94 protein-coding genes, 1 pseudogene and 1 riboswitch (1 of these 96 running past the window's edge) are annotated in these 115,343 nt (G+C 54.5%); of the genes and pseudogenes, 51 read left to right on the top strand and 44 right to left on the bottom strand.

The features are described 5' to 3' along the window. Positions 1-456, bottom strand: the beginning of a protein-coding gene (locus BM022_RS08955; RefSeq protein WP_091138631.1) for a DNA topoisomerase IB. The gene continues 663 nt to the left of window position 1, outside the view; the window shows 456 of its 1,119 coding nt (coding positions 1-456); it begins with the start codon at positions 454-456; its stop codon lies off the left edge, out of view. 107 nt (positions 457-563) lie between these two features. Beyond that, positions 564-1,088 (bottom strand): hypothetical protein, encoded by a 525-nt coding sequence (locus tag BM022_RS08950; protein WP_091138630.1) that lies wholly within the window; start codon positions 1,086-1,088, stop codon positions 564-566. 263 nt (positions 1,089-1,351) lie between these two features. On the opposite strand from BM022_RS08950, the gene BM022_RS08945 reads away from it, so the two are divergent. Together BM022_RS08945 and BM022_RS08940 are read left to right on the top strand one after the other, a co-directional pair. Further along, positions 1,352-1,579: a hypothetical protein gene (locus tag BM022_RS08945; RefSeq protein ID WP_091138628.1), complete on the top strand. Its 228-nt coding sequence runs from the start codon at positions 1,352-1,354 to the stop codon at positions 1,577-1,579. A 167-nt stretch (positions 1,580-1,746) separates the two neighbouring features. After that, the gene (locus BM022_RS08940) at positions 1,747-2,550 is read left to right on the top strand and encodes an EAL domain-containing protein (protein ID WP_091138627.1); all 804 of its coding nucleotides are present in this window, start codon (positions 1,747-1,749) and stop codon (positions 2,548-2,550) included. A gap of 159 nt (positions 2,551-2,709) precedes the next feature. Here BM022_RS08940 and glpK read toward each other — a convergent pair whose 3' ends face one another. From glpK to BM022_RS08920, 4 genes are all read right to left on the bottom strand, one after another. Further along, positions 2,710-4,227 (bottom strand): glycerol kinase GlpK, encoded by a 1,518-nt coding sequence (gene glpK / locus BM022_RS08935; RefSeq protein WP_091138625.1) that lies wholly within the window; start codon positions 4,225-4,227, stop codon positions 2,710-2,712. 620 nt (positions 4,228-4,847) lie between these two features. Beyond that, entirely contained in the window at positions 4,848-5,438 is a 591-nt protein-coding gene (locus BM022_RS08930) for a diguanylate cyclase (protein ID WP_256209081.1), read from the bottom strand. Between the two features lie 151 nt (positions 5,439-5,589). Then, positions 5,590-7,335, bottom strand: coding sequence for a RecQ family ATP-dependent DNA helicase (locus tag BM022_RS08925; protein ID WP_091138622.1), 1,746 nt, complete (start codon positions 7,333-7,335; stop codon positions 5,590-5,592). Between the two features lie 229 nt (positions 7,336-7,564). Continuing rightward, positions 7,565-8,014: a host attachment protein gene (locus tag BM022_RS08920; RefSeq protein WP_091138621.1), complete on the bottom strand. Its 450-nt coding sequence runs from the start codon at positions 8,012-8,014 to the stop codon at positions 7,565-7,567. 366 nt (positions 8,015-8,380) lie between these two features. Here BM022_RS08920 and BM022_RS08915 point away from each other — a divergent pair, with 366 nt between their 5' ends. After that, positions 8,381-10,288, top strand: coding sequence for a S9 family peptidase (locus BM022_RS08915; RefSeq protein WP_256209080.1), 1,908 nt, complete (start codon positions 8,381-8,383; stop codon positions 10,286-10,288). A gap of 12 nt (positions 10,289-10,300) precedes the next feature. On the opposite strand, the gene BM022_RS08910 is transcribed toward BM022_RS08915, so the two are convergent. From BM022_RS08910 to BM022_RS08900, 3 genes are read right to left on the bottom strand one after another with little or no spacing between them, the layout of a single operon-like run. After that, the gene (locus tag BM022_RS08910) at positions 10,301-11,122 is read right to left on the bottom strand and encodes a hypothetical protein (RefSeq protein ID WP_091138619.1); all 822 of its coding nucleotides are present in this window, start codon (positions 11,120-11,122) and stop codon (positions 10,301-10,303) included. Between the two features lie 10 nt (positions 11,123-11,132). Next, complete coding sequence (locus tag BM022_RS08905; protein WP_091138617.1) at positions 11,133-11,534, bottom strand: ExbD/TolR family protein; 402 nt, start codon at positions 11,532-11,534, stop codon at positions 11,133-11,135. Beyond that, positions 11,521-12,165 carry a MotA/TolQ/ExbB proton channel family protein gene (locus tag BM022_RS08900; protein ID WP_091138616.1) on the bottom strand — a complete coding sequence of 215 codons (645 nt, stop codon included), beginning with the start codon at positions 12,163-12,165 and terminating at the stop codon, positions 11,521-11,523. Before BM022_RS08900 ends, BM022_RS08905 begins: the two co-directional genes overlap by 14 nt. Positions 12,166-12,494: 329 nt before the next feature. Here BM022_RS08900 and BM022_RS08895 point away from each other — a divergent pair, with 329 nt between their 5' ends. From BM022_RS08895 to pbpG, 4 genes are all read left to right on the top strand, one after another. Then, on the top strand, positions 12,495-14,513 hold the full coding sequence (locus tag BM022_RS08895) for a PAS domain-containing sensor histidine kinase (protein ID WP_091138613.1): 2,019 nt from the start codon (positions 12,495-12,497) through the stop codon (positions 14,511-14,513). Beyond that, positions 14,510-14,944 (top strand): response regulator, encoded by a 435-nt coding sequence (locus BM022_RS08890; RefSeq protein WP_256209079.1) that lies wholly within the window; start codon positions 14,510-14,512, stop codon positions 14,942-14,944. The genes BM022_RS08895 and BM022_RS08890 overlap by 4 nt, the downstream gene beginning before the upstream one ends. After that, complete coding sequence (locus BM022_RS08885; RefSeq protein ID WP_091138610.1) at positions 14,941-18,021, top strand: EAL domain-containing protein; 3,081 nt, start codon at positions 14,941-14,943, stop codon at positions 18,019-18,021. Before BM022_RS08890 ends, BM022_RS08885 begins: the two co-directional genes overlap by 4 nt. Positions 18,022-18,250: 229 nt before the next feature. After that, positions 18,251-19,081 carry a D-alanyl-D-alanine endopeptidase gene (pbpG, locus tag BM022_RS08880; protein WP_091138608.1) on the top strand — a complete coding sequence of 277 codons (831 nt, stop codon included), beginning with the start codon at positions 18,251-18,253 and terminating at the stop codon, positions 19,079-19,081. A 192-nt stretch (positions 19,082-19,273) separates the two neighbouring features. Here pbpG and BM022_RS08875 read toward each other — a convergent pair whose 3' ends face one another. From BM022_RS08875 to glnA, 3 genes are all read right to left on the bottom strand, one after another. Further along, positions 19,274-20,530, bottom strand: coding sequence for a putative Na+/H+ antiporter (locus BM022_RS08875; RefSeq protein WP_091138606.1), 1,257 nt, complete (start codon positions 20,528-20,530; stop codon positions 19,274-19,276). Between the two features lie 105 nt (positions 20,531-20,635). Continuing rightward, positions 20,636-21,295 (bottom strand): tetratricopeptide repeat protein, encoded by a 660-nt coding sequence (locus BM022_RS08870; protein WP_091138605.1) that lies wholly within the window; start codon positions 21,293-21,295, stop codon positions 20,636-20,638. Positions 21,296-21,356: 61 nt separating this feature from the next. Beyond that, complete coding sequence (gene glnA / locus BM022_RS08865; RefSeq protein ID WP_091138603.1) at positions 21,357-22,766, bottom strand: type I glutamate--ammonia ligase; 1,410 nt, start codon at positions 22,764-22,766, stop codon at positions 21,357-21,359. Positions 22,767-23,043: 277 nt separating this feature from the next. Here glnA and BM022_RS08860 point away from each other — a divergent pair, with 277 nt between their 5' ends. After that, complete coding sequence (locus tag BM022_RS08860; RefSeq protein ID WP_091138601.1) at positions 23,044-23,496, top strand: rhodanese-like domain-containing protein; 453 nt, start codon at positions 23,044-23,046, stop codon at positions 23,494-23,496. 44 nt (positions 23,497-23,540) lie between these two features. Here the strand turns inward: BM022_RS08860 and BM022_RS08855 are convergent, their stop codons facing one another. Together BM022_RS08855 and thiC are read right to left on the bottom strand one after the other, a co-directional pair. Then, the gene (locus BM022_RS08855; protein WP_091138600.1) at positions 23,541-24,365 is read right to left on the bottom strand and encodes an undecaprenyl-diphosphate phosphatase; all 825 of its coding nucleotides are present in this window, start codon (positions 24,363-24,365) and stop codon (positions 23,541-23,543) included. A gap of 400 nt (positions 24,366-24,765) precedes the next feature. After that, entirely contained in the window at positions 24,766-26,673 is a 1,908-nt protein-coding gene (gene thiC, locus BM022_RS08850) for a phosphomethylpyrimidine synthase ThiC (RefSeq protein WP_091138598.1), read from the bottom strand. A 40-nt stretch (positions 26,674-26,713) separates the two neighbouring features. Next, positions 26,714-26,815: riboswitch (TPP riboswitch) on the bottom strand. A 62-nt stretch (positions 26,816-26,877) separates the two neighbouring features. Here thiC and BM022_RS08845 point away from each other — a divergent pair. The 4 genes from BM022_RS08845 to hpnA all read left to right on the top strand — a co-directional run bounded on the left by BM022_RS08845 (position 26,878) and on the right by hpnA (position 32,052). Beyond that, the gene (locus tag BM022_RS08845) at positions 26,878-27,549 is read left to right on the top strand and encodes a protein-L-isoaspartate O-methyltransferase family protein (RefSeq protein WP_091138597.1); all 672 of its coding nucleotides are present in this window, start codon (positions 26,878-26,880) and stop codon (positions 27,547-27,549) included. Between the two features lie 190 nt (positions 27,550-27,739). After that, positions 27,740-29,020 (top strand): TolC family outer membrane protein, encoded by a 1,281-nt coding sequence (locus BM022_RS08840; RefSeq protein ID WP_091138595.1) that lies wholly within the window; start codon positions 27,740-27,742, stop codon positions 29,018-29,020. A gap of 182 nt (positions 29,021-29,202) precedes the next feature. Beyond that, the gene (locus BM022_RS08835; protein ID WP_091138594.1) at positions 29,203-30,852 is read left to right on the top strand and encodes a MutS-related protein; all 1,650 of its coding nucleotides are present in this window, start codon (positions 29,203-29,205) and stop codon (positions 30,850-30,852) included. A 207-nt stretch (positions 30,853-31,059) separates the two neighbouring features. Continuing rightward, entirely contained in the window at positions 31,060-32,052 is a 993-nt protein-coding gene (gene hpnA / locus BM022_RS08830) for a hopanoid-associated sugar epimerase (protein ID WP_256209077.1), read from the top strand. A 174-nt stretch (positions 32,053-32,226) separates the two neighbouring features. Here hpnA and BM022_RS08825 read toward each other — a convergent pair whose 3' ends face one another. The 11 genes from BM022_RS08825 to BM022_RS08775 all read right to left on the bottom strand — a co-directional run bounded on the left by BM022_RS08825 (position 32,227) and on the right by BM022_RS08775 (position 44,403). Continuing rightward, positions 32,227-32,679 carry a hypothetical protein gene (locus BM022_RS08825; protein ID WP_091138591.1) on the bottom strand — a complete coding sequence of 151 codons (453 nt, stop codon included), beginning with the start codon at positions 32,677-32,679 and terminating at the stop codon, positions 32,227-32,229. A 105-nt stretch (positions 32,680-32,784) separates the two neighbouring features. Then, on the bottom strand, positions 32,785-34,080 hold the full coding sequence (locus BM022_RS08820; protein WP_091138589.1) for a c-type cytochrome: 1,296 nt from the start codon (positions 34,078-34,080) through the stop codon (positions 32,785-32,787). After that, a complete protein-coding gene (locus BM022_RS08815) occupies positions 34,077-34,814 on the bottom strand; it encodes a c-type cytochrome (protein ID WP_177191666.1) in 738 nt (245 codons plus the stop codon). The genes BM022_RS08820 and BM022_RS08815 overlap by 4 nt, the downstream gene beginning before the upstream one ends. 81 nt (positions 34,815-34,895) lie before the next feature. Then, complete coding sequence (locus BM022_RS08810) at positions 34,896-35,207, bottom strand: metal-sensitive transcriptional regulator (RefSeq protein ID WP_305728856.1); 312 nt, start codon at positions 35,205-35,207, stop codon at positions 34,896-34,898. Continuing rightward, the gene (locus tag BM022_RS08805; protein ID WP_256209075.1) at positions 35,191-35,406 is read right to left on the bottom strand and encodes a heavy-metal-associated domain-containing protein; all 216 of its coding nucleotides are present in this window, start codon (positions 35,404-35,406) and stop codon (positions 35,191-35,193) included. The genes BM022_RS08810 and BM022_RS08805 overlap by 17 nt, the downstream gene beginning before the upstream one ends. Next, a complete protein-coding gene (locus BM022_RS08800; RefSeq protein WP_091138584.1) occupies positions 35,403-37,847 on the bottom strand; it encodes a heavy metal translocating P-type ATPase in 2,445 nt (814 codons plus the stop codon). Before BM022_RS08800 ends, BM022_RS08805 begins: the two co-directional genes overlap by 4 nt. 69 nt (positions 37,848-37,916) lie before the next feature. Next, on the bottom strand, positions 37,917-39,023 hold the full coding sequence (locus tag BM022_RS08795) for an urease accessory protein UreH domain-containing protein (protein WP_256209074.1): 1,107 nt from the start codon (positions 39,021-39,023) through the stop codon (positions 37,917-37,919). Positions 39,024-39,573: 550 nt separating this feature from the next. Next, positions 39,574-41,103, bottom strand: coding sequence for a lysine--tRNA ligase (gene lysS, locus BM022_RS08790; RefSeq protein WP_371264313.1), 1,530 nt, complete (start codon positions 41,101-41,103; stop codon positions 39,574-39,576). A gap of 25 nt (positions 41,104-41,128) precedes the next feature. After that, positions 41,129-42,233 (bottom strand): peptide chain release factor 2 gene (gene prfB / locus BM022_RS08785; protein ID WP_143079556.1). Its coding sequence is split into 2 segments (ribosomal slippage): positions 41,129-42,151 and positions 42,153-42,233, totalling 1,104 coding nucleotides; the frame shifts between segments, so codons are not numbered across the junction. Between the two features lie 154 nt (positions 42,234-42,387). Next, positions 42,388-43,227 (bottom strand): S-formylglutathione hydrolase, encoded by an 840-nt coding sequence (gene fghA / locus BM022_RS08780; RefSeq protein WP_177191668.1) that lies wholly within the window; start codon positions 43,225-43,227, stop codon positions 42,388-42,390. Between the two features lie 54 nt (positions 43,228-43,281). Beyond that, positions 43,282-44,403: an S-(hydroxymethyl)glutathione dehydrogenase/class III alcohol dehydrogenase gene (locus tag BM022_RS08775; RefSeq protein WP_091138578.1), complete on the bottom strand. Its 1,122-nt coding sequence runs from the start codon at positions 44,401-44,403 to the stop codon at positions 43,282-43,284. A gap of 286 nt (positions 44,404-44,689) precedes the next feature. On the opposite strand from BM022_RS08775, the gene BM022_RS08770 reads away from it, so the two are divergent. Further along, positions 44,690-45,199 (top strand): DUF1269 domain-containing protein, encoded by a 510-nt coding sequence (locus BM022_RS08770; protein ID WP_091138575.1) that lies wholly within the window; start codon positions 44,690-44,692, stop codon positions 45,197-45,199. 6 nt (positions 45,200-45,205) lie between these two features. On the opposite strand, the pseudogene BM022_RS08765 reads toward BM022_RS08770, so the two are convergent. Then, a pseudogene (locus BM022_RS08765) lies at positions 45,206-46,022 on the bottom strand (FAD-dependent oxidoreductase). A 411-nt stretch (positions 46,023-46,433) separates the two neighbouring features. On the opposite strand from BM022_RS08765, the gene BM022_RS08760 reads away from it, so the two are divergent. The 5 genes from BM022_RS08760 to BM022_RS08740 all read left to right on the top strand — a co-directional run bounded on the left by BM022_RS08760 (position 46,434) and on the right by BM022_RS08740 (position 53,378). Continuing rightward, the gene (locus BM022_RS08760; protein WP_091138572.1) at positions 46,434-46,814 is read left to right on the top strand and encodes a gamma-butyrobetaine hydroxylase family protein; all 381 of its coding nucleotides are present in this window, start codon (positions 46,434-46,436) and stop codon (positions 46,812-46,814) included. Between the two features lie 89 nt (positions 46,815-46,903). After that, complete coding sequence (gene ubiE, locus BM022_RS08755; RefSeq protein WP_091138570.1) at positions 46,904-47,638, top strand: bifunctional demethylmenaquinone methyltransferase/2-methoxy-6-polyprenyl-1,4-benzoquinol methylase UbiE; 735 nt, start codon at positions 46,904-46,906, stop codon at positions 47,636-47,638. A gap of 286 nt (positions 47,639-47,924) precedes the next feature. After that, a complete protein-coding gene (locus BM022_RS08750; protein ID WP_091138657.1) occupies positions 47,925-48,836 on the top strand; it encodes a carbohydrate kinase family protein in 912 nt (303 codons plus the stop codon). Beyond that, complete coding sequence (locus tag BM022_RS08745; RefSeq protein WP_091138568.1) at positions 48,833-51,004, top strand: HAD-IIB family hydrolase; 2,172 nt, start codon at positions 48,833-48,835, stop codon at positions 51,002-51,004. The genes BM022_RS08750 and BM022_RS08745 overlap by 4 nt, the downstream gene beginning before the upstream one ends. Next, positions 50,988-53,378 carry a sucrose synthase gene (locus tag BM022_RS08740; RefSeq protein ID WP_091138567.1) on the top strand — a complete coding sequence of 797 codons (2,391 nt, stop codon included), beginning with the start codon at positions 50,988-50,990 and terminating at the stop codon, positions 53,376-53,378. Before BM022_RS08745 ends, BM022_RS08740 begins: the two co-directional genes overlap by 17 nt. A gap of 75 nt (positions 53,379-53,453) precedes the next feature. On the opposite strand, the gene epsA is transcribed toward BM022_RS08740, so the two are convergent. Continuing rightward, positions 53,454-54,212, bottom strand: coding sequence for an XrtB/PEP-CTERM-associated transcriptional regulator EpsA (gene epsA, locus BM022_RS08735; RefSeq protein ID WP_091138655.1), 759 nt, complete (start codon positions 54,210-54,212; stop codon positions 53,454-53,456). Positions 54,213-54,877: 665 nt separating this feature from the next. Between epsA and BM022_RS08730 the strand changes: the two genes are divergently transcribed. The 3 genes from BM022_RS08730 (at position 54,878) to BM022_RS08720 (ending at position 56,328) form a co-directional block, all read left to right on the top strand. After that, positions 54,878-55,315, top strand: coding sequence for a hypothetical protein (locus BM022_RS08730; RefSeq protein ID WP_091138565.1), 438 nt, complete (start codon positions 54,878-54,880; stop codon positions 55,313-55,315). Positions 55,316-55,427: 112 nt separating this feature from the next. Beyond that, entirely contained in the window at positions 55,428-55,817 is a 390-nt protein-coding gene (locus BM022_RS08725) for a RidA family protein (RefSeq protein WP_091138653.1), read from the top strand. A gap of 124 nt (positions 55,818-55,941) precedes the next feature. After that, complete coding sequence (locus tag BM022_RS08720; protein ID WP_091138564.1) at positions 55,942-56,328, top strand: TIR domain-containing protein; 387 nt, start codon at positions 55,942-55,944, stop codon at positions 56,326-56,328. Positions 56,329-56,546: 218 nt separating this feature from the next. Here BM022_RS08720 and BM022_RS08715 read toward each other — a convergent pair whose 3' ends face one another. The 5 genes from BM022_RS08715 to BM022_RS08700 form a co-directional block, all read right to left on the bottom strand. After that, positions 56,547-57,806 (bottom strand): hypothetical protein, encoded by a 1,260-nt coding sequence (locus BM022_RS08715; protein WP_091138562.1) that lies wholly within the window; start codon positions 57,804-57,806, stop codon positions 56,547-56,549. A 194-nt stretch (positions 57,807-58,000) separates the two neighbouring features. Continuing rightward, on the bottom strand, positions 58,001-58,105 hold the full coding sequence (locus BM022_RS15180; RefSeq protein ID WP_143079555.1) for a PEP-CTERM sorting domain-containing protein: 105 nt from the start codon (positions 58,103-58,105) through the stop codon (positions 58,001-58,003). Between the two features lie 113 nt (positions 58,106-58,218). Next, positions 58,219-58,419: a hypothetical protein gene (locus BM022_RS08710; RefSeq protein ID WP_091138560.1), complete on the bottom strand. Its 201-nt coding sequence runs from the start codon at positions 58,417-58,419 to the stop codon at positions 58,219-58,221. Between the two features lie 6 nt (positions 58,420-58,425). Next, positions 58,426-58,974, bottom strand: coding sequence for a Slp family lipoprotein (locus tag BM022_RS08705; RefSeq protein ID WP_091138558.1), 549 nt, complete (start codon positions 58,972-58,974; stop codon positions 58,426-58,428). A 150-nt stretch (positions 58,975-59,124) separates the two neighbouring features. Then, the gene (locus BM022_RS08700) at positions 59,125-60,003 is read right to left on the bottom strand and encodes an alpha/beta fold hydrolase (protein ID WP_218146862.1); all 879 of its coding nucleotides are present in this window, start codon (positions 60,001-60,003) and stop codon (positions 59,125-59,127) included. A gap of 1,032 nt (positions 60,004-61,035) precedes the next feature. Here BM022_RS08700 and BM022_RS16000 point away from each other — a divergent pair. The 10 genes from BM022_RS16000 to BM022_RS08650 all read left to right on the top strand — a co-directional run bounded on the left by BM022_RS16000 (position 61,036) and on the right by BM022_RS08650 (position 74,987). Further along, positions 61,036-61,170, top strand: coding sequence for a hypothetical protein (locus BM022_RS16000; RefSeq protein WP_256209073.1), 135 nt, complete (start codon positions 61,036-61,038; stop codon positions 61,168-61,170). Positions 61,171-61,919: 749 nt separating this feature from the next. Beyond that, positions 61,920-64,124 (top strand): 5-histidylcysteine sulfoxide synthase, encoded by a 2,205-nt coding sequence (gene ovoA / locus BM022_RS08685; protein ID WP_256209072.1) that lies wholly within the window; start codon positions 61,920-61,922, stop codon positions 64,122-64,124. Next, positions 64,121-65,356: a MalY/PatB family protein gene (locus BM022_RS08680; RefSeq protein ID WP_371264312.1), complete on the top strand. Its 1,236-nt coding sequence runs from the start codon at positions 64,121-64,123 to the stop codon at positions 65,354-65,356. Before ovoA ends, BM022_RS08680 begins: the two co-directional genes overlap by 4 nt. A 44-nt stretch (positions 65,357-65,400) precedes the next feature. Further along, positions 65,401-66,147, top strand: coding sequence for a DMT family transporter (locus BM022_RS08675; protein ID WP_256209071.1), 747 nt, complete (start codon positions 65,401-65,403; stop codon positions 66,145-66,147). Further along, positions 66,147-66,305, top strand: coding sequence for a hypothetical protein (locus BM022_RS15995; protein WP_256209070.1), 159 nt, complete (start codon positions 66,147-66,149; stop codon positions 66,303-66,305). The genes BM022_RS08675 and BM022_RS15995 overlap by 1 nt, the downstream gene beginning before the upstream one ends. A gap of 114 nt (positions 66,306-66,419) precedes the next feature. Further along, on the top strand, positions 66,420-68,744 hold the full coding sequence (locus BM022_RS08670) for a cyanophycin metabolism-associated ABC transporter (protein WP_371264311.1): 2,325 nt from the start codon (positions 66,420-66,422) through the stop codon (positions 68,742-68,744). Continuing rightward, positions 68,737-69,210, top strand: coding sequence for a cyanophycin metabolism-associated DUF1854 family protein (locus BM022_RS08665; RefSeq protein ID WP_091138547.1), 474 nt, complete (start codon positions 68,737-68,739; stop codon positions 69,208-69,210). Before BM022_RS08670 ends, BM022_RS08665 begins: the two co-directional genes overlap by 8 nt. Before the next feature lie 428 nt (positions 69,211-69,638). Further along, positions 69,639-71,942, top strand: a complete 2,304-nt coding sequence (cphA, locus tag BM022_RS08660) for a cyanophycin synthetase (RefSeq protein WP_091138545.1) — start codon at positions 69,639-69,641, stop codon at positions 71,940-71,942. 23 nt (positions 71,943-71,965) lie between these two features. Further along, positions 71,966-74,536: a cyanophycin synthetase gene (cphA, locus tag BM022_RS08655; protein ID WP_091138544.1), complete on the top strand. Its 2,571-nt coding sequence runs from the start codon at positions 71,966-71,968 to the stop codon at positions 74,534-74,536. 229 nt (positions 74,537-74,765) lie between these two features. Beyond that, the gene (locus BM022_RS08650) at positions 74,766-74,987 is read left to right on the top strand and encodes a dodecin family protein (protein ID WP_091138542.1); all 222 of its coding nucleotides are present in this window, start codon (positions 74,766-74,768) and stop codon (positions 74,985-74,987) included. 94 nt (positions 74,988-75,081) lie between these two features. Here BM022_RS08650 and clpA read toward each other — a convergent pair whose 3' ends face one another. Together clpA and clpS are read right to left on the bottom strand one after the other, a co-directional pair. After that, a complete protein-coding gene (clpA, locus tag BM022_RS08645; protein WP_091138541.1) occupies positions 75,082-77,340 on the bottom strand; it encodes an ATP-dependent Clp protease ATP-binding subunit ClpA in 2,259 nt (752 codons plus the stop codon). A 2-nt stretch (positions 77,341-77,342) separates the two neighbouring features. Then, positions 77,343-77,651 (bottom strand): ATP-dependent Clp protease adapter ClpS, encoded by a 309-nt coding sequence (clpS, locus tag BM022_RS08640; protein WP_091138652.1) that lies wholly within the window; start codon positions 77,649-77,651, stop codon positions 77,343-77,345. Between the two features lie 306 nt (positions 77,652-77,957). Between clpS and BM022_RS08635 the strand changes: the two genes are divergently transcribed. Next, positions 77,958-78,161 (top strand): cold-shock protein, encoded by a 204-nt coding sequence (locus tag BM022_RS08635; RefSeq protein ID WP_004174375.1) that lies wholly within the window; start codon positions 77,958-77,960, stop codon positions 78,159-78,161. Positions 78,162-78,522: 361 nt separating this feature from the next. On the opposite strand, the gene icd is transcribed toward BM022_RS08635, so the two are convergent. Beyond that, the gene (gene icd, locus BM022_RS08630; RefSeq protein ID WP_091138539.1) at positions 78,523-79,770 is read right to left on the bottom strand and encodes an NADP-dependent isocitrate dehydrogenase; all 1,248 of its coding nucleotides are present in this window, start codon (positions 79,768-79,770) and stop codon (positions 78,523-78,525) included. Positions 79,771-80,375: 605 nt separating this feature from the next. Between icd and BM022_RS08625 the strand changes: the two genes are divergently transcribed. The 3 genes from BM022_RS08625 to mnmA all read left to right on the top strand — a co-directional run bounded on the left by BM022_RS08625 (position 80,376) and on the right by mnmA (position 83,763). After that, on the top strand, positions 80,376-81,815 hold the full coding sequence (locus BM022_RS08625; protein ID WP_091138537.1) for a calcium-binding protein: 1,440 nt from the start codon (positions 80,376-80,378) through the stop codon (positions 81,813-81,815). A gap of 326 nt (positions 81,816-82,141) precedes the next feature. Further along, positions 82,142-82,588, top strand: a complete 447-nt coding sequence (locus BM022_RS08620) for an NUDIX hydrolase (RefSeq protein ID WP_091138536.1) — start codon at positions 82,142-82,144, stop codon at positions 82,586-82,588. A gap of 89 nt (positions 82,589-82,677) precedes the next feature. After that, positions 82,678-83,763 (top strand): tRNA 2-thiouridine(34) synthase MnmA, encoded by a 1,086-nt coding sequence (gene mnmA, locus BM022_RS08615; RefSeq protein ID WP_091138534.1) that lies wholly within the window; start codon positions 82,678-82,680, stop codon positions 83,761-83,763. 159 nt (positions 83,764-83,922) lie between these two features. Here the strand turns inward: mnmA and BM022_RS08610 are convergent, their stop codons facing one another. Continuing rightward, positions 83,923-84,531: a glutathione S-transferase gene (locus BM022_RS08610; RefSeq protein WP_091138533.1), complete on the bottom strand. Its 609-nt coding sequence runs from the start codon at positions 84,529-84,531 to the stop codon at positions 83,923-83,925. 275 nt (positions 84,532-84,806) lie between these two features. On the opposite strand from BM022_RS08610, the gene purB reads away from it, so the two are divergent. The 4 genes from purB to dnaJ all read left to right on the top strand — a co-directional run bounded on the left by purB (position 84,807) and on the right by dnaJ (position 90,356). Next, the gene (gene purB / locus BM022_RS08605; RefSeq protein WP_091138531.1) at positions 84,807-86,192 is read left to right on the top strand and encodes an adenylosuccinate lyase; all 1,386 of its coding nucleotides are present in this window, start codon (positions 84,807-84,809) and stop codon (positions 86,190-86,192) included. A 260-nt stretch (positions 86,193-86,452) separates the two neighbouring features. Beyond that, on the top strand, positions 86,453-87,037 hold the full coding sequence (gene grpE, locus BM022_RS08600) for a nucleotide exchange factor GrpE (protein ID WP_091138529.1): 585 nt from the start codon (positions 86,453-86,455) through the stop codon (positions 87,035-87,037). Positions 87,038-87,123: 86 nt separating this feature from the next. After that, on the top strand, positions 87,124-89,070 hold the full coding sequence (gene dnaK, locus BM022_RS08595; RefSeq protein ID WP_091138528.1) for a molecular chaperone DnaK: 1,947 nt from the start codon (positions 87,124-87,126) through the stop codon (positions 89,068-89,070). A gap of 182 nt (positions 89,071-89,252) precedes the next feature. Further along, complete coding sequence (gene dnaJ / locus BM022_RS08590; protein ID WP_091138526.1) at positions 89,253-90,356, top strand: molecular chaperone DnaJ; 1,104 nt, start codon at positions 89,253-89,255, stop codon at positions 90,354-90,356. Between the two features lie 144 nt (positions 90,357-90,500). Here dnaJ and BM022_RS08585 read toward each other — a convergent pair whose 3' ends face one another. The 5 genes from BM022_RS08585 to uvrA all read right to left on the bottom strand — a co-directional run bounded on the left by BM022_RS08585 (position 90,501) and on the right by uvrA (position 97,490). Beyond that, entirely contained in the window at positions 90,501-91,058 is a 558-nt protein-coding gene (locus BM022_RS08585) for an NUDIX domain-containing protein (RefSeq protein ID WP_091138525.1), read from the bottom strand. Between the two features lie 66 nt (positions 91,059-91,124). Continuing rightward, a complete protein-coding gene (phoR, locus tag BM022_RS08580; RefSeq protein ID WP_091138523.1) occupies positions 91,125-92,453 on the bottom strand; it encodes a phosphate regulon sensor histidine kinase PhoR in 1,329 nt (442 codons plus the stop codon). 50 nt (positions 92,454-92,503) lie between these two features. Continuing rightward, positions 92,504-93,190, bottom strand: a complete 687-nt coding sequence (gene phoB, locus BM022_RS08575) for a phosphate regulon transcriptional regulator PhoB (protein ID WP_091138522.1) — start codon at positions 93,188-93,190, stop codon at positions 92,504-92,506. Positions 93,191-93,330: 140 nt separating this feature from the next. Further along, positions 93,331-94,632 (bottom strand): glycerate kinase type-2 family protein, encoded by a 1,302-nt coding sequence (locus BM022_RS08570; RefSeq protein WP_091138521.1) that lies wholly within the window; start codon positions 94,630-94,632, stop codon positions 93,331-93,333. A gap of 26 nt (positions 94,633-94,658) precedes the next feature. Further along, on the bottom strand, positions 94,659-97,490 hold the full coding sequence (gene uvrA / locus BM022_RS08565; protein ID WP_091138520.1) for an excinuclease ABC subunit UvrA: 2,832 nt from the start codon (positions 97,488-97,490) through the stop codon (positions 94,659-94,661). Between the two features lie 187 nt (positions 97,491-97,677). Here uvrA and BM022_RS08560 point away from each other — a divergent pair, with 187 nt between their 5' ends. Together BM022_RS08560 and ssb are read left to right on the top strand one after the other, a co-directional pair. Continuing rightward, positions 97,678-99,063: an MFS transporter gene (locus tag BM022_RS08560; RefSeq protein ID WP_091138519.1), complete on the top strand. Its 1,386-nt coding sequence runs from the start codon at positions 97,678-97,680 to the stop codon at positions 99,061-99,063. Beyond that, positions 99,063-99,521 carry a single-stranded DNA-binding protein gene (ssb, locus tag BM022_RS08555; RefSeq protein WP_091138513.1) on the top strand — a complete coding sequence of 153 codons (459 nt, stop codon included), beginning with the start codon at positions 99,063-99,065 and terminating at the stop codon, positions 99,519-99,521. The genes BM022_RS08560 and ssb overlap by 1 nt, the downstream gene beginning before the upstream one ends. 277 nt (positions 99,522-99,798) lie before the next feature. Here the strand turns inward: ssb and BM022_RS08550 are convergent, their stop codons facing one another. Together BM022_RS08550 and BM022_RS08545 are read right to left on the bottom strand one after the other, a co-directional pair. Then, a complete protein-coding gene (locus tag BM022_RS08550; RefSeq protein WP_091138511.1) occupies positions 99,799-101,577 on the bottom strand; it encodes a hypothetical protein in 1,779 nt (592 codons plus the stop codon). Continuing rightward, the gene (locus BM022_RS08545; protein WP_177191664.1) at positions 101,574-102,791 is read right to left on the bottom strand and encodes a dsDNA nuclease domain-containing protein; all 1,218 of its coding nucleotides are present in this window, start codon (positions 102,789-102,791) and stop codon (positions 101,574-101,576) included. The genes BM022_RS08550 and BM022_RS08545 overlap by 4 nt, the downstream gene beginning before the upstream one ends. Before the next feature lie 457 nt (positions 102,792-103,248). Between BM022_RS08545 and BM022_RS08540 the strand changes: the two genes are divergently transcribed. From BM022_RS08540 to rlmD, 7 genes are all read left to right on the top strand, one after another. Then, complete coding sequence (locus BM022_RS08540; protein WP_091138508.1) at positions 103,249-103,542, top strand: ComEA family DNA-binding protein; 294 nt, start codon at positions 103,249-103,251, stop codon at positions 103,540-103,542. A gap of 144 nt (positions 103,543-103,686) precedes the next feature. Then, positions 103,687-104,574: a cysteine synthase CysM gene (cysM, locus tag BM022_RS08535; protein ID WP_091138506.1), complete on the top strand. Its 888-nt coding sequence runs from the start codon at positions 103,687-103,689 to the stop codon at positions 104,572-104,574. Positions 104,575-104,666: 92 nt separating this feature from the next. Then, a complete protein-coding gene (locus BM022_RS08530; protein ID WP_091138505.1) occupies positions 104,667-106,721 on the top strand; it encodes a translocation/assembly module TamB domain-containing protein in 2,055 nt (684 codons plus the stop codon). A gap of 7 nt (positions 106,722-106,728) precedes the next feature. Then, the gene (locus tag BM022_RS08525) at positions 106,729-107,007 is read left to right on the top strand and encodes a hypothetical protein (RefSeq protein ID WP_091138503.1); all 279 of its coding nucleotides are present in this window, start codon (positions 106,729-106,731) and stop codon (positions 107,005-107,007) included. Between the two features lie 11 nt (positions 107,008-107,018). Then, positions 107,019-107,447 carry a YdbL family probable chaperone protein gene (locus BM022_RS08520; RefSeq protein ID WP_091138650.1) on the top strand — a complete coding sequence of 143 codons (429 nt, stop codon included), beginning with the start codon at positions 107,019-107,021 and terminating at the stop codon, positions 107,445-107,447. Between the two features lie 80 nt (positions 107,448-107,527). Continuing rightward, on the top strand, positions 107,528-108,301 hold the full coding sequence (locus BM022_RS08515; protein WP_091138502.1) for a 3'-5' exonuclease: 774 nt from the start codon (positions 107,528-107,530) through the stop codon (positions 108,299-108,301). Between the two features lie 55 nt (positions 108,302-108,356). Continuing rightward, complete coding sequence (gene rlmD, locus BM022_RS08510) at positions 108,357-109,670, top strand: 23S rRNA (uracil(1939)-C(5))-methyltransferase RlmD (RefSeq protein WP_091138500.1); 1,314 nt, start codon at positions 108,357-108,359, stop codon at positions 109,668-109,670. An 80-nt stretch (positions 109,671-109,750) separates the two neighbouring features. Here rlmD and BM022_RS08505 read toward each other — a convergent pair whose 3' ends face one another. Further along, entirely contained in the window at positions 109,751-110,446 is a 696-nt protein-coding gene (locus BM022_RS08505) for a Bax inhibitor-1/YccA family protein (protein WP_091138499.1), read from the bottom strand. A gap of 1,476 nt (positions 110,447-111,922) precedes the next feature. On the opposite strand from BM022_RS08505, the gene BM022_RS08495 reads away from it, so the two are divergent. The 3 genes from BM022_RS08495 (at position 111,923) to BM022_RS08485 (ending at position 114,792) form a co-directional block, all read left to right on the top strand. Further along, positions 111,923-112,495, top strand: a complete 573-nt coding sequence (locus tag BM022_RS08495) for an NADPH-dependent FMN reductase (RefSeq protein WP_091138495.1) — start codon at positions 111,923-111,925, stop codon at positions 112,493-112,495. Positions 112,496-113,203: 708 nt separating this feature from the next. Further along, positions 113,204-114,055, top strand: a complete 852-nt coding sequence (locus tag BM022_RS08490) for a DUF2092 domain-containing protein (RefSeq protein ID WP_218146861.1) — start codon at positions 113,204-113,206, stop codon at positions 114,053-114,055. Beyond that, a complete protein-coding gene (locus tag BM022_RS08485) occupies positions 114,055-114,792 on the top strand; it encodes a hypothetical protein (RefSeq protein WP_091138493.1) in 738 nt (245 codons plus the stop codon). The genes BM022_RS08490 and BM022_RS08485 overlap by 1 nt, the downstream gene beginning before the upstream one ends. The last annotated feature ends 551 nt before the right edge of the window (positions 114,793-115,343 follow it).

Here is a 115,343-nt window from a genome sequence, read left to right as displayed (position 1 = left end):
GGCGACGACCTTTTTCCGTGGGAGCCCCCGTTGCCTCAGGTCCCGCTGCAGGCACTGCCGGAGTTGGGGCAGCGCTTCTCCAAATTCCGCCATTCGACCAAATTTGATGCAATCGCGGGCCTCGCGCCAGTCAGCGTGGTAGCGGTATTGCTTACGCTTGCGCGCGTCCAGCCCGGTTGCCTGTAAATGGCCGTGCGGATGCAGGCAAATCCACACATCGGTATAAGCCGGGGGAATTGCCAGTCGGGCAATACGTTCAAGTTCAGCCTTGTCTGTAATTGCTTTTTTATTGGGACCGACATAACGAAAGCCGCGACCACAACGTACTCGGCGAATTCCGGCGTCGCTATCTGACACATACATCAGTCCTGCGGCTGCGGCCTGTGCCGCAAGCGCCTCGATCCTGAGTGCGCCCGATAATACCCCCGATCCTTTTCCCTCCTGCCAGAAACTCATGGATATATTAATTCCGCTATCCTCGCTATTCTCAACCTCGATTTTGTCGTTTGGGCTACCGGTAATTGGACAAGGAAGACGGAAATAAAATCAGCCGAAAGCAGGGATCAGTCGACCAAATGTGGCGGAGTCGTGGGGTCGAAATCGACCCAGTCGCCATTTAACCATTTCCCTTTTGCCTGTTCAATGTCGGCTGCGCTGTGCAGCCGAAGGCGCTCTATTATTTGCCGAGTATTATCGGTATTCGCAACATGTACCGCCAACATCATTCCCGCGGACCTTGGATGGGGGCCACGGTTAGTTGCTTCACCCTTGTCGGGAAGACCTCCCGCCGTGCCTGCAAGAGAGCCGGTATAGCCGCCCACCGCAGCCGCTACCGCGCCAACGACCGGTCCGCCAGCGACTGTCCCGATCGTCCCTGCTATGACACTTCCCGAAGCTGCCCCTGTGGCCGCGCCTTTTGCAGCGTCCTGGTCACCTGAACTCTCCGAATCGCGATCCGAGTCATGAGCACCGGGCTGGTTGTTGAAAAAAATACTGATATCGTTCTTGTCCACCAAATCCGACAGCGACGCGGCAGCTGCCCTGGCTTCGTCATCCGTTTGAAATCGTCCTGCGATAATGTTATCCATAAAAATCTCCTGAATTGTCCATCCGCAAAATTGCCCAGCTGCTGGAATTTGTTTACTGTCCTGCTCCCGCGCGATCCGTGCGTATTCGCGCTGATTCTAGTCTCACGAAGGATGATAGGCGCATACATGGAACGCTTCTGTACGGCGTTTCACACTGGCGCGGCGGCCTCGCAGGCCCGCGCGAACCTATACGAGCCACTTCTTTACCTGTCAACTTTTACAGTTATCCGGCCCGGCAACGCGTGATGTAATGGCGTTCTCGCATGTTGATCTGCTGTTCCGCGGAGTCGATATTCGTGTTCTTTCTTGCCACAGGTATCCCGCCGGTATCAGAGAGAAATTTTTCTGGAGCAACGTTCCGTGAGATCGCGGCGCAGTTCTGTTTGAATTTCCCGGGAACGCTGGCCCGACTCGGCGGAGATGAGTTCGGCATATTGCTGGAAAGCTGTCCCGACTGGACCTTCGCTTCGGGCGGGTCGCCGATCTGTTAAGGCACACAGTGCGACGCGATTTTCGTTTCGTGTGGCAAGACAAGGTGTTTCCGCTGGGTTCGAGTATCGGACTAGTCACCTTCAGTGATGGGGAAGAAACGCTCACTGATATTTTGCGAATGGCGGATGCAGCTTGCTAGCTTGCCAAGGACAAGGGGCGCAATCGGGTGCAAATCTATACAGCGGAAGATTCGGGGCTTGCGCAACGTCATGGGGAAATAGGCTGGGTGGGGCGTATACAGAAAGCGCTGGAAGAGGAGCGTTTCGTGCTCTACTCGCAAAAAACATTGCCGCTCGCTAATGGCGCCGAGAACGAGGCTCATTACGAGCTGCTCCTGCGCATGAAAGACGAGCGCGGGGAGTTGGTACCACCGATGGCTTTCATACCGGCTGCTGAGCGCTACGGCCTGATGCCTCAACTCGACCGTTGGGTGATTTCAACTGCTTTTTTGCAATATGAGGAAAGCAATCTGCGGCATCGTATGAGTTGCATCTGTACTATCAATCTCTCCGGCGCGTCCGCCTGCGACGACAATTTTTACGTTTTCGCGGTGGAGCAATTCAGCTTATACAAGATTCCACCCAGAGGGATCTGTTTTGAAATTACGGAAACATCGGCGATCGCCAATCTGCCTCAGGCGACGGTGTTGATTAGCAAATTGAAAGACCTGGGTTGCCGCTTTGCGCTTGACGATTTTGGGAGCGGGATGTCATCTTTTACTTATCTCAAGCATCTACCGGTCGACTATTCAAAAATCGACGGTGGATTCGTCAAGGACATGGTCCAGGATCCTATTGACCGCGCAATGGTTGAAGCCATCAATCACATAGGGCATGTCATGCAGATAAAGACGATTGCCGAACGCGTTGAGAATGGCGCGATCCTGGAGGTGTTGCCAGATATCGGCGTGAATTTCGCTCAGGGATATGGCATTGAAAGGTCTAGTTTAAGCGTTCTTTCAGCAAACTGACCTCATCAATGGGCTTGGAAGACGTGCGCGGATACAAAAAAAGGAATATCGCGTAGGTGAACGAGGCATGCGCTACGTGTAGCTTAATGCGGATAACGCACGCTGCGGGGCTCCGTCACAACCGAATATTTCTACTGCAGGTCTTGCCTTCGCGCCCGGTCAGATTTTATTTTTCTCTTTTTTTCCGCTGTTCTCCCAATTTTTAGCGCGACTCAGCGCTTCGTCCCAGCGCTCACGCAATTCGGTAATGCGATCTTGCGGCATCTGCGGATGGAACACCTTCTCGACCTGCCAATGCGTGGCGATCGAGTCCGTGTTATGCCAAAAGCCGACCGCGAGCCCGGCAAGGTAAGCCGCGCCGAGCGCGGTTGTTTCAACTATGGCCGGGCGCACGACAGGCACGCCGAGAACATCGGCCTGGAATTGCATTAACGGGTCGCTTCGGGACGCGCCGCCATCTACGCGCAGCTCCTTCAAATGCGTGCCCGTATCCAAGCGCATCGCATCCACCAGATCGGCGACCTGGAAAGCCACGCCTTCCAGCGCGGCGCGGGCCACATGTGCCGCGGTGGTGTCACGGGTGAGGCCGATCAGCATGCCCCTCGCATAGGGGTCCCAATGAGGCGCTCCCAGACCGGTGAAAGCAGGCACGAGGACAACGCCACCGCTATCAGGCACTGATGCTGCCAGCAGGTCCATCTCCTGCGCCGAGCGCACAATATGCAACCCGTCACGGAGCCACTGTACAATCGCGCCGGCCATGAAGATGCTGCCCTCCAGCGCGAATTCCTGCTTCTCGCCAATTTTGCAAGCCGCCGTGGTGAGCAGTCCCTGCGTCGAGGCGACGGGCTGAGTGCCGGTATGCTGCAGCAAGAAACAGCCCGTGCCGTAGGTATTCTTTGCCATCCCTGGAAGCACGCACATTTGTCCGAAAAGAGCCGCCTGCTGGTCACCCGCCGCGCCAGCCAGGGCCATATTCCTGAGGCCTGGCACCGCAACGATTTCGCCGTACACTTCGCTCGAAGAGCGCACCGTCGGCAGCATGCTCGGGGGAATGCGGAAAAGTTTGAGCAGTTCCGGGTCCCATTTTCCAGTATGGATGTTGAAAAGCATTGTCCGGGAGGCATTGCTTGGGTCGGTCACATGCACTTTGTTGCGGCCAGTCACCTTCCAGATCAGCCATGTGTCTACTGTGCCGCAGATCAGCCTCCCTGCTTCCGCTTGCGCACGCGCCCCCGGCATGTTGTCGAGAATCCAAGCGATTTTCGTGGCAGAAAAATAAGGGTCGAGGATCAGCCCGGTCAATTGCTGGATGATGTTGTCATGTCCCGCGGCGCGAAGCTCGTCGCACATTTGGGAAGTGCGCCGATCCTGCCAAACGATCGCATTACATATCGGGTTGCCGGATACCCTATCCCACACAATGCTGGTTTCACGCTGGTTTGCGATTCCGACCGCCGCAATATCGCCGGGCTGGAGGCCGGTATCACCGAGTGCTTTTACGGCTACAGCTACCTGTGCACGCCATATTTCTTCAGGGTCGTGTTCAACCCAGCCCGGTTGGGGAAAAATCTGCTGTATCTCCTGCTGAGCGAAACCGAGAATTCGGGCGTCGTGATCGAAGATAATCGCGCGAACGCTGGTCGTGCCCGCATCAAGAGCAAGGATGTAAGGCATATGTCCGGGGTTTATCGAGACTGCCAGATTGAGGGACGGGTATCAGCGGGCCGAGCCCAGTCGGCATAACAGAGCCACCGGTATTGAAATCTTAATCTTGATAGGATCTGGCCGAGCCCCTCATCTTTGCGACTTGTAAACAAACAATACCGTTTTAAAGCGGGATTTCCGGCATAATTCAGGGCCCAACGCAAATCCACGCTTATGCCGAAGAGTAATTTATGAGGTCTTTCGTAATCATATCATTGGTCGTCCTAGCGCTGACGGGTTGTGCAGGTAAGCAAGTGCAAGAGGTGCCTTCGACGACATTGCCCGATGGGACAAAGCATTATTTCATCAAAACTAACTTCAAGCCCTGCCCATCGAGCCGTGACTGGGCAACCACAACATTGACGAGACGCGCAAATGAAATCTGCAAAGCTGGATTCGTTCTCGTCAATGAGCAAACCCCCATTGTTCTGCAACCGCCCGGTACCCCCCCCGCGGAGCGCGAGCTTCAATGGGAAGTCAAGTGTAAAAACGTTCCAGTGCCAAAGTAGAGCAAGGTATTCCGGGGATTCGAGGTGATGTCGCTTTATGGCTGTGTGCGGGCGTGCGCATATAGCCAAGCAAAAGCGGATTTAATGGTTCTTGTCCATTCCAGATTTTGGCGGCACAAGCGCGCCCCGATTTGCTCTCAGTCCGCGCAGGAACTCCTCCACGAAGGGGATAATCTCGAACAGGAAGGTGACGCCCAAAATGGTAAGCACATACGTTGCCGGGAGGGGTTCTTCCTTCCAGCGAAGGTCGAACCGGGCCGTTTCCGAACCGAGGCCGAACAGCGCCAAAAACTGGCCCCAATGCAGCGAAATAACGAACAGGATCGCCATTAGCGGGAGCATCTCCAGGAAGCTGTGCACTTGCTGCTCGACCGGTGTCACCTCTCGCACCGTTACAGCATAACTGACGTCCCAGAGAGACGTGGCCTGATGAACCAGAAACGCAACAATCATGAAGGCGATGATACCGGCGTTTATCTGAAGGAAAATCGCCGCAAGGAGGGGCAGGCCAATTTCTGCTAACAGAAGCAGGTGGAACATTGATTCCTTGGCGCCGCTTGTGGTTTCAATGTGTGATGCGCGGTGGCAAAGCCAGTCAGCGAACCCGGCCAGAAGCCACACCGGGAGAATGAAGTACATCAGTATCAGAACTGCGGGATCGTCCAGCATCATGATCTCCTTACCTCCGACAACCTGGCGTTACTGCGATATTGGCACCTGTTGGACCTTGCCCGCTTTTGGACAGTTCCTCCAGGCATTGGCAGGGGAAGGGCGTGCGGCCGAAACAGCAACGAAACCAGTGGCCGACGCCGTGATAAGTAATCTATGCCGGTGCACGTTCCGATTCAGGAGGTTGACCGCTTTCAGTGACAATAGGGACCGGCTTCACGTAGCTTTTTAAAAAGGTGCGTGTTTGGCCATCAGGAAAAACAATGACCACCATGTCATCGGTGGTGCCGACCACTTTACCTTTACCGACTTTCGCAACGTGAACCGCTGCGCCTGGGGTATAAGAAGGCCGTTCTGCAGGCTTCTTGACCACACGGTTCAGGCGCCGCTTCGCGTCAGTTGAGGGTCGAAGTCTTGTTTGCGGAGGGTTCAAACAATTATCGCAATGTCCGCAATGATCCCACTCCACCTCTTCATGAAAATACTTCAGCAGAACCTTCCATCGGCAAAATCCGCTTTGCGCATAGAACACCATTCGCTCAAGCGAGTGACGGTCATGAGCCCGCTTTTTGCTTATCGCTTCGGCAAGTCTCATAAGCTCATCTGAATTAACGTCTGTTTTAAGCAGGCGATAACCCAGATGATTATCGCGCGCAAGGATGCCTCCATCCTCCAGAAGCTTTAGTATCACCTGAAGGCCGGGAATAGAAAACCGGCGCACTGCTTCATGCAACTCCTTGAATTCCACCGCGGCGTTGTTCGTAAAAAGGTTTTGTATGCCGTTATAGACCTCGCGCAGTTCTTCATAGCCAGGATGATGACGAGCCAGAAAAAATTGCTGTATGCGCTTATCCTGAACATCATAAAGCAGCGTACATGCACTCGGCTGGCCGTCGCGGCCCGCCCGCCCGGATTCCTGGTAATATGACTCGAGGTTTCCGGGCATCTGAAAGTGCACCACGAAACGGATGTCAGGCTTGTCGATTCCCATGCCGAATGCGTTGGTGGCCACCATGATCCTGCTGTGTCCATCCATGAATTCTTCCTGATTTTCGCTGCGCACCTTTTTTGCCAGACGTCCATGGTAGAGCGTGACGCTGTGATTCGCCGACCTGAGCGCGACCGCCAGTTCTTCCGTCGCTTTGACGGTGGCGGCATATATTATCCCGCTGCCTTCGCTTTGCTGAATCAAATTATTCAGCTTACCGAGTTTTTCCTCGCGGCTGGTGACATGGGTCACGCTGTAGCGCAAGTTTCGGCGGTAAATGCCGGTATTGACGATGTGCATCGAGCGCCCGAGCTGCCGCACAATATCGTCGATCACTTCTTTGGTGGCAGTGGCGGTCAACGCGAGTACCGGCGGATGACCGAGCGCTTTAACTGCGCCGCCTAGCCCGAGATAAGCCGGGCGGAAGTCGTGCCCCCATTGAGAAATACAATGCGCTTCGTCCACGACGAACAGGTTGATGTTGATGCACTGTAAATCGGCGATAAAGTCGCGATTCGACAGGCGCTCGGGCGTGACGAATACGACATCGCTGCCCGCCCCACGGATATGTCGCAACGTCTCCGACTCTTGTTGCGTATTGAGCGTGCTGTTGACCTGCGCGGTATCAATTCCAACGTCTTCCAGTTTCTCAGCCTGATCCTTCATCAGCGAAATCAACGGCGATACGACAATAGCAGTGCCAGGGAAGTTGAGAGCGGGCAACTGATAGCAAAGGGATTTGCCGCTGCCGGTCGGCATCACCGCCAGCGTGTCTCGTCCTTCCAATACACTTTGGATAACTTCCTTCTGGCCCGGCCTGAGGTGCGAGAGGCCAAATACTTCGTGCAGACTTTCTTCCAGACTTTCGTCGTCGGGTATTGAAGGCGCGGTATTTATGGTCGTGTTGGCCATGATCCTGCTTATCTTTTACGTTCTATGAACGACGCTGCGCGGGGAGATGATTCTGCGAGTGCACTGCGTCGCAGAGAATGAAGTCGGGGCAGGAGTATCCAACCGCTTTGTGTCGATCGTACACAGCTGAATCAGAGCCGTCATTCTGGTTCTTCTGGTTCAAAAGGCCCGATAGCGTCCGGCAGTGTGGACACTGGATATAGCGGTTCCGCGCCGGCGAGTTCTGCTCCTATAACATCCATATATTTTCTTTTACGTAACCTTCGACCTCATGGGCAGTAAAAGTAGAAATATCTTTCTGAAGCTCCCCTTGGACCATTTTTTTTACTTCATCATCCAGGCTGCCGCGTATCAGGCCTAAAAATTTGGGCGGGGCAATAAGGTACAAACGGTTATATCGGTTCGCCTTGCGGGCGTCATCGAGGTATCGGGTAAGGATATGGGCAAACAGGTCATTCTCATGCTCCACCGGAGACACGGCTGGCTGCCCAGTGTGGCCCTGATATCCCTCGCCTCTTCCGTAAAAACGCCCACGCTCGTCCGTGCCGAGCTCATTGCTAGTGGCCCTGCCCACGCTATCCACGAAGTCCTCAACTTCCTCAAGATGTTTCTCATGCTCTTTTTTCTCGAAGATCCGGGCCCGGCTACTATCCGAAATTAAAATCCAGGTGGTACGCATCGCTATTCCTCCCCAAAAAAATCATCGAAACCAAACCGATAGCGCATCGGGCAATAATCTCTATCGCCTATCTCGCCTGAGTTACCTAGCCCAATGTATGCGTGCAACGGGTAACCGGTCATCTGACCGGGTGAACCCCTTATTCATGGCAATTTCAGAAATGCTACTTCCCTCGGAAACTCTCGACCCGGCGTCATCTCTTCTGTCGGAAAAAATTGGTGCGGTCGTTCATGTATTCCGACGCCAGGCATCCGCACGCATAGACTTCCAGTTACTTCCAGTTCCACGCACACCCGGCAGCATAACTGAGAGCGGTAATTGAGACTGTGCGGCAACAGACAGTTATCCCCATGTTAATTAGTTGTTATGATGCGGCTTACCTTCCTTACCAAAACTGAAATGAAGCGCTACTCCATCGAACAATTCATGGCGACGACTTCCTTGCTCGGGGCATCTTTCAGTGCGGACGAGAAGCGCATCCTTTTCAGCAGCAATGAGACGGGAATTTTCAATGCCTACACACTGCCAGTAGGAGGAGGCGGGTCAGAGCCGCTAACCCGTTCGGCGGTCGACAGCATCTTTTCGGTCAGCTTCTTCCCGTGCGACGATCGAGTTCTTTTTACCAAGGACTGGGGCGGCAACGAAAATTTTCATCTTTTCGTGCTGGCTCCGGACGGCACCAAAACGGACCTGACTCCGGGGGACGGGCTCAAAGCCCAATTCATGGGGTGGCGCGCCGACGGGAGCGTTTTTTATGTGTCAAGCAATGAGCGCGATCAACGCTTTTTCGATCTGTACCGTTATGACGCTCAGACCTACGCCCGGACGCTACTTTACAAGAATGAGCATGGGCTGGATCTGGGCCCGATCAGCCGCGACGAGTGCTGGCTGGCATTGAACAGGGCGAACACCACGTCCGATAGTGACATTTATCTTTTCGATATCGCGAAACAGGAGATGAAGCATCTGACCCCACATGACGGGGGAATCGCTTATCGGGCGGAGACTTTCGACCCCGCATCACGAAAGCTCTTCTTCCTGACTAACGAGGGGACGGAATTCAAGCGGCTATGCACCTATGACTTGCTCAGTAGCGTTGTGATGGAGCACGAAAGCGCGGACTGGGACGTGATTAACACCTATTTCTCGTTGAACGGGAAATTCCGGGTGACGGGGATCAACCAGGACGGGAGCATTGTCATACGGGTGGTGCGAATCGTGGAGAACGAGGGGGGAGCAGTGGAAGCGGCAGTGCCGCTGCCCGAATTGCCCGAGGGCGAGATACGGGGCGTAGTCTTTTCCCGTACTGGAGCCCGGATGGCTTTCTATGTGAATGGGGACCGTTCTCCCGATAATCTGTTTGTTCACGATTTAAACACCGGCTTCTACAGGCAGCTCACCCAGAGCATGAATAAGGCCATAGACCCGGCGGACCTGGTAGAGGCGGAAGTGGTGCGCTTCCGGTCGTTCGACGGGATGGTGATACCATCCATCTATTACAAGCCCCACGAGGCTTCGGCAAGCAACAAGGTGCCGGCGATTATTTATGTGCATGGCGGACCTGGCGGTCAGACCATGCGGGGGTATAACGCGCAGATTCAATACCTGGCGAACCATGGCTATGCCGTGTTGGGCATTAATAACCGCGGCAGTTCCGGCTATGGCAAAACTTTCTTTACAGCGGCTAACCGTAAACATGGACGGGAGCCGCTGTGGGATTGCGTAGAGGCCAAGACCTATCTCGCCAGCCTGGGTTATATCGACCACGAGCGCATCGGCATCATGGGCGCGAGCTACGGCGGGTATATGACATTGTCAGCGTTGGCTTTTCGCCCGGAAGCGTTCAAGGTAGGGGTAGACATTTTCGGTGTCAGCAACTGGCTTCGAACGCTGGAAAGCATACCTCCCTATTGGGAATCGGTCCGTAAAGCGATTTATGATGAGATCGGGGACCCAGTTCACGACATTGACATCCTGGTCGCCACATCGCCGCTTTTTCACGCAAAGGAAATACGAAAGCCTCTGATGGTTATTCAAGGCGCCAACGACCCGCGGGTGGTCAAGGCTGAAAGCGATGAGATTGTCGAAGCCGTCCGGAAGCATAATGTGCCAGTGGAATATATCGTCTTTCCCGATGAAGGCCACAGCTTCACCAAGAAAAAGAATCAGATCGAAGCCAATCGCCGGATACTTGAGTTTCTGGATAAGTATCTGAAAGGCGAAGAAATGAAGCTCGGCATGGGAGAAACAGGCAGAGTGCCCAGAAGATATTGAACGGCGATTTGCTTATCTCGGCGGAGGAATGGAGGGATCATAGAAAAATTCCCGTATCAGAAAATCCTCCAGACCCTTGCTGTCTTCCGGACGAGAGGAAAGGGTGACGACACGGCCGAGACGGTAAGATTCCCAGTTAAAGTCACCCTGGTGGTATTCGCGGATGAGTTCGATCATCCGGCGTGCCACGGCACGCTGAATGTCGACATCCGGCCCTGCCGTGACTTCAATCACTTCACGCCGGGTGTTGCTGCTATCCATTCTCCAGGCGCGGAATAGAAACTGGGCGCTGCGGGTCCCCATTCGTGTAATTTGGAAGATTCCGCTTGCGCCCGGTTCGCGCAGGTTGCGTTTGACGTTGGCCATTCGCATCTCTTCTTCGGACGGCACGCGTTCCACATTTTTCGGTTCAGTCGGCTCATCTTCGAAAATTCCCCCCGCACGACGGCGTTCGCGGGCTTCGTTCATATAAGCCGTCAAATCCTTGGGGGCTTCGAATGGCGTACGTGCAGTCGTAGCTGGGGCTTCATCCCTAGGGGCGCCTTTTTTCTCGGGAAGGGGTTGGGCCGGTTTCGATTTTTGAACGCCCAGACGCGGCTGAGGCCGGGGCGGAGGAGGTACCTTTGGGCTCTCCTTCGGCGCTGGCGCCGCCTTTGGTTGCGGTTTTTCTTCAGGCAGTTCCACAAAGCTGGCTTCGATGGGTGCAGGAGGCGGCACCTCCACCTTTGGCGAAGTGAGTAAAAAACCGAATGCCCAGATAATGACAAGCCAAATAATGGTTGCCAGTGGCATGGGCCACCAGACTCGAATTTCCTTCGATCTGGAATTGAGCATGCTGTGGGGATTATTTGTGTTTAACCGCAATCAAAAAGTGTTGCGCGCCAGCAGTGCGGGCACGCAGCATGGCTTGCACCACGATGCCCTGCGGCGCATCGTTATCGGCTGAGACGATCAGTTTATGTTCCGAATCTTGAAGTAATGGTTTGAGCGTTTCGGCGAGCGTCTCCAGTGTAACGGGCGTGCGATTGATAAAGATCTGGCTGTCATTTGTCAGCGTAAGCGTGACAGGCGTTTTGGTCGATAGCTTTTCGGCTTGCCCCTGGGGCAGATTAACCTGCAGGGAATCCAGGTTTTGCATCGATAAAGAAGACAGCATGAACGTCGCAAGCAGAAAGAACATGACATCGATCATCGGAATGATTTCTATTCGCCCCTTGCGAAATTCCCGGGACCTACGAAGCTTCATGATTACCCTCCTGGTCCAGGCGAATGTGGTCAATCAGCCGTGTGCCGAGGCGCTCCATCTCATCCATGGTTTGGGATTGCAAACGGGAGAAATAGTTGAAGCCGAACAACGCGATCAGCGCTATCACCAGACCGACCACCGTTGCAATAAGTGCTTCTGCCACTCCCCCAGTCACGGCGGTGGGATTGACGATACCCTCACCCCCGATTATTTTGAAAGCCTGCATCATGCCGACAACCGTACCCACGAGGCCGAGCAAGGGCGCGGCGGTAACGATCGTTTCCAGAACCCATAGCCTGCTCGCAAGCGACGTCTCGATCAACTGAGCCTCATCGGCAGCCCGCGATTCGGTCCACCAGGAGGGGCGGTGCCGATTGCTGATTACCACCTCGAAGAAGCGTTTGTAATAGTGACGCTCATCGAGCCCGGACAGTATTTTTTCCAGATCGTGCCATGCGAAGCCATAGGTCTCCACCAGGTTCAGCAGGTCGTGGGAGAGGCGGGCATAACGCCAATAGACAAATGCCTTCTCAATCATAATGGCCAACGCAATCACTGCCAGCAAAGACAACGGCAAAATAATCAAACCGCCGAGCTTTAAGGCGGTCCAGGTTGCTTGTAGTTCTTGCATATTTATCTCCAGGCGGGGGCGTGTTGACCCCCTTTGTTATTTAAATCGCGGTAAAAAGTCATCCCCAAGCGAGGCTACGGCAAAGCACAAGTATGAAAGCCGCCAGCTCAAGCCATGATTTCTTGTCGTCACCTGTAAAATCTTACAGCTATGCACATCGCTCATTTTAAGGTTTCATAGCTCCGTTATACCTGATCGGGAGTAATTGTTTGCGGACAGCTACGCATCGCGCCGGCGTTAAATTCCTGATCAGATTGAAACCCGGAATAATAGCAGTGATACGCAAGATATTTTTGAGGTACGAGGGGTAAAAGCTCTCCGTTTTATTAATGAATTATCCAGTCGAAAACCATACCAGAGGCGCAGCGGACTCAAGCAAGGTAACGCATGAAAGGCAGCTTTTGCAAAGCGGGAATACGCACGGCACGACTCACGACACCCTTGAGCACAGTTTGAATGAAATTTACCTCTTCGATACCCAAACTCTGCGTTTCGAATATGTGAATCCTGTCGCCCAGCGCAATCTTGGCTATCACATGGCCGCGCTGCGACTGATGACCCCATTGGACCTGGAGCCCGCATATAACGAAAAGTCATTTCGGGGCATGTTGAAACCGCTGCTGTGCGGTGAAAAGGATGTTGTCATTTTTGAAGCATCACTTTCGCGCGAGGATGGCACGCGGTATCCCGTCGAGTTTCATCTACAGTTATTTACCCAGCAAGGCGGCCACGCAGCATTTCTGGCAATTGGTCGGGATATCACGACCCGGCAACGTGCCGAGATCGCATTGCGGGAGCGCGAGGAATGGTTTCACACCATGGTCAATACGATTCCACAACTTGCCTGGATTGCGAATCCTGATGGGTCGCGAACCTGGTACAACCAGCGCTGGTACGATTACAGTGGCGCCACCCGGGAGGAAATGGAAGGCTGGGGTTGGCAGAAACTGCACGATCCCGTGCTGCTGCCCCAGGTAATGAAAAGCTGGAATAATGCGATTGCCGCAGAGCAGGTATTCGACATGGAGTTTCCGTTGCGTGGAGCGGATGGTCAATTCCGCATATTTTTAACGCGGGCGGAGCCTTTGAGAAACAGTGAAGGCCATATAGTAAAGTGGCTAGGCACCAACACCGACGTGCACGATCAGCGTCTGGCGGAACAGGCTAGACGCGAAACTGAAAATCAGCTTCAAGTCGTGATGGAGAACATGACCGAAGGGCTGGTGGTGTCCGATTTTTCCCGCAAGCTGCTGCACTGGAATCGGGCCGCGCTCAAAATGCACGATGTCACCAGCGCAGATGAGGCGTTACGCGATCTTGACAGCTTCGCCAGTATGTACGAGTTGTCGACGCTCGATGGCGCTGTTCTGCCTGCCAAATTATGGCCTTTGATAAGAGTGCTTCAGGGTGAGCAGCTGCAAGACCTTGAGTTGCGGCTTCGGCGCTTAGATAGGGATTGGGTTAGGGTCTTAAGCTATTCCGGTGCCATTTCGCACTATGGCGACGGAAAGGGGCTGGCTTTTCTCACGATTAAAGACATTACCGAGCGTAAGCAGGCAGAAGAAGCACTGCGCGATGCAAAGATAAATCTCGAGTACAAAGTAAATGAGCGTACTGCCCAGCTTGTTGCGAAGAGCAAGGAGCTGGAGAATTTTTGCTATTCCGTCTCCCATGATCTGAGGGCGCCGCTTCGGGGAATAGACGGGTACAGCCGGCTTTTGCTGGAGAGCTATCATGAACGCCTTGATGAGGAAGGCCGGACTTTCCTGAAAAATGTGCGCGCTGCAACGAAACACATGACGGACTTGATTGAGGACCTGCTCGCATATTCCAAGCTTGAACGGCGAACGCCATCCTCCACCTCCGTCAGACTGTCTACGTTTATATCCAATCTATTGGGTCAATTTCAGGACCTCGTCGGAAACGTCGTGCTGATAGTCAAGGTCGACGATTTCCATGTCAATGCCGACCCCGACGCGCTTGCGATCGCTTTGCGCAATCTGATCGATAATGCGCTCAAGTTCTCCCGGCATGCCTCGCAGCCAGCGATTGAAATTTCTGCACAGGCCGGTGATGGCAACTGCATCATCTCGGTGCGCGATAATGGAATCGGATTCGATATGCGTTTTTACGACAAGATTTTCGAAATATTCCAGCGCCTCCATCGTATTGAGGAATATCCGGGCACCGGTATCGGCCTCGCGATGGTCCATAAGGCCATGGAACGGATGGGCGGGCGGGTATGGGCGGAAAGTCAGCTCGGCAACGGAGCGGTTTTTTTCCTCCAGTTGCCTTTGTCATGCCGGACCGGGGAAACCGTTCCCCACGCGGATCCAGGCTTAGTGTGAGCGATACCTTGCCAATTCTGCTTATCGAAGATAATCCGATGGATGTGGACCTTACCCAGCGCGCCTTTATCCGGCATAAGCTGGCCAATCCGCTCAGGGTGGCGCGTGACGGTCAGGAAGCGCTCGACCTTATCGAGGCATGGCAAGCAGGCGATATTATTCCCTCGGTGATACTGCTTGATCTGAAGCTGCCTAAAATCAGCGGACTGGAGGTGCTGCGCGTCATTCGGGCACATCCGATTTTCGGCACTGTCCCCGTCGTAGTGCTGACTTCTTCCGCAGAGGACGGCGATATCAATGAAGCCTACTCGCTAGGGGCCAATTCCTATATTGTAAAACCCGTGGATTTCGATAAATTCATCGAGGTGGCCCGGCAAATCGAGCTTTATTGGACTGTTCTCAACATGCACAGTTTTCCCAAGCGCGCATGAAGGTTCTTTACCTGGAGGATGATGCACTAGACGCCCATCTGGTGCGAATCGAGCTCGGAAAACGCGCGCCTGAAATTCATCTGGATATTGTAAGCACGTTGGCCGAGGCATTGGCGAGACTGGAGCGGTTCCACAGCGATAACGCAGAGAGTCCGATGAGGACCGCAGCCACGCAACCCATCGCGAGCGCCAATGCGGAAATCAATCATTATGATTTGGTTCTTACCGACCTCAACCTTCCTGATGGAAGCGGTAAAACCTTGCTTGCTCACATTCGCTCCTCGCGTTTGCCGCTGCCGGTAGTTGTTCTCACCGGCTCCGGGAGCGAGGAATTGTTACTGGCCTTGCTCCGCGCGGGCGCTGATGATTATGTCATCAAGGGAGGGAGTTACCTGGAGACGCTTCCTCTCGTGCTGCGGGCTGCGCTCGATAAATTCCATAGCGAAACATTTTGGCGTGCAGCCGCGCTCAAGGTGATTTTCGTTGACCCCAACACGCACGATGTCGATCTGACGAAGAGAGAGCTGGTTGCTTTGGCGCCGCATCTGAATATTGAATTTCTTCAGACAGCTGAGCAGGTATTCGACCGGTTTTCCATTAGCGGCTCACGCCCTGATATTGATGTCCTTCTCCTTGATTATCGTTTGCCCGGCGCTTCCGCTACCGACATTTTAAAGGAGCTCTGCCAGGTACGAGGACTTGATGTGCCTATCGTCCTCGTGATTGGGCCCGGTGACGAAGAAATTGCGCGGCAGTCTTTCAAGCTTGGGGCGGCCGACTACGTGGTAAAAAGCCCCGGCTATATTCAGCGTTTGCCAACGGTCATAGAAAACGTCTGGCTGCGAGCCGAATCGAATCGCAGAGAACGTGTGTTAAGGGAGGAGAGAACGCGTCTTTCTCTCGCCACGGAGGCTGCTGCGATCGGCATTTGGGAGTGGAATATCGCAACCAACGAGATTATCTGGGACGATCGGATGTACGACATTCACGGTGTTCCGCGCGGCAGTGCAATCACATTTGAAACGTGGAAGTCTTATATTCATCCCGATGACTTGACCGAGAAGGAAGCGCAACTAAATAAGATCAGAGAGGAGAACGGAAGCAGCCAGTTTGATTTTCGCATACAACAGCGACATGAACATGTGCGTCATGTTCATATCGCCAAAACTGTCAAAGTCGGGGAAAAAAACGAGCTGACTATTGTAGGGGCTGCCATCGACATAACCGAGCGTAAGCAAAGCGAGCTTGCTATTCAACAGCACGCAATGCAGCAGGGACTTATTGCGGCGTTCGGACAGAAGGCACTCGCTAGCGCAGACCTTGACGAGTTGTGGCATGAGGCAACGGTGATCGCGTCGGAAGGACTCAACGTTACTTTCTCCAAAGCGCTTCTGCTCTCGCCGGATCTGCGTTCGTTCAATCTTAAGGCGGGTTCAGGGTGGCAGGAGGGGTGGGTTGGCCGCTGCATCTCTTCCACATATGAGAACAGCCAAAACCGGTTTATTCTTGCCAGCCATCAGCCGGTGATCATAGGCGATTTTTGCACCGAATCTCGTTTCAAGCCTTCCAAAATTCTAAAGAGCCATCTTATACGCAGCGCTGCGGGGGTGGTGATCTCGGGTGCTGGCGGGCCCTACGGTGTGCTTGGCGCCTATGCCCGTGACCCTTATTGCTTCAGCGCCAGCAGCACCGATTTTTTGCGAAGTCTGGCAAATATTCTTGCGACCGCGATCGACCGCAAAAAAACAGAAGAACGCCTCACCTATCTGGCTCAGTTCGATCCCCTCACAGGTTTGCCTAACCGCAATCTGTTCCTCGACCGGCTGAAGCAGGCAATGGAGCATGCGCAACGTGACCACGAGCGCCTTGCTGTTGTTTTTGCCGATCTTGACCGATTCAAGATCGTCAATGACACGATGGGCCACGGCACAGGCGACAGGCTGCTCGTTCAAGTCGCGCAACGGTTGCAGCAATGCGTCCGTTCCTGCGATACAGTCGCGCGGCTGAGTGGAGACGAGTTCGGGTTTATCCTGTCCAGTCTCACCCATGCCGAGGACGCAACGGTGGTGGCGGAAAAAGTGATTGCTGCGCTCTCGCAATTGTTCGAGCTGGAAGGTCAGGAAGTTTACATTTCCGCAAGTCTCGGGATCAGCATTTTCCCGGGCGACGGGGATGACGCCGATAGCCTGCTAAGGAGCGCGGATACCGCCATGTTTCAGGCGAAAGAACAAGGTCCCGCAATCTATCAGTTTTATCTGCCGCAGATGAATGAGCGCGCAGTGGCTCGGTTAAGGATGGAAACTCAACTGCGCGGCGCGTTGGCGCGGCGTGAATTCGTGCTTCATTATCAGCCGAAGGCGAGCCTGGTCAGCGGCGAGATAACGGGTTTCGAGGCGCTGTTGCGCTGGCAGCATCCTGCGCATGGGCTTGTGCCACCCTTGCAATTCATTTCTGTCCTTGAGGATACGGGGCTGATTGTATCGGTCGGAGAATGGGTCGTCCAAACGGTATGTGAGCAGATCAGAAAATGGGAGCGGCAGGGTCTGCTTCTGCACCCGATCTCGGTGAATCTCTCGGCACGCCAGTTTCAGCAGCGAGATCTGGACGACGTTATCGGGAATACGCTCAAAACGACCGGGATAGATCCTCGCCTGCTCGAGTTCGAGTTGACGGAATCGGTTTTGATGAAAGAGGCAGAAGTAGCTGCCAATGCGCTCCAGAATCTGAAAGCCTTCGGAGTGCAGATATCAATGGATGACTTTGGAACCGGCTATTCGAGTCTCGCCTACCTGAAACGGTTTCCGCTCGACGTGCTCAAAATCGATCGCGCGTTCATCCGTGATGTCACGACCGATCCGGATGACGCAACCATCGCGGTTGCCATGATCAACCTCGCCCACAGCCTGGGGCTAAAGGTAATAGCCGAGGGAGTCGAAACAAGGTCGCAACTGGATTTTCTGATTAAACACGGCTGTGACGAGATGCAAGGCTACTATTTTTCACGGCCTCTTCCGCTTGAGGGCGCATCCAGAGCGCTGATCGAGGGCTACCGGCTGTCACTGAACGATAGGAATTGAACCGGGGGTGCGCCGCATGCCGCGGCAGCAGGCGCAAACGATGTCCTTTCCCCCGAGTCCGTTTGGCTGCGCGTAGCGGGCGCGATCCTCTAGTGGAAAATAATGAATCGCCGCACGTCAATGCAAAAAGCTCTTTCCCGATCTCGTGATATTTGTTAAGTTATCGTCCGGATACATCCCAGTCCGCGGGGAGGCGGATTGTTTTCCACAGATATGGACAGAATCAGAAATGAACAAGCTTATCGTGGCGCTTTGTCTTACGTTCGTATTCACGGGTAGCGCGGTTGCTCAGCAGCTCGGGTTAAAGTTGAAATCGCAAGCCGCGCTAATTATGGACGCGCAGCAGGAGCGCATTCTTTTCCACAAGAATCCGGACAAAGTAATGCCGATCGCTTCCATTACCAAGCTCATGACGGCGATTGTTGTGCTTGACGCGCAATTGCCGCTCGACGAGGAAATCTTCATAGAAGCGGCCGACGTTGACATTCTCAAGAATACACGTTCGCGCCTGCGCGTTGGAACAAGTCTCACCCGCGAGGAAATGTTGCGGCTCGCCCTGATGTCATCCGAAAATCGCGCCGCCGCCACGCTGGGACGGAACTATCCCGGTGGCACTCGCGCATTTGTGGACGCCATGAACCGAAAGGCATTCGAACTTGGCATGGGCAGCAGTTACTTTGTTGATTCCACCGGGTTGAACCGCGCCAACGTTTCCACCGCACGCGATCTGGCCAAACTGGTGAGTGCGGCATATGACTACGAGATTATTCGCGAATTCTCCACAACCGCTGCGCATGCCGTCGAATTCGAGGATGACGACCATAGCGTACAATTTGTCAACTCGAACAATCTGGTGCGTAGCACCAATTGGGAAATCGGCGTATCGAAAACCGGCTTTCTCAGCGAAGCAGGCCGGTGCCTGGTGATGCAGGCCAACATAACCGGCAAGCCAATCATTATTGTATTGCTTGACTCCCTGGGCAAGAATACGCGTCTGGGAGATGCAAACCGGATCAAAAAGTGGATGGAGATCGGTTTTGCGCGTAAAGTTCGCGGCTGACCGTACTCTAGATCCGCAGGTGGAGCGGCTAAACGGCTGGCGAGTGCGCGACAGGCCTGAACATCGCACCTGGAGCACCCCAACTTAGCCGCTGGTCGCGAAGGATGAATCACTGGCTCGGCATGGAAAACGCGTAGCCTCAAGTTGAGGATCAGGACGGAGATGTTCCGGAAAGGTGGTCTGGTCCTTGATCTACAGTACCTGGAATGCGAGAACAGCCACGATGGTCGGCGGAAGGGCGGCGGCCAGCAGTCCTAAGGGACGAATTGCCTCATCCTTGAACGAACCCTTGAGTATGGAGAAGCCCGCCGGGTTAGGCGCATTGGCGATTACCGTCAAGCCGCCTCCTGCCACAGCGCCGGCAACCAGCGAGTAACGAAAATCCGCGGTCGTACCCTCCAGCAAAGAACCAAGGTAGGTAAGGGCCGCATTATCCGTGATAGCGGTAAGCAGGGTGGCGCCGAAAAACAGTACCGTACTGTCCATTCCCGTCAATACCGGTTGCAGCCACCACTTCTGGTGCCCTCCAAGAACAATCAAGCCAGCAAGGAAAAAAGCGACCATAAGTCCTTCACGCAGGATGAGCCGGTCCTGGTAGCGTTCATACGCATGGGCAAAGCCGACGAAGAAGAGCAGTAAACCGATGAAGATGGCGGGGTGATGGGCAAACATCACGACTCCGGTCAGAAAGAATAGATGAACTGCGACCACCCAGGTCGGTGTTTGAGCGTGAGTGCTACGTGTTTCGCTATTTAGTGCCGACAGCTCGCGTTGAAACAGCAAAGTCGCGGCCATTGCGTTCACGAGTACCGCGAGCGCAGCCTTCCAGCCGAATGTGGTAAGCATGAAAGTAGAGTCCCATCCCCACTTTGCGGCCACCATGAGAACTGGTGGTGCTGCAAACGACGTCAATGTCCCGCCAATCGAGATATTAACGAAAAGTACGCCGAGAGTGACGTATTTGAGGCGCGCCGAAATATCCCTGGAATAGTAGCGCTCTAGCAGGATCAGGCCGGCGAGCGTCATAGCTGCGGGCTCGGTGATAAAAGACCCAAGCAGAGGGACAAAAAACAATGTTACGAAGTAAAACGCCTTGCCGTCCGGCCAGGGAATCAGCCGGGCAAGCGTCTTGACGCAAGTCATGGCGAACTGAAGGATGGGACGACTGCCCGAAATTACCATGATGGCGAATACGAACATGGGTTCCGTAAAGCTCTGCCCATCGATGTATGCCGTCGCCGCCTCCTTCCCGTCCGTGATCAGCATTGCCACCACCAGCACCATCGCCCAGAAGCCGAACACCACCTCGACCTCACCCAGAAAATGCCATATACCCGCGTGTGCCGGATGAGTGTGGGCGAGGCGCTGGAACCATTGTGTCGAGAAAGTGTGAATCAGCGCAATGCCGAACAGCATTGCGCCGATAACTTCAATAGGGGCTGGGGTCATCGTGTATCGCCGACCGGTTGGGTAGGATTAGACATCAACTTCACGTTAAAATCGCGGTACGTATACCGGTGGCCATGCGCTTGATTAACGCGAGAAACGTTATTACTATTTCATTGCGTCAAGATTCGCCTGCGCATCCGTATTCCCCTGCGCAGCTGCTTTGTTGAACCATTCCCTGGCCTTGGCCTCGTCCCTGGGCACACCTTCACCTGCGTAATGCATCACCCCAAGATTATTCTGGGCATCGACATTACCCTGGTCGGCCGATTTCCGAAACAACTCAACAGCTTTTGCCGAGTCTTTGGGGACGCCTTCGCCATTCGCATACATCAGACCAAGGTTGAATTGAGCAGGCGCATATCCCTGAGCAGCGGCGCGATGAAACCATGCCGCGGCTGTAGCTGGATCATTGCTTAGAATATTACCTGCGGCATCCTTGGAAATCGCTTCGCCTGTGTAGTACATCACGCCGAGGCCGGTTTGTGCCTTGGGGTCCCCAGCTTCCGCATCTTTCCTTAATTGCAGAAATTTTTCCTCCGGGGTTGAGTCACCTGCCTGGGCTGGCATGATCTGCTTCATTATGTCCGACTTTTCCTCGGGCGTTAGCGCCTCCTCCAGCACCGATGGAATCTGTTTCTCAGACGTGAATTCATCTGGCAGCTTTGTTTCGGTCTGTGGTTTGGGGGGACTTGCGGGAGGTTTTTCGCCGCATCCCGTAAGTATGAGCAACGATGCGGAGAGCAGCGCAGCAATGAGAATATTCATAAAATATGACGTCCTATAATGTCCTGCCGCACCAGGGGCGGCAGGAACACGTCCAGAAGAATCATAAACTATAATACATGTCGAACTCGACCGGATGGGTTGTCATCCGAAAGCGTGTAACTTCCTCCATCTTGAGCTCGATGTAAGCATCAATCATATCGTTTGAAAACACTCCGCCGCGAGTAAGAAAATTACGATCCTTATCCAGATTATCGAGTGCTTCATCCAGCGAGGCGCAGGGGTTGGGGATCTTCGCCGCTTCCTCAGGCGGGAGGTCGTATAGATTCTTGTCCATGGGATCCCCTGGATGGATCTTGTTCTGAATGCCATCGAGCCCAGCCATCATCAAGGCGGTGAAGGCAAGATAAGGATTTGCGGTCGGATCCGGAAAACGCACTTCGATACGCCGCCCCTTTGGGCTGTTGGCATAAGGGATACGCACTGCGGCAGAACGGTTACTGACCGAATAAGCGAGGTTGATCGGCGCTTCATACCCGGGGACGAGACGCTTGTACGAGTTGGTGCCCGGGTTGGTAATTGCATTCAGGGCCTTTGCATGCTTGATGATGCCCCCAATGTAATACAAGGCCATTTCGGAAAGTCCAGCATAACCGTTTCCCGAAAACAGGTTCTGACTTCCTTTCCAGATAGACTGATGCACATGCATTCCTGACCCATTATCGCCGACAATGGGCTTGGGCATGAACGTTGCCGTTTTCCCGTAGGAGTGCGCGACGTTGTGCACGACGTATTTGAATACCTGCGTCCAGTCGGCCCGTTTTACCAGGCTGCTATATTTCGTGCCGATTTCGCATTGTCCGGCGGTGGCGACCTCGTGATGGTGCACTTCAACTTCAATACCCAATTCTTCCAGCGCAAGGCACATGGCGGAGCGGATATCGTGCAGCGAGTCGATCGGAGGGACGGGAAAATAACCACCCTTTATACCGGGACGATGGCCAATATTACCGCCCTCGTATTTTTTTCCGGAACTCCAGGCTGCTTCTTCCGATTCAATTTTTACCGAGCAACCGGACATGTCTGCATGCCAGGTTACCGAATCAAAAATGAAGAACTCCGGTTCAGGGCCGAAGTATGCGGTATCGCCGATGCCGGTCGATTTCAGGTAAGCCTCTCCCCGCTTCGCCAGCGAACGAGGGTCGCGGTCGTAGCCCTTGCCATCGGAAGGCTCCACCACATCGCAGGTCATGAAAAGCGTAGCCTCGTCCATGAAAGGATCCGTCTTGGCGGTTTCCGGATCTGGTATCAGCAACATGTCGGAAGCCTGAACACCCTTCCAGCCGGCAATGGAGGAACCGTCGAACGCGTGGCCATCCTCAAGCTTGTCGGCGTCAACCGCGTGAGCGGGGAGCGTCACATGCTGTTCTTTACCTCGGGTATCAGTAAATCGAAGGTCAACAAATTTGACCTCGTTATCCTGGATCATTCTCAGTACATCGGCTAACGCCATTTTTTTCTCCGAACTACGTTTGCAGTTATACAAAGGATTTTGGAAACCTTTGAATCCAAGCAGGCACGATGCAGCTGGCGCCTAGGTTTGCCGATTATAAGGGCAACATTATATCAGCAGGAGCGTTCTTCGTTCTTGAACAGTTCGAGCCCGTTCCGCTGAATCAGGTTTTTGTGAGTAAGACCGGCTGGACACGGATCGCTTGAATGCACGAAGCCCGACATTGGCTTAGAAATCGACTACCATTGCATTTTCTATCACAACATTGGAACGCGATATGGAACCCATCACTGCGATATTGGAAAGGGCGCAGCAACGTGCCCAGGAAATGGATTTGCCATATGAAGGCGCGCTTCTTCCTGATGAAGCACTCACCCTGCTACAGGAGGCCCCGGACGCCAAGCTGGTGGATGTTCGTTCGAGAGCCGAATGGGATTGGGTCGGAAGAATTCCGGGCGCCGTTGAGATTGAGTGGCAGTCATACCCCGGTATGCGGCACAACCCAGATTTTACCAACTATCTTTCCAGCCAAATAGATAAGGAATCGCTGGTGATGTTCATTTGCCGCAGCGGAGGACGCTCCCATCAGGCCGCGGCTACCGCCACGGAGATGGGTTACACGAGTTGCTATAACATTCTCGAAGGATTTGAGGGTGAGAAGGATGCGAGCGGCCACCGTGGGACCAAGGGTGGCTGGAAGGCTGCTGGCCTCCCCTGGATACAGGGTTGAGCAGTGCGCCGCCATAGCCGGGAGCCTCGTCCATGATAATCAGGCTAGGCGGCTGACCATTCAACCGCACCGGAGTAGGCCGTGAACAGGACCACGATTCCGAATCCGATGCGGTACCATGCAAAAACCGTAAAATCGTGATGACTGATAAAACGCAATAGCCCGCGCACAGCCAGCAGCGCGCTGATGAACGAGGCCACAAAGCCGAGCATGAACACGCCGACATCATCAAACTGCAAAATGTCGCGGCTTCTGTAGACATCGTAGAAGGTGGCGGCAAACATGATCGGGATGGCGAGAAAGAAGGAAAATTCGGTGGCGGCTTTGCGAGACAGGCCAAAAAACAGACCGCCGATGATGGTTGCGCCGGAGCGTGAAGTGCCCGGTATCAGCGCCAGGCATTGCATTAATCCCACCTTGAGCGCATGTTTCCAATCCATGTCTTCCACTCGCTCGACTTCCACCACGTGCTTTCTGCGCTCCGCCCAAAGGATCAAGACGCCGCCGACGATGAAAGCTGTTGCAACCGGCACCGGATGAAACAGATACTGCTTGATGGTCTTGATGAACAGCAATCCCAGGATTGCCGCCGGCAGAAATGCGATCAGAATATTTAGAACAAACCGGTTGGCATCCTGCCGCGAGCCAACATCCGCGACGACACTTCCGATCTTTGCGCGATACTCCCAGCATACTGCCAGGATCGCGCCTAGCTGAATCACGATAGTGAATACCTTGCCCTTCTCGTCGTTGAAGTTGAGCAAGTCACTCGCCAGGATGAGGTGGCCTGTAGAGGAGATGGGGAGAAACTCGGTCAGCCCCTCGACAACACCGAGGATCAATGCCTTGAAAAGCAGTAGCCAGTCCATTCGCAACTATCGGTCCAGCATCGGTTGATGCCGGATATTGAATGTATGGGATTGAGTCGACATATTCCGTGACAATGGACTTTTCCAGTTCAAAGAAATAGGCTGTGGAAAATCGTCGTAGCGACAACCTCGGCATTATCGCATTGAACCGTCCTTCAGACTCAAGAATACTCCCGAGGCGGCTTTAATCATTCCCGACCGGGGTGTCCGCCACCAACGCCGGTATTGATATTTCAGGCGATAAAAAATCGCAGCTGACGGGTACGGCGATTGCCTAGGGTGCAAGGACACGACGATATGCCACAGGTTGTAGGGTGACGTCGTAGCGCAATCGTGCAAATAATTAGGAAATCAGGCGGAGGGACGCCAGGCACGCGTTGTATCGATTGACTCATGCCGGCTAAGCTTTGCCATAGATTTCTCCACCTTTAGCCACAAATTCCATCGATTTCTCTTGCATGCCTTTTTCCAGGGCATCGTCCTCGCTTACTCCCTGGCTGGCAGCAAAGTCGCGCACATCCTGAGTTATCTTCATGGAGCAGAAGTGGGGGCCGCACATGGAGCAGAAATGTGCGAGTTTCGCGCCTTCCTGCGGCAATGTTTCATCATGGAATTGCTTGGCCTTATCCGGATCAAGGCTGAGATTGAATTGATCGGCCCAACGAAACTCAAACCGGGCCTTGGATAGCGCGTTGTCGCGGATCTGGGCGCCGGGGTGGCCTTTGGCAAGGTCGGCGGCGTGTGCTGCAATTTTATACGTGATAATCCCGTCCTTCACGTCATCCTTGTCGGGGAGACCAAGGTGTTCCTTGGGGGTAACGTAACAGAGCATGGCCGTGCCGTACCAGCCGATCATGGCCGCGCCAATTGCGGATGTAATGTGGTCGTAGCCCGGGGCAATATCTGTGGTCAATGGGCCCAACGTGTAGAAGGGCGCCTCCGCACAGTGCTTCAACTGCAGGTCCATGTTCTCCTTGATTAGGTGCATGGGGACGTGGCCGGGGCCTTCGATCATCACCTGCACGTCGTGCTTCCACGCGATCTGTGTCAACTCGCCGAGGGTCATCAGCTCTGCGAATTGTGCTTCATCATTGGCGTCGTAGATGGAGCCGGGACGAAGCCCGTCACCGAGGGAAAAACTGACGTCATAGGCTTTCATGATTTCGCAAATTTCCTCGAAGCGGGTGTAGAGGAAACTTTCCCGGTGGTGGGCGAGGCACCACTTCGCCATGATGGAACCACCGCGTGACACAATCCCGGTCAGGCGCTTTGCCGTCATCGGAACATAGGCGAGCCTGACGCCGGCATGGATCGTGAAGTAGTCAACGCCCTGCTCAGCCTGCTCGATCAGGGTATCGCGAAAAATTTCCCAGGTAAGGTCTTCAGCCTTGCCATCCACCTTTTCCAGCGCCTGATAGATCGGAACGGTGCCAATGGGCACTGGGCTGTTGCGAATGATCCACTCCCGCGTTTCATGAATATTTTTGCCGGTGGAGAGGTCCATCACAGTATCTCCACCCCAGCGGATCGCCCACGTCATTTTTTCCACTTCTTCCTGAATGCTTGAACCGAGCGCGGAATTGCCGATGTTGGCGTTGATTTTCACCAGAAAATTGCGCCCGATGATCATCGGCTCGGATTCCGGATGGTTAATGTTCGCAGGGATGATAGCGCGGCCCCGGGCCACTTCTTCGCGTACGAATTCCGGCGTGATGTGCTGAGGCAAAAAAGCGCCGAAATCGTGCCCCGGGTGCTGGCGGGTCAGGAGTTCGCGCCGTTCCGTAATGAGTTGTTCGCAGCGTTGATTTTCGCGTACGGCGACGAACTCCATTTCCGGGGTAATGATGCCGAGCCGAGCATAGTGCATCTGCGTCACGTTGGCCCCTGGTTTGCCACAGCGGGGGTGGCGCTTCAAATCAAAACGCATTTCCGCAAGCTTAGGGTCTGCCAGGCGCTGTCTGCCATAGGCCGAAGCCGGACCGGAGAGTCTTTCGGTGTCATTGCGCTCATCGATCCATTTCTCGCGCAGCGGCGCCAGACCCGACCGGATATCGATTTCTATTTCCGGGTCGGTGTAGGGTCCGGACGTGTCGTAAACATAAATAGGTGGATTCTGTTCCGCGCCCATGCTTGCGGGTGTGTCGGACTGGCTGATTTCGCGCATGGGAACACGGATATCGGAGCGGGCGCCGCTTACATAAACTTTACGGGAATTGGGCAAGGGTTGGACCGCCCCTTCGTCCACGTGTGCGGTCTTGCTCGAGAACGCCCCAGGCAGGTGCGCGGCGTTTAAAACTGTTGCATTCATGGTACGCTCCTTTAAGTGCCAAGTGCCGTGAAGGAGCGGGACGAAAAAATCCCAGCTTCCCTACGGCGGCATTATCCGTGTCAGGTATTGAGGGACTGTCTCACCGGTTCCCGGATTCGGGAACGGACCCCTAGCTGCTGCTGTGAAGCTAATGGAAATATGGAATAATTGCAAGTCTGTGATGATATTTTAATAGGGCTGGACATGGATCTCGAACAAACCCGGTTTAACATGGTGGAGCAGCAGATTCGTACATGGGACGTGCTGGATCAGGAAGTTCTCAAATTACTGTTCGAGCTGCGGCGAGAGGAGTTTGTTCCTGCGGCTTACCGTTCTCTGGCATTTGTGGATATGGAAATTCCGCTCGGTCATGGTGAAGTAATGCTCGCTCCCAAGCTGGAAGCGCGCATTCTGCAGGAGTTGCAGGTAAAAAAAACGGACAAGATTTTAGAGGTGGGTAGCGGTAGCGGTTACCTGGCCGCGCTGCTGGCCAAAAAGGGTGAGTATGTTCATAGCGTGGAAATTGTGCCGGAACTGAAGGCCATGGCAGAGAAAAACCTCCAGGCTCACGATATCGCCAACGTCCTGGTCGAAAATGGAGACGCTGCCCGCGGCTGGCCCAGCCACGCACCGTATGACGTGATTGTGCTGACGGGCTCTACGCCGGTTTTACCGGAGGCGTTTCAGAAAAGTCTCCGGACTGGTGGACGCCTGTTCGCGGTGGTTGGCGACGTACCGGTGATGCAGGCTATGATCATCAATTGCCTGACACAGGAAAAAGAGGGGACACCGGGCGCATATAATACCGTAGGTTTGTTTGAAACCTGTATTACGCCCCTTAGAAACGCGCAACAGCCCGCGAGATTTACTTTTTGATTTTCCACGCCGGCTTCACGCATGGTGCGTCTGGATTGCTGTCAAACGCGCATATGCAAACGCGGTCTCCGATGCGCACTCCGTCCGACACCTCAAGATATGTGGCACTACGGTGAGAGTTCCGCGATATATTTGTGCACTTTTAATTGCTGCAGCGGGTGCGTATGCTCCGGCGCATGCTGCCGATCTGATGGAAATCTATCGGGAGGCGCTGGAGCAGGATACCCTATACAGCGCTGCGCGCCACGCGCACGAGGCGGCGCAGGAGAAGTTACCACAGGGTCGGGCCGGGCTGCTTCCCACGGTCACGCTCGGATTTGTGCGGCGACGGCAATGGATCGAGGTGGGGAATTTGAGCGCGGCCTTTCCCGGAATAGCAGGAGCGCGGCCATCGGACATAACGATCGACAATCAGAGTCTTACGCTCACTGCCACGCAGCCGATTTTCCGCAAGGAAAATTTTGCGGTTTATGAACAATCAAAACTTCAGGTTGCGCAGGCCGATTCCCAGTTCATCATTGCGGCCCAGGACCTGATCCTGCGCGTGGCGCAGGCATATTTTGACATTCTGCTGGCGGAAGTAAATTTGGAGGCGGCGGAGGCGCAACTAAAGGCCATACGTGAGCAGTTGGAGCAGGCCAAGCGCAACTTCCAGGTCGGCACGGCGACTATCGTCGATACGCATGAAGCCCAGGCGCGTTACGATTTCATACACTCCCAGGAAATTGCCGCAAGGAATGATCTGGAAATACGCAAACGGGCATTGCAGCAGATTATCGGCCGCATGCCGGATTACCTCCGCCGTCCTTCATCAGGAGACTCTGCTGATCTGCTGACGCTGAAGTATCCAACCATGCAGGAATGGATCACCGTGGCGGAGCAGAACAATCTTGCGCTCAAAGTCCAACAGTCAGTGTATGAAATCGCAAAACAGGACGTGGAGCGCGCCAAGGCCGGGCACTATCCAACCGTGGATTTGGTAGCAATCTATAGCGACCAGAAAGGTGTCGGTGGCACGATCACAGGCCGGCCGATCGACCTAACGTCGAAAGAGATTGGCGTTCAGGTCAGTTTTCCCATATTCCAAGGTTTCGCCACCCAATCACGCGTTCGGGAAGCATTGGCAACGCAAGAAAGGGTGTTTCAAGATCTGAATAACACCCGGCGCAACAACCTGCTGCAGGTTAGTCAGCAGTATCTGAATGTCACCAACGGTTTGGCCCAGGTGAAAGCACTGAAGCAGGCGTTGGTATCAAGCCAGAGCCAGGTGGATTCCACCAGACTTGGACAGGAAGTGGGCGTCAGAACCGAGGTGGATGTCTTGAATGCGCAGCACATGTTTTATACGGCACGACGCGACTTGGCCCAGGCGCGCTACAACTTTCACATGTCGAGGTTGAGGTTGAAGGCAGAGGCGGGGGAACTGGATGAGGAAGACTTGAGAGAGGTCAACAAGGTGTTGCTGCGCTAGGTGCCGCCTCGAAAAACGATGTTCTGCAAGCGTCATGATGAAGTTCATCAATACATCTCCGACTGCATCGTTGACGCATCCTGGTCTGAGTGTTAGATTTTCAACCAAGCGGGGTTGCGTGTCGCCGCTGCGCCGTTTCCTTGTCAAGGGGGATGGCGGCATGAAGCCAGCAAAGGCCTATTATGAAAGAGGCAGCCATACCTGATTCATACTGGAGTCAGCCATTTCTCCTGTCGCGCGGCGACCGGTTGGCCGGTGTCCGCGACACTCGTCCGGGAGAATCGGATAAGGGTGTACTCGACGCCAAGACGTTCGACGCAATCGAGACCGACCAACTGTTTGACTCGCTCAATCAAGCTGTTACCCATGCCGGGCAGTCGGTTCTCTACCGCTCGCTAGCCCGGCCAGGAACCGATGCGGAAATTGTGCGAAAAAAGCAGGAGGCATTACACGAGCTCGAGTCCGACGCCACTCTTCGGGATGCGCTGCAGCATTTTATCGATGAGATGGCCCGTGGTGAGCGTTCCCTTTACGAATTGCTCTATGGCACGTTTACCGGTGGCTTTGCCATCGATAGTTCTGGAACTGGTAAAAACGATGAAATGGAATTCAGCGGCTACGGCTATCATCAGTTCCTCGAAGGAACCGGCTTCGTGGTCGATCTCGTCGAGATGGAGCAGGCCTTGCCGCAGCCCCGCAGCGAATATTTGCACGACCTCTTCAAGACCATACGCGACTTTGGCACCTCGCGTATCTACTCACTGATACGCGGACCGGTCTACCTGGTAGAGGGAAAATTCAAGACGGGCGAAGAAAAGCCGCGATACTTGCCGATCCCGCGTTTCCATCCGTCAATGATCAAGCCCCTGCCGATGTTTCTTATCCTGGCAGCATTGGTCACAGGCCTTTATTTTTTTCAGGGATTACTGGCCGGTTTTGGCATCGCCTACCTGGGTTATGGGATACTTGTACTGGCGATCCCCATTCTTCCGGTCGTCTTGATTGCTATTGCCTCGTCGGATCGCGATTCTGTCATCTATCCGTTGCGGAAGCTGTTCAAACATAGCCTCGAGCTCGCGCGCCTGCTTGAAACGATGGGCATGATCGATGAAATCCTGTCCTTCCATCGTTATTCCCGGGCTTTCGGCGAGAAGATGACGCTCCCGGAAATAATTGAAAGCGATCGGCATTCGCTTATTGTCACTGAAGCTAGAAATCCTCTACTTGCCCGTGCCAATTCCAACTACGTGCCTAACGATATCGAACTGGATGATACGGGGCGGCTGCTTGTCATTACCGGACCCAATAGTGGCGGCAAGACAGCCTACTGCAAGACGGTGGCACAGATTCAGCTGCTTGGCCAGATCGGCTGTTACATCCCCGCCGCAAACGCGCGGCTGGTCGTGGCAGAACATATTTTCTACCAGGTGCCCGATCCGGGACACTTGGCCGAGGGAATGGGACGCTTTGCCCATGAACTGAAACGCACGCGTGAAATTTTCTTCAGCTCAACGGCGCGTAGCCTCGTCGTGCTGGATGAGCTTTCGGAGGGAACGACATTCGAGGAGAAGATGGAACTGTCGGAGTATGTCCTTGCAGGCTTCTATCAACTAGGGGCAAGCACATTGCTGGTTACACATAACCACGAGTTGTGTGAGCGCCTGCAGGACAAGGGTATTGGACGTTACCTGCAGGGCGAGTTTCTGCCCCAGGGCCCAACCTATCGTCTGATCCCGGGAGTTTCGCGGGTGAGTCACGCCGACCGCGTGGCCGCTGCGCTGGGTTTCAGCAAGGAGGATATAGAGAAGCATCTTGCGGGACGCGGCACCTAATCGCCAGTTCAGCATTGGCTTGCTGCGCAGAACGTGGCCGCGTATCGTCTCTTCCAGTGAATCGATAGACCTGTTATTGCTGAGCCCCGCTCTGTCCCTGGTTCTATAATCCAAGGTGCGAAAAGTGTGCACGACTACCACAATGCGATGCTCGCCCTCGCTTCGCGTTGCAGGTTCTTCACATGAATCCGAGCTGAAAAGGATCAAATGATGAAATCATTGGTTACGGGCGCAAATGGGTTTGTCGGTTCGGCGGTTGCACGATGTTTACTTAACGCCGGGCATGAAGTGCGGTGCCTGGTCAGACCCGGAAGCGACCGACGAAACCTTCACAAACTGCCTGTCGAGCTCTTGGAAGGCGATTTGCGCTCGGCTCCGTCATTGAGGCGCGCGGTGGCAGGCTGCGACAGCCTCTTTCATGTTGCCGCCGATTATCGCCTCTGGGTTCCAAATCCGGAAACCATGTACGACATTAACGTAAGGGGAACTCAGGCGTTGATACTCGCCGCGGCAGAAGCTGGGGTAAAACGAATGATATATACCAGCAGCGTGGCGACGCTGGGCACGAATCAGGATGGTATCCCCGCCAATGAGGAGACGCCCTCCAGTCTTGTGGCCATGACAGGACACTACAAGCGTTCCAAATTCATGGCCGAGCAAGTTGTTCAGCAAATGACCGATGAGCATAAACTACCGCTGGTAATCGTGAATCCTTCCACGCCCATTGGGCCACGGGACATCAAGCCCACGCCAACCGGCCGTATCGTGGTGGATACCTTACGCGACCGGATGCCTGCATACGTCAATACAGGCTTGAATATCGCTCATGCCGACGACATCGCGTATGGCCACCTGCTGGCTTACGCCCATGGAAAGCCGGGTCAGCGATATATCCTCGGCGGGGAAAACCTGACTTTACTGGAAATACTCCAGATGATCGACCGGATTCGCGGGAAGCAGACGAAACGAATGAATCTTCCTGTCAAGCTGATCCTCCCGGCTGCATGGTTAATGGAAAAAATGGCGATGGTTACCAAGGTCGAACCCCGCGCCACCATGGATAGCCTGCGCATGGCGCGGAAAAAAATGTTTTACTCCAGCGACAAGGCCGTGCGTGAGCTGGGATATCGATATCGGCCTGCCGCAGAGGCGCTGGAGGATGCGATGAACTGGTTTCGGAATAATGGATACTGCGGGTAGCGGCTGGCCACGCATAAGGTCTCGTTCGATACACACAGCCCAACATGGATCCATGGGTGTGGAAGCTCAAACATCACGCTTCTTCTGCGGTCCCGTCCGTCCCACTAATTGTCTAGCGGCCGCCGCTAACCGATCCCCTAAACTATTCAAAATAGCTTGCATTACTTTCCCAGCTTAAATTCGCGGTTTGACATGATTCCCGTGCCCGGCAGTTTTGGCTTTCGGTTTTAGCGGGACGAAGCGGGCAGCGGTTGGTTCCTGTCCCGGAAGTTCGACAAATATAGTTACCGCTGTCTCGGGCGTAAGCGTGAAGTCGCCCGTTCCTTTAAGCATGTTGGCGCCAACGGGTTCCAGCTTGAGCGAGGCTTTAACCTTGGACTTGCCGTTTTGCACGTTTGCCTTACCGGTTCCACCCTCGGTGCTAAACTGACGGTCGGCATGGTCCATTACGTAAAGCAGAATCTCGTTGTTCTTGGCCACAAGCTCCAGATGATATGGCCCGGCCATGCGCGTCTGGCCACCATGGGCCGACTCTTTGGAATCGAAATAGTCTTCGGTATGGGCCCCCGCAGGCAGGCTTAGAGCAAGCGTAGCTCCACACAGGAAGGTGTATATCAACTTATGCATTTTGATTCTCCTTGACGGTTGAAATGCGGATATTGCACATGGGTGATGCTCCTTGGGTCGTGCGTCCTGCGATAGCACGCTGCTCAAGAATCAGTTCTACGGTGTTTATTGCGCTCCCTTCCGGCTTCGGTCCACCTCGATCGCGGTAACGAGGCTGCCACGGTTGCCCCATGAGTTGCGGATATACGACAAAACGAGGGCGATCTCTTCATCGCGCAAGATTTGCGCAAATGGCGGCATGCCATAAGGACGCGGATTGTTTATGGTCACCGGTGCATAGCCACCATAAAGAATGCTGCGAATCGCGTTAACCGGCGATGCCAGGGTGACACCGCGGTTGTCCGCCAGCGCCGGGTAAGCGTTAGGCCTGCCTTGTCCCAGGTTGCCATGACAATCCTCGCAAAGCGTTTTATAGATGTCGCCGCCTCGCGCAAGAAGTTTATCGACCTCCTCTGTGAGGGGGGGCGCTACTCCTCTGGAACGTGGGTCGCTCTGGGGCAGCGATTTAAGATACGTAGCCATGGCATGGGCGTCCTGCTCATCTAAATGCTGGAGGCTCTGGCTGACGACATCCGCCATCGGCCCCGCCGTAGCTGCGCGAGATGACAACCCTGTTTTAAGCAATTGGATAATGTCATGAAGCGGCCAGTCTGCAGTGCTCGCTTCCTGGAGCGAGGTGAGGGAGGGCGCGTACCAGTTTGAGCCCATGATTTGCCCACCGCCCAATAGTCCGCCCTGGCTTGCGCCCAGCGGATTTCGAGAGGTGTGACAGGCATTGCAATGTCCGAGCCCTTGCACGAGATATGCGCCCCGGTTCCACGGATCCTTTTTCCCTGCATCGGGGCGATAAACGCCCGGCTCAAAGTAAAGCGCACGCCAGATATAAATGAGCGGGCGAAGATTGAAAGGAAAGCGGATCTCGCTTGGCGGATTTTTTTGCTCAACAGGGGGGAGAGACTGAAGATAGGCGAAAATGGCATCGGAGTCCTCGCGCGTGACCTTTGTATACTCCGTATAGGGGAACGCCGGGTAAAGTGGCGCGCCCTGGCGCCCTTTGCCCTCATGCAGCGCCCGCCACAAGTCATCTTCATTCCAGTGCCCGATCCCGGTTTCCGAATCGGGTGTAATGTTTGGCGTAACGAACGTTCCGATGGAGGTATCGAGGCGATGCCCGCCGGCATAGGGCCGGCCACCCTGTGCCGTATGGCACCCCATGCAGTTGCCGATCCGCGAGAGATAAGCGCCCCGTGCTTGCAAGGTTTGTCTTACCGCCATATCATCCGCCGTTGCTGTCGGCGGTTTTTCGCTCTCTTCAATCCTGGGCCGGGTTTCAGCCGATGCAAGGAACAGGCCGATACCTAAGAGTCCGGCAAGCGCGGCAGCGATGGCGATATGTTTCATTGTGATTGTGGCTGCCCGGAGTGCAGGACAATGCTGGCGCAACGCCTTGCCAGTTCATCGGAAAGTTTCGGCGCGGGCCCCTCGCGCTTTAATAGTGCCTCGGACACTGGTTGGGCGGCCAACCATGCCGCGATAATGTTTGCCTCGTTCGCCGTCAGTTTTTTAGCAATTTCCGACATACAGTCCGGCGTCTGCCCTCGGATCAGTCCGCCATGCTGCCAATTGCCAAACTGGGCCATAATGTAGATGCGAGGCAGGCCGAGTAACCCGGGGATAAAAGGAGTTGTCCCCATCAGGGCTTTACCGTGGCAGTCAACGCATGCCGGGATGTTTCGAGCAGGGTCGCCCTGAGTGACCAGCTTGCGGGCAAGTTCAATTTCGGCGGGCGGGGCCTTCATCGGCTCCGGCGGGGGAAAGGCTTGCTTCAGGGAGGCAAAATACATGGCCATTTCCCAGAGATATTGATCGGGCAAACCTTCCAGTAGCACTGCCATGGGTCGATAGAGACGCCTGCCATCGCGAAAATTACGCAACTGGTTGAAAAGGTAGCCTTGAGGTTTGCCCGCAATGCGCGGGTAGTACGCATCTCTTCCCTTTTTATCCTCTGGACCGTGACAGACAATACAAGGCTTCACCCGCTCCTCCATTGTGTCGGGGGCGTTGGCCGCAAGTATTTCCGACGCGCCGACAGCAAGCGCGCTAAATAATAAAAAGATCAGAAAGAGTCGTTTCATGAAACCCTCGTTCCTGCTGTGCTTTCCTAGGTATGAGAGCGGCGTTATGTTCGCGGGCAGTATTGATGGACGGCAAATCCACTAGCGGGCGAATTTCCGCACCACCATCATTAATTCATCAATCGCTTCATCTCCGTTGCCCGACTTGATTGCCCCCTGCATGCAGCCATGAGTATGGTTTTCGAGCAATCGCATCGCAACGGCGTCAAGCGCGGACTGAAGCGCAGATACCTGGTTCAGGATATCCACGCAATAGCGATCCTCGGTAATCATTTTCGCCACCCCACGCACCTGGCCCTCGATCCGGTTGAGGCGTTTGATCAAAGCTTCCTTGTCCGGCTGCACCACCATATCGGGTGCGTGACAGGGCTTCTTGTCAGCTGATGACTTCAAAACCGGCCTCCTTGATCGCGTTCTTTAACTGGTCGGCATGAGTTGTCATGGCGTCGTACGCGACTGTTACCTGCTTCTGTTCGAGAGAAACGTCCGCGCTGCTGACACCAGGTATCTTCTCCAGCACGTTCTTCACGCTGTTGACACAACCCATGCAGGTCATTCCGTTCACTTTTATGATTTCTGTTTGCATTTTCATGACTCCTTTCCGGTTAAGTAAATCGACTGCTCAAGAGCGGACTCGGGCGCTGCCCGCCACCGTTTCAGCAACAACGAGTTGCTTACCACCGATACTGAACTCATTGCCATTGCCGCGCCCGCGATCACGGGGCTGAGTAATCCTGCCGCCGCCAGCGGTATGCCCAACACGTTATAAATAAAAGCAAAAAAGAGGTTCTGCCGGATTTTACCCAGCGTGGCTCGTGAGAGGGAGATGGCGTCAGCAACGCTCATCAGGTCGTCGCGCATGAGGGTGATATCGGCAGCTTGAATTGCAATATCTGAACCAGCGCCTATGGCAAAACTCACATCGGCAGCGGCCAGGGCCGGTGCATCGTTGATTCCATCGCCAACCATGCCCGTAAATTTTCCGCTTTCCTTCATCTTGCTTACTTCTGCGGCCTTATCCTTAGGCAGCACTTCGGCACGATAGTCCGTGATGCCGGTTTGCCGGGCGATAGCTGCTGCGGTGGCGCGGTTGTCGCCGGTCAGCATGATGACTTCTATGCCCATTGCTCGCAGCCGCGCTACCGCTTGTGCGGAAGTGCTCCTCACCCGATCCGCAATGGCAAGATAGCCGAGAACGTCAGTTGTGTGCCCATTTGCAGTGTTTGCCGCGGAAAGGCACACGACCGTTTTACCCTCGGCCTGAAGAACAGCTATTAGTTCTTCATCCACGAGTGCGCCATGTTCTCTTGCAAAGCGGGGCGAGCCGAGCAAGTATTCGACATCATCAATACGCGCTGTAACGCCGCTGCCAGGAAGGGCTCTGAAATTGCTCACTGACCGCGGCCGTAGCCCTGAGCTCGCGGCCCGCTCCATTACGGCTTTCGCCAGCGGATGTTCCGATCCCTGTTCGAGACTAACCACAATCTGCATCAGATCGCGCTCCATGATCGATCCTGCTGGCACGATATCCGTCACTGCCGGCCTCCCTTCCGTCAGCGTGCCGGTCTTATCCACGATCAGAACCTGAATTTTTTCAGCCTGCTCCAGCGCCGCGGCGTTTTTTACCAGCACTCCGGCCTGCGCACCGCGCCCCACTCCGACCATGATCGCAGTTGGCGTCGCCAGTCCTAATGCGCAGGGGCAGGCAATGACCAGCACCGCCACGGCGTTGATGAGGGCGGGAACGAACTCACGCGTCAGCCCCCATGTGAGGAGCAGGGTCAGGACGCTCAGGGAAACCACCACCGGCACGAATACTCCGGAAACAGTATCGGCCAGCCGTTGGATCGGGGCCTTGGAGCCCTGTGCTTCCTCTATCAGGCGAATAATCACGGCAAGCTGGGTATGAGCGCCGACACTGATGGCTCGGCATCTGAGCAGCCCCTGCTGATTTACGGTCGCTGCATAGACTTTCGCATCTGCTTGCTTGGCGACGGGCATGCTTTCGCCGGTCAACATCGCCTCATCCACACTGGAGGCGCCGTCGATGACTATGCCATCCACCGGCAAGCTCTCGCCAGGCCGAACGATAAAAACATCCCCGACCTTGAGTGTGCTTGCCTCCACTTCGATGATCTCGCCGTTAAGCTCCATCCGCGCGGTCTTGGGTTGTAGTTTGACAAGTTCCTCGATCGCTGCGGAAGTCTTGCTTTTAGCGCGGGCTTCCATCAATTTGCCCAGCAGCACCAGCGTGATGATAGCGGTGCTTGCTTCGAAGTACACATGTTGATCCACCGCCAGCAGCGTCACAGCCGCGCTGAGCAAATATGCCATGCTGGTACCCAGCGCTACCAGCACATCCATGTTTGCGCCGCCGCCGCGTAACGCATTCCATGCGCCAATATAGAAGCGCCTTCCTACCCAGAACTGAACCGGCGTCGCCAGCAGCAACTGCAGCCCCCGTGGCAGTTCCATGTGGTCGCCCCAGAACATGGGGACCATCTGCAGCATTAAGGGGAGACTCAGCGCAGCCGAAATCCAGAACATGCGGAGCTCCGCCTGGTAACTGGCACGCCTGCGCGCTTTTTCCTCAGCACGGCTGGCTTCGCTGATTTCGGTGGCGCCAAAACCGGTTCGGGTAACTGCCGCGATCAGATCTTCCACCGATGCGGCGCCAAGGTTGAAACGGGCGTGGGCAACCTCCGTGGCGAGGTTGACATTTGCAGTTACGCCCGGCAGGGAGTTGAGTGCTTTTTCGATACGGCCGCTGCACGCGGCACATGTCATTCCGGCGATTTGCAGCTGTACGGATTGAGGTACAACCTGGAAGCCCGCTTTTTCGATCGAATGCACCAGGTGCTCCGGAGAGGTTGCCGCAGCGTCAAACTCAATCCGAGCTTTCTCGTTAGCAAAATTGACAGCAGCGCGCACGCCCGGGAGCTTATTCAGGTTTTTTTCGATACGCGCCGCGCACGCGGCACACGTCATGCCCTCGATGGGCAGGTCTATTTGCTTTAGCACGGATGAGTTCATGTCATCGATCTCTTGAAAGGAAGCGAATAAGCCGGCAAGCTACTCCAGGCTTTTTGTTTTTCGTCGACGCTACCGCCTGGCATTACCCGATTCACCTGATTCAAGGTAATTCTTCATCGGCCCATTTACCTGCCCGTTCGCTGAACCCAGCTGGTGCGAGCGGGAAGTCAGCGAGTTGAAATCGTAACCGGACTCCGTCAATTTAAGTCCCCGATCCGCCATCATCAGACCCATACCAATAACCAGGACCGCGGAAGCGAGCACAAGTTGACGCATGATGCGGCGCGGGACACTACTGGCAATCAGGCCGAAGCCCATCAGGGGTATAAGCGTGCCCAGGCCGAAGAAGAACAGCATCGTCGCTCCCTCCTGGGCGCTGCCCGTGCCGGCAGCCATGACATACATGGCCTGCAATGGGCCGCAGCCCAGCATGAAGCCGTTCAACAACCCGACCATCAGCGGGCTGCGCTGGACCCGCAACTCATTCGCCACCCCCTTTGTCACGAAGTGAGGCAAGCGCACGGTAAAACCCCGCAGTGCCGGAAACACATCCAGCATTTTGAGCCCATAAATTATTACGAAAATACTGGCTGCAATACTGATGACGCCTCGCATGTAAGGGGTAAAGGTCACAATTGAGCCAAGCAGTCCCAGCGTGCCGCCAATAACTGCGTAAGAGATTGTTTTGCCGCTGGCGTACATCAGATGTCTCATTGCCGTGGAAGCAGCCGATTGCGGTCCATTTGCGGAGGCGTAGCCGACGACAAATCCGCCGCACATGCCAATGCAATGGAAGCCGGTAAAAAATCCGATGGAAAACAGCATGGCGTGGCCGAGATTGGGGCTCATCTCTCCCACCAGCCCAGGGACCATGCTTTTGCCCCAGAACGTAATTCCGCCTACCAGCAGTAGAAAGAACAGGAAAATAGACCCGTTGCGTAACAGGCTGCCTGCGGTCGCCGATGCGCTGTCAAATTCGTAGCCCTTTTCTTCGATTGCGGCCCGAATCCCCGCATCGGCGATGAGCTCGCCGTCGAACTCGACCTCAATCGTTCTCCTTACATAATCCGCCTTTACTCCCTGTACCCCGGGTAAGCTGCATAACGCATTTTCGATCGTTTCTTCGCAACCCGTGCAATGCATGCCTTTGATTCTCAGACGTCTGGATTTATTCATCATCGCATCCTATTGGCTGAACCAAGACCGTTCTTCAGGAAACACCACCCGTGCATGGTTGCCTGAATCAAGTAGCCAGAAGTAGCCACCGCGTTAGCAAATTAGGGAATAAGGTTTGAATCTTGGTATCAACCATATACCCTAGTGGGGTATATGTCAATACCCGGCAGGGGTATATGAGGGAAAAGTGCAAATGGCTTGAAAAAAGCGATCCTGTTTTCGCGCTGGGAATAGGCTGAAACCGGACGGCAGGGTCAGGAGGTCACCATTATCATCGTTTGAATGGAGTGCCGAAGCCTCCTGCGGCGTGGGGCCGCATAAAGTTTGTGGGGAAGCCGTAGGAGTGCCCGCGCCCGCAAGGGGCAGGATTTTTTGAAAAGAGCTTGATTAGCGATGGATGTGTTGTCGCGGAGAAGCATTACTCGTCTTCTTCCGCCATGAATACTATGGACCCTCATTTACCTACTGAGACAGAGGGCAGAGGGTATTGAGAGAATGCGGATGATCGCTACATGTCCCTGAAAAAAAATGCCCAAGGGTGTCAGCCGGATCAGTCTTCCGGCCGCAGTTGCGGAAACAGAATCACATCGCGGATACTCGGACTATCGGTAAAAAGCATGACTAGCCGGTCTATGCCGATACCCTCGCCCGCGGTGGGCGGCAGGCCGTACTCAAGGGCCCGGATATAGTCGGCGTCGTAGTGCATGGCCTCCTCATCGCCCGATTCCTTGGCGCTGGCCTGTTGCTGAAAGCGAGCGGCCTGATCCTCGGGATCGTTCAATTCGGAAAATCCGTTGGCGATTTCGCGTCCGGCAATGTAGAGCTCAAACCGATCGGTTATCGCAGGATTATCGTCGTTACGCCGCGCAAGGGGCGAGACCTCGGCTGGATAATTAACAATGAAAACCGGATCAAACAGTAAATGCTCAGTGGTTTCATCGAATAACGTCAATTGCAAGCCGCCGATGCCGTCCTCCGGCTTGTAAGCAACACCGAGAGACTTGAGTTTGGCGATCACAAATGCACGGTCTGCGAGTTGTTCATCTACGATTTCAGGGTGAAACTTCCGGATAGCCTGCGTAATGGTGAGCCGCTCGAATGGCCGCGCAAGATCAATCTCCCGCCCCTGATAATTGATGATGGTCGTGCCTAACACTTTTACAGCGATTTCCCGCAGCATGGTTTCCGTGAAGTCCATCAAGTAAGCGTAGTCCCGGTAAGCCTCATAAAATTCCAGCATCGTGAACTCCGGATTATGCCGAGTAGAAATGCCTTCATTCCTGAAGCTGCGGTTAATTTCGAACACCCGTTCCAAGCCGCCGATTACCAACCGCTTCAGATAAAGCTCCGGGGCAATGCGAAGAAAAAGTTCCATATCCAGCGCGTTGTGATGCGTGACGAAGGGACGCGCCGCGGCGCCGCCGGGGATAGGGTGCATCATGGGCGTTTCGACCTCCAGATAACCGCGCGCGACCAGACACTCGCGTATGGACTGGATGATGCGTGATCGGGTAATGAAAACGTTGCGGCTGGTTTCATTGGTGATGAGGTCGAGATACCGCTGGCGGTATTTCTGTTCCTGATCAGCCAGGCCATGGAATTTTTCCGGCAGTGGGCGCAGCGATTTGGTGAGCAACCGAAGGTTGGTCACACGTACGGAGAGCTCGCCGGTCCTGGTCCTGAACAGTGTGCCCTGAGCGCCGAGAACATCGCCGAGGTCATAATGCTTGAACGCCGCCTGTGTCTCAGCACCGGCCACATCAATCGCAATATAAAGCTGGATACGGCCGCTCATATCCTGGATCGTCGCGAAGCTCGCCTTACCCATGACGCGTTTCAATATCATGCGTCCAGCCACGCTGACAGTGCGTGGCGTCTCTTCCAGCATTTCGTTGGAATAATCTCCATATTCTCGATGAAGATCCTGTGCAAGATCGTCGCGGCGGAAATCATTGGGAAAAGCATTGCCTGCTTGACGCAGCGCACCCAGTTTGGCGCGACGCTCCTCGACAAGCTTGATCTCTGCGTGAACCCGATCATGCGTTTCGTCCAGATTCTTCTCCAAAGCGTCATCTGCCACTTTCAGCTCCTTTTTTTTCTTAAACTTATATGCCGTGTTTCAAACTGGCGGCGATGAAATCCTCCAGCCCACCGTCAAGCACGGCCTGGGTATTTCCGGTTTCGACACCGGTGCGCAAATCCTTGATGCGTGACTGATCCAGGACGTAGGAGCGGATCTGGTGGCCCCAGCCGATGTCGGTTTTGCTATCCTCCACCGCCTGTTTTTCTTCATTGCGCTTGCGCAATTCGGCCTCATACAGACGGGATTTCAACATCGCCATCGCGTCTGCGCGGTTGCGGTGCTGCGAGCGGCCGCTTTGGCACTGCACCACAATCCCGGTGGGATTATGTGTGATACGAACGGCCGAATCAGTTTTATTGATATGCTGCCCGCCTGCGCCGGACGCGCGGAACGTATCCACGCGCAAATCGGCCGGGTTGATGTCGATGTCGATTGTTTCATCCGCTTCGGGGTAAACAAACACGCTGGCAAAGGAAGTATGCCGGCGGTTTCCGGAATCGAACGGGGACTTCCGCACCAGGCGGTGCACGCCGGTTTCAGTGCGAAGGTAGCCATAGGCATATTCGCCGGATATCTTGAGACTTGCGCTCTTGATACCCGCAACTTCCCCCGGCGACTCTTCCATTATTTCTACGCTATAGCCACGGCGTTCGCAATAGCGCAAATACATACGTTGCAGCATCGCTGCCCAATCCTGTGCCTCGGTGCCGCCAGAGCCGGACTGTATGTCGACGAAGCAATTATTGGGGTCCAACGGGTTGGAAAACATGCGGCGGAATTCCATATCCGCGACGGTTTTCTCGAGATGTTCAATATCACGCTCGATGCTTCGCAGGGTAGCGTCGTCATCTTCTTCCCGTGCCATCTCGAACAGGTCTCGGGCATCGTGCAATTGCCGCCCGACGGTATCGAGGGTGACGACAACGCTCTCCAGCGTTTTCTTTTCCCGGCCCAGTTCCTGGGCGCGTTTATTGTCATCCCAGATGGCCGGGTCTTCCGTCAGCCGGGTCAGTTCATTCAGGCGGGTCTGTTTGCTATCGAAGTCAAAGATACCTCCGCAATTCTATTGCGCGGTGATCGAGATCATCGAGCTGGTTAATGACCGCGTTTAGCTGTTCCGCTTCCATGGGAGTTATTCCAAAAGGAAATAATTATACAGGAAGGGGGAGGGGCATACGGCTTACACTGGAGACGTGGATAAGCGTATGAACCGGCACACCCTTACGCCGAGGTATGGAAGTAGCGGAACGTCGGCGGGTAATAGACTCCGCCACCCGTTTTTCAGGCGGATAGAGCGCTGGCATGAAAACGCAAATGGCTTTCGATGAATGTGCTGATGAAAAAATAACTGTGATCGTAGCCTGCGCGCATGTTGAACTGCGCTGGATAATTTGCTGATTTGCACGCGTCGATCAGTCGCTCAGGCTTCAGTTGCTCGGCCAGGAACTCATCCGCGTCGCCCTGATCGATCAGCATTGGCAGGTATTCGGCCCGATCAGCGGCCTTGATGAGGAACGTTGCGTCATAGTCGCGCCAGCTTTTGACGTCGCTGCCAAGGTAATGGCTGAATGCTTTTTTGCCCCACGGGGCATCGGTCGGATTGGAGATAGGGGAAAAGACGGAGACCGAGCGGTAACGGCGCGGATTACGCAGCGCAATGACGAGGGCCCCATGTCCTCCCATCGAATGCCCGCTAATGGAACGACGGTCGCTAACAGGGAAAGACTGCTCGATGAGGGCCGGGAGCTCATCGACGATATAATCGTACATGTGGTAGTGGCGGCTCCAGGGTTCCTGGATCGCGTTCACATAAAACCCGGCGCCCAGACCCAAGTCATATGCATTCTCCACATCCGCTACACCTTCCCCGCGCGGGCTGGTATCAGGCACGACCAGCACCATGCCCAGTTCCGCGGCGACGCGCTGTGCGCCTGCTTTGTTGGTGAAATTCTCGTCGGTGCAAGTCAATCCGGATAGCCAGTAGGTTGTTGCGGGCAGCCGATTTTCGCGGTGTGGCGGAAGATAAATCGAGAAATTCATTTCGCAATTGAGCGAAGTCGAGAAGTGACGGTAGCGCTCTTGCGATCCTTCGAACGCTCGATGGCTTGAAAGAAGTTGCAAGACCTGCATAACCTGCCTCCCGTTCCAGTCCTAATTACCGCCTGTTTATCGTGCTTATCTACTGAAATGAATCACCGAGCGGATAGACTTTCCCTCGTGCATGAGGTCAAACGCCCTATTGATGTCCCTCAGCTCGAAAGTGTGAGTGATGAAGGTATCGAGTTCGAACTCCCCATCGAGGTAACGTTGCACGTAGCCCGGCAGCTGGGTTCGGCCCTTTACTCCGCCAAACGCCGACCCGCGCCAGACGCGTCCGGTTACGAGCTGGAAGGGGCGGGTGCAGATCTCTTCGCCCGCCCCGGCGACGCCGATGATGACCGACTCTCCCCAACCCTTATGACAACACTCCAGTGCGGAGCGCATCACTTTGACGTTGCCGATGCATTCAAAGGAAAAGTCCACCCCTCCTGTCATTTCGACAATGACATCCTGTATGGGCCGGTCGTAATCTGCGGGGTTGACCACATCAGTTGCTCCCAGCTTGCGCGCAATTTCAAATTTCGTCGGGTTCAGGTCGATCGCAATGATCCGTCCGGCCCTGGCTTTGACGGCGCCGATGATTACCGCCAGACCGATGCCGCCCAGACCGAAGACGGCGATAGTATTGCCCGCTTTTACTTTTGCCGTGTTGGACACGGCGCCCATGCCGGTCGTCACGCCGCAGCCAAGCAGGCATACTTTTTCGAGCGGCGCTTCCTTGCTGATTTTAGCGAGCGCAATCTCGGGTATGACCGTGTATTCGGAGAACGTGGAGGTACCCATGTAATGGTAGATGGGTTTGCCATCCTTGGAAAACCGTGTAGTGCCGTCCGGCATCAGCCCCTGTCCCTGCGTCGCACGGATCGCTTGGCACAGATTCGTTTTACCCGATTTACAGTATTCGCATTTGCCGCACTCGGGGGTATAGAGCGGGATGACGTGATCACCCGGCGCGAGCGAGGTCACGCCTTCACCTACGGCCTCGACAATACCTCCGCCCTCGTGGCCAAGAATGGCGGGAAATTTTCCTTCGGGATCCTTGCCTGACAACGTGAACGCATCAGTATGGCAGACACCGGTAGCGACGATGCGTACCAGTGCTTCCCCTTTCTGGGGCGGCATCAGGTCCACTTCTTCGATAGCTAAAGGCTGCCCGGGGCCCCAGGCAACCGCTGCACGCGTCTTTATCTTATCCATGATCGAGTCCTCTCTGCTCTCGGTTACGCTCCCGAGTAGTATGCTTGGCAATCCGTGGATTTGCAAATAACGCTGCGTCCCCGGTTCAGCATGCTTTTTTCGGCATGTTGTTCTGAAGATTACCGTAGCTGCGACGGAGCGACCGAAAAAACGCGGCTCGGGCTCATGCCCCTCGGCGTACCGACGAGGTTGGCTTTTTGGTACAAGGCGTCTATTATGAATTAGGCTGGTTTGTATCTCTGCCCTAGTGATTTGCCTATTAATAAATGATTTTAAGGAGGTCATGATGAGACGGATCTACTTTCTTTCCCCCGATATTGAGACCACCAAACGTATAGTCGATGACCTGTTGTTGGCGCGGATCGAGGAGCGGCACATTCACGTGGTCGCCAAGCGCGGCACGGAGCTGGAAGACCTGCCGGAGGCGAATCTCCTTCAAAAAAGCGATTTTGTCCCGGCGGTCGAGCGTGGGCTAGCGCTGGGCGGATCGGCTGGCGCGCTTGCCGGACTGGTTGCAATAGCGCTTCCCCCTGCTTCGACCGTCCTTGCGGGCGGCGTCTTGCTGGGAAGCGCGCTTGCAGGCGCAGGTGTGGGTGCATGGGCCGGCAGCCTAATAGGGGTCAGCACGCCCAGTTCCAGAATTAAACAGTTTGAAGAAGCGATCGAGGCCGGGCATCTGCTGGTTTTGGCCGATGTGCCAAAGAATCGGGTAGCGGAGATCGAGGCCCGTATAAAGAAACATTTGCCTGAAGTGGACATTGAAGGCACGGAACCGATCATACCGGCATTCCCGTAACGAGTGCTAGCGTGTCAGGTTTGTGAACTGTTTCATGAAACGGCGATCGATCCAATCTTTCCATCGCCAGAAAAGAGCGGAGTGGCCAGCCCAAGGGCCATACGACGCAATGGCGCGCCTATCCGCGGTGCCAATAAGGCTGAGGCTGTGGCGTTGCGGTTTATAGGCGCTGAGCGGAGGGCCAGCAAGATAAGCACGCAGGTTGCGCTCCAGCGGCTTAGCCATGCGTACGGCAAAAACACCAGACTTCGGCAATGCCCGATTTTGGACAGCAGCTACGTCACCCGCGGCAAAAATCCCGGGATGGCTTAGTGTTTGAAGCGTGGGTGCGACTCGAACGAAGCCTTCGCTGGTAGTGTCCAGTCCGCTTTCTTCCAGCCATAGGGAAGGCGCAGCCTGTGCGGCCCAAAAAACGAAGTCAGCCGGGAGGGTTTGTCCGCCGTCGAGTCGTAAGTGATCCTGCATCACTTCAACTACCCGGCGACCTTTGACTACCGTTACGGCGCGCGTATAGAAGGCTGTCAACAATACCTCGCGCGCGCGAATGGTATCCGGGCAGCAGATGCGGCCCGGCATGAATAATTGTGAACTCAGCTTCGTTTCGCAGCTGCGAATGCATTGCCAGTGTCAGTTCCACTCCGCCTGCGCCGCCGCCTACGACAATAACTCGCATTCTTGCGTGCGCGGCTGCCGCCTGGACACATGCCCAACCGCGCAGTAAGTCGGGTACGGGCTTGGTTGGAATTGCCCATTGGTTTGCGCCGGCTACGCTCGCCATGCATGAGGTACCGCCTATGTTGATGGAGATCACATCGGCAGGCAGCGTTGAACCGTCAAAGCCAATGAGAACCTGTTTCCGCTTCAGATCGATGCCATATGCTTGCGCGTGAATGAAGCGGGCGCCGCAAAAGTCTCACAGTTGGCGCAGATCGATAAACATTTCCTCCCGGCTGTAGATACCGCTGATATGACCCGGCAGCATCCCCGAGTAAGCCGCGTGCTCGACGTCGCTTATCAGCGTCACTCGAATATTTCTTAACGGGTTGACGCCGAATTTCCGCAGCAGCAGGACATGAGCATGTCCGCCGCCAATGAGTATCAGCTCGTGACGGATGGGAAAGAGGGCAGCGAATGATGAGCTGGCGATAATGCAAGTTCCTCAGGGTTTCGGTTTTGCCCCTGCTGGTTTATCATTCCCGGTTCGCGAGCGAGGAAATCATATGGCAAGGATGAAATGGCAGGGCTAAGTAAAGGTACTCCTAATCCTACTGAAGTAAAACTGCATCGAAAATCGAGAATACTGGAAATTTCCTTCAGTGACGGTCAGACGTTTCGATTCCCATGCGAGTTTTTACGGGTTTACTCCCCTTCTGCTGAGGTGAGAGGCCATGGTCAGGGACAGGAAACGCTGCAAACCGGCAAGAAGGAGGTGAACATTGACCGAATCGAACCGGTCGGCAATTACGCGATTCAGCTAAATTTTTCTGACGGCCACAATACCGGTCTTTATTCCTGGGATTTGCTTTACGATTATGGCTTGCGCCAGGACGAGATGTGGCAGCATTACTTGAAGCGGATGGACGCAGCAGGAGCGAGCCGAGAGGTTCGTCGCTAGCCGGAACGTGCGCCTGCCGGGCGTGAACGGCGCCGCAACCTCATCAATATATATTTTGTGCATCCTTTCCTACATAAGACTGGCCATTCATGACTAAGACTACGCATTTTGGCTTTAATACCGTTGCTGAAACAGAAAAAGCCCGCAGAGTTGCCGGGGTGTTCGATTCAGTGGCGGAGCGCTATAACCTGATGAATGACCTGATGTCGGCAGGTATGCACCGGCTGTGGAAGCGCTTTGCCGTGGAGGCAAGCGGAGTCAAAAAAGGTGACCGTGTGCTGGACATCGCCGGCGGCACCGGCGATCTGAGCATGCTGTTTTGGGAGCAGGCCGGCGCCAGCGGCGAGATCTGGCTGACCGATATAAACAATTCCATGCTTACGATAGGCCGTGACCGGTTGCTGGATGAGGGAGCGGCTGTGTCGGTAACCCAGTGCGACGCGGAAAAGCTGCCATTTCACAACGACTATTTCGACTGCGTAAGCGTTGCGTTTGGGCTTAGAAACATGACCCACAAGGACGGCGCGCTGAGGGAAATGCTCCGTGTCCTTAGGCCCGGTGGGCGCCTCATCGTGCTCGAATTCTCAAAGGTATGGAAACCCCTGCAGCGCTTCTACGATCTATATTCGTTCAATGTCCTCCCGGCAATGGGCAAGCTTATCGCCAAGGATAGCGATAGCTATCGCTATCTCGCCGAATCGATCCGGATGCATCCCTCGCAGGAAGAATTAAAACGTTTAATGCAACAGGCCGGGTTTGACCGGGTGGAGTACTTTAACCTGACAGCCAGCGTTGTCGCACTGCACCGCGGCTACAAGTTTTGATGACAGGGGCGTAGCGAACGCGACGGGTCTCGATTTTGCAATATGTTGCGCCCGGGGCTCATGGATAACTGTTTTACGCTGATATCATCCTTAAGCGTCACCGGATCCTGGCGCACGTTTCCGGTAAAAAAGGCTTCTACAAAATCATAATAAGCTCCTGTCCTGTTATCGTTTGGACTTTCTGAAAGGAGCGGCGCCTCACACCTCGATGGCTGATTTTCAGGGTGTGCGGAATCACGTCGTCAAGCGCCTGGGTTCCAAAGCCAGGCTGTTTCAGGAGGTGAGAATGACCGACCTTCGCCATGTTGTATTATTGTTTGGCGAAATCTTGATAGACCGGTTTCCTGATCGAGAAGTGCTGGGCGGCGCGCCGTTTAACGTGGCCCGGCACCTTCATGCGTTCGGATGTACCCCTGTGCTGATAACACGTGTAGGGCAGGACACGGCTGGGGCTCGACTGTTGCAGACCTTGAAAAGTGCAGGAATGACCACGCACGGTGTGCAGCTTGATTCGGTGTACCACACCGGCGTGGTGGAGGTGAAGTTGACTGATGCGGGTCACCGGTTCGATATCCTTCCCGATCAGGCCTATGACCATATTCATCCCCGGTTATCCAGAATTGCCGCGCTTGCTGCGCGCCCCGAGTGGATCTATTTCGGAACGCTGGCGCAGCGCGCCAGCTCACATCGAGCTTTGCGCCACACCTTGCGTGCAGTTCATGGACAGCGGTTTTTCGATGTTAATCTGCGTGACCCATGGGTATACCTCGACCGCATACGCTGGTCGTTGCAGCACGCTGACATAGTAAAGGCCAATGATGCCGAGCTGGCGCGAATAACTCAGCTACTTGATTTGGGGGAGACGACCGCTGAGGCCCAGGCAGATGCTTTGGTGCGGCAATATCACCTGCGGGGAGTCCTTGTCACCTGTGGCGCGGCGGGCGCTTGGTGGATGGACAATTCTGCACAGCCTGTAACCATTGCATCCGAATCAGTGGAGGATATTCGTGACACGGTCGGGGCGGGCGACGCATTCTCCGCCATTTTTATACTTGGACAGGTACACGGTTGGACCCTGACCATAACCCTGCAGCGGGCACATCATTTCGCCGGAGCAATTTGCCGGATACGCGGGGCGGTTCCAGACCAAGACGATTTTTATCGGCCATTCACTGATGAATGGTTTTCAACTGAATGAACGAATTATATATTCTGATGCTGAGCCTGCACGGACTGATTCGGGGAAGCGACCTGGAGCTGGGACGCGACGCTGATACCGGTGGCCAGATATTGTATGTTGTGGAACTGGCGCGGTCGCTGGCGCGTCAGCAGCAGGTGACTAAAGTCGACCTTCTCACTCGGCGTATAGAAGATCCCACTGTTTCGTCCGAGTACGCGCGTCCGGTAGAGACACTGGGTAAGCATGCGCGCATCATTCGCCTTCCATGCGGTCCTCGCCGCTACCTGCGTAAGGAGAGCCTGTGGCCACACCTGGATCAACTGGTGGACCGCGCATTGCTTTTTCTGCGCGAGCAGAAGCGGTTGCCCGATGTCATTCATAGCCATTATGCCGATGCGGGATATGTCGGGATGCAGCTTTCTCAGCTACTGGGCATTCCTCAGGTTCATACCGGCCATTCGCTTGGACGCAGTAAACATCAGCGGCTGCTGGCGCAGGGCCGCAAACCACAGGCGCTGGAACGTCAATTCAATTTTCGCCGGAGAATCGCCACCGAAGAAGCGGTGCTGCAGAACGCAAGCCTGATAATAACCAGCACTCCTCAGGAAAGCGCCGAGCAATACGGCCTGTACACGAATTATCACCCCGAGCGTGCGATTGTTATTCCACCCGGAACCGACATTTCCCGTTTCGCTCCGCCCAGCCGTCACATTCCGCACGAACCCGAGGTTACGCGTATCATCGACCGCTTCCTGACGCATCCTCGCCAGCCGCTGGTGCTTGCCATCTGTCGACCGGAAATACGAAAAAATCTGGGCGCGTTGATTGCTGCGTTTGGTCATTCAGCCAAATTACGAGAACAGGCTAATCTTGCGATTGTTGCCGGTAATCGCGATGACATCAGGGCGCTCGACGATGCTCAGTCTGAAGTAATGACGGATCTCCTGCTGGATATTGATCGTTACGATCTATGGGGAAAGGTGGCCCTGCCCAAGCAGCACAAGCCCGCTGACATTCCCGGTTTCTATCGCCTCGCGGCGCGCCGCCGGGGCGTCTTTGTCAATCCAGCTCTTACCGAGCCGTTTGGTCTTACTTTGATTGAAGCTGCTGCCAGCGGATTACCCGTCGTGGTGACGGAGGACGGTGGGCCGCGCGATATTCTCGCGCACTGTAAGAACGGACTGCTGGTAAATCCCACCGATGTCGGCGCCATTGCCGCCGCTATTGAATATGTACTTGCCGAGCCATCACGTTGGCAGCGCTGGGCCCGCAGTGGGATCGCGGGCGTCAAGAACCACTACACCTGGGACGCGCACGTTCGCAAGTATCTAAGCGCTTTGTCACGTTTGCTCCATCATGAGCGCAAGCGAATCCGTCGGAATATTGCGATTCACCAAAGATCGCAACGCCATCCGCTGCCGCTGGTCTCACAGATGCTTATCAGTGATATCGATAACACCCTTTTGGGGGATCGTGCCGCCTTGCGACGCTTTTTAGCGATGCTGCGAGCTACGCCGCCGAATTTGGGCTTCGGCGTAGCGACCGGCCGCACCTTGGATAGCGCAGTGAAAATATTGAGGGAATGGAACGTTCCCGTACCCGATGTGTTTATAACGGCAGTGGGAAGCGAGATCAATTATGGTCCTGAACTTAGACCGGATGTGGGGTGGCAGAATTTCATCAAACACTTGTGGCGCCGCGACGCGGTCGAGAATGCGCTCCGGGCGGTGCCCGGGTTGACTTTGCAACCACTCGAAAACCAGCGTGAATTCAAGCTCAGCTACAACGTGGAATCTGCACAGCTGCCCCCCATATCAGAAGTCAGAAGCTTATTGCGCGAGCAGAATTTGTCTGTTCAATTGATCTATTCCCGGCAGGCTTATCTGGACGTTTTACCTGTGCGTGCCTCCAAGGGCCGGGCGATCCGTTACCTGGCGTATAAGTGGGGGTTGCCACTACGCGCTTTTCTGGTAGCGGGAGACTCAGGCAATGATCATGAGATGCTGATCGGCGATACGCTTGGCGTTGTGGTCTCCAATCACAGCCCGGAACTGTCTAGTCTGCGCGGCAATGAGCAGATCTATTTTGCTCGCACCAGCTACGCCGATGGCATTGCCGAAGGGATGGCTCACTATAAATTTGGTACTTCGATCACACTGGAGACGGCGAATGATTCAGAAGTTTGAGGCCTGGGTTGCGGATCATCGTAGCGATTTGTATGCCCTCGTGCGCAAATGGTTCGAGCTGGAACGGCCCCTGTTGCTGCGTTCAGACCTGCGCGCCGTTTTTGACGAGTTGAATGTGGATCATCCTCATTCTTTTGTCGAGACCCCGTTGCAGGAAATGGTCGACCTCCTGCAAGAAGCAATTTGCCGGCCCCCGCTAATCTATATGGCGCTACGAGAAGATGCCGGCCGCTGGTCTTTTATGAGCATTCATCAGCAGCGGCTCGTACCCGAGCTTGTCAGTGTTTCCGACTATCTTGCTTTCAAGGAACTGCTGGTGCATTCGGAAGGTGCTCATGAGCCAGTATTGGAGCTGGATTTCGCTCCATTCAATCGTGGCTTTCCGAGACTCAAAGAAGTTCGATCGATCGGGCAGGGAGTAATCTTCCTGAACAGGCAGTTGGCAGGCACACTTTTTACGCAATCGGGAGCAGGCGCAGGAAAGCTGTTGCATTTTTTGACCGTCCATAGCATGGAGGGGCGGCAACTGATGCTTAGCGGTAACTTTGCGGATGTTGCTGCCCTACGCGCCGGTTTGCGCCGTGCGCTTGCGTTGCTCGACAAATACCCCGTGGAGACACCGTGGCAGCAATTTGCGGAGCCACTCAGCGGGCTCGGCTTCGCTCCTGGCTGGGGGGACAATGCCGCGCGGGTAACCGATACCATGAGCCTTCTGGTCGATATTCTCGAAGCGCCCTCTCCCTTGATACTTGAGAACTTCCTGGCGCGTATCCCGATGGTCTCAAAATTACTGATCCTTTCCCCCCATGGCTTTTTCGGCCAGGACCATGTGCTGGGATTGCCGGATACCGGCGGTCAAGTGGTGTATATCCTGGATCAGGTGAGGGCGCTGGAGCGGGACATGAGCGAGCGTCTGTTACTGCAGGGAATAGAAGTGCGGCCCAAGATCATGATTGCGACTCGCCTCATTCCTGATGCAGGCGAGACACTATGCAATCAGCCGCTCGAAAAAATTCACGGGACACAGAACGCATGGATCGTGCGCGTACCGTTCCGCAAGCCCAATGGTGAAATTGTCAGGCATTGGATATCGCGCTTTGAGATATGGCCGTACCTGGAGAACTTCGCCCATGACGTGGAAAGGGAGGCCCTCGCGCAGTTAAGCGGACGTCCCGATCTCATAATAGGTAATTATTCAGACGGAAATCTTGTCGCTTCGTTGATCTCCCAGCGAATCGGGGTAACCCAGTGCAATATCGCGCACGCCCTGGAACAGAGCAAATACCTGCACTCCGCCTTGCACTGGCGGGAGAGCCAAACACAGTACCACTTCAATTGCCAGTATACGGCTGATCTCATCGCGATGAACAGCGCCGATTTTATTATTACCAGTACGTACCAGGAAATCGCGGGAACCGCGCATACGGTGGGTCAATATGAGACTTATCGGCATTTCACCATGCCCGGGCTATATCGAGTGGTAAACGGCATCGACCTCTTCGACCCGAAGTTCAACATTGTCTCGCCCGGAGCGGACGCGGAGGTGTATTTCTCTTATCTCGACCACGAACGCCGTCTGCAGTCGCTATTACCGGAAATCGAACGCCTGCTGTATGGGCAGGAGCCAGGCGTCCCCTCGCGGGGACATTTCACGGATCCTTCAAAGCCTCTGATTTTTACTATGGCGCGTCTGGATACGGTTAAAAATCTGACGGGGTTGGCGGCGTTATTCGGGCAATCTCCTGCGCTTCCGGCAGTCGCAAATTTACTCGTGATCGGCGGTCACATCGATCCGGCATTGTCGTCAGATGGCGAGGAGCGAGCCGAAATCGAACACATGCATTCCATAATGAACGAATATGGGCTGGACGGCAGCATGCGTTGGTTGGGCATACGCCTCGAGAAGAATCTCGCCGGCGAATTGTATCGGCACGTGGCCGACCGGCGGGGTATTTTTGTTCAGCCCGCTCGATTCGAGGCATTTGGGCTGACCATCATCGAGGCGATGGCCTCAGGCCTGCCGGTATTCGCCACTTGTTATGGCGGTCCTCGCGAGATCATCCAGCATGGCGTTTCGGGTTATCACTTCGACCCTAATCATGGTTCGGCGGCGGCCGCTGCCATGGCAGATTTTTTCGAACGTTCGGCGGTTGACCCGATGTTATGGAACAAGATCTCCGCAATGGCCCTGAAACGGGTGGAATCGCGCTACACGTGGCGTCTTTATGCGGAACGGATGATGACGCTGTCGCGCATTTACGGTTTCTGGAAGTTCGTGAGCAATCTAGAGCATGAAGAAACCATGCGTTATCTCAATATGTTCTACCATTTGCAGTTTCGGCCAATGGCCCAGGGATCGCTTTTCCATGAATGAGGTCTGCGCGTGCAGGCTGGCAGGAAGCGACGGATCGGCAACAGTTGCGCCGTGTCGTATATGTACCGCGCCGTCCTAGTTTCGCACGCCTTCCGGGTACAATTTATAAGGCCCCAGTTTTTTAAAGATACTTCGCAAATGGTTTTTGACGGTAAATGTGCTGATCCCCAGGATAGCAGCTATTTCGGAGGTGGTCTTACCCTCCTTGGTCCAATTCATGATTTCGGTTTCGCGGCGCGTCAGTCGGTAGTCTTCCCGGCTTATATGCGCTCGACCGAGCGGGTCGTGGGAGGGAAGAGGATCAATCTGCCCCAGCGCGCTATCAAGATAAGGAAGGAGAATATTGAAGGCATTGAACGAGGAAGTGCCGAATTTTTTCCCTGAGCCAAAAATTACGTAAAGACAATCATGCTGCCCGCGTTTGTCGCTTATTCCGTGGATAAGTATGGATTGCATCCCTTGCGACGCGATGCCCAACGGACACTGAAGGGCACGCTCTTCAAGCAAGAAACCAGTTTCACCCACGCCAAGTTCATACGGCCTCCTACCCAACTCGAGCCAACGGTTGAAGAGTCCCTGCAGCAACGGCGACAGGCTGGTTACGTCCGAATGTTCCGTCCTGACCCCTATCAAGGCGGACACAATATCGTGGTGGATGAGATTTGAATGGAAATCGCCCCAGGCGGCAAGCATGATTTCGTGTGGCAGATAGTGCTGTATTTCGCCCTGGAGCCATAAGAAAAGATCGTAATGCCGCCGCACGGCCATCCATTCGCGAATAATTCTGGCGTACCGTTCTACCTGTTCGGCAGAGAGTGAAAAGGACAAACCCATATCTGACATTTTGCTTGAAGGGAAAATGGCCGGCTTTTTTGCCTGTTGCCGACTCTCGTTTTTATTTATATTTGGTTAAAAAGATATGAGCAAGATCTGTGCCGAATTTTAATACGAGGATTTTTAACAGTAAAAAAGGTTTCGATACCTACCATGTAAAGAAAGCCGACGAAGTAAAATTCGACATAAAAAACTCCGGGGCAAGTTAATCGCTACAACGCACGTGCCTGGCCATACATGGGTGGGTGGATAGGCATGAAGGAAATTCGCACGCAGTCACCTCGACCGGAGGCTAGATGTCGTCCCGATTTTTGCGGCTGGCTTCGCAATGGCAGCTGTGGAGAGTCAGGCCGAGCAGGGCACGGGATTTCCTTGTTGGCGCGTTTTATTGTTGATAAAATAAACTCTATTTTTGGGTGGCTCCGCGGTGTTATGTCTTCCATGCGTACAGAGGGAGCATGGGCGCTCGGCGCATGGCATCAGAACATCTATAGATCGAGCTTAAGGTTGCGGTATTGGTACAGCCCCGTACAGCTTCCGGGTCTTAATGTAAGCAATTCCGTAAACCCGTCGCTAGCGCCCCCTTATATCTCCTACGACGGTATTCTATGCAGCGTGACATTAATGGTCTCTAGGGGCGGAAAAGATTCCGCCAAGGAGTATTTGTGAACAAAAGTATTATCGGTATCGCATTCATATTCGTTCTCTCATGGTCAGTTTCAGCCTCATCGCAACCACAGCAACAATCACAACCGCAGCAACAATCACAACCGCTAGCTCAGGGTGATGGCTGGCAGCTCGTCAGATCGGTTCAGCTGGGAAATTCCGGTAATTATATTCATATGGTTCTGATTGACGCCAAACGAGACATGGACAAGGCGGTTTATGGCGCCGCACTTAGCAAGTTGTGCCGGTCACAGCCTGACTTCTGCCGCGTCAGGTTCTGGAACGAAGCCCGTTATGTCCCCGACTCTATTTCTTTTACTGATGCACAATTCAAAGCCATGAGAGCAGAGTACGTATTCAACCGTGCGGGAGGTGTCCAGGAGCTGCGATACGCCTGTACGGTAGTGCCAGATAAGAGTCAGTGTTTCTCTCACTAAATTATCAGCATTCGTGCGCGTTAGGCTCAACGCCAGCGGTATCACCGGTCTCGCTGGCGATCAGGCGTTGCAGGGTAATGGCTTGTCTTAATCTAAAAAAATGGGAAGTTACATGCCGCGTCAATTGATTAGTTCAGGCTCGACATTCGAGCAGGAGATCGGGTATTCAAGAGCCGTTGTCGAGGGTGACTGGATTTTCGTGTCCGGCACGACCGGATTTGACTACAGCACAATGACCATATCGGATGACCTGTTGGAACAAGCCGAGCAATGCTTCAAAAACATTCAGGCAGCCTTAAATGAAGCGGGGGCAAGTTTACGCGATGTTGTTCGGGTTACTTACGTGTTGCCCGTTGCAGGGGATTTCCCCAAATGCTGGCCGATTCTTCGAAAATATCTGGGGGACACCCGGCCCGCGGCGATGATGATTTCAGCTGGACTTTCCGATCCACGCATGCGTGTCGAAATCCAGGTTACGGCTCATCGTGCCCCAAGCGCCTGAGCTGATATTAACCCTAATGCCTAAGCGACATATATGGCAAGTTTTATTTAATTGAATCAGAAAAGCAAGCAGAGTTCCCGTTTGGGTGCTTGCAATATAATAAACGGAAGGAGGAACGAACTTAATGGCTTCAACCAACAAAGTCTTTATCAGCTTTGCACTCCGGGATATAAAACTGCGCGATCAGCTTCTTGAACAATTGAACAAGGAGCAGACAGGTTTTACGTTTGTGGACATGCCCGTCAAGCAGTCGTGGGAGCCGGCATGGAAGGAAGAGTGCCGGGAAAAGGTTACCGACTGTGATGGCGTGATTGGCCTCGTGACCAAAAACATCGTACGAGCGGATGGTCAGCTCTGGGAGCTAAAGTGCGCTTATGAAGGCAAGATGCCCGTCCTGCTCATCCACGGTGACAGTGAAAAACTACCTTCCAAACTGCCTGACCCCGTGGGTCAGCGCGAGATCGACGCCTGGACTGCCTCCACTATTTCGGCATTCTTAAAAAGGTTGTGAGGGCAATAACTATCGCTGGCAGAGAGACATGACCAATCAGCAGCGTGAACAACAAGTAAAGTATCGTTTGATGTATTTTCTCGGCAGGTTACGTGCTCCTGCCGAGGTCGGCATTGCTTCCGTCATTCCATTTCCCAATCCTGCGTCAAAATCTCTCGGATGCTAGGTGGCTTTTCAGGTCCCATCCAGCACGCGCCAAAGATTGTCGCGGCAGCACCCTAATGCAATACGCGTAAGCCCGCAACGCGTTGCTCGATCTTCTCCATCGTTCCACGATAGGCTGGCGAATCAATATCAGTGAACCGGCGCTTGAATTCGGCCTCGGACAAGTATTCGGGAAGATCATCCCACTTCGGCATCAAATCACGATCTTCAAGTCCTGACGCAATCCGGCGTCGCATATCCACCGCCGAATCTTCGTTCGACACAGCCTTCTCACCGAATTTTGTACCTGCGCGGTCGGCGGCAATATCGTTGAACGAGAATCCGCTACCATACCTAGCGTCATCAATTTCCTTGTACAGGCCGATTGCATCGGCGAGGGCAGTATCCGCAAAGGCGGCAATAGCCGCAGACACGATGAAGTGCTTTGCGAAATCTTCACGTCCGTCGAGCGTGACGTTCTGAGGTCGGGAACGAGGCCAATTTGCTGCCTCAGGTAGCAGTTTTTCGAGTGTAATTCCCAGCACATGGAAAGTTGTGACTAAAATAATCGCGCGATTGTCTGCTATGGCATCTTCCAACGACTGGGCAGGGTGCGTAGCGCGCACTAACAGTGACAAGGTGGTTCCCAGGGATATAGTCCCGCCGTGTTCGGCGCTGCTTGCCGCCAACATAGAGTGATAGCGAAGTAGCCGAGCACGTTCATGCTCGTCAATAATCGACGCCCTCATTTCATTTGGGAAATTGTCGAGCCAACGATAAACAACTGTCAATTCGTTGCGCGACATTTTAATCTGCCGAAGGGCCTCGAACCCGCTGCGATATTCGGGGCTACGGCGCAGCCAATCCTCGAACCGAAGCGCGATTACCTCGGCGAGTGCGTTGGGAAGTGGCAGTCTCCCGATGCGCACCGACCGTAGTGTCGGAAGCCCATCTGTCTGAACAAGGGTTCCCTCAAGGTTCAGATAGCCGCTCATAGCAGGTAGGCCAGTTGCGGTCATCGGCAGGGTCAGGCGAATGACCGCGCTGCGGTCTGCGACAGTTAATTGGGCGCTGCCATTCCCGAAGCGGCTTGCGAGGTAATTCGCCGCCAAATCGGCATCTGCCGATATAACTCGTGCGACCGCGAGCATTCCCGGCCTTACTGAATGACGATGTCTATCGATGATGTCTTTCGCCCGGCCGACATGCTCGGGCGTGAGAATCACCTTGCGGTCTATACGAGGTCGATCCTCGACCATTAGCCACAGGGTAGCCATTAGCGCGAGAGGTGCAGCAGTCAGCAGGCCGAGGATCAGGAGGGAAAGTTTTCGCATGCAATCTCGTTTGTTTTTGCCTGATAGCGGATGTGGATAAATCAAACTGTCAGCGCAAATGTTCGGACCGCTATGCAGCGATAAATTAGAGACTAGCTCTCCAGCCGTGCTCACGGTGATGGGCAACTGGAGGGGTTAGCGCCGTTTGCGATCTTTTTAAAAAATGTTCATCATCCTCCGCATATTTTTGGAGATCAGCGGTAGTTGTCCTCAGCAGCTTGACGAATACGCGCCGTATAGCCCACGAGGCCCAGCCCTGCTAGCAGCATGGCATAAGTTTCGGATTCGGGAACAAACATGGCATTGACGACGACCTGCCCATGGTTATTGATGCCGGTAGCACCGTCAAAACGACGCTGGCTGGAAGGCTAAAGAGTTGGGGGACGGTTCATGTCCCCGCCATTGGGACCGGTTACGAAAGCGTGCTGAGGGTCTTTAGCCACGTTGAAAGCCCCACCACCTGCCACGTATCGTTGATGCCATGAGCGTAGCTTTCGCCGCCACCTAGTATTCCGAGATCCATCATGCCCGCCCCGTTGGAACCCGTGGAGAAAGCGTGGTTAGAGCCTCCGACCGTAGAGGTATACCCAGTCACCCGGCCTGCGTCATTGATGCCATTTTACCAGTATGGCCGGTAATATCCGCCCCAGTAATATGGGCTTCCATAATAGCCGTAACCGTAATATGGGCTGTAACCCCATCCGCCATAGCCTCTATAGCCATAGCCATATGGGTCGGCCTGATAGAGCGGCCATAAATAAATCGCGGTGGCGGACAGTAGTGGCAGCCGGACATTCTTTTTTCCTATCGTGCGTTCAATATCGCCTTGCAGTACACCGGCAACGGTAATTTCCCGGTCCTTGGCGTAAACGGCGGGGTCGAGAAACTCGGCGCTTTTTATGACAAAACGCCCTTCGCTTGGTTTTGTCAATTGCGGGCGGCCACCGTAGCCGAGGGGATAGGACAACACTTGAACCAGCGTATAGTTTTGTTCATTCTCGACATCGATTACCACTCCGCCCCATCGGACGGAAGTATCTTTATAACTGTTTGGGTCGCCACTTGCCTGGACATAAGAGAGGTTCGTCACCGGCACATCCCTCACTGCCGAGGGCAGGCCGGCACAGGCGCTCAGGAATACACATAGTGGCAATACATGCAGTCTCATGTTCGTCCCCTTTGATTTAGAAGATACGTGCCCCGGCTTTGTTGTCAGCCTCTTCTTTATAAGAATAGTTGAAACTGAATGAATAGTGCGAACTATTAGACAGTTACCTGGAATGATGATTCCGGGACGAGTTTAACGGAGAGGCTGCGTTCAAATGCGTTTCCGGTGCTTGAGAAAATTGACAAGCATGCGGTTAACTTCAGCAGGCGCCTCATTTTGCACCCAGTGGCTCGACTGCGCTACACGATGAATACAAACATGTGGAGCCACCTCGTCGAGCCCCTCCAGGAGTTCAATTCCAAGCGCAGGATCAAGCTCCCCCCAAATCACAAGAGTCTCGGCTTTGATGGGCATGGTATCCACAAACCTTCGCATGTCTGCCGGGCGTATGTTTGCGCGGTAGTAGTTCAATGCCGCGGTGAGGGCGCCGGGAGAAGCTAGAGCCTGGATATATTGTTCGGTATCTTCATCGCTGAAAGCCTTTTTGGACGCGGGGCTCCGCCTAAACATCTCCCTTACCGCCCGATAGTTTTTTGCAGACAGAACGAATTCGGGTAAGCGCGGTATTAAAAAGAAGAGGACATACCAACTTCGGAGCATCTGTCTTGGGTATCGCACCTTTTTAAAGTAAATTTTCAGATGGGGTGCATTGAGTACGACAAGTTTGTCCACCAGTTGCGGATATTGGCCCGCGAACGCCCATGCGATGACCCCGCCCCAGTCGTGCCCAATGATGTGCGAACGGGGATGACCGGTTGCACGCACCAGAGCCGCAACGTCCCTTACGAGATGTTCCAATCGGTAGGCGCTCTGGTCTGCGGGGCGATCCGAGAGGTTATATCCCCTCAGGTCAGGTGCAAGCACCGAAAAGCCAGCCGCCGCCAAAACGGGGATTTGCTTTCGCCATGAGTGCCAGTTTTCGGGGAAGCCATGGAGCAGGATAACCGGCGGACCTTTCCCAGCCGCCACGACATGCAAATGGATGCCGTCTGCCGCGATGCGTTGGTGACGAAGCGCTGCTTCTTTCACTGCATTACTCTCGCATTTGCCTTTCCCCGCTGCCAGTTCCGTCAACGGCTGCGGATTTGTCTATCTCAAAACCCTCCACCGGGGCGTTATAAACTAAAAGCCGCTGCGTGACGATTTCAATGGCACGAGGTAGTGAATCGCTGAAAAATATTCGTACGCTACTTTTGTATCAAATCATTAGTATAAGAAGACGGGGAGTTTAATAACTGAATGGAGCAACGATGACGGCGTACCTTCTTTATACCCGAACTGAAGCGGGCACGATCGAGCGCAAAGAATACGCTATGTTTTCACTGCTCCGGTACTTTAGCTCCGGATCAACATGAGGAGTCTCCCATGGGATGGCCGGAATCAAAGGTCTTCTGGGCAAAGAGGACCGGAGCCAGCATTGGTTTGGCGCCCTATGAGGCGTCAACCGCACCGATAAACCAACCGCGAACCCGAAAAAGTACAAACCTGGTTTACAGCAGGTCGCGAAGTGGGTGGTTCACATGCAAGATGTTCGCTCGGCAATTGCAAACGAGCATATACGATCTACCATGGTCTTAGCAATGCATGTGGAACACGTCATTTTATCGTCACATACTGCGCTGCCGAGGGTGGCACGATCTGCTCGAGCCGTGTCTGGAAGCCTTCAGCGAAGCTGGCACATCCGCTTCCCAAGCGCGCTTCGTTTTAGGCGGGCGTTTCGCAATTTTATTCGTGCTTTCGTCAAGCAACTTATCAAATTCTTCTGCCTCATACCCCGATAGATCAATATTCCTGAGTTTCTTCATCGTAATTCCTGTTGAGAAAGAGTCTGTCAAACATACACGCTGGTTATCAAAGGGAAACGCCAGCGGCGCGTCCACCCGGGTAAATACAGGCGCTATGAGGCGCCTGCGAGGAGTACGACGAGGAATATATATTTCCGCGATGTTCGAGATATGTGCGGTAACCGACTTTTGGCGATATTTTTTGTTAACTGATTCTAGACCCCAGGCTTGGCGGGGAGAAATCCGGCATTTCTACAGGGGCCGACACAGCTTAATTATGGATGCGCTAGAGGGCGTGTCGGTACTCTCCTCTCACGTCGCTCACGTCGAGGAGGAAAGACTAAAACGCACGCTGCGCGAGCGCTCGCGGCACCGCATTACCGGGCCCGGAATAGCGATGGGAGAGGTGTGAAACAAAAAAATACTCGCCCAAGGCAACTGCGGTATGTCGTTATCTGTCTTGCCGGGCATGATCTTACTGGCGCAGCGAAAGGAGGCCCAGGTTGACGTTCAGGCATTGCGGGATTAGACTGGCAGGGGTCTCCAGCAGCCGTGGCTCCGTGGAAATCCATCTGTAGTTCATCGTTCATCGCTCATCGTATTCTGCAACTTCCTCCGGTTCCCTGCCATCTTTTGCTGCGTCCAGGGGGATTATCGGCATGACAGGAAACAGCATCGTCTCCCGGCCCCTTAACCGGCGCTAAGCCGCGAGCCCACGCGCATGGGGCGCAGATTCACCTCGCGGTCGAATATATGCTGCATCCGCGCTTCACCCATCCGTAATGCGGGCGTACCGGGATGTTACCGCCAAGGCCGGTTATAGTAGTGCGAAGTAAAGGCGAGAACGAAATTGCGGAACTCACTTTCATCATTACAATCGAAGACCAGGGAAGGTTGCTTCATCCTCGTGATGCTCGCTCGACGCTCTGATCTCCTACCAAGCCTCTCTTACTGATGGTGCGTCCTGGAACCAGACGAATGAATCTCGCATTGGCTCAACTGATTTCTATTTTGTTCTCTATACGAGCTCTTCGATCTTGCCTTGCTAAGGCAGTGTTCAACATTTCATCATCTCGGCAATCAACGGCGATGTTGAGGTAGCGTATCAGGTGTTAAACTTCTCGTTTAATCTTATTTAACAACTCGAATCCGAGGTTGAAAATGAATTTGAATGACGCACGAAAAGTTATGGTGCCCCCTGAGTCAGTTCAGCCGGCAAACTCGGCAAATGCCGCGAACCAGAGTTTCGGGTCCACGCCGGGACAGCTTTTCCCAAGAACCCCTACCCTCGCCGGCAGCGATGCCGCCGCGAAGCGTGAGGAGATACGTCGATACTTCCATGCCACGCTCGATTGCTACGAGCAACTCTTCCAGACGTTACAGGACGATGAGGCGTATTTAAAAAAACCCATTTCGTTGCGCCACCCGTTGATCTTCTACCTCGGTCACACTTCGACTTTTTTCACCAATAAGCTGGTGCTTGCAGGACTGATAACGGAGCGTATCAATCCGAGACTGGAATCGATGTTTGCCGTAGGCGTCGATGAGATGAGCTGGGACGATCTGGATACGACTCATTACGACTGGCCCTCGGTCGAGGAGGTCCGCGCCTACCGGGCAAAGGTGCGCCTTATTGTTGACAAGCTTATCACCGACATGCCGCTGACCTTGCCGATCGGCTGGGATAGCCCTTGGTGGACCATTATGATGGGTATTGAACATGAACGCATCCATCTTGAGACATCCTCGGTGCTGATCCGCCAGCATGCACTCGAATACGTGCGCCCCCATCCCGCCTGGGAGCCATATAAAGGCTCCGGGGAGGCGCTCGAAAATCAGTTGATCGATGTTCCGGAAGGTGTCGTGCAGCTCGGCAAAACGAAAACAGACCCGACATACGGATGGGACAATGAGTTTGGCAAACGCGTAGCGCAAGTTGCTGCTTTCCAGGCAGCAAAGTACCTGGTGAGCAATGGCGAATTTCTCGCTTTTGTTCAGGCGGGTGGTTACGGAAATGAAAGCTTCTGGGAAGAGGAGGGCCGTGCCTGGCGATGTTACACCCGCACTGACTATCCCGTCTTCTGGACTCGAAAAGGGTCCGACTGGTATTTGCGCCTGATGACCATGGAAATTCCCATGCCCTGGGATTGGCCGGTGGAAGTCAACTACCACGAAGCTAAGGCGTTCTGCAACTGGAAAGCGGCCCTCAGCGGCCAACCGTACAGATTGCCCACTGAAGACGAGTGGTACCGGTTATATGATGTGGCCGGGCTTTCGGAACTCCCGCATATGGAATCGGCTCCCGCCAATATCCATCTCGACCATTGGGCCTCCAGCTGTCCGGTAAACGAATTTGCCCACGGTGAGTTCTACGATGTAGTCGGGAACGTATGGCAGTGGACGGAAACACCGATCTATCCCTTCGAGGGTTTCGATATTCATCCCCACTACGATGATTTCACGACGCCAACCTTCGATGGCCGGCATAATCTGATCAAAGGCGGATCATGGATTTCATGTGGAAATGAGTCTTTGAAGAGCGCCCGCTATGCATTCCGCCGACATTTTTTCCAGCATGCGGGGTTTCGCTACATCGTTGCAGCTGCGCCTGCTGTTCAGCAGGGATCGCACTACGAAACCGACAAGCTTCTGTCCGAATACGCCGAGTTCCACTACGGTGATACGTATTTTGATGTGCCGAATTTCCCCAAAGCGTTGGCTGAACTGGCTATAGCCGCAATGAAAGATAAGCCGGCGCACAGAGCGCTGGATCTTGGCTGTGCATCCGGGCGCGCTACGTTCGAACTGGCGCGGCATTTTGAGGACGTAACCGGGATCGATTTCTCCGCCCGTTTCATCGGCCAGGGTGTCCAGCTTGCCCAGCAGGGCGCGCTGCGCTATACCCTGGCGGATGAGGGCGATCTGGTTTTTTACCGCGAGCGCACCCTCACCGGACTTGGCCTGGAGGAGGTCAAGAATCGGGTCGCCTTTTATCAGGGTGACGCCTGCAATCTCAAGCCCCTGTTCAGCGGGTACGACCTCATCCTTGCAGCTAATCTGATCGACCGGCTCTATGACCCAGCCAAGCTTCTTAGAACGATACACACGCGTCTTAATCTTGGTGGGCTATTGCTGATCGCCTCTCCCTATACCTGGCTGGAGGAGCATACCAAGCGGGATGCATGGATTGGCGGGTTTAAGCGGGATGGCGAAAGCTTCGGCACCCTTGACGGGTTGAAAGAGATGCTGGGGGCACATTTCAAGCTGATTCAAGGGCCCCAGGAAGTTCCATTCGTGATTCGCGAGACCCGGCGCAAGTTCCAGCATACACTCTCAGAAGCCACGATCTGGGAGCGGACTGCTTGAGCCTGGAAAGTGTTTCGGGCTATGACTTCGATAGCGGGATCGATCGCCGCGGCACGGCCAGCCTGAAATACGACGGACGCCAAAACATATTCGGCAGGGAGGATGTCATCCCCCTATGGGTCGCGGACATGGATTTCGCAGCGCCCCCAGCCGTGAGTCGCGCACTCTCGCAGCGCGCCGCCCACCCTGTTTATGGCTACACGCTTTATCCGGATAGCCTGTATCAATCCCTGGTAGAATGGCTATGGCGTCGTCATGGCTGGGAAGTGCGGCGTGACTGGATCATGATGTGTCCCGGCGTGGTGCCGTCGGTACATGCGGCTATCATGGCGTTTGCCGAGCCAGGCGAACAGGTCATCGTGCAGCCCCCGGTATATTTCCCTTTTTTCTCTGCTGTCACGAATACCGGCAGGCAGCTGGTGCTCAACCCCTTGCGCCGCAGCAACGGTCGCTATGAGATGGATTTTGATGGACTGGAAAGATGTGCCGCCACGGCGCGCCTGTTGTTGCTGTGCTCCCCGCATAATCCGGTCGGTAGGGTATGGAGCGAATCCGAACTGAAGCGTATCCTGCAGATTGCCGAAAAACACGATTTAGTCATTTTTTCGGATGAGATCCATGCCGATCTGGTTTACCACGGTAGCAGGCACCACATGGTTGCGGATCTGGCACAAGTTTCGACGCGGATCGTAACCGCTGTTGCCCCCAGCAAGACGTTCAATATTCCCGGGTTGAATCTTTCCGCGCTTATCGTGCCCGATATGGCATGCCGGGAAGCGCTCGCCCGTGTTTTTGACACGATGCACGTCAGCGCATCCAATCCCTTCAGTATCGCCGCCTTCGAGGCAGCGTACCAGGAAGGCGACGCATGGCTGAGTGCGTTACTGATTTATATACAGGAAACGCGCGATTTCGTTGCCGGTTACTTGGCGGCCAATCTGCCGGAGATCCGGCTTGTGGAACCGGAGGGCACTTATTTGCTCTGGCTGGATTGTCGGCTGCTTAAAATCGAGCTGGGAATCGATGATGACACACAGCTCAGGCGCTTCTTTGTAGAGGAAGCGGGCGTGGGCATGAGTCCTGGCACCCTATTTGGCGATGAGGGCAGTGGTTTCATGCGCATGAATATCGGTGCTCCGCGTCGCGTCATCAAGAACGCACTGGAGAACATCAGGAAAGCACGCCATAGGACAAATCATGGATCGGCTCCCGATAGAGAAACCTCCATATAGGTCTCCCACTCCACGACAGATCTGTATACGGGTTCCTCGACGTCATGAGCGCGACAACAAATTCCCGTAGCGGCTGGATTGCGGTTTTTTTTACCATATGCATCTGGACGGGCTTCATTCTTGTTTCCCGTCATGGCGGAACAGGTACGCTTACCAGTTGGGACATTGCGTCGCTGCGTTTTGGCGTGGGTGCCGTAATTGCCGTCTTTTTCCTGCCGCGAGTCTCGCTGCCATTACTCCGGGTGGTCGCGCTGTTTTCCCTCTCCGGCGGCATCGGCTATGCAATTGCGGTATATGCGGCTTTCCGAATGACGCCGGCCGCGCATGCGGCTGTACTGCTGCCCGGCGCGTTGCCATTTTTGACGATGATCATTGCCTGGCTGTGGCTCGGCCATAAGCCGGCCCCATCCCGCCGGGCGGCGCTGGTTGTTGTCCTGGTGGGGATCATTCTGACTGCCGCCGACTCTTTTTCCCGCGGGCCCCAACTCACCGGCAGGCAGATTTTTGGCGATCTGCTTTTCCTATATGGCTCATTGTCGTGGGCGGTTTTTTCGCTGCTACTAGGCCGTTATGCAGTAACCCTCCTTGCCGCAACGGTGGCGACCACTTTGGGTAGTGCGGTGGCTTACCTGCCGATATGGTGGTTGTTCCTGCCGAGTGCATTTGATCAGGCCCCTGTAAGCGAAATCCTCACTCAAGCATTATATCAAGGTGTGCTGGTGGTATTCGTCGCCATGCTGCTCTATACGTTCGCGTGCGCCGCCTCGGAACCCAAACAGTGGCGCTGCTGATGGCTTTTGTGCCGGTATTTTCCGCGCTTGCCGCCGTGCCGCTCCTGGATGAGCCGTTGTCGGCCACTACGTTGGCAGGTTTGGCGGCAGTAACCGCGGGCGCCGTGCTCGGCGCCCGGCAGGGAGGCCCCCTTCCATCGGCGCATGCGTGCAAGTAACATAACCCGCGCTGAGCGAAGCGATAATGCCCCTGCCTGAGCTCTTGCGCCATTTCCAATCACGATGGTTCCAGTTCTATATACACGCTCAAAATGACCGATCCCGATCTATCCGTGACTTTACCGACTGGTGTCTCTTCTGAGATCTCATCCCCGGTTTTGCCATTGACGTGGACTGCCCAGGTTGAGTCACAGCTTTTGGATGAAGAGAGGGTACTCGCTTGGCTGGAAACCAATCTGGATGCCCAGTTATATTTCTCGTCCGGGCTGGTGGTGGTTACCAATAAACGATTATTGGGCAAGACAGGGAGCGATGTTAATTGGCAGGACTGGGCATACCGCCCGACATTGCGGCTGGCGCGCCACGATCATTCGGGTGTGGGCAGTCTCGAGCTTCTTGATGAGAATTCGCTGCTTGTGCGTTGGCGCTACACTCTAGGAAGCGATACCGCCGCCAGACGCCTGGCTGACCATTTTAACCACCAACTCGATTTCCAGCTCACTGGGGAGGCGCGCCAGCTAAATACTGAGACTGAGGCAATGTGTCCCCGCTGCGGAGCGGTGCTCGATGCCCCATTGCCACCGGGTCAGGTGGAATGCGCAACGTGCCGGGGCGAGAGCGCCACGCCACCTTCGACGTGGACGCTGTTCCGCCTATGGCGGTTTGCAAAGCCGTACAAGTGGCGGCTGCTCACGGGTTTTCTGCTCACTCTAGGCAGCACAGCGGCCGCGCTGGTCCCGCCCTACATGACCATGCCGCTAATGGATAATGTGCTGATCCCCTATCAGAACGGTAAGCCGATCGATGTAGATCTGGTCACATTTTACCTGACCGGTTTGCTTGGGGCCGCTGTATTGGCATGGTTGCTGGGCTGTACCCGGACCTATATGCTGGCACGCGTATCCGAGCGGATTGGAGCCGACCTGCGTACGGCCACCTACGAACATCTCCTCAAACTCTCGCACGCATATTTCGGCGGAAAACGCACCGGCGACCTTATGGCGCGTATCGGTTCCGAGACCGATCGCCTCAACGTTTTCCTGTCGCTGCACCTGCTGGACTTCGCAACCGACGTTTTGATGATCGGCATGACGGTAATCATCCTGGTTTCGATCAATCCTTTGCTCGCACTGGTCACTCTGGCCCCGCTGCCGATCATTGCATGGCTGATCCATTTAGTACGCGACAGATTGCGCACTGGATTCGAAAAGGTCGACCGGGCTTGGGCCGAGGTGACGAGCGTGCTGGCCGATACTATTCCAGGGGTACGTGTAGTCAAGGCATTCGCGCAGGAAAAGCGCGAGGCAACACGTTTCCGCGCGGCAAACGACCGCAACCTGGAAGTCAACGACCGGGTCAACAAGGTCTGGTCGTTGTTCACGCCCACCGTTACACTGCTCACTGAGATCGGACTGCTGGTGGTATGGATATTTGGCATCTGGCAGGTATCGAAGGATGAAATCACGGTGGGGGTGCTGACTGCTTTTCTCACCTATATCAGCCGGTTCTATCTTCGGCTGGATTCAATGAGCCGTATTGTCTCCTTCACCCAGAAAGCGGCAGCCGGCACCAAACGCATCTTTGAAATTCTCGATCACGTTTCCAGCGTTCCCGAGCCCGCGCAGCCCGTGCACCTTCCCGCCGTCGCGGGTCGTATCGAGTTGCGCGATGTCGGCTTCCGTTATGGCACCCGTAGCGTGACCCGGAACATTAGTCTAATCATCGAGCCGGGGGAAATGGTCGGCCTCGTCGGGCATAGTGGCTCAGGAAAAAGTACGCTGGTAAATCTCATTTGCCGGTTTTACGATGTGACGGAAGGGGCGATCTTGCTGGATGGGGTGGACATCCGCGCGCTCCAGGTAGCGGAATACCGGAAACATATCGGTCTCGTGCTTCAGGAACCCTTCCTATTTTTCGGAACCATCGCTGAAAACATTGCCTACGGCAAACCTCACGCGAGCCGGGAGGAGATCGTTACCGCTGCCCGTGCAGCGCATGCCCATGAATTCATCCTGCGCCTGCCTCACGGCTACGATTCCCTGGTTGGCGAGCGGGGCCAGGCCCTTTCAGGTGGAGAGCGCCAACGCATTTCCATTGCGCGCGCCCTGCTGATCGATCCGCGCATCCTGATTTTGGACGAGGCTACCTCGTCAGTCGATACAACCACGGAGAAGGAAATCCAGAAGGCGCTTGAAAACCTGGTGCGCGGGCGTACGACGATCGCTATCGCCCATCGTCTGTCCACGCTACAGCATGCGGATCGGCTGGTCGTGCTCGACCGCGGCAGCGTGGTCGAGATCGGCAATCATGATACGCTGATGGTACGGGAGGGCCATTACTACCGTCTTTATCAGGCGCAGGCACGCAACGTCGACACCGAGGATAATTTGCGCAGACACAGTGTTGATCCCAAGCCCAGGACAATCGTAAATGAGTGATCAGGCAACTTACAGATTGAGCCGCAACGCATTCGGGCGCGTTGTATTTTCGGAGGCGAACGGTCCGGTTCACGAAGGCGTAATCCCGGTACGTGCGTTTCCCATTACTGCGCCGGACCGCGCCATTGCCCTTATCGACCAGCAGGGTCACGAACTGGCCTGGATCGAACAGCTGAGCGATCTTCCAGACGAGTTACGTGCAATTGTCGCAGCGGAGCTTGCTACGCGCGAGTTTATTCCTGAAATCCGGCGCATCCGTGATGTTTCGAGCTTTGTTACGCCCAGCGCCTGGCAGGTGGAAACCAACCGCGGCGATACGTCTTTCATCCTCAAGGGCGAAGAAGATATCCGGCGCCTTGCTTCGCCATCTCTGCTCATTGCCGACAGTCAGGGCGTCCAGTTTCTGATTCGTGATCGTTTTTCCCTCGATCATCACAGCCGAAAGATTCTGGACCGCTTTCTATAAATACAACTAGCGAGGCTGGGCTCTGCGAGGAAGAGGGTTGATCCTTCGAGCCTAACGCTGCCGAACGACCCATCGGGACTATGCTCACTCACCGACACTCGAGGGAGGGGCAAGAATTGGCTTTCTGCACGCCCTGTCGTTGCGTGGCGACAGAAATATTCATTACGCGTCAACGGCTTCACATCAATTTCACAAATGTTTGTACAGAAACAGCGACATATCGGCTTGTGTTTGCTGCCAGTGTAAGACATTAAACGGTTGATCCGGCTAGTAAACAAGAGTTGGCACGACTCGTGCTTTCTTCTTTGCCGATATGCCTTATTCCGCTCTCCCCAACGTTCTTCAAAAAAATTTTAATCATGCACAGCTGTAAACCGTTTTCGGCGCATTGCGTTAGTTTATCTTCGATCCACTCCCTGTAAAACTCTATGCTGGCCTATGCGAATACGAATACCGAGCACGTCGACAAAAAAGATATCAAGTTTCTCGAAATCCGCCATCTGAACGGTCCCAACCTCTGGACGCTTCGTCCGGTGCTGGAGGCAGTGGTTGACATAGGTGATCTCGAGGATTTCCCTTCCAATACCATTCCCGGTTTTTACGAACGCCTTTCTTCGTGGCTCCCTTCCCTGATCGAGCACCGCTGCAGCTACGGAGAGCGGGGCGGCTTTCTCCGACGACTGGAGGAAGGGACATGGCCGGGTCACATTCTTGAACACGTTGCGCTTGAACTGCAGAACCTGGCAGGAATGCCGGGCGGCTTCGGCAGAGCCCGCGAAACCTCGCAGCGCGGCGTCTACAAGGTGGTTGTCAGCGCTTGGCATGAGGATATTGCGCGCAGCGCTCTATTGGCGGCGCGGGAACTGGTGCTCTCGGCAATGGGCTGCCAGCAGGGCAGCGATGCGTATGACGTAACGGCTGCCATTGAACGGCTGCGCGATATGGTTGACTCGTTGTGGCTGGGCCCCTCCACCGCATGTATTGTCGAGGCTGCCACAAACCGCGGAATTCCCTCCATTCGCCTGCTGGCCAAAGGTAACCTCGTGCAACTCGGCTATGGAGTGCGCAGTCAGCGTATCTGGACCGCCGAAACGGACCGGACGCCAGCAATCGCCGAAAGCATATCGCGCGACAAGGATTTGACGAAAGAACTGCTCAGGTCCTGTGGCGTTCCGGTTCCCGAGGGCCGCGTGGTCCTGAGCCCCAAGGATGCCTGGGAAGCTGCCCAAGATATAGGCCTTCCCGTCGTCATCAAGCCCTGCGATGGCAATCATGGCCGCGGCGTCTTCATAGAGTTGAACAAGAGAGAAGAGGTTGAGTCAGCCTATCAAGTGGCGCTGAAAGAGGGCACCGGCGTGTTGGTGGAAGGCTATGTCCCCGGTACGGAGCACCGCCTGCTGGTGGTTGGTGGCCGCCTGGTAGCGGCAAACAGGGGTGACTCGGTGTCGGTTACCGGAGATGGAAGGTCCACCTTTCGGGAGCTGATTCGAGAGCAGATCAATTCCGATCCGCGGCGCGGCGAGACGGAAGATCATCCCCTTAACCCGATCAGCATGGATGGGGTAACAAGGATGGAGATCGCCCGTCAGGGCTTTAGCGTTGATTCGGTGCCACCAGCAGGCCTCGAAGTTCTGATTCAACGGAACGGCAACCACGCTTTCGACGTTACCGACGAAGTGCATCCCAGCATCGCCGCTGCTGCCTCGCTTGCTGCCCGCGTTATCGGATTGGATATTGCCGGTATCGATCTCGTTGCGAAGGATATATCACGCCCGCTTGCTGAACAGGGCGGCGCGATCGTTGAAGTCAACGCGGGGCCAAGTTTGCTGATGCACATCAAACCCGCTGTCGGCACCCCCCGGCCCGTTGGTGCCGCGATTGCCGCGCATCTCTTCCCGACCCAAGATGATGGACGCATCCCGCTGGTGGGCGTTACCGGGACTTACGGTAAAACGATGGTAGCGCACATTGTCGCTCATCTGCTCGCGCTTTCGGGAAGGCATACGGGACTCGCCTGCAGCGATGGATTTTTCCTCGACCATAGGCAGGTCTTCAGCGGCGACCATGCCAAATGGAAATCCGCCAGCAACCTGCTGACAAATCGCTCGATTGAAGCCGCGGTTATGGAAAATGGAAGCGATAGCATTCTGTGCGAAGGGCTGGCCTACGACGGTTGCCAGGTTGGCGTCGTTACCAATGTTGAGCTGGAACGGCACTACGGCAAATACGATATCCAAACGCCCGAACAAGTTTTCGATGTGCTGCGCACACAGGTGGACGTTATCTTGCCGACGGGCGCGGCGGTCCTTAACGCTGATGAACCGATGCTGGTGGAAATGGCGGGTTTGTGCAATGGCGAAGTCATTTACTTCAGTGCGGATTCCGAAGGCCAAGTCATCAGGGAGCACCGTGAGCATGGCACGAGTGGCATGGGGTCCATGCGCGGGAAACGGGCGGTGATCGTTCGCTCCGGTGAAATTCTCCTTGTCAACGGTTTGAACGAGAGGGCGCTTGCGACGCTGGCGGAGATCGCCCTGCCCAACTGCGGAGATGAGATTAGGCAAGTGGAAAATATTCTTGCGGGAGTGGCTGCTGCGTGGGCGCTTGACATCGCGCCTGATCTCATCCGTGACGGAATCAAAAACTTTCATAGGCCCCGCGCACATGCCCCTGCTGCTGCTGACGCGGATGAAACCGATGAGCGAAATCCGGCACTGGAGCTTCCGTGCTGAACCAGAAACAAGGAGAACTATTGATGAAAGTATCCCGTATTCGCGCACTGCGCGGCCCCAATTTATGGAGTCGCAAGACGGCGATCGAAGCGATGGTATCCTGCAATGATGCGGAGTATCTCACCAGCGAAATTCCCGATTTTGCAATACGGTTGCGTACCCGCTTTCCTGATCTGGATCCGTTCCACGCTGCTGGTCAGTATGGGCGCGTAACTATGGCGCACGCGCTGGAGCGCGTCACGCTGGGCTTACAAATACAGGCTGGGTGCCTGGTGGAATTCAGTAAGACGACCCAGACGCTGGAGCCCGGCACCTATCAGGTGGTTGTAGAGTATAGTGAAGAAGCGGTGGGTCGGCTTGCCCTTGAATTCGCGCAGGCGCTGTGCCATGCGGCAGCAGTAGACACTCCTTTCGACCTTGCCGATGCAGTGAAACAGTTACGCGAACTGAACGAAGAAATACGCCTGGGGCCGAGTACGCGCGCGATTGTGAATGCTGCCGTCGTTCGCGGCATTCCATTCCGCCGACTTACCGATGGCAGCATGGTTCAGTTCGGCTGGGGAAGCAAACAGCGCCGCATCCAGGCCGCCGAAACCAGCTTTACCGGCGCTATCGCGGAATCAATTGCGCAGGACAAGGAGTTGACCAGGTCTCTCTTGAGCGCTGCGGGTATCCCCGTCGCTACCGGCAGACCGGTGGCAAATGCGGCGGACGCGTGGGCTGCCGCCTGCGAGATAGGCGGGACGGTAGTTGTGAAGCCGCGTGATGGCAACCAGGGCCGGGGAGTGGGCGTGAATCTTGCCGGCCGTGCACAAATTGAGGCTGCATACTCTGTGGCGGCGGAGATCAGTGGCGAAGTTTTGGTTGAGCGATATATCCCGGGAGGCGACTACCGCATGCTGGTAGTTGGCAATAAACTGGTTGCCGCTGCGCGACGCGATCCGCCGACGGTGATTGGCGACGGCCTGCACAGTATCCGGGAATTGGTGGCGCAGCTCAATGGCGATCCCAGGCGCGGAGAGGGACATTCCCACGCGTTGACGAAAGTGCACTTCGACGAGATTGCTCTTTCCCATCTGGCCGCACACGGGCTGACGGCAGAGTGCGTTCCGGCGAAAGGAGCACGCGTTTCCCTGCGTAATAATGCCAACCTTTCAACCGGTGGTACAGCCACGGACGTTACGGATGATGTTCATCCCGAGCTGGCCGCCCGTGTCGAAATGGCTGCGCAACTCGTTGGCCTGGACATATGCGGCGTGGACGTGGTCTGCGATAGCGTATCGAGCCCACTCGAGGGGCACGGGGCCATCATCGAGATTAATGCGGCTCCCGGCCTTCGCATGCACTTGCAGCCTTCGTTCGGGCAAGGTCGCGGGGTGGGGGAGGCAATTATTTCGAACGTGTTCAAACCCGGTGATGACGGTCGAATCCCGGTCGTGGCGGTCACCGGAACCAATGGCAAGACGACTACGGTTCGCCTTATCGCCAGTATCCTCAACTACCAGGGGTTGCGTGTCGGCATGACGAGTACCGACGGTGTTTATATCGAGGGCAAGCGCATCGACATCGGCGATTGCAGCGGTCCCAAGAGCGCAAAAAAGGTTCTTCTTCACCCCGATGTCGATGCCGCGGTGTTTGAGACGGCGCGGGGCGGACTGTTGCGCGAAGGGCTGGGTTTCGACCGTTGCCATGTCGCCGTGGTGACTAATATCGGCAGGGGGGATCACCTCGGTCTTTCGAACATCAATACGGTAGAAGATCTGACTGCAGTGAAACGCATTGTAGTGCAGAATGTGACGCCCGGCGTCGGCGTCGTCGTGCTCAACGCCGCTGACCCGCTGGTAGTGGGTATGGCCTCACATTGCCGGGGCTCGGTCACTTTCTTCGCTCGCGATCCCAATAATCCAGTGATCATGAAACATCGCGCGCAACGCAAGCGCGTGATCTACCTGGAGGGCGAGTGGATTGTGGCTGCAGAAGACGGGGTTGAACATCGCGTGCCGGTCGCAGCCATTCCGCTTACGCAAAATGGGACCATAGCATTCCAGATCGAAAACGCCATGGCGGCAGTGGGCGCCGGGTGGGGGCTTGGCTTGGATTGGGAAACTATCCGTGCCGGATTGGCGAATTTTGTCAGCGATACGCAAACCGCACCGGGACGCTTCAATCTCTTCAGTCATCGTGGCGCGACATTGATTGCCGACTATGGTCACAACGTGGATGCGATCCGAGCGCTGGTTCACGCCATCGATAGCATACCGGCGAAGCGGCGTTCGGTGGTGATCAGTGGCGCCGGCGACCGTCGCGACGAGGACATCCGTCAGCAAACTGAAATCCTTGGCGATGCTTTCGACGAGGTAGTGCTTTATCAGGATAAATGCCAGCGTGGCCGCGCAGATGGGGAAGTGCTTGGCCTGCTGCGGCAGGGCCTGGAAAAGGCCAAACGAGCGCGCGACGTCAAGGAAATCCGGGGTGAGTTTGTCGCTATCGATGCTGCTTTCGCTAACTTAAAAGCCGGGGAGTTGTGTCTTATTCTCATCGATCAGGTCGAGGCAGCGCTTGGCTATATCCGTCAGAGGGTAACCGCGGGCTGATCCTACGGGCGTCCGATTATGAACGTCTTTGTCCGTATCACTCTTTGGAGCTTCCCACGCACTTCGGTTGACCCGAACGAAGCCAGGGGATCGCTGCCTATTCTCTCGCATAATTGCAATTTGCCGGAGCTAGCCATAAACTGAGAGGCGGCGGATTAAGGGACGAGCCGGATTGCTCGCTGACTACTTATTTTGACATGCTCGTTATTTGAGAATAAGGAGGAAAGTTATGGCCGGAGATAGCGTTTATCGAGTTACGGAAATAATCGGAACCAGCAAGACATCCTGGGAAGATGCGGCCAAGAATGCTGTCGAAACGGCATCCGAGACGCTAAGGGACCTGCGGGTTGCGGAAATAGTAAAACTGGATATGGTAATTGAAGATGGCGAGGTGGCGGCATACCGCGCCAGGGTTAACCTGTCGTTCAAGTACGAAGCCAAGGATCGGTAAGTAGAATCAGGAATAGGGATGGCTGGGCAAGAAAAAAGGCGCAGATAGCGCCCTTTTTTCTTGCCCCTGACCTTGTTGGGTCATCAAACACTTGCTATACAGCAGCCTCCGCCTCTTCTTCAAACTGAAGCTTGACTTTGTTTTCCGCGTCGATGTCGACGGTCACCCTGCCGCCATTGGCGAGACGGCCAAACAGCAGTTCATCCGCCAGCGCGCTACGAATGGTATCCTGAATGAGTCTGGCCATGGGGCGAGCGCCCATGAGAGGATCGACGCCATTGCGGGCGAGGTATTCCCTCAGCGCATCGGTAAAGGCCGCCTCCACTTTCTTGTCATGCAACTGCGCTTCGAGTTGCATCAGGAACTTGTCCACAACTCGCAGGATCACGTCCGTATTCAGGGGTGCGAACGAGATGATCGCGTCCAGCCGATTCCTGAATTCGGGGGTGAACATCCGCTTGATTTCGGCCATCTCGTCTCCCGCCTGCGCCGAGGTCGTGAATCCGATGGTGGCCTTTGAAAGCGATTCGGCGCCCGCATTGGTAGTCATGATGATTACAACGTTGCGGAAGTCGGCCTTGCGGCCATTGTTGTCCGTCAATGTGCCGTGATCCATCACCTGCAAAAGGATATTGTAAATATCAGGATGAGCCTTCTCGATTTCATCCAGCAGCAGCACCGAATAGGGTTGTTTTATGATGGCTTCTGTGAGCAGGCCGCCCTGGTCAAAACCGACATATCCCGGCGGGGCGCCAATCAGACGTGAAACCGCATGCCGCTCCATGTATTCGGACATGTCGAAGCGGTGGAGATGGATGCCTAATGCATAAGCAAGCTGCCGCGCCACCTCCGTTTTCCCTACGCCGGTGGGGCCCGAGAAAAGGAACGACCCGACGGGTTTCTGCGGATTGCCCAACCCACTCCGCGCCATCTTGATCGCCGCTGTCAGCGCGTTGATGGCCTTATCCTGACCAAACACCACGGCTTTCAAGTCACGGTCCAGCGTTTTCAACGTATTCCGGTCATCACTGGAGACATTTTGTGCGGGGATGCGCGCGATCTTGGCGATGATGCCCTCGATCTCATGCTTGCTGATGACCTTGCGCTGCTTTGATTTGGGCAGAACACGCTGTGCGGCGCCAGCTTCGTCGATCACATCTATCGCCTTGTCTGGCAAATGCCGGTCATTAATGAAGCGTGCCGATAGCTCCGCTGCGGTGGTAAGTGCAATCGCAGTATATTTGACGCCATGATGGGCCTCGTAGCGCCCCTTCAGGCCACGCAATATAGCCACGGTTTCATCTACACTTGGCTCAAGCACATCGATTTTCTGAAAACGCCGCGATAATGCATGGTCCTTTTCAAAGATACCGCGGTATTCGCTATAGGTGGTTGCGCCGATGCATTTGAGCTGGCCGGTATTAAGTATTGGTTTCAGCAAATTGGATGCATCCAGCGTACCCCCCGAAGCCGCGCCGGCACCAATGAGGGTGTGAATCTCATCAATGAAAAGGATTGCGTTGGAACTGTCGAGCAGCTGCTTCAGCACTGCTTTCAGGCGTTGCTCGAAATCACCCCGGTATTTCGTTCCCGCCAGCAGCGCGCCCATATCGAGGGCGTATACTTGGTGGCGCGCGAGAACATCGGGAACGTCGTTTTCAATTATTCGCCGTGCCAACCCTTCGGCTATCGCAGTTTTGCCTACTCCCGCCTCACCGACCAGGAGGGGATTATTCTTCCGCCGCCGGCAAAGCGTCTGTATCAGGCGCTCCAATTCCTTTTCACGCCCAATCAGCGGGTCTATCTTGCCCGCGATTGCCAGCGAATTGAGGTTTACCGCGTAACTTTCCAGCGCGCCACCCGTGCCAAGCTCCTGCTCGGTATCGCCCTCGCTTTCCGATTTCGACGTACTGCCTTGAGGCACTTTGCTGATGCCGTGCGAAATATAATTAACCACATCCAGCCGGGTTACGCCCTTCTGATGAAGAAAATAAACCGCGTGGGAATCTTTTTCTCCGAATATGGCAACCAGTACATTGGCGCCGGTAACCTCTTTCTTACCGGAAGATTGAACATGCAGAATCGCACGCTGAATGACACGCTGAAATCCCAACGTGGGCTGGGTATCGACTTCTCCAGTGCCGCCCACGGTCGGGGTATTCTCGGTAACATGTTCGGTCAGCAGTCGGCGTAAATCTTCTATATCTACGGAGCAGGCGCGAAGTACCTCAGCAGCGGTGGGATTGTCGAGCATTGCCAGCAACAGATGCTCTACCGTTATGAATTCGTGGCGTTTCTGCCGCGATTCTACGAACGCCATATGTAAGCTGACTTCTAATTCTTGCGCAATCATTTTCAGGTCTCCTCCATCACGCACCTTAGCGGATGTTGATGCTGTCTCGCAAATGTGACCACTTGTGCAACTTTCGTAGACGCCACATCGTTGGGATATACTCCACACACCCCCGCCCCATCCATATGGACTTTGAGCATGATTTGCGTTGCCTGTTCGCGATTCTTAGAAAAAAAGTTTTGCAACACAGCCACCACGAAATCCATCGGCGTGTAATCATCGTTCAGCAATATTACCTTAAACATTGGTGGCGGCTTGAGTTTACTCTTTTCCGCCTCCAGTACAACATCTCCTTGATTTCCGGTTGCCATGCTTCTAGTCTCAAAAAGCATCAGTTCGAGTGAGAAAATATAACGGAACAAATCGCGCTCTACTGGTGTATGTTTCTAATATTTGATGATTGCGGCGAAATATTCAAGTACCTTGAGAAAATTATTCTATTCTGTCGTAGTTGCGTAAAAAAAGTGCAACGAGTACTTGACTTGAACATCGGTTTTGCGTAAAACAACTCTTGGCGTTTGGCTTCAAGTTCTCTGCAGTACCGGTTACAGCCGTTTGCGGTCTTGAAACTCAAACAGTGTTCGGGTTTCCGGCCCGTTTTTTTATAGGAAGCAAAAATGGCAACTGGTACAGTAAAATGGTTCAACGACTCAAAGGGTTTCGGTTTTATCACTCCGGATGATGGCAGCGAAGATCTGTTCGCTCACTTCTCCGCAATCAATATGTCCGGGTTCAAAACGCTCAAGGAAGGTCAAAAAGTTTCCTTTGAAGTGACGCAGGGACCGAAGGGTAAACAAGCATCAAATATTCAGTCTGCTTAATGGTTTCATGCTGGTGTGGCAAAGCCGCAACCGGTTTGTAATCAATCACAGAATAATGCGAGACTCCTTGCCGGTCAGTCCGGCAGGGGGTTTTTCACCCACGGATCGTAGCAGCTCATAAGCAAGTTTTCCGCAGAACCAGCGCTTCTAGAACCAGTGCTTCTGTAAGGTAGAACGATCCGCATCATTCGAACTCTCGCGGGGATTTATCTGCATCCCCGCCGCGCCCGCTTTTTTTTAATCTCTCCTGATTCTCCCCCCGCGTTGCGCGCGTCAGATGTTAAATCTTGGTCGATAGCAACACCTCCGTCGCGGTCTTGCCATTGACCCTCTGGCCTGAATATGAAGCCTTGTGCAAAGGTTACATCCGCTCGATCAGCGCCTGCCCGAACGCAGAACAAGAGACTTTCCGCGCGTCCGCCATTTGGCGCGCGAAATCGTAGGTAACAATCTTATCCTGAATTGTTTTTTCCATCGCCGCAATAACCAGATCTGCTGCTTCAGTCCAGCCTATGTGACGCAACATCATCTCGGCGGAGAGAATGATGGAGCCCGGATTGACCTGATCTTTGCCTGCGTATTTAGGCGCTGTGCCATGGGTGGCCTCGAACATGGCGACGGAATCGCTCAAGTTTGCTCCGGGGGCAATGCCTATTCCGCCCACCTGCGCTGCCAACGCATCTGAAATGTAGTCACCGTTCAGATTCAGTGTGGCGATTACATCATATTCTTCCGGCCGCAACAAAATCTGTTGCAGGAAGGCGTCAGCAATCACGTCCTTGATAATTATCCCTCCCTTGTCGCCGGGCAACTTCATCCATGGCCCTCCATCAAGGGGGGTGGCGCCGAATTCTCTCGCGGCAAGTTCATACCCCCAGTTTTTGAAGGCGCCCTCGGTAAATTTCATGATATTGCCTTTGTGCACCAGTGTTACGGAACGGCGACCATTATCGATAGCGTACTGTATCGCCTTGCGCACCAGGCGTTCCGTGCCCTCCCGGGAGACGGGCTTGATTCCTATCCCCGATGTTTGCGGGAAGCGAATCTTGGTGACACCCATGTCGGTCATTAAAAAATTGATGACCTTTCTCACATTCTCGGACCCGGCTTCCCACTCAATGCCTGCATAGATGTCCTCCGAGTTCTCCCGGAAAATTACCATATTTGTTTTCTCAGGGTTTTTTACCGGACTGGGAACCCCTTGGAAATACCGAACAGGACGCAGGCACACGTATAAGTCCAGTTCCTGCCGCAGCGCAACGTTAATAGAGCGAATACCGCCACCCACCGGCGTGGTGAGTGGACCCTTGATCGAGACGACATACTCTCTGGCGGCTTGCAGAGTCTCATCCGGTAGCCATACATCTTGACCGTAAATCTGGGTGGACTTCTCGCCTGCGTATATTTCCATCCAGGAAATCTTGCGCTTTCCTCGATAGGCTCGACTAATCGCTGCATCAACAACGCGTGTCATCACCGGAGTGATGTCCACGCCGATTCCGTCACCCTCGATGTATGGAATAACGGGGTTATCCGGCACGCTCAAAGAAAAATCTGCGTTTACACGAATCTTCGTGCCTACCGATGGCGGGCTAATGTGCTGATACATGATGTCTCCAAGGATTATGGTAGTGCCGGGAGCGCCGTATACGATGCAGCGGCAGGATTGAGTGCAGCCGTTTCTTAATAAGCGAAGGCGGTTTCAAAACCCCTTATTTTATCCGTGTTTTGATACGAAGCGTTAGTAGCGTTGATTTGCCATCGAGCTTGCGGCCTTGAGGCGCTTGAGGCGCGTGAGCTTTCTTCTTTAAGATCACCCAACTCTTTATCGCGGGACAACACCCAATACTCACGTTTGCCGGTTGAAGACTCTGCAGACACCGAGTTCGAACTTCCATTCAATAAACGCTATATGAGCCTACGCAGCAGTCTGCCGGCTTGCTTTGCGTCCTTTCTGGCCGTGCAGGTGCTTTTCTTACCCATACTCCGCAGAAGCCTTTTGAAGATCCTTCTCTTACTATAACCATTTCGATTTTATGGTCTTGATTTTAACGCGAACCCGTCTATACATAAAAATAGAAAAAGAAGTTTGCCGCGGGCCCCACGGAGGGGGATGTAGGGGCAGATGGACTTGCTGGTCCGACAGCGGCAATAAAAAAGAGCTGGCGTCTCACCCTTGTTATGCTCAAACAATCCATTAAGGAGAATTAAATCATGGCTATCATCAATGGCACCAATTTTAATGACAACAATACGGTAAATGGGGTCCCCTTCGTGTTTCGCCCTGCCTTGTCAGGTGTTGTAGATCCCTCTCCCTTTTTTCCTTTTCTGGATCAACCGGATACAATTAACGGCCTCGCCGGTAACGATATCCTCAACGCCCTCGGCACGAATGACACCCTCAATGGAGGCGCGGGAGACGACATTCTCAATGGGAATGGTGGAAACGATACCCTAAATGGTGGAACTGGCAACGATCGGCTCAACGGCGGTCTTGGGTCCGATACAATGAATGGCGGGCTCGGTAACGATACATACGTCGTCAATAGTGCTGCGGACGTCGTCAACGATCCCAACATTTTGCAGCCGTTTCCCCTGCCTCCCATCAGCGGTGGGATCGATACCGTGGAAAGTAGCATCAGCTATATCCTGGGCTCGACCATCGAAAACCTCACCTTAACAGGTTTCGGCGCCATCAACGGAACTGGAAATGCGCTCAACAATATCATCAATGGCAACGGCAGCAATAACGTACTCTCCGGTCTGGGTGGAAACGACACCCTCAATGGCGGGCTCGGCAACGACACACTCAACGGTGGGGACGGTAATGACGTTCTCAATGGCTCCGCGGGTAACGATGTCCTTAATGGTGGAAATGGCAACGACACGTTAAATGGCGGCCCCGGCGCGGATACAATGAATGGCGGCTTAGGCAACGACACGTATATAGTGGACGACGTGGGCGATGTCGTTAACGATCCCAATCTTGTTCTTCTCAGCGGGGGGATCGACACGGTGCAGAGCAGCATCAGCTATGCGCTCGGCGCGACCATCGAGAACCTTACTCTGACGGGCGGAAGTCCAATAAACGGGACTGGCAACACCCTCAACAATGTCATCACTGGCAACAGTGGCAACAACATACTCTCCGGCCGGGATGGTAACGACACGGTTAGTGGTCTTGCCGGCAACGATACGCTCAATGGCGGAAACGGAAACGACGGCCTAAGCGGCGGAGATGGAAACGATATCATAATCGGAGGGAATGGCGCGGACTCGCTCAACGGTGGTTCGGGGGCTGATATCATCTTTGGCGACGATGGCAATGATGTGCTCACCGGGGGTTTAGGCATGGATGTCATGGAAGGCGGCAATGGTGCCGACAGGATTGACTTTAACCTGGTTACCGAGAGCCCCCTTGGTGCGTTCAGAGACATTGTTACTGGCTTCAGCGGAGCCGGAGGGGACGGTGACAAGATCGATCTTTCTACCATCGATGCAAATGCGTTCCTGATCGGTAATCAGGCTTTTGGCGCAGCCCAGCTGACGTTTGCTGGCGGCATATTAACCGCCGATGTAATTGGCGGAGGGGATCTTCAAGTAGCGTTGGTCGGCGCCGCACCCTTCAGCATCGCGCTGGACGTGATTGCATGAGCCATGCATAGTGTGCCTGCTCATGCTGACCTTTCTTCAGGGCCAGGATGAGCAAGCCACGAGTTCCTCAACGAGGGTTGCCATGCGAATAACCCAGCTCGTCCCTAGCTCATCCTTATTCCGTGACTAACCGAGCACTTCCCTCATCACATGTTCCTGCTGGTTTTCAAGTAAAATTCGACGCTCGCTAACGGGCGTTTGCAGGAACGGTGCGCGTTCCGCAGACTCCGAAGGGCGCTGCGGGCGCTTGCGCTGGCCGATGAAAACGCGGCGCACGACGAGCTTTCTGTGTGCTTACCCTAAATTGAGGAGTACTTGAAGTTAACATGATTTGGAAACCCAACGTCACCGTTGCGGCCGTGATAGAACAGGAGGGGAAATACTTGCTGGTCGAGGAACAAACCTGCAACGGCATACTGTTCAACCAGCCGGCGGGCCATCTGGAGCCGGATGAATCAATCATCGACGCCGCGGTTCGGGAAACGCTTGAGGAAACAGGTTACACTTTCGCCCCGCAATGGCTGCTTGGCATTTATCGCTGGCATTCTGCCGCTGACAATACGACGTTTCTCCGATTTGCGTTTGCCGGTTCAGTCACGGATCATGATCCGGGCCGCCCGCTTGACATAGGAATATTGCGCACGGGATGGTTCGGCGTGGACGAAATCCGCGAGATGGCTTATTGCCATCGGAGCCCTCTCGTGATGAGATGTATCGACGATTATCTAGCCGGTAAGCGCTGTTCTCTCGACATTTTGGTTCATTACAATTGAAAAGTACTGGCGCCGGGCTCGTTTTCCACCTGTTGCGGCGTGCATCTTCATCAGGGCAACATGAATTACCACAATCTTTTAGCTGACCAATGAGCAAGGGACGCGTGGTGGTCGGCATGTCGGGCGGCGTCGATTCATCCGTTGCGGCGTTGCTGTTAAAGCAAGAAGGTTACGATATCGTCGGTCTTTTCATGAAAAATTGGGAAGATGACGATACCGACGAATATTGCTCATCCCGACAGGATTTGATCGATGCTGCATCGGTGGCGGATATTATTGGTATTCCCCTGGAAGCCGTGAATTTCTCGTCGGAGTACAAGGAGCGTGTATTCAGCCAGTTTCTCTCTGAATACAAAGCCGGGCGGACGCCAAACCCGGATGTGCTTTGTAACGCGGAAATCAAGTTCAAGGCGTTTCTCCAGCACGCAGCTGGGCTGGGCGCCGACCACATCGCCACCGGACATTATGCCCAGGTGCGTCAGAGAAACGGCCTCTTTGAATTATTGAAGGGCGAGGATGGCAACAAGGATCAGAGCTACTTCCTCTACCGTTTGAGTCAGACCCAACTGTCCAGAACCTTGTTTCCCATCGGGCATCTCTACAAGCGCGACGTTCGCAAGATAGCAAAAGATTACGGCTTGCCAAACTTTTCGAAGAAGGACAGCACTGGAATCTGTTTCATCGGGGAGCGGCCTTTCCGGGAATTTCTCGGCCGTTATCTGCCGAATGAGCCAGGGGACATCCGCACCCCTGCCGGCAATGTGGTGGGCAAGCACGCCGGTCTGATGTACTACACGATTGGCCAGCGGCAGGGGTTGGGCATCGGCGGGACGAGGGAGGGAGACGGTGAGCCCTGGTACGTAACAGATAAGGATGTGGCGCAGAATATACTGATCGTGGTACAGGGTCACGACCATCCCGATCTATTCAAGCCCTCGCTTACCGCCAACGACATCACATGGATCAGTGGGCGCCCGCCTCATCGCAACTGGGTCTATGCCGCCAAGATTCGTTATCGCCAAGCTGATGCACCTTGCGCCATTACGCAACTCGACCAAAGCAAATGCAGGATCGAATTCGCCCAGCCGCAGTGGGCTGTGGCGCCGGGGCAATCCGTAGTGGTTTATGAGAGCAAGGTGTGTCTTGGAGGGGGAGTGATTAACGATGAGTATTAGCGCATTCGATGGGCTGCGGCAAGTTCACGTTCGTTCGCCAGCGATCGATGGGCTGCGGCAAGTTCACGTTCGTTCGCCAGCGATCGATGGGCTCGCCCCTGCCTCGGTGAGCTGTTTCAGTGATCGGACTCGGCGTCTAATAACTGGCTATTATTGTTCTTAGGCTCGGGGAGCGGTTTCTAGAAAGGGCGTTCGTTTTTCCAGTCTGTCGGAGAGGTCGGCAAGATTCGGGAAATTCGTGCGCCATTCAATCTCAGGAAATCGAAAGGCCAGGTAGCCAAGCGCGCAGCCCAGCGCAATGTCAGCCAACGTATAGACATTCCCGTCGCACCATTTTTTGTCAGCCAATTCGTGGGCAGCGGCTTCCAGGCCCCCCGTCACTTTACTTTGCTGGCGCGAAATCCACTCCTCGCTTTGCTGCGTTTCAGGGCGCCTGCGTTCAAGGAATATGGCGGCAGCGGCGTCGCAGATGCCATCGGACAAGGCCTCCCAGCGCTTTACCATGATCCGGCGCCGGTTGGATTCGGGAATGAGGCGGGACACCGGGTTGATATTGTCCAGGTATTCGACGATGACCCTCGAATCGAACAGACTGGTACCGTCATCCATCACCAGTACCGGGACCTTGCCGAGCGGATTGTAGTCTGGCACGTTCGTATCCGTGTTCCAGGGCATTTCCAGTTCAAAATTGTAACCAATATGCTTTTCAGCCAGAACAATGCGCGCCTTGCGCACGTAAGGGCTCGTGAGCGATCCGATAAGCTTCATGGCCAGCCTTTGAAGAAATTGTCAGGCGGCATTATATCGGCTTTCCCTATGCCAGTGCATAGTACGGCGGTTTCCGGGAATATCCGGATAAGTCTCGCGTATGTATCGCTGGCAAACACTTTTCCTCGCCCCCCGCTGCTCCAGGGGCTCAGTTGAGGCGTCGCATCCAGCAGCTATGGTAAAATACCAGATCTAAAGATGCTTGCGGCATTTCTGATCACGGACGCGCCTTATTGGGGATACTGCCAAGGTCATCCATCAAACCAGAGCCAAATATGAATTCGTCCTTCCTCACCGCCCTCTCGCCCCTCGATGGGCGATACGGTGCCAAAGTGTCGGCCTTGAGGCCCTATTTCAGCGAATTTGCGCTGATCCGCTATCGCGTCCATTTAGAAATAGAGTGGTTTAAAGCGCTGAGCCAAGATAGACATATTGTCGACATTCAGCCGCTGTCTCCTGCTTCTGTTACCGAACTCGACAGCATGGCAGCAAACTTTACCGAGGCCGACGCGGAAGAGGTCAAACTCATCGAAGGCCGGACCAATCATGACGTCAAGGCGGTGGAATACTGGTTGCGCGAACGCTTTGCACGGAATGCCGAGTTCATGCGAAACGCGCAATTCATTCATTTTGCTTGCACCTCCGAAGACATCAACAATCTTTCCCACGGATTGATGCTGTTGCACAGCCGCGACCGGGTGATGTTGCCAATGCTGGACAAGATCATCAGCAAACTTGTCCGAATGGCGCAAGAAATGGCCGACGTGCCCATGCTTGCCCGTACTCATGGGCAACCCGCTAGCCCGACGACGTCCGGTAAAGAAATTGCCAACTTCGCTTATCGGTTATCACAAGCGCGGGAAAAACTTGCCGCAGTACCCGTTCTTGGAAAAATAAATGGAGCCGTCGGAAATTATAATGCTCATCTGGCTGCGTATCCGGCATATGATTGGGAAAGGTTGGCGCAGGATTTTGTCGAAAAACTCGGCTTGAAGTTCAATCCCTACACGACTCAGATCGAGCCGCACGATGCCATGGCTGAGCTATTCGACGCCTATGCGCGCATTAATACCATCTTGCTCGATTTCAACCGCGATATCTGGGGGTATATATCCCTGGCGTATTTCAAGCAAAAAACGCAAAAAGATGAAATTGGTTCATCAACCATGCCGCACAAGGTCAATCCGATCGATTTTGAAAACTCCGAGGGAAATCTCGGTATTGCCAATGTCTTGCTGCGGCATTTCAGTGAAAAACTGCCCGTGTCGCGGTGGCAGCGGGACCTGACGGATTCGACCGTACTGCGCAATATGGGGGTTGCGCTGGGGCATACCCTGCTAGCATACGAATCGTGCAGCAGGGGACTTGCCAAGCTGGAACTCAACCGGGAACGACTGGAACGCGACTTGGAAAATGCCTGGGAAGTCCTGGCTGAGCCCATCCAGACCGTTATGCGGCGTTACTGCATCCCAGATTCGTATGAGCAATTGAAGGAGTTGACACGCGGCAGGGACGGCATTACGAGAGATACGCTGCATAAGTTCATCGACCGTCTCGATCTTCCCGAAGAAGAAAAAAACCGCTTGCGTGCGCTGACACCGCAGAACTATCTCGGTGCGGCGGTTGCGTTGAGCAGAAAGCTCGGGGCGGAAAGCCAGTAATTTCATAACCTGCGCGAGGGTTTTCCGCGCCGGCGATTTTTTAGTCTTGAAATCCGAAGAACCGTCCCGATATGGCACGGATCGCTGAATATGTCTACGGGTAAGTTCGCCACCCTGGGGATCCGCGCTTTGCTGGCGCACCGTGCAAACGTCGTGCGCCTCTAAATTTTGATATCAGGGCTAAAGGTCGTCCCCAGCACATGTCCCCGAAAGCACGTTGTTCAGAGATTCCGCAGGAACCAGAAATCAGGAGGAAAACCATGACAAACGAAGAGCCGCAACCAGATCGACCCGAACTGACCTCAACCCCGAGTGGGGGCGCCGCGCCGGAAGCAAACGCCAGCGAGAATAAACCCGGGGAACAGGCGGTGGAAACAGTACCGAGTCTCGAACAAATGCTGAAAAAAGCCGAGCTCGACGCGGAAGAGCATCACGATGCATGGCTGCGCGCAAAAGCAGATGCGGAGAATATCCGGAAACGCGCCCAGATCGATATCGCAAACGCCCATAAATATGCTATCGAGAAGTTCTCTACCGAGCTGCTCTCGGTCATGGATAGTCTGGAAGCGGCCTTGGCCGTGGAGAATGCATCCGTGGAGAGCTTCAAAAGCGGCATGGATCTCACGCTTAGGCAACTCATCTCAGCTTTCGAAAAGTTCAATCTCAAGCAGATCAATCCTCCCCTAGGGGCCAAATTCGACCCGCATCTGCATCAGGCCATGTGCACAGTAGACTCTGATCTTCCCCCCAATACCGTGGTCCAGGTGATGCAGAAAGGCTACATTTTGAACGACCGCGTTATCCGACCGGCGATGGTGTCAGTTTCGAAGGCTAAAGAAGCTTGAAATTCAGAGCTCGATCCCCATTTCTTTGTTCAACAGACATACCTCGCGCACACGGATATTCAGACTTAATTACACAAGGATAAATCATGGCAAAAATTATCGGTATTGACCTTGGCACCACAAACTCTTGTGTGGCTGTCATGGAGAATGGCAAGCCCAAGGTAATAGAAAACTCCGAGGGAGCGCGTACAACCCCTTCCATTGTCGCCTACACGGAAGATGGTGAGATACTGGTCGGCGCCGCCGCCAAACGCCAGGCTGTAACCAACCCCAAGAACACGCTGTTCGCGATAAAGCGCCTGATTGGGCGCCGCTTTGATGAGGAGATGGTGCAAAAGGACATCAAAATGGTGCCCTACAATATCGTCCGGGCCGACAATAACGATGCCTGGGTAGAAGTCCGCGGTAAGAAAATCGCCCCCCCGGAAGTTTCCGCGCAGGTGCTCATTAAAATGAAAAAAACGGCGGAGGATTACCTGGGTGAGACGGTAACCGAAGCTGTTATTACCGTTCCAGCCTATTTCAATGATTCGCAGCGCCAGGCGACGAAGGATGCGGGACGCATCGCCGGGCTGGAGGTCAAGCGTATCATCAACGAGCCCACCGCCGCGGCTTTGGCTTTTGGCATGGATAAGAAAGAGGGCGACCGCAAAATCGCAGTATACGATCTTGGTGGCGGCACCTTCGATATTTCCATTATCGAAATCGCTGAAGTCGAAGGCGAACACCAGTTCGAAGTTTTGGCTACCAATGGGGACACATTCCTCGGGGGCGAGGACTTCGATGCGCGCGTCATCGAATATCTTGTGGATGAATTCAAAAAGGAAACCAGCATCGATCTTAAAAAAGACATGCTCGCGCTCCAACGTCTAAAAGATGCGGCGGAAAAAGCCAAGATCGAGCTTTCCTCAAGCCAGCAGACCGAAGTCAACCTGCCGTATATTACCGCTGATGCCTCGGGCCCCAAACACCTCGCCGTGAGAATCACCCGCGCCAAGCTTGAAAGCCTGGTGGAGAATTTGATCGAGCGTACCGCGGAGCCATGCCGCATTGCGATCAAGGATGCCGGGATCAAGATTTCCGATATTGACGATGTCATTCTGGTCGGTGGCCAGACGCGCATGCCCAAGGTGCTGGATAAAGTCAGGGAAATTTTTGGCAAAGACGCCCGCAGGGATGTCAATCCGGACGAAGCGGTGGCGGTCGGCGCTGCCATTCAGGGCGGCGTATTGCAGGGCGCGGTGAAGGACGTGCTGTTATTGGATGTGACGCCATTGTCTCTGGGTATCGAAACCCTTGGCGGAGTCATGACCAAGTTGATTCAGAAAAACACCACCATCCCGACAAAGGCGCAGCAGGTGTTTTCCACCGCCGACGACAGCCAGACCGCCGTCACCATCCATGTGCTGCAAGGGGAGCGCGAAATGGCATCGGGCAACAAGAGTCTGGGGCAGTTCAATTTGAGCGATATCCCGCCGGCTCCGCGTGGCATGCCGCAAATCGAGGTTACATTTGATATAGATTCGAACGGCATATTGCATGTCTCTGCCAAGGACAAGGCGACGGGTAAGGAGAACAAGATCAAAATCCAGGCAAGCTCTGGTTTGTCCGAGGAAGAGGTGCAGCGCATGGTCAAGGATGCCGAGGCACACGCCGAGGAGGATCACAAGGCGATGGAGCTGGTCACCGCCCGCAACCAATGTGATGCCATGATACATTCGGTTCAAAAAACATTGAAAGAACACGGCGACAAACTGGATGGCGATGAAAAAGCCAAGATAGAAGCCGCGCTGAAAGACGCGGAAGAAGCGCTGAAGTCAGGCGACAAGGATACCATCGAGGCCAAGACTCAGGCACTGGCCGAGGCCTCGCATAAGCTGGCTGAGAAGATGTATTCGCAAGAGCAGCCCCAGCAGGCTCAGCAGGCACACGGCCAGCCCGGGGCGGAATCCGCCCCTCACGGCGGTGGCGAGAAACCGGTTGAAGGCGAAGTCGTGGATGCCGAGTTTGAGGAAGTAAAAAACAAGAAATAAGAGAAACAAGCGTCAGACATCGAGGTGCAGAGATGCGGAAACGATAGCGAAACCTCTGGTCAGTTTTCCCGGACTTTTTAGAGGTTTCACCGTGTCCGCTTCCTGCATTTCGATATTTATTGGAATCCCCGGAGCAGTCAGCGCGGAGGTTGCGCTGCGCCTGCCGAATACAAGAAAACGATATGAGTAAACGCGATTACTATGATGTGCTGGGCGTTAACCGCGACAGCAGCGAAGATGAGATCAAAAAGGCCTATCGCAAGCTGGCAATGAAGTTTCATCCTGACCGTAATCCGGATAATCCTAAAGCGGAAGAACACTTCAAGGAGGCCAAGGAAGCTTACGAGATACTGTCAGAGCCCAAAAAGCGAGCTGCATACGACCAGCACGGACATGCGGGCGTAGATGCAAGCATGGGGGGAGCGAACGCCCAGGGATTTGCCGACGCCTTCGGCGATATATTTGGCGACCTTTTCGGGGGGCGCGGGCACGGCAATGTGTATCGCGGGGCAGATTTACGCTATAACCTCGAAATTTCGCTGGAACACGCCGCAAGGGGAACCGAGACCAAGATTCGGATTCCGACCATGGATGTATGCGGCACGTGCCATGGCAACGGTGCCAAGGCTGGGACTTCACCCATCACCTGCCCTACCTGTAACGGGCATGGCCAGGTAAGAATGCAGCAGGGCTTTTTCTCGATTCAGCAAACTTGCCCCAAATGCCACGGTAGTGGCAAGTTCATTTCCAGTCCTTGCCATACCTGTGGGGGAACCGGGCGCGTCAAGCATCACAAAACGCTGTCTGTGAAGATCCCGGCCGGCGTGGATGAGGGAGACCGTATCCGTTTGACTGGAGAAGGGGAGGCGGGAGTCAACAATGGTCCGCCGGGAGATCTCTATGTGGTTATTCAGCTCGCGCCCCACCAAGTCTTTCAGCGGGATCACAATGACCTGCACTGTGAAATGCCCATCAGTTTTACTACCGCCGCGCTGGGTGGCGAAATCGAGATACCTACCCTTGAAGGTCATGCCAAAATCAGAATTCCCGCTGAAACCCAAAGCGGGAAAATTTTTCGATTGCGCGGCAAGGGAATTAAAGGCGTACGGAGTACCGCTCCAGGCGACCTCTTATGCCACGTGGTAGTCGAGACCCCGGTCAAACTTACGTCGCGTCAAAAAGACTTGTTGCAGGAACTGGAAGCGCTTAACCAGGAAGACCGCTCACGGCACAATCCGCGTGCGAAGTCATGGATGGATAAAGTGCGGGAATTTTTTGCCGAATAACTTTTTCGACGGAGGGGGACTCATCCTATCCGCAGTCGACCGTATGCAATCTGTCAGAATAGGCGGGCTGGGACAATGCCTGGCATAAAGTACCGCGAGAGCGGGCGCTGGGCACGACACGGCGGCCCTTTCAATACCGATGTATTACCACTCGCCGCCCAGCACTTTATCCGCCCAGAATAGACCCGAAACCGTTTTATTGTCCGTAATCTTCCCGGTCTTTACCCAATCCAGTGCCGCTGCCAACGTCAAGGTAAATACCTCGAGATGCTCGCCGTCATCCAGGCTGGCAGTCGTAAAGGTAAGCTCTTCCGCCAGGTAATATATCAATTTTTCATCTGAATAACCGATGCACGGGTGCAGGGTTGTGACGTAACGCCACTTTTTCGCGATATAGCCGGTTTCTTCCAGCAACTCGCGTTGCGCGCACTGCAACGGATCTTCTCCGCGATCAATTTTCCCCGCCGGCAGTTCATAAAAATCCCGATGCAGGGGATAGCGGTGTTGCCGCTCCAGCACAAGTTCGCCATTGTCGAGCAATGGTATGATCACTACTGCCCCGGGATGCGTGATGTATTCACGCACCGCTACCTTGCCGTCGGGTAGACGGGCACGGTCCGCACGCACGTGCAGAAGCTCGCCGTCATATACGTTGCGGCTGCTGACAGTGGTTTCGGTGAGGTCTAGCGAGTGCTTGGGCATTAAGATGGTCCCGATGGTTTACAGGGATGCGCATGTGGGTGAACACGTCCCCGCCTCAGAGACTGCTCAAAGATTCGTCAATATTGTACACGCATGATCGCCTTCAGGCGTGACGAGCCGGATGGCGGGAAACAAGGCGCTGAAGCAGCTTCCCTTGCCGGGCTCGCTGGCGATCTCGAGCTTTGCCTGGTGGCAACTCAGCACGTGCTTGACGATGGCCAGTCCCAGACCGGTGCCGCCGGTTTCACGCGACCGCCCCCGGTCCACCCGATAAAATCGTTCTGTGAGACGCGAGATATGTTCGGGTTCGACCCCTATGCCGTTGTCCTGTACGGAGAAGACAGCCTGTCCATCGCGAATGGTCCAGTTCAAATTTATATTGCCGTTTTCCGGCGTATAGCGTATCGCGTTACTGATGAGGTTGGTGAAAGCGCTCCTTAGCTCATCCGTGCTGCCGAGCAGTTGGGTGCCGGTATCGAGACTCAGGCTGATGCGGTGCCGACCCGAGCTAAGGGAGCGCGCTTCATCATAGAGTTTGCGAAGCATGGCGGGAACATCCACCCGCTCACCGCGAATAAGGTTTTGCGTATCCTCCAGCCTCGAGAGCGTTAACAAATCCTGCACCAGATTCTGCATGCGCTTGGTCTGGTCTGTCATGAGACCCAGTGCCCACTTGAATGTTTCCGGATCGGATTGGCCCTGATCCTCCAGGGTTTCCAGAAATCCGCCGATCACGGTCAGGGGGGTGCGAAGTTCGTGCGAAACGTTGGCGACAAAATCCTGGCGCATGGTTTGCACTCTTTCCAATTGTGTGACGTCACGGCTGAGCAGCAGTTTCTGCTTATCGCCATAAGGGACGAATTGCAGGGAAAGGATCAGCCCCTGATGTCGAGGTTGCTTTACGACCACAGGCTCGGCGTAATTCTGGGCCGCGAGATATTCGGCGAATTGAGTGTGGCGCACCAGATGGGTGATATGCTGCCCTGTATCGGTGCTGGAGCTTATCCCAAGATGCTTTTCCGCTATGGGATTGCACCATTCGATGTGGTCCATCTCATCCAGAATGACCACACCCTCCGGCATGGCGGAGGTGGCGCGCTGCAGGCGCTCAAGTGCTGAACTGATGTGCTGGTAGCTGCGGCTTTGCTCGCGCACGAGGCGCATCTGACGCGCGAATACGTCTCCCCATTTACCCGAAGCATTCGGTAATATAGATCCCTCGGTCCGAAGCCACTGGTCCAGGATAGTAAGATAACGCCGGTCTCGAGCGAGCAGCACGAGCAGCGCCGCGACGTAGATTGCCAGTGTGACGGTAGTGCCCAGCGTCGCGAGGAGCATTCCTGTTACAACAGAAATCAGGACAACGTTCGCTACATGCTCCCAGAAGCCGGCCACGGAGTTAGTGGGAAGAGTAAAACTGGATCATTGCTCACCTATGTTGTCGGCTATCCTGCCGACATACGATAGCCGGAACCTCTGACGGTTTGCACCAATCCATCTTTGCTGACCGCCTCCAGCGCCTTGCGCAGCCGGCGAATGTGCACATCCACCGTTCGGTCTTCGACGAATACGTGATCTCCCCATACCTGGTCAAGCAGCTGCGTCCGGCTGTGCACCCTTTCGGAGTGAGTCATCAGAAAATGCAGAAGCCGAAATTCAGTAGGCCCAAGCGTCACTTCATTATCGTTGGCGGTCACCCGATGGCTTGCCGAATCGAGGCGTAGTCCGCCAATCTCAACGATATCGTCTGCTGCTTCGGGCGAACGCCGCCGGAGCACCGCTTTAATCCGGGCGAGCAATTCGCGCGGAGAGAAGGGCTTGGTGAGGTAGTCGTCAGCCCCAATCTCCAGGCCCGCGACTTTGTCGCTTTCTTCGGCGCGGGCCGTAAGCATGATGATGGGGATGGTTTTGGTACGAGATGCGCGCCGGAGCATGCGGGCGAAATCCACCCCGCTCATTCCCGGCAGCATCCAGTCAAGGAGCAGCAGATCGGGCAGGGCGTCATTGATGATGTCCATCGCCTCTTCCGCACTTCTTGCCGAAGAAACAGCATGTCCCGCCTGCCGCATGCTGTATGCAATCAATTCCTGTATTGCTGGTTCATCTTCCACAACCAATATTCTTGCTGCCATCAGATCAATCCTTGCCTTCAGTAAGAATTTTTTCGATTATGCGTAACTTTTCGTATATTGTCATGATATTTAAACCATATTGCCGTTTTGTGACATGGACGGCATATTCGGCGCATGACCAGTTTTTCCAACCCTGGTTTCTACAAAACCAGTATCACTCGGTAGTCATTGACATTGGTGCGGGTGGGGCCGGTAACGATCAGATCGTCGAGTTGCTGGAAGAAAACATAGGCGTCATGAATGGCGAGCAGCGCTGCCGGGTTGAGGTCTTGTTGGCTTGCGCGTTGCAAAGAATGCGGCGCGATAATTGCCCCGGCGTTGTTTTCAGTCCCGTCAATGCCATCTGTATCGCAGGCGAGGGCATGGATATTAGCCTTCCCCGCCAGTTCTATGGCCAGCGCCAGCAAAAATTCCGTGTTGCGCCCACCTCGTCCGCCGCGGCTTGATTCATGGATTGTAACCGTTGTTTCGCCGCCCGAGATCAGCGCGACCGGTGTTTTCCAGGGATGCTGGTACTGGCGGATCTGTTTCACCAACGCTGCGAAAACTTTTGCGACCTCGCGCGCCTCCCCAGTGATGGAGTCACTCAGGATGACAGGGTTAATTCCTGCGGTGCGCAGATACTCCGCCGCCGCTTGCAGCGCATCGTACGCAGTCGCGATCACGCGGTTTTCGACGTGCTTTAGAAGCTTATTGCCTGGTTTGAGGGTTTCGTCTCGTTCTCCTCTCGCCCCTGCCCGCAGTGTCGTCATTACGGCTGCGGGTGCGTCAATATCGTAGCGCCCGATAATTGCGATCGCATCAGAATACGTTGTGGGATCAGGCGCGCATGGGCCGGAGGCGATATCGGTAGGGTCATCCCCGGTGACATCGGAGATGACCAGCGCCAGAACAGGTGCGCGGCAGGCTGCTGCAAGCCGGCCGCCCTGGATGGCGGAGAGATGTTTGCGCACGGCATTTATTTCCTGGATCGGCGCGCCGCAGCGGAGCAATGCAGCCGTAATGCGGCTAAGGTCGTTCAACGTTACGCCTTCCACTGGCAACGACAGCAGGCTTGAGCCGCCGCCGCTGAGCAGACATAGGAGCAGATCGTCCGCCTCAAGTTTTTTTACTTCCGCCAGAATGGCCCGAGCGCCTTGTTCGCCGTGCTTATCGGGCAATGGATGACCGGCTTCGATGACCTTGATGCGTTCAACGGGCAGACCATGGCCATAACGTGTAAGGACGAGCCCGTCCAGCGCCACCGTCGCAGGCCAGTGGCGCTCCACCGCCAGGGCCATGGCCGCAGCCGCCTTACCGGCGCCTACTACCAGCGTGCGGCCGGTTGCCGGCCTGGGCAGAACGCTGGACAAGTGAGGGGGAACGATCCGGAGCGGATCGGCTGCGGCGACCGCAGCCTCGAAGCTGTGGAGGAGAAGCTTGCGGGGGTCATACTGGGTCATATTCCGGATACTTCTCGCCGCAGCGGTTACAGTTCTCGCTGGAAATCAAGCGTAGCCCGCAGATAATGACCGGTGAAACTCTTCTCGTTGGCCGCTATTTCCTCTGGCGTGCCCTGGGCAATAATTTCGCCGCCGCCTTCGCCACCTTCCGGACCAAGGTCGATGATCCAGTCAGCGGTTTTGATCACATCCAGGTTATGTTCGATCACGACTACCGTATTTCCGTGGTCGCGCAACCGGTGCAGCACTTTCAGTAACAGATCAATATCCTGAAAATGAAGGCCAGTAGTGGGCTCATCCAGAATATAGAGCGTGCGTCCGGTATCACGTTTCGATAGTTCCAGGGACAGCTTTACCCGTTGGGCTTCGCCGCCCGAGAGCGTAGTGGCGGATTGGCCGAGCGTGATATAGCCCAGGCCTACATCCAGCAGCGTCTGGAGTTTGCGCGCAACCACCGGTACAGCGCTGAAAAATTCATGCGCCTGCTCCACCGTCATCTGGAGAATTTCGTTGATGTTTTTCCCCTTGTACTGGATCTCCAGGGTTTCACGGTTATAGCGCTTGCCATGGCAAACATCGCATGACACGTAGATATCCGGAAGAAAATGCATTTCGACCTTGATTACCCCGTCTCCTTGACAAGCCTCGCAGCGTCCGCCCTTGACGTTGAAGGAAAACCGGCCCGGTCCGTAGCCGCGCTCGCGTGCCTGGGGCACGCCTGAAAACAACTCGCGGATCGGTGTGAATAAGCCGGTATAAGTGGCCGGATTCGAACGCGGCGTGCGGCCGATAGGGCTCTGGTCCATGTTGATGACCTTGTCGAAAAAGGCCAATCCATCCAGGTTGTGGTATGGCGCCGGCTCGGCGGCGCTACCGTAGAGATGGCGTGCAGTAGCCAGGTAGAGCGTTTCATTGATGAGGGTGGATTTCCCCGAACCGGACACGCCTGTGACGCACACGAACAGGCCTACGGGGAGGTCGAGGTTGACGTTCTTCAGATTATTGCCGGAAGCGCCTTCGATTTTAAGCCATCGATCGCTATTTGGCTGTGTGCGGACTTGGGGCACAGCAATGGCCAGCTCGCCTGAAAGATACTTTCCGGTCAGGGAGCCACCATTCTTTTGAATTGCCTGCGGTGTTCCCTCCGCAATAACAGATCCGCCATGCTCGCCTGCCCCCGGTCCCATATCCACCACATGATCGGCGGTCAGGATAGCGTCCTGGTCATGTTCCACCACAATGACGCTATTTCCCAGATCGCGAAGGTTCTTTAGCGTTTGCAGCAAGCGGCCGTTATCCCGTTGGTGAAGTCCAATGGACGGCTCATCCAGCACGTACATCACCCCGGTCAGACCTGATCCAATCTGGCTGGCAAGCCGGATACGCTGGGACTCTCCACCGGAGAGCGTGTCAGCGGAGCGATCCAGCGAAAGGTAATCCAGCCCGACATTGTTGAGGAACAAGATACGGCTGCAAATCTCCTTGATGATTTTTTCGGCGATGGCGTGTTTATGGCCGGTCAAGGTTACCTCGTCGAAAAAGGTTTTTGCTTCTTTCAGAGGCAATGCATTAATCTCATAAATGGCTTGTCCACCTACCCGCACGTGGCGCGCTTCCCGACGGAGCCGGGTACCTGAGCATTCGGGGCAGATTTGTGAATTGAGGTATTTAGCCAATTCTTCGCGTACTGCGACCGAATCGGTTTCCTTATACCGGCGCTCGAGATTGGGAATGATGCCCTCGAACGTATGCTTGCGATGAGTGCGTGCCCCACTTTCATTCAAGTATGCGAATGAGATTTTTTCCCTGCCAGACCCGTTGAGGATGATATCCTGGGTATTCGCGGGAAGCTGTTCAAAGGGAATTTCCAGGTCAAAATCGTAGTGGCTGGCAAGGCTTGCAAGTAGCTGGAAATAAAACTGGTTGCGCCGGTCCCAGCCCTTGATCGCGCCGGAAGCCAACGATAGATGCGGGAAGGCGACGATCCGCTTCGGGTCGAAAAAGGTAATCTTCCCGAGCCCGTCACACTTGGGGCAAGCGCCCATCGGGTTGTTGAACGAGAACAGCCGCGGCTCAAGTTCAGGTAGCGAATAGCTGCATACGGGGCAACTAAACTTGGCCGAAAAAAGGTGCTCCTGGCCCGAATCCATTTCAACCGCCAACGCACGGCCATCGGCATGGCGCAGCGCGGTTTCAAATGATTCCGCCAGCCGCTGCTTTGACTCCGGCGAGATTTTGAGGCGGTCTACCACTACTTCCACTGTGTGTTTTTTGTTTTTTTGCAGTTTCGGCAACGAATCGATGTCATGCACTTCACCGTCTATTCTTAGACGCACGAATCCCTGTGCCCGCAGTTCATCAATTAAATCCATCTGCTCGCCTTTGCGGCCCACCACGAGCGGCGCGAGTATCATCAGCCGGGTATCCGGTGGCAGCTGCAGGACGTGATCGACCATTTGCGATACGCTTTGTGCTGTAAGCGTGATGCCGTGGTCAGGGCATTGGGGATCTCCCACACGCGCAAACAGCAAACGCATGTAATCGTGTATTTCGGTGACCGTGCCGACGGTCGAGCGCGGATTATGCGAAGTGGCTTTTTGCTCGATTGCAATGGCGGGGGATAGCCCCTCGATCAGATCAACATCGGGCTTTTCCATCAGTTGCAGGAATTGCCGGGCATAAGCCGAGAGCGATTCCACGTAGCGCCGCTGGCCTTCGGCATAAAGCGTATCGAATGCGAGCGAGGATTTGCCTGATCCCGACAAGCCCGTGATTACTACCAGCTTATTTCGGGGTAAATCGAGATTGATGTTTTTAAGATTGTGTGTGCGTGCACCGCGAATTCTAATCAGTTCCATTCACCGCTTCCATTTGGCGCCCCATGGCTCTCGACCCTCTCACCGTCCTCATTTTCCGCGTTCCCCGGCGATTTTTTATACATCCTCCTTACCGGGGCCGGGCTATGAAGTACTACGTGGTGTCCTACCTGAGTACGGGGCAAACCTGTTAATATACGCAAGTTTCCGCGTTTTCCCAATCTGATTCATGTCCTCCTCATTACCTCCCGAGAAATTGTCGCCGATAGAGTTGCGCGCCACCGCCGGTCTGGCCAGTATCTACGGGTTGCGAATGTTGGGCATGTTCATCATCCTGCCCGTGTTTGCGTTCTATGCCGAACACCTGCCCGGCGGGGACAACTATGCGTTGATTGGCATCGCGCTGGGGGCATACGGGCTGACCCAGGCAATACTGCAGGTTCCGTTTGGCTGGTTATCCGACCGCTTCGGCCGCAAGCCCGTTATTTACGTCGGCTTGATCCTGTTCGCCATTGGTAGTTTTGTTGCCGCTAGCGCCACCGATATTTACTGGGTCATTTTCGGCCGCATCATACAGGGCTCGGGCGCGATCTCCGCAGCAGTGATGGCGCTGGCCGCCGATCTTACCCGCGAAGAGCATCGCACGAAGGCGATGGCTGCCATAGGCATGACCATTGGCGTCACCTTCGCGTTGTCACTGATTATTGCACCGGCGTTAAACCGGTTGATTGGGGTGCCGGGAATTTTTGTCATGACCGGCGTGCTTGCCCTGCTGGCCATGGTGGTGGTTTCCAGAATCGTTCCCGATCCGGTCGTCAGCCGCTTCCATTCCGATACTGAGGCAGTTCCCGGCCGCTTCAATAATGTATTGCATGATCCCGAGTTGCTGCGCCTGGATTTCGGCGTTTTCGCGCTGCATGCAGTATTGATGGCGCTCTGGCTGGTCGTGCCACTGTCGCTGCGCAATGCAGGACTTGCGGCGGACTCTCACTGGCAAGTCTATTTCCCGGTATTGGTCCTCTCCATGGCAATGATTATCCCGGCAATCATTTATGGCGAGAAGAAGGCCAAGCTCAAACAGGTATTCGTCATTTCTGTGGCCCTGCTGCTGGTAAGTCAGGTTTTGCTGGCGTACGCATTCAATTCATTGTGGGGCACGGCAGTAGCGCTGCTGGTGTTCTTCGCTGCCTTCAACCTGCTGGAGGCGACTTTGCCTTCGCTCATTTCAAAGATCGCGCCGGTCGGAGCGAAAGGCACTGCTATCGGCGTCTATAGCAGCGTGCAATTTCTGGGAACTTTCATCGGTGCCACGGTGGGGGGCTACCTGTATCAGCATTTCGGCAGTTCCGCTTTATTTGCATTCTGCGGCAGTCTTCTTGCGTTATGGCTGATGTTTGCGGCCACCATGAAGGCGCCCGCCGCGGTGCGCACCCGCATGTACCACGTGCAGGAAATGGATACAGGCGAAGCGAGCGGCTTGTCGCGTCAATTGGCCGCGTTACCGGGCGTACACGAGGCGCTCGTGCTTGCAAGCGAAGGCGTGGCTTACCTTAAAGTGGATATGAGAGGCTTCGACGAACAAGGTGTTGTACAACTATTAGGGGGAAAAGCATAATGGCATCAGTTAACAAGGTCATCCTCATCGGAAATCTCGGCAAAGATCCCGAGACGCGCTATATGCCGAATGGAGACGCCGTGACCAATATCACCCTGGCGACAACTGAAACCTGGAAGGATAAAAACGGCGAAAAGCAGGAAAAAACCGAGTGGCACCGGGTTACCTTTTACCGCAAGCTGGCGGAAATCGCAGGCGAATACCTCAAGAAGGGTCGTCCCGTCTATGTCGAAGGACGGCTGGAAACACGCAAATGGACTGACAAGGCAGGTGTCGAACGCTACACCACGGACGTCATTGCCAGCGACATGAAAATGCTCGGCAGCAAACCCGGCAGCGGCAGCTACGAAGGCGGAGAGAGGGAAGAGAGTAGTTATGCCCCCAGCCCGTCAGGTAACAAGGCGCCGGCGCGGAGCGGTACCGGCTTCGATGATATGGATGACGATATTCCGTTTTAATGGCGCTTTCGTTAATTCGTAAACATCCGCCGTAATCGAGAGATTGCAGACCTTTTTCGTATTTCAACTTTTTGAGCGTATGCGATATTTTGGGAAGCGACGACTTTTTTTTAAAAGTAAAAGAGGCGGATCGGCACGTCCTGTGAACGTGTCCGAGGGCGAATTCCGGCCGCTAGGTCGTCAATTTCGTGATGCTGCTCTATTTTGAACATCTTCTGTTCGGCCTAACACGCGCTGTATTCGTCTCGTATCGTTCTCGCAAGCAAGAGTGCTTGGATTAGTGTTCTCTACTGGAATCAGTCTCAGCGCTTGGACTCTCTGTCGTTTGCGCTTCGGAGTCGACTTCCAATACCTTTGCTTTGAGAATCCGTAACATATCCCGAAGAGCACCAACCGCATCGCCGAATTCAGTTTTCCGAAGTAGCCGTTCACCCTTTGGAAAAGGGATAACGTGAAAACTTGATATATCCGTTTGCGCAGGCAGGCGCTCAATGGCGAGCAGAAGTTGATGATTCTCGCTCGCGTGCTGTTGCATAACATCAATCATTCGCCTTAGGTTATTTTCATCTTGTCCGGACTGCTGCGGTGTATCGACTACGAAAGGCAAACGTACCGAGTCGCCGTATTGGACGTTGGTTGCGAGCAACGCCAGGTGAACAGCTAGCGTCGCGCGCGGCCCCGAACTTCCTCCGGACGCGGGCCGTGAACCTAGCTTAGTTTCGTCCACTCTCTCATCTTCTGGAATTTTTAATGCTTCAGACAGGTGTCGAAGCTTGGCGGCGTAATAGTAAGACACTTCTTTCAGCCTCGTTTTATCTTCAAATGTTTTCACAATTTCGTTCAGTTCCTCGACCTCCTCTTGGAGTTCATCGACCTTATGAGTGAGTGTTTGAGAAACCTCACGAAACGCCCGGTCCAACGTTCGCTTGCTATGGGAAGCGAGAACCTCATCCAGCTTCAATCGTGCCTTTTTTTCCTGAGACAGCTTTTCAAAGTTTAGAACCTCCTTTTCTATTTCTCTGAGCTCCTGCCGAATTTCTACTTCGCGCTTGCGTGCGCCATCTAGTTGCTTATTCAACTCTGCTACAAGGGCTGCCATTGAATCCGCATCAGTGATTAATGCAAGTCGCGCATGGAATGAGGTTCGATGAAAGGTTCCACAAGTTGGACACTCAATGTCCGTACTGTCGGGAATATTGGACAGGTAAGTTAAGTCTTTTTCTAATTCTTGGTGCGAACCCACAGCTAACTTCAGCTCAGCCTGAACCTGCTGGCGTCCGTTTACCAACGCGAGAAGTGCGGCTCTAACCCTGACCTGTTGCTGTTGAACTCTTTTTGCACTGGATGCCAGTTTTACTAGTTCAGCTCGAAATGTTGTCAGATCAAGTGAGGGGAGATTTTTTGGCAGCGTTTCTCTCACACGGCGAAATGCCTTTCGCTGAGCGTCTAATTCTTTCTTAGATGTAGTAAGGCGTCCAATCGCCTCATTACGGCGCTGCTTTGCCTCAAGATAAGCATTCGGACGCTGGCCAGTAAAAGATGCGAACACAGGGTTCTTCCAGCTCGAAAACTGACCCAAGTTGGTAAATGTGGCCCAGGATGCTCCCCAACTCCCATCTTGGTCAATGTAGAAGGGAACGGTTAGATAATCTAGGCCTGCCAAGTGGTAAGCTGTCCCGCTTGGCCGCTGGAGTTTTAGTCGATATCCAAAAAGCTGGCTCGCAAAGTTTGACCATGCGGCATGATTGGAAGAACCAAAGAGCATTCTTCCCTCGGAATCAAACAAACCTTGTGCTCGTCCCGCTCGAATTGCCACAAGAGTACGCTGACCTAAGGAAAACTCGAGCGCCGCTATTGCATCCGGGTCCCATGCGCCGGCGTTCCTTTTCGGAGGCTCACACCCTAGAGCCCAAAATATATTCTTACTGACCCGGGATTTCCCCGTCCCGTTCGTTCCCAGCAACAGAATTTTCTGACTGTCTAGAAAAATTTTTCTCGCCGCTCCGTCTCTCTCGGATACGAGCCAAAGCCTCTTGAAAGTGACTTGCTGCGTCATTCTTGTTCCTCAGGTTTCGGATGAGCCGCAGAAGAGAATAGGTGGACATTGATTGCATTCTTAATCACCAAAAGAGCGAGACCATTAAGATATCCTTTTGGAAGTCCCGCCACTTCGAGGGGCTGTTCTTCCGTTGCTTCCGCGACAAGATACTCCATTATTTCTCCAAGCTTTGCAATTTCTTCCAACTCGGTTTGGACCTTGTTTCGCGTATAAACGAACAAGCGATATAACCGCGCAACTTGTATGTTGGTCCGGTCGGAAAGGTGGGCGCACAACGCGATTTTTTCTCGTCGAATTTGATCGCGCTTCCCATAGTGATACTGCTCGTGGTCAAGGCGCGTAAGTGCTTCCTCCAAGGCTACTTGAACGGGGGGACCGGCTGACTCAATACTTTGCAACACTTGCGTAATCTCATCACGAGACAGACATCGAGCCCGAAGCTTGTGGAACGTGTTCGCGTAGTCCGTATTTGTCCCTTTCTGCTGGAACTCTGCCGCGAGCATGCGTGCCGATATATGAGGTCGAGATATTTCGAAAGGAAGTTTCCCTGTATCGCTTAGGGTACTGAGTTTGCCAGTAATGAATGTATCTTGCTCGCCCAGGGGGAGGTTTGTCCGCTCAAGCGTGAAATCGGTCAGGTCGACCTTATCAGAGGAAATTCCAAGTTGCGAGGCTAACTTCTGTTTAACCTCCTCAGACTTGCTAGCTATAAACTCGTGTAGTCCGCACCCGTCTGAATGTTGAAGGCTTGTCCCTTCCTCAAGCGGCACCTTAAAAGCGAGGTTGGAGATGAAGCACAACTTGGTGGGGTGGGACTTGAACGTGTGCCGGCGTGAATAAAGCTTCGCAAGCGGGGAGAGTTCACAGGTGCCTGTTTTCGAGGTGGACCTCAATAGATTTGACCAACTCCAGACCCCCTCTCGTTCGTGTTTCTTTACCTGATAAAACTGAACAGTAGTTGGCACCGTCGGCGAGTCAAGGACCGCGACATCTTCCTTAATCTCCATGCCGATGGCGAAATCGTTTCCTTGTGCATAAAGCTCCGTGGCCTTGAGAGTAGCCCACCAATGTTGATAGGAGAATCCAAGGGTGGCGTTGACTCCAGCCTTCTCATCGGTAGGCTTATCTGTAAGTAGCGACAGTAGGTCGTTACTGCTATTTGGGGAAAGCGTTTGTTCCTGTTTCTTCTTATTTTTGAAAGGCCGAGTCATATTGGGGACCATGTCATTCGATGGGCTCCCGCCGGGACTTATTTAATTCCGGTCAAGAGCCATACCAAACAGAACTTCACTCTTGCAAAGGATGCATTTTACCTTGCAGACAATCAAATTATTCATAATCGCTGACAAGGCTAGCGCAAGCTGGGGGTGAACTCAATGCATGAGTTCAAGTCCGACTTCATGTAGAAGGAACACAAATAAATATGGAGAAAAATTCATAACGATCAGAGGCAACCCTATTAGTTTTCGTTCCGGCCGGTCGTAATCTAATCAGACAGGTCTCAAAAAAAAATAAGTGCCTCACGATGACGCGCCAGCTGCCCGCTCCCTTACTGTTTGAAGGCGGTGCTGCGAAGTTCTGGCTTTTAAGAAGATACGCTTGTTCCATCAGAAATTCTTCCAACCCTTCCAGTAACCATCCGCCTAGGAATAATGAGAGGAAAAGTCCATGAAAAAACTGTTTCTGATTATCGTCACGCTATTCGCACTCATGGGCACAGCATTCGCGGGAGTCAACATCAATACTGCTACCCAAGCGGAACTGGAAACGCTGCAGGGAATCGGGCCTGCCAAAGCCAAGGCGATTGTCGATCACCGCAAGAAGAATGGTTCTTTCAAATCGATAGATGATTTGCAGAATGTGAGCGGCATCGGTCCCGTGACCATGAAGCGGTTACGCAAGGATGTCACGGTCGGGACGACCTCTGCGGTCAAGAAGGAAGCCAAAGCTTCCGCAAAGTAAAAATGATCGGCTGGATGGCGGAAGGTAAGCAAGCACGCCTTTGCCCTTCGCCCGTCCGGCGATGAGTCCCACCCCCCGTCTTCGACTCTGCTTTTTGCTGGGCGTATGCCATAATCGGGCATCGTCTTTCTCAAATTTCTATTCATGTACAAGACCCTGGAAAACTTCGTCGGCACCACGCCGCTGGTGAAACTCAAGCGCCTCCCCGGGAACACCGGCAATGTTGTTCTCGTCAAGCTCGAGGGTAATAACCCTGCCGGTTCAGTGAAAGATCGTCCGGCACTGTCCATGCTTACGCGCGCGCAGGAACGAGGGGAGATCAAGCCCGGCGATGCGTTGATAGAGGCGACCAGCGGCAATACCGGCATTGCCCTGGCGATGGCAGCGGCAATGATGGGTTATCGCATGCTGCTGGTGATGCCGGAGCATCTCAGCATAGAGCGGCGCCAGTCCATGAAAGCTTATGGTGCGGAGATCGTCCTTACGTCGAAGGAAGGGGGTATGGAGGAAGCACGGGATGTGGCCGAGCGCATGTGCGACGAGGGCCGCGGAATCATACTGGATCAGTTCGCCAGCCCGGATAACCCGCGCGCGCATTACGAGGGCACGGCTCCCGAGATCTGGCGCGACACCGGGGGCAAGATTACTCATCTGGTTAGCAGCATGGGCACCACCGGCACCATCATGGGTTGCTCCAGGTATTTCAAGGAGAGGAATCCCGGAATCAGGATCATTGGGGTCCAACCGGAAGAGGGCGCGCAAATACCGGGAATCCGCAAATGGCCGGAAGCTTATTTACCGAAAATCTACGATGCCCGGCGTGTGGACCAGATCATGCTCGTGTCCCAGACCGAGGCGGAGGAAACGACCCGGCAATTGGCGCGCGAGGAGGGGATTTTCGCCGGTATTTCGTCCGGAGGCGCGCTCGCCGCTGCGCTCAAAATATCCGCCGCGACAGAAAACGCTACCATTGTGTCGATCGTATGCGACCGAGGCGATCGTTATCTTTCCACCGGTGTTTTCCCGGCTTAGTGATGAGCCTCGTTTAATTCCTCGCGTTGTTTTGTAGCCCCCGGGTGCTGGCGTGCTGGCGTGCTGGCGGCGCAAGGGGTTGACTGGTCGTAATGAGAAAGCTCGTCAAAATATTGCCCTCATTCTTCATCGCGATCTCTTCCGCGTACGCGGAACCCCGCATTACGCTTTCCATCGATGATTTCCAGAGTATTGGGAGTCCGGCTTTAAATTCGAAAGACATACACGTCAGCCTGACCGGGCCACGCGCCTCCGTGCTGGAGATCAAGTTGGGAGAAATCGTGGTACAGGGAACAAGCTGGCGCAATCTGCGATTTTCCTGCGGCGATTTTCAGGTTGCGGGAGGTGTGGTCCAGTGTGAGGGGGGCACGCTGACGGTATCCGCCTCAACACCGCTACCCGTAGCGTTCAAATTTTCTGCTACCGACAAAACACTGGACGCACAGATTAAACCTACCCCCAATGAGGCAAGCGCAGGCTGGAGACTATCAGCGCGCTGGGGGGGTGCGGGTTGGGAGGGCCAGTTGACGGTCGCGGAAGGTCAGCTAGGGCACCTCGAGGGGCTTCTGCCGACTAAAGGGGGCGAGGCTGTCCCATCTTCTACCAGAGGTAAAGTCAATGGCAAGTTCAAGCTGAGCGGCACTGCGGATGGCATGGCGGAAATTACGGCGAATGTGGTGGTGAATGAATTGGCATTCAGCGATGCAAGCGGGTTGCACGCGGGCGAGAATATCGGCATCGAGGTTAATGCGAACGCGATGCAGGTGGGTAGACGAAAGGATAGGCGGTGGGAGTGGCAGGCCGACGCAAACTGGCTGCGGGGCGAAGTCTTCTGGCAGCCGCTCTACGTTGTCGGCGAGGGCTATCGTTTTAGTACAGAGGGTGATCTGGACGACAACCTCATACGCGTGAACAAGGGAAAACTTTCCCTAAAGGATATCGGTGAGATGGATTTCGCAGGGGCGATAGACCGATCGACAGCTGCTCTGCATGACGTCGACTTGAGCGGAGATAACCTTGAACTGGCGGGTGTATTCAGCCAAGTGCTGAAACCTTTTCTGGTGAACACACCTTTTGCGGAGCTTGCGGCCGAAGGACGTGCCGGAATCCAATGGCGATTTCGTAACGGCGCCCATCAGTCGATTAATCTGCATCTGCACGAGGCCGCTCTCGACGATGGGCGCGGCAGCTTTGCATTTCGCGGCATTAACGCCCACATTCCATGGCAGGTTCAGGGGTTGACGCAGGCGAGCATCAGTGTCCGGAGCGGCCAGTTCGGAAAGCTGCCAATTGGCGAGGTTCATGTTCCGCTGCAAATTGACGGACCGAATTTCAGCATTGCACGAATGGTAGTGCCGGTACTCGACGGGAAGCTTACGCTGGAAGATTTCAATGCGTCACCGCAAGTGCAAGGGGGGCTCAAGGGTTGGCAATGGCAATTCAACGGCGCGCTTTCGCCAATATCGATGCAAAAACTGACTGAAGCCTTGGGCACGCAGTCGATGCAGGGCACGTTGTCGGGTGAGATACCAGGGGTGAGTTACAACGGTTCAACCATTGAGGTTGATGGCGCTCTGCTTTTCCGGGTATTCGACGGCACGGTGAAACTGGACAATCTCAAAGTGCTTGATCCGCTCGGCGCTGCGCCTTCTCTTATGGCGGACCTGGATATGCGCAATCTGGATCTCAACCAGCTTACCGGCACGTTTTCGTTCGGCAGCATGCAAGGACGCATTGATGCGAGCGTAAAGGGTCTTGAGCTTTTTGACTGGAAGCCGGTCAAGTTCGATGCCAGTCTCAGGAGCAGCGAGGGAGATTATCCGCGACGTATCAGCCAGGCCGCAGTCCAGAATATTTCGTCCCTTGGAGGTTCTGGAGCGGCTGCCGCAATTCAGCGCAGCTTCCTGCATTTTTTCGAACAGTTTGGCTATCTGGAGATCGGCTGGAGCTGTTCACTGCGCAATGGCATCTGCCGCATGGGCGGGATAGAGTCTGAATCGCTTCCGCATGGCTATCTTATCGTTAAAGGCGGTGGAATCCCGGCGATCACAGTGATCGGCTATAATCGCAACGTGGATTGGGATGAGCTGGTGAGCCGTTTGCAGCGGATAACGCAAGCGAGAGAGATTAAACCCGTCTTTCATTAAAGAGAACATGAAAAAACTTTTGGGCGCGGGCTTGTGCGCATTGACGGGGATAGCTCTGCCGGGATGCGTCACCATCAATATTTATTTTCCTGCGGCTGCAGCCGAGGAAGCGGCGGACAAGATTATCGAAGAAGTGTGGCAGTTAAAAAAACCGGGAGAAGAAGGACAGGGGACGCAAGGAAAACCGGGAGCGCAAGAAGGGCAGGGTTCCGATCGACCTGCGACACCTGAACCCACGACCCAACCTGTGGCACCGCCGCAACAATCAACGCAACCTCAACAGTAGATGTGGACACCATGGTTAACCCGCTAGCGCTCTCCCGTTATATCCTGTTAATGCTTTTAGCATTGATGCCGCTTGCAGGTCATACGCAAGCCAATATCGAAATCGATACCCCGGCGATTATTAGTCTCGAGCAGCGCATGCAGCAGCGGCACAACCAGCTTAATACCTACTATGCCAGGGGTGCGGTAGGCCTAACGCGCGACGGGCTGATCGCGATGCGGGATGCTAACGAGCTGCCACTGTCCGCGCGGCAGTCCGTCAATGCACTGATTGCAGCCGAAAATCAGGACAGGAATGCCCTTTACCGCGAAATTGCGCGAGCCAATGGTCATCCTGAGTGGGAGGCGGACATACGTTCGACCTTTGCCCAGCGTTGGATAGAATTGGCCCGGCCGGGGTGGTGGTACCAGAGTGCCAGCGGCTCCTGGGTAAGAAAATAGGGCTTTTATCCTTCTCAAACAAAGCTCCTTCTCAAACAAAGCTCCTTCTCAAACAAAGCTAAAGGCTAAATCTCTCGACCGTGGCACCTGTACTGGTTTTTGATATCGAGGCTGTTCCTGATACCGAGGGATTGCGCAAAATTCACAATCTCAGCCCTGAGCTAGCAGCGGCTGATATCGCTGAAATGGCGTTTCAGTCCCGACGCCAAGCGATAGGCAGTGATTTTCTCCAACTGCATCTGCAGAAAGTTGTCGCAATTTCGTGCGCGTTGCGTGACAAGGAAGATTTTCGTGTCTGGTCTCTCGGTAGTGCCGCCGATTCCGAAGCGGAACTTATCCGGCGGTTTTTTGAAGGGATAGAGAAATACAGTCCCCAACTGGTCTCGTGGAATGGCGGCGGCTTTGATTTGCCGGTCCTGCATTATCGCAGCCTCGTTCACGGCATTGTGGCGCGTCGCTACTGGGATATGGGTGAGGATGACCGCGATTTCAAATGGAACAATTACCTTAGCCGCTACCATACGCGGCATCTCGATCTGATGGATATCCTCGCGCTGTATCAGCCTCGAGCCAATGCCCCGCTGGACGACCTGGCGAAGCTGATGGGCTATCCGGGCAAACTGGGCATGGATGGTTCTCAGGTCTGGGGTGCCTTCCAGGCAGGCGAGATCGTTGCAATACGCAACTATTGCGAAACCGATGTGGTCAATACCTACCTCGTGTTCCTGCGTTTTCAGCTCATGCGCGGCATTTTGGACAATGAACAGTATCAGCGTGAGTGTGAACTGGTGCGCCTCACCTTGAGCAAGTCCTCCGAACTTCACTGGCAGGAGTTTACAGCCCACTGGGCGTAGATTTCTTCGTTTCCTCGCACTTTGCGACGGGCCGGTTAATGTCTCCGGCATAAGAATGATTGCTCCCGTTATCATTGAATCCCTTGATCAGGAAGGCCGTGGCGTTGCCCACGTGGACGGCAAAGCCATCTTCATCGAAGGCGCCTTGCCGGGCGAATTGGTTACCTATAGCCCTTACCGAAAGAAACAGAACTTTGAGCTGGCACAGGTTGCCCAGATACTCAAGCCGGCTTTCGGCCGCGTAGTTCCGCGATGCGAGTATTTTGGGACGTGCGGGGGGTGCAGCATGCAGCACCTGGACGCTCGCGCCCAGGTCGCGGCGAAGCAGCGTGTCTTGGAAGATAATCTCAAGCATATCGGCAAGGTTGAGCCCGAACTGATATTGCCTGCTATATATGGTGCGGCGTGGGGCTATCGATACCGCGCTCGCTTGTCAGTGCGGTATGTCGCGAAAAAGGATGCAGTGCTGGTGGGCTTTCATGAAAAGCGCAGCAGTTTTATCGCTGACATGCAAACGTGCGAAATAATGCCTGCGCGAATGTCCGCGCTTGTCATGCCACTGCGAAAATTGATCGACGCGCTGTCCATCCGGCAGCGATTGCCCCAGATCGAGGTATCGCTTGGCGAGGATGTGGACGTGCTGGTTTTGCGCATCCTGGAACCACTCAATACGCAAGACGAGGCTATGCTCAAGGTTTTTGCCGATCAGCATCGCATTCAGTTCTTCCTGCAACCCGGCGGGCCGAAAACGGCTTATCGGTTCTACCCGCAGGATGCCCCCGAATTGAATTACACCCTCCCGGAATTCGATATCCTCATGCCGTTTCATCCGACCGAATTCACGCAGGTGAACCCCTCCATGAACAGGGTGCTGGTGCGGCGCGCTCTGAATCTCCTTGATCCCCGGCCGGGAGAACGCATAGCCGATCTATTTTGCGGACTGGGCAATTTCACTTTGCCCATTGCCCGCTGTGGCGCCCATGTAGTGGGGTACGAGGGAAGCGCAGCCTTGGTTCGTCGGGCAGAGGAAAACGCGGACCGCAACCGGCTGGCAAGCCGTACACAGTTTACCGAGACCAACCTGTTCGAAGTAGATGAGGCGTGGTTGCAAGAGCAGGGTCACTTCGACAAAATGCTGATCGATCCGCCACGTGAAGGTGCAATCGCTGTGGCAACTTCCTTGGGCAAGGCAAAAACCTTGCCCCGACGGATTGTCTATGTTTCCTGCAACCCGGCTACGCTGGCTCGCGACGCCGCTGTGCTGGTACATCGTAACGGCTATTCATTGAGAGCGGCAGGCGTGGTAAACATGTTTCCCCATACTACGCATGTGGAGTCGATAGCGCTGTTTGAGAGAGCGAACGATTGAAGGAGAAGTGCGGCAGAAATAAAAAGGGGCAGCTGTAAACAGCTGCCCCTTTTTTACGCTGAAAACCTGCTACTGCTACGTCAGTCTTTCTCTCCAGAGAAAGCCAGCAACAGGTGCAGAAGGCTGGTGAAGAGGTTATAGATGCTGAGATAAAGACCCATCGTCGCCATCACGTAATTCGTTTCGCCACCATTTACGATGCGGCTTACATCAAACAAGATGAAACCGGAGAACAGCAGCACCGCCACTGCCGAGATGGCGAGCGAGGCAGCTGGCACGGCGAAGAACAGATTGGCAAGAGAAGCGATGATTAGCAGTATCAGTCCCACGAACAGGAAATTTCCCATGAAGCCGAAATCCTTCTTCGTCACGGTTGCGATTCCTGCCAAAGTGAAAAATATCGCGCCGGTTCCAGCAGCAGCGGTCGCGATGACTTGGCCGCCGTTCTTGAAGTGAAGCGCGTATTGTAGTATCGGACCCAGCCACCATCCGGCAACGAAAGTAAATGCAAACAGCAATACGATTCCCATCACGCTGTTGCGGGTCGCGCTTACGCCAAATAAGAGACCCATCATGACGGCGAACATTACCAGCGGCCCCATGATTGGCGCTTGTGCCAGGAATGCAAAATTGGTGCTCATCCCGATCATGGCACCGATAACCGTCGGAATCATGGTCAAGCCAAGCATCATGTAGGTGTTGCGCAAGACCTTGTTGCGGGCTACCGCCAGTCCGGTTTGCGCAGTCGGGCTAGAATAACGAAGTTCAGGTTGCATGATGTCTCCCAGGTTGACGAACAACTATACACTGCATAAGACTACTCATGTTTGGAAAAAGTTGCAATGTCAATATGGCTGTAGGGATCTTCGTAGAAAAATCAATGCCAGAGGGGCGATCGGCGTAATGGCGATGGTTAGGGTCGAGCGTTCTACCAGGAGGCAGGAAATTCTCGATTATTGGGTGCGAGCAGATTCCGTCATCATCGAATTCCGCCCGCCGGGACGTTACTGTTCAGTCTTTGCCGCCATTCTTATTCTCGCCTGAGCTTCAGCCTTATTTGTCGCTGATGCTTGACGCCCGAAGGCGTCGCGAGTTTCCTTGTCCGCTAGCGCTCCCTTGATGCTGAGCGCGCATCGCCATCGTTTACCATTTCTTGTCACGAACAGTCGCATTTCTTCCCGAGGATGAGGCTTATGGCAGTGGTAGCAATAGATGGAGGTAGGCACGATCTTAGTATTATTAAATTTAAGATTGATTTCGGTGTTAATCCCAGATGAGGGCTATTTGCTAAAGGACATAACGAAAAACGAACTCCTTCTGCTATGGACGCCAAGGTGGTTTTTTGTTTACTGCCTAGATGTCAAAATACAAGCACGCCATCGAAGGGAACATGGCTGCTATCGAGTCCTTATCGGATAAGTTTGGAGTCTCCGACTCCAAACTAAAAAGCAACGCACCTAATTCATCATCGGTCGCCGGGTCACCGCTTAATCCGAACATATCTAACAAATTCGCTTTGCTCACTTTCCGTCCTTTCGCCACTCATTAAAGAAATACCGCTTGTATGAGGAGCAATAATCTCATCGAGTAATAGTCCGTTCTGTGCGATTCCGCACTCATCTGTGATGATTTGAAGAAATTTGAAGTAGCGACCAAAAGTAGCGACCAAAAGTAGCGACCAAAAGTAGCGACCAAAAGTAGCGATTAAGAGTAGCGACCAAATGGAGCGGACATGGTGCCTCATGTTCAATGTTCGCTAAATAGAGGGACAGCGACAAATGGATATTAAACAAGAGTTTTGTCTGTCTTGTCGGTAGCAATACTGACCTTGAGTAACCCGATTCTTTCTGCAGCCCCGGTTTCTGAGATGCTGGTATAGTGGTTCAGTTTGAAATATTTAAAGATTGCAATTCGATATTTGCAACGACCATGATCAAAACTCAACAGCCCTGGAGGAACTATGGAATGGTTGCTAATGGCGGCGTTAGCTTTCGTGGTGGGGGGTTTAATCGGGGTAAAATTTGGCCGCCAGAGAACCGATCTTCGGCAAAGAAAGAGTGCGTTGGAATGGGAGAAGAGTAGAGATAAAAAATAAAAAGCCCAACGAGAACGGGATTTGCGTCCCCCCATTACCTTAGGTCGGTGTTCCAGCGTTGTCCGGCCGTTTCCCCCTTCCATTGATGTAGAGGCTGCGAAGGAGGCGGTGATCTTAATCCGATACAGCAAAGAATCTGAGAGAAATGGGAGGTATTATGACAAGAATCATCGGGATTTCGGGTAGCCTCCGTAGCGGCTCATTCCATACTGCGCTGTTACGCGCGAATACTCAGCTTGTGCCGGCGGGTACGGTGCTGGAGGTCGAAACGCTCAAAGGCATTCCGCTATATGACGGGGACCTCGAAGCCGCTGACGGCGTTCCCCCGGTGGTGACGGCATTGAAAGACCGCATAGCAGATGCCCACGGATTATTGCTGGTTACCCCTGAGTACAACAATTCTATCCCAGGCGTATTCAAAAATGGTATTGACTGGCTCTCAAGGCCACCTAGTGACATTGCCCGGGTTTTCGGTGGCCGACCGGTTGCGGTGATGGGCGCTTCGCCCGGCGGTTTCGGGACAATCCTTTCACAAAATGCCTGGCTGCCTGTTTTACGCACGTTGGGCACTCGCCCCTGGTTTGGCGCGCGAATGATGGTGTCCCGGGCAAATAATATATTCGATGAGAAGGGAGAGATAGTCGATCAGCATCTGCGTTCGCAGCTCCAGCAATTTATCAATGGCTTCGCCGATTTCATAAAGGCCAGTAAAGTGGGGGAGGATGGCTAAATCCAAATCCACCTATTTCTGCTTTGAATGCGGCGGCCAGCCATTGAAATGGCAGGGGCAGTGCCCACTGCCAAACATGGAATAAATTGGTCGAGGCTGTTCCGATGAAATCGGTGGAAGGCCTTGCGGACGTTCTCACGCCGCAATCGGCCAAGGTGGGCGCTCGACATCCATCCCAATCGTCCGCCCGTCAAATAAATAACGCATGAGCAGCATTCCGATTGCATATAAAAGATTCTACTAATATTTAATAATATTCACTTGAACTTGTTTTCTGCCTAACCTATAAATCATAGGTGGGTGTCGTTTACCTATAGCGATCTGCTCAGTGAATTTCGATTCGAGATGGCCCCACAACTGCGCAAGGGCAATAGGGGTCTCGGCGACGCCAAACTGGCCTGATGCTCGCCTACCAGCACCAGTGCCTTCACCCGCGCCTTCCACCGAGACGCCAGCCGGTCTCCCAAAGATGGCGCCAGCGTCACTGGCCCGACGACATCAGTCAGCGTGACCGCCGCCGCCCCCGTATTCGCTTATCGCGAGTAAAACAGACTGCTCGACGAACAATATGCTGGAGAACCACGATGGCTCTCCGGCAGGATCGAATCGCAGTGCGGCCGCCATGGCCGGGCGGAAGTGCGGTGAACTATGGCCAAATGGAGACCACGGACATCGTGTTGCAGCACATCAGGAAAACGGAGGTAATTCATGAAAGCAGGTCTTGAGGTGTGGCGCGTCACAGCCAGCGCGGTGAGCGTATCGGCACTTGTTCTGGCGGTCACTGGCCAAGCATATGCACAACCGGTAGACCCGGCAAAGAAGGCACTGGCAGCCCCGCAGGTTACGGAATTGCAAACCCAGTCCCGTGCCATTCTAATGCGCATGGCCCAGTTCCTTGGAGGAGCGCAGAGCTTCAGCGTCAACATTCGCGACGGATACGACGTTGTACAGAAATCCGGTCAGAAGATTGAGTTTGGCGACAAGCGCAAAGTTATTCTGAGCCGACCCGACCAATTGCGCGCTGAAGGCGAACGCAGCGACGGCACAAAGACGCAGGTCGTCTTCAACGGCAAGGAAATCGTCTTGGTCGATGCCACCCGCAACGTCTATGCAACGGCGCCGCAGCCTGGCGGCGTGGACGATACGGTCGTACATTTTGTAAGGGATCTCGGTATTCGTTTTCCGCTCGCGCGGATGCTGGTAAGCCGACTGCCCGCAGAGTTCGAAGACCAGGTACGTTCGGTGGATTACGTCGAGAAGACGAGCATCGACGGTGTCCCGTGCCACCACCTTGCCGCGCGTTCCGACACGGTCGACTTCCAGGTCTGGGTGGCCGATGGCGACAAGCCGTTGCCGCAGCGCGTGGTGATTACTTACAAGAAGGCCGCGGGCCAGCCCCAGTTCTGGGCGCACTTCTCCGACTGGGATATGGCACCGGCGATCAACGATTCCACTTTTTTGCTGCAGGTTGACGGCCTGCGAAAAATTGCCTTTGCGGCGCAACTTCCAAGTACGTCGCCCGCGCCGCGCAAGACATCACCGGGTAAAGGAGCCAAGTGATGAAAAAGACTACATCATGGAGTTTCGTCGCTGCCGCAGCGGTGTGTGCAGCAGTATTCACCGTGGGCCAGATCGATGATGCGGATGCGAGAGGCGGCGGTCGCGGCGGAGGGGGTGGCGGCGGTCGCGGCGGCGGCGGCCACGGCGGTGGCGGTTTCTCCAATGTCGGGCCCGCATCGGCGGGTGGGTTTTCCTCGGGCGGCGGACAGCGCGCGGGCGGACAGCGCAGCGCCGCACAGCCCAGCGGCGGAGAGCGCAGCGCCGGACAGCGCGGAGAGGAGGCTGCGGCTAGGCAGGCGCAGCGGCAGGAGAGCGTGAGTCAGAACCAGAGTCAGCGTCAAGCTACCGCCAGCCAAAACCAAGCTGACCGGCAGGCCGCAGCCCAGGCAGCTCAGAGCGATCGGCAGGCCGCAGCTTCAGATATGCATGAGCACTACCATGATGACGATGATTGGGATAACGGCGCGGCATTCGTAGGAGGCGCAATTGTGGGCGGTACGATGGTCGCCGCGACTACGCCAACCTACCCATCCACAACCTACTACCCATCCACAACCTACGTCACCAATGAGCCTGCGCCCGCGCCCACTCCGGCATATGTCCCCCCTCCGTGCGACGTCGCCCCAATCGAGGTCAGCGGTGTGCCCTACTACAACTGTGGCAAGACTTGGTACACTGAAGGTTACGCTAGTAGCGGCCCAGTATATATGCCGGTTCCACCGCCTCCCGGACACTGAACATTGGGGTCGCCAAAAAAATCGACGAGGAGCTGATGGCCCGCCTCGGAGTAGGGGAAACGGGACCGGTATCACTTATGAAAATAGGTAACAACTGTTCCAGCCTCTCGAGCAGGGCCAGTAGCTCGATGGCAAGCGGTTGCTTGAGCTCACTGCCGTTCACGCCCAACAGCGTCGCGACAAAGGCAAGGCGTATAACGTTCACATCCTAGACGTTGAAGGCATCGCCAAGGGCAAAGCTCTTAAGAGTTTGAGAAATGGCGACGCGAACGATGCCGGAGCCATCCGCTTGTAGAACGACTCCTTTCAAAGGATCTTAGAGCCGGCCTGTACAATTTAGCGACAGATGAATCCGACAGCAGTCTTCTTGAAACTGTCTATATTGAAAAAGAGGCTCTATGTAGTGGTTCAATTTGCACGGACACCTTGATAAGTGGATTATTCACTTATGGAGGAGTTTATGATGGTTGCACGCAGAGCACGGAGGGAGTTTGACGCCGGCTTCAAATTGGAAGTGGTGCGCATGGTGAAAGACCAGGGATTGAGCGTAG

Origin of the sequence: Nitrosospira sp. Nsp14 (assembly GCF_900113575.1) — a bacterium.
Lineage (GTDB): Bacteria > Pseudomonadota > Gammaproteobacteria > Burkholderiales > Nitrosomonadaceae > Nitrosospira.
This window is presented reverse-complemented; position numbering and strand designations above follow the sequence as displayed.

Bases quoted from the DNA above. Each gene is read 5' to 3' on its own strand.
- BM022_RS08950 (WP_091138630.1), bottom strand. From the start codon at position 1,088: ATGGATAACATTATCGCAGGACGATTTCAAACGGATGACGAAGCCAGG.
- BM022_RS08945 (WP_091138628.1), top strand. From the start codon at position 1,352: ATGTTGATCTGCTGTTCCGCGGAGTCGATATTCGTGTTCTTTCTTGCC.
- glpK (WP_091138625.1), bottom strand. From the start codon at position 4,227: ATGCCTTACATCCTTGCTCTTGATGCGGGCACGACCAGCGTTCGCGCG.
- BM022_RS08930 (WP_256209081.1), bottom strand. From the start codon at position 5,438: ATGATGCTGGACGATCCCGCAGTTCTGATACTGATGTACTTCATTCTC.
- BM022_RS08925 (WP_091138622.1), bottom strand. From the start codon at position 7,335: ATGGCCAACACGACCATAAATACCGCGCCTTCAATACCCGACGACGAA.
- BM022_RS08920 (WP_091138621.1), bottom strand. From the start codon at position 8,014: ATGCGTACCACCTGGATTTTAATTTCGGATAGTAGCCGGGCCCGGATC.
- BM022_RS08915 (WP_256209080.1), top strand. From the start codon at position 8,381: ATGATGCGGCTTACCTTCCTTACCAAAACTGAAATGAAGCGCTACTCC.
- BM022_RS08910 (WP_091138619.1), bottom strand. From the start codon at position 11,122: ATGCTCAATTCCAGATCGAAGGAAATTCGAGTCTGGTGGCCCATGCCA.
- BM022_RS08905 (WP_091138617.1), bottom strand. From the start codon at position 11,534: ATGAAGCTTCGTAGGTCCCGGGAATTTCGCAAGGGGCGAATAGAAATC.
- BM022_RS08900 (WP_091138616.1), bottom strand. From the start codon at position 12,165: ATGCAAGAACTACAAGCAACCTGGACCGCCTTAAAGCTCGGCGGTTTG.
- BM022_RS08895 (WP_091138613.1), top strand. From the start codon at position 12,495: ATGAATTATCCAGTCGAAAACCATACCAGAGGCGCAGCGGACTCAAGC.
- BM022_RS08885 (WP_091138610.1), top strand. From the start codon at position 14,941: ATGAAGGTTCTTTACCTGGAGGATGATGCACTAGACGCCCATCTGGTG.
- pbpG (WP_091138608.1), top strand. From the start codon at position 18,251: ATGAACAAGCTTATCGTGGCGCTTTGTCTTACGTTCGTATTCACGGGT.
- BM022_RS08875 (WP_091138606.1), bottom strand. From the start codon at position 20,530: ATGACCCCAGCCCCTATTGAAGTTATCGGCGCAATGCTGTTCGGCATT.
- BM022_RS08870 (WP_091138605.1), bottom strand. From the start codon at position 21,295: ATGAATATTCTCATTGCTGCGCTGCTCTCCGCATCGTTGCTCATACTT.
- glnA (WP_091138603.1), bottom strand. From the start codon at position 22,766: ATGGCGTTAGCCGATGTACTGAGAATGATCCAGGATAACGAGGTCAAA.
- BM022_RS08860 (WP_091138601.1), top strand. From the start codon at position 23,044: ATGGAACCCATCACTGCGATATTGGAAAGGGCGCAGCAACGTGCCCAG.
- BM022_RS08855 (WP_091138600.1), bottom strand. From the start codon at position 24,365: ATGGACTGGCTACTGCTTTTCAAGGCATTGATCCTCGGTGTTGTCGAG.
- thiC (WP_091138598.1), bottom strand. From the start codon at position 26,673: ATGAATGCAACAGTTTTAAACGCCGCGCACCTGCCTGGGGCGTTCTCG.
- BM022_RS08845 (WP_091138597.1), top strand. From the start codon at position 26,878: ATGGATCTCGAACAAACCCGGTTTAACATGGTGGAGCAGCAGATTCGT.
- BM022_RS08840 (WP_091138595.1), top strand. From the start codon at position 27,740: ATGGAAATCTATCGGGAGGCGCTGGAGCAGGATACCCTATACAGCGCT.
- BM022_RS08835 (WP_091138594.1), top strand. From the start codon at position 29,203: ATGAAAGAGGCAGCCATACCTGATTCATACTGGAGTCAGCCATTTCTC.
- hpnA (WP_256209077.1), top strand. From the start codon at position 31,060: ATGATGAAATCATTGGTTACGGGCGCAAATGGGTTTGTCGGTTCGGCG.
- BM022_RS08825 (WP_091138591.1), bottom strand. From the start codon at position 32,679: ATGCATAAGTTGATATACACCTTCCTGTGTGGAGCTACGCTTGCTCTA.
- BM022_RS08820 (WP_091138589.1), bottom strand. From the start codon at position 34,080: ATGAAACATATCGCCATCGCTGCCGCGCTTGCCGGACTCTTAGGTATC.
- BM022_RS08815 (WP_177191666.1), bottom strand. From the start codon at position 34,814: ATGAAACGACTCTTTCTGATCTTTTTATTATTTAGCGCGCTTGCTGTC.
- BM022_RS08805 (WP_256209075.1), bottom strand. From the start codon at position 35,406: ATGAAAATGCAAACAGAAATCATAAAAGTGAACGGAATGACCTGCATG.
- BM022_RS08800 (WP_091138584.1), bottom strand. From the start codon at position 37,847: ATGAACTCATCCGTGCTAAAGCAAATAGACCTGCCCATCGAGGGCATG.
- BM022_RS08795 (WP_256209074.1), bottom strand. From the start codon at position 39,023: ATGAATAAATCCAGACGTCTGAGAATCAAAGGCATGCATTGCACGGGT.
- BM022_RS08775 (WP_091138578.1), bottom strand. From the start codon at position 44,403: ATGGATAAGATAAAGACGCGTGCAGCGGTTGCCTGGGGCCCCGGGCAG.
- BM022_RS08770 (WP_091138575.1), top strand. From the start codon at position 44,690: ATGAGACGGATCTACTTTCTTTCCCCCGATATTGAGACCACCAAACGT.
- BM022_RS08760 (WP_091138572.1), top strand. From the start codon at position 46,434: ATGGCAGGGCTAAGTAAAGGTACTCCTAATCCTACTGAAGTAAAACTG.
- ubiE (WP_091138570.1), top strand. From the start codon at position 46,904: ATGACTAAGACTACGCATTTTGGCTTTAATACCGTTGCTGAAACAGAA.
- BM022_RS08750 (WP_091138657.1), top strand. From the start codon at position 47,925: ATGACCGACCTTCGCCATGTTGTATTATTGTTTGGCGAAATCTTGATA.
- BM022_RS08745 (WP_091138568.1), top strand. From the start codon at position 48,833: ATGAACGAATTATATATTCTGATGCTGAGCCTGCACGGACTGATTCGG.
- BM022_RS08740 (WP_091138567.1), top strand. From the start codon at position 50,988: ATGATTCAGAAGTTTGAGGCCTGGGTTGCGGATCATCGTAGCGATTTG.
- epsA (WP_091138655.1), bottom strand. From the start codon at position 54,212: ATGGGTTTGTCCTTTTCACTCTCTGCCGAACAGGTAGAACGGTACGCC.
- BM022_RS08725 (WP_091138653.1), top strand. From the start codon at position 55,428: ATGCCGCGTCAATTGATTAGTTCAGGCTCGACATTCGAGCAGGAGATC.
- BM022_RS08720 (WP_091138564.1), top strand. From the start codon at position 55,942: ATGGCTTCAACCAACAAAGTCTTTATCAGCTTTGCACTCCGGGATATA.
- BM022_RS08715 (WP_091138562.1), bottom strand. From the start codon at position 57,806: ATGCGAAAACTTTCCCTCCTGATCCTCGGCCTGCTGACTGCTGCACCT.
- BM022_RS15180 (WP_143079555.1), bottom strand. From the start codon at position 58,105: ATGTTTGTTCCCGAATCCGAAACTTATGCCATGCTGCTAGCAGGGCTG.
- BM022_RS08705 (WP_091138558.1), bottom strand. From the start codon at position 58,974: ATGAGACTGCATGTATTGCCACTATGTGTATTCCTGAGCGCCTGTGCC.
- BM022_RS16000 (WP_256209073.1), top strand. From the start codon at position 61,036: ATGGATGCGCTAGAGGGCGTGTCGGTACTCTCCTCTCACGTCGCTCAC.
- ovoA (WP_256209072.1), top strand. From the start codon at position 61,920: ATGAATTTGAATGACGCACGAAAAGTTATGGTGCCCCCTGAGTCAGTT.
- BM022_RS08675 (WP_256209071.1), top strand. From the start codon at position 65,401: ATGAGCGCGACAACAAATTCCCGTAGCGGCTGGATTGCGGTTTTTTTT.
- BM022_RS15995 (WP_256209070.1), top strand. From the start codon at position 66,147: ATGGCTTTTGTGCCGGTATTTTCCGCGCTTGCCGCCGTGCCGCTCCTG.
- BM022_RS08665 (WP_091138547.1), top strand. From the start codon at position 68,737: ATGAGTGATCAGGCAACTTACAGATTGAGCCGCAACGCATTCGGGCGC.
- cphA (WP_091138545.1), top strand. From the start codon at position 69,639: ATGCTGGCCTATGCGAATACGAATACCGAGCACGTCGACAAAAAAGAT.
- cphA (WP_091138544.1), top strand. From the start codon at position 71,966: ATGAAAGTATCCCGTATTCGCGCACTGCGCGGCCCCAATTTATGGAGT.
- BM022_RS08650 (WP_091138542.1), top strand. From the start codon at position 74,766: ATGGCCGGAGATAGCGTTTATCGAGTTACGGAAATAATCGGAACCAGC.
- clpA (WP_091138541.1), bottom strand. From the start codon at position 77,340: ATGATTGCGCAAGAATTAGAAGTCAGCTTACATATGGCGTTCGTAGAA.
- clpS (WP_091138652.1), bottom strand. From the start codon at position 77,651: ATGGCAACCGGAAATCAAGGAGATGTTGTACTGGAGGCGGAAAAGAGT.
- BM022_RS08635 (WP_004174375.1), top strand. From the start codon at position 77,958: ATGGCAACTGGTACAGTAAAATGGTTCAACGACTCAAAGGGTTTCGGT.
- icd (WP_091138539.1), bottom strand. From the start codon at position 79,770: ATGTATCAGCACATTAGCCCGCCATCGGTAGGCACGAAGATTCGTGTA.
- BM022_RS08625 (WP_091138537.1), top strand. From the start codon at position 80,376: ATGGCTATCATCAATGGCACCAATTTTAATGACAACAATACGGTAAAT.
- BM022_RS08620 (WP_091138536.1), top strand. From the start codon at position 82,142: ATGATTTGGAAACCCAACGTCACCGTTGCGGCCGTGATAGAACAGGAG.
- mnmA (WP_091138534.1), top strand. From the start codon at position 82,678: ATGAGCAAGGGACGCGTGGTGGTCGGCATGTCGGGCGGCGTCGATTCA.
- BM022_RS08610 (WP_091138533.1), bottom strand. From the start codon at position 84,531: ATGAAGCTTATCGGATCGCTCACGAGCCCTTACGTGCGCAAGGCGCGC.
- purB (WP_091138531.1), top strand. From the start codon at position 84,807: ATGAATTCGTCCTTCCTCACCGCCCTCTCGCCCCTCGATGGGCGATAC.
- grpE (WP_091138529.1), top strand. From the start codon at position 86,453: ATGACAAACGAAGAGCCGCAACCAGATCGACCCGAACTGACCTCAACC.
- dnaK (WP_091138528.1), top strand. From the start codon at position 87,124: ATGGCAAAAATTATCGGTATTGACCTTGGCACCACAAACTCTTGTGTG.
- dnaJ (WP_091138526.1), top strand. From the start codon at position 89,253: ATGAGTAAACGCGATTACTATGATGTGCTGGGCGTTAACCGCGACAGC.
- BM022_RS08585 (WP_091138525.1), bottom strand. From the start codon at position 91,058: ATGCCCAAGCACTCGCTAGACCTCACCGAAACCACTGTCAGCAGCCGC.
- phoB (WP_091138522.1), bottom strand. From the start codon at position 93,190: ATGGCAGCAAGAATATTGGTTGTGGAAGATGAACCAGCAATACAGGAA.
- BM022_RS08570 (WP_091138521.1), bottom strand. From the start codon at position 94,632: ATGACCCAGTATGACCCCCGCAAGCTTCTCCTCCACAGCTTCGAGGCT.
- uvrA (WP_091138520.1), bottom strand. From the start codon at position 97,490: ATGGAACTGATTAGAATTCGCGGTGCACGCACACACAATCTTAAAAAC.
- BM022_RS08560 (WP_091138519.1), top strand. From the start codon at position 97,678: ATGTCCTCCTCATTACCTCCCGAGAAATTGTCGCCGATAGAGTTGCGC.
- ssb (WP_091138513.1), top strand. From the start codon at position 99,063: ATGGCATCAGTTAACAAGGTCATCCTCATCGGAAATCTCGGCAAAGAT.
- BM022_RS08550 (WP_091138511.1), bottom strand. From the start codon at position 101,577: ATGACGCAGCAAGTCACTTTCAAGAGGCTTTGGCTCGTATCCGAGAGA.
- BM022_RS08545 (WP_177191664.1), bottom strand. From the start codon at position 102,791: ATGACTCGGCCTTTCAAAAATAAGAAGAAACAGGAACAAACGCTTTCC.
- BM022_RS08540 (WP_091138508.1), top strand. From the start codon at position 103,249: ATGAAAAAACTGTTTCTGATTATCGTCACGCTATTCGCACTCATGGGC.
- cysM (WP_091138506.1), top strand. From the start codon at position 103,687: ATGTACAAGACCCTGGAAAACTTCGTCGGCACCACGCCGCTGGTGAAA.
- BM022_RS08530 (WP_091138505.1), top strand. From the start codon at position 104,667: ATGAGAAAGCTCGTCAAAATATTGCCCTCATTCTTCATCGCGATCTCT.
- BM022_RS08525 (WP_091138503.1), top strand. From the start codon at position 106,729: ATGAAAAAACTTTTGGGCGCGGGCTTGTGCGCATTGACGGGGATAGCT.
- BM022_RS08520 (WP_091138650.1), top strand. From the start codon at position 107,019: ATGGTTAACCCGCTAGCGCTCTCCCGTTATATCCTGTTAATGCTTTTA.
- rlmD (WP_091138500.1), top strand. From the start codon at position 108,357: ATGATTGCTCCCGTTATCATTGAATCCCTTGATCAGGAAGGCCGTGGC.
- BM022_RS08505 (WP_091138499.1), bottom strand. From the start codon at position 110,446: ATGCAACCTGAACTTCGTTATTCTAGCCCGACTGCGCAAACCGGACTG.
- BM022_RS08495 (WP_091138495.1), top strand. From the start codon at position 111,923: ATGACAAGAATCATCGGGATTTCGGGTAGCCTCCGTAGCGGCTCATTC.
- BM022_RS08490 (WP_218146861.1), top strand. From the start codon at position 113,204: ATGAAAGCAGGTCTTGAGGTGTGGCGCGTCACAGCCAGCGCGGTGAGC.
- BM022_RS08485 (WP_091138493.1), top strand. From the start codon at position 114,055: ATGAAAAAGACTACATCATGGAGTTTCGTCGCTGCCGCAGCGGTGTGT.